We start from the raw sequence: 115,343 nt of genomic DNA on the forward strand, positions 1-115,343 counted from the left end.
ACCAAGATCTATCCAGGGGCCGACTCCGATGTCGATGGGAACGAGAACGACCGGGTCCCCTCCCCTCATGCCGAACGCCCTCTGATGGGATCAGTGACCGTGGCCGCTGATCCCGACAAGGCAGGTGAGGACGGCAAGGACCGTCCGGGCACTGCGGCAGCCGGCACCCTCACCATCAGCGGGCACAAGGTCCTGGACGACGTGACCTGGCTGATCGGCCCCGGCGACCGATTCGGCATCGTAGGCGCCAACGGAGCGGGCAAGTCCACCCTGCTCGGTCTGATCGACGGCAGTGTGGCTCCCACGGCAGGACACGTCAAGGTCGGCAAGACGGTCCGCTTTGCGGTGCTGACCCAGCGGCTGGATGAACTGGAGAAACTTGGCCGCTATAGAATCAAGGAGGTCCTCAGCCGTTACAAGCCCACCTATCTGGTGGAGGGCAAGGAGGTGTCCCCGAGCCAGTTGATGGAGCGCCTGGGCTTTGAAAGCTCCCAGCTGATGACCAGGATCAGCGACCTGTCTGGCGGACAGAAGCGCCGCATGCAGCTCTTGCTTATCCTGCTGGACGAGCCGAACGTGTTGATCATGGACGAGCCAGGCAACGACCTGGATACTGACATGCTGGCCGTCATGGAGGACATGCTGGACTCATGGCCCGGCACACTGATCGTGGTCTCCCACGATCGCTACCTGTTGGAGAGGGTGACCGACCAGCAGTTCGCGCTGATCAACGGCAAGGTGGTTCATCTGCCCGGCGGTGTCCAGGACTACCTGGATATGGTCGAGTCTGCCGACCGGGAGGCTGCGGATGCACCAGCCGGGACATCAGCCAAGGAGGCTGGGGATCCCAATCAGGCCAAGGCCGAACGAGTTGCCAGACGGAATCTGAGCAAGCAGGCCTCCGCCATCGAACGCAAGCTGGCCAAGCTGTCCGATCAGCGCAAGGAACTTGAACGGCAGATGGCTGAGCACGACCCCGGCGACTATCAGGGTCTCAACGAGCTAAACAGCAAGCTCAAGGATCTGACCGGGCAGTCGGACCAGCTGGAGGAGGAGTGGCTGACCATCGGGGAGGAGCTGGAGTAGTCTCAGGCGGTAGCCAGCTGAGCGGCCTGGGTCGAGCACCGGGCTGCAAAGGCGGAGAAGATTGCGTCGGCCAGAGGTTGCATCTGCGGCATCCCTTTGATAAATTCGTCGCGCATTTTAGCGATTTTGGACTTCTTCATCGTGCCGACCATGCTCGGCACATGCATCCACTCCTCGAAGATGGGCGCCGTCACCTCTAGGTGGAACTGCAGACCCAGGGCTGACCCAAGCCGAAAAGCCTGAACCTTGGTTGCCTGGGAGCGGGCCAGTAGCTTGGCCCCCGGCGGCAGGGTGACCTGGTCGGCATGCCAGTGCAGCACATCCGTGTTCTTGCTCCACATGGCCACGTCGTCGTCCTGCCCCACCCAGCGGATGGGCCCCATGCCATATTCGGGATCCTGGTCCTTCATCAGGGTGCCTCCCAGGGCCTGCGCCAGAATCTGATGACCCAGGCAGATCCCCAGAATGGGCTTGTTGGCAGCCATCGCCGCCTTGGCCAGCTTGGTCTCCACCTTGAGTCCGGGGTGATGCGCATAATCGTCAGCCGACATGGGCCCGCCCATGATGACCAGCCCCGCCAATTCACGTGAGCGCGGCAACTCGGGCTTCTTCTCATCCACGATATTGGTGATCTCGGTGTCCAGCCCGCACTCCTGAAGATTGTCGAGAATGCGACCCGGCTTCTCCCAATCCACATGCTGAAGCACCAGCACCCTAGGTTTCGCCATGATTCCATTCTTGCACACATGCCGTCGGACCGGGTCTGCGGGCTCGGCATTTCCCCTTGGACGGTCAGTAAGCCTTGGTAGGCTCAAGGATATGGATACGAGTTCGCAACCGCATGATTCCAAGGCTTCAGTCAGCCTGGCCGCAGCTGGTCTACGTCTGTATGACACTGCTGATCACCAGGTGACCCCCTTCAGCCCCATTGAACCGGGCAAGGTCGGCATCTACGTGTGCGGAGCCACGGTGCAGAGCTCGCCCCACATTGGCCATATCAGGACTACCTTGGCCTTCGACGTGATCCGACGCTGGCTGCTCAGGCTGGGATACCAGGTGACCCTGATCCGGAACGTGACCGACATCGACGACAAGATCCTGGCCAAGGCGGCGGCCAACGGCCAGCGCTGGTGGGAGCGGGCTTACATCTACGAGCGCGAATTCACCCATGCATACGAGACCATGGGAGTCCTGCCACCTACTTACGAGCCCAGGGCCACCGGGCACATCCCCGAGATGATCGACCTGATCCAGCGCATCATCGACCACGGCCACGCCTATGTGGTGCCCGACGAGCAGGGCCGACCATCAGGCAACGTCTACTTCGACGTGGCCTCCTGGCCTGAGTATGGTGCCCTGACCCACCAGCAGACCGGTACCCAGCCCGCCGACGAACAGGCCGCCGCCAACGACCAGCTGGGACCCAGCATCGACACCGATGGGCAGAATACCGATGCCGAGGAGGAGCCAGGCAAGCGTGACCCCCGTGACTTCGCACTTTGGAAGGCACCCAAGCCCACCGATCCGCCCACGGCCCGCTGGCAAACCCCCTTCGGCACAGGTCGGCCAGGCTGGCATCTGGAATGCTCGGCCATGAGCCACCGCTATCTGGGCGCGGATTTCGACATCCACGGAGGCGGCCTTGATCTCCGATTCCCCCATCACGAGAACGAGATGGCCCAGTCGCACGCGGCTGGCTGGGGATTCGCCCATCGATGGATGCACACGGCCTGGGTGACCCAGAAGGGCGAGAAGATGAGCAAGTCCCTGGGCAACGGGCTGTCCGTGGACCAGGTGCTGTCCCAGCACCCAGCCTGGGTGGTGCGCTACGCTCTGGTCTCGGTGCAGTACCGGTCCATGCTGGAATGGTCAGACCAATCCTTGCAGGAGGCCGAAGGCGCCTACGAGCGCATCAGCAACTTTGTGGACCGGGCCGGCCGGATCCTGGGAGCACAGCCCGAGCGTGACCGCGTGACTGGACTGGACGCGGACGATCTGCCGGAAGACTTTGTGCAGGCCATGAATGACGACATCAACGTCTCTGGTGGCCTGGCTGCCCTCTATGCGCTGATTCGTCAAGCCAACGCGACCATGGATTCGGACCCGGCTGCCCTGGATCGGAAGTGGCTGGCTAATGCCCTGCTCCAGGTCAGAGCCATGCTGGATGTCTTCGGACTTGATCCACTTGATCCCCACTGGGCAGGAGCCGCAGCCGTCAGTGACAATCGGGCCATGAACACCTTGGATGCCTTGGTAGGCCAGCAGTTGCGGGAACGCGATCAGGCGCGTAAAGATCATGACTTCACCCGGGCCGATGCCATCCGGGACCAGCTGACGGCGGCCGGCGTGACCGTGGCTGACACACCCGCTGGCAGCACCTGGGACCTGAGCCGCTAACCCATGTCCGACATACGCGACGTTGCCAGGAAGGCCGGTGTTTCGGTCAGCACAGTCTCTTATGCCTTCTCCGGCAAGCGTCCCGTCTCTCCGGGAACCTACCAGCGGATCATGCAGGCCGCCTATGAACTGGACTACGCCCCGGATGCCGGCGCCCGGATGCTGCGGGCCAAGCGCAATCAGATCGTCGCTCTGAGCGCCCCGCTCCGACCCGGTCAGAACCGGGCTTCCTACGCGGACTACTTCATCGAGATGGCCAGCTGCGAGCATGCCCGTGGCTATGACTCCCTATTGCTGACTGCCGAGAATGGCGCTGAAGACATCCGGCGGGTCACCCGCAGCAATCTGGCCGACGGCGTGGTTCTGATGGATCTGGTGGACGATGACATCCGCGCCACCCAGGCCGCCTCGTATGGACGCCCCTGCGTGGCACTGGGGTTGCCTCGGCAGCACACAGCATGTGCCTGTGTGGATCTGGACTTCGACCTGATGGGTCGTATGGCGGTGGAAGCCATGGCCAGAGCGGGACGCAAACGCCTGCTCTTTCTGGAGGATCTGGAGGGCGAGTACCGGCGCGGTTCCGGCTTCCGCCTCATCCTGCTACGCAGTCTCAAGACCTGGGCCAGCCGTCTGGGCATAGATCTGCAACTTGAACCGGGACCTACCGGCAGCGATCTGGCATACACCCAGCAGGTGCTGAACATCATCCATCACGGCCGCATTGATGGCCTGATCGGCCAGATCCGCCCCTCCCTGCTGGACACCGTGGTGGTCCGCATGCGCTCAGACGGTATAAGCATTCCCGATGACGTGGCTGTTCTGTCCTGCGCCGCAGGCAAGACCAGCCCCACTCTTGAGCTTCAAGGCATCTCTGAGATGCCACTTACCCCCCGCTCGCTGTGTGCCAAGGCTGCGGATCTGCTGACCCAGGCTGTGGAGGAGGGGGCTTCCCTGGCTGGACGAGTCCTACTGGAGCGCCCCACGCTGATTGATCGAGCCTCCATCAGCCGACAGTAGCAGGATGCCGCCTGAGCCAATCACCGGGGCCGACGGTCCCGCTCCCCTGTCTCCAGCACGTTTCGCGGGAAGGGCTGATGGGGCTCCTGCTGGTACCAGTAAGCCACACTGGCCAAGTCATCCTGACGTTCGAAGTAGCCCTGTTCGTCAACGCCTATCTGCTGCAAGGTCACCTTGATATCGCTGCTGAAAATAATCGGGTCGGGGATGTGCCAACGGTAGAACCCCCTGGTCACCGGGGTGTCGGCATCCCAGTACTGGGATTCGCGGTTGTCCAACTGCCTGGAGTGGAAGGGAAATCCCATGTAGGCCCCGCTGTAGGTGACCTCGCGCATCCTGCCATCCGGGTCCTGCCCGGCAAAGCTCCAGGCACCGCCGAAGTAGTCCTCGCTTCCCGTGGAGCACCAGGTGGGATAGTCCTTGTCTCCGTCCAGGTAGACCTTGACCTCGCCTTCTCCCCACCAGCGGCTCTCCAGAGCGGTCAGAGCCAGATAGGTGCCCACGTATGAGCCCCGGCCATGCACCCCATCCAGGATCACATAGTCCTGGCCAAGTTCGGTGACCCGCTGACGGCGCCACTGGGCATGGAAGGTCATGACCTCCTCGGGCAGCTCGTCCTTCTCCACATAGTCGATCTGGTAGAAGAAGGCCTCAATGGGTTCGTTGTGCCGGTTGCGCAGGACAATCCGGGCCCCGTCATGGAAGGGCATGGGCCAATAGCAGTTGAGGCCCCGGCGCGGGTAGACGGCCACAGGCACGGACTCCACCCTGCAGGCCTGGGCGTGACCGCAGCAGAAGAAGTCGCCCAAGGGCACGCAAACCGAGGGTGTCTGCTCGCCATCCCAGTAGCATTCCAGGATCAGATTGCGCAGGACGTTGGGCCCGGTGGGCGAGGTGGCATCGGTCACGGTCATCCAGATATGACGTATCTCGCCCGCGCCGGACAGATCGGCCAGGACCATATCCTGCCCGGGAGGAATGTTCCTGAGGCAAGGGGTCCCCTTTCTGGACGGACCGAGATTGCTGGCCGTCATGGCTGCACTGCCCTTGCCTCCCCGAGGATTCTCGGCGTTGATGCAGCGGGTGCGGTCTGCGGATGGGCGCGTCAGCGCCTCAAGACCGTTGGTGATGTTCGGCATGGTCATACCCATGGTTGTGATTGCCTTTCATATTCGGGCCGCCCGCTCCCCCTCCTCTGCCTTCTTGCAGCAGGCGGCCATGTTCAGTGTACTTGTGCAGCGGCGATTACTTGACAGCGCCCGCCACTATTCCTTGCGAGAGCTTCCTCTGGAAGAAGATGAAGAAGATGATGGTGGGAATGATGCTGAGCAGGGAGGCGGAGGCCAGGTCGGTGGCGGCCATGGTGTGCTGCCCCTGCATGGTTGCCAGAGCCAGCGGGATGGTCTGCGTCTTCTCGCTCATCAGGAAAGCCATGGGGATCATGTACTCGTTCCAGGTCCAGATGAAGAAGAAGACAAAGAGGACGCTGATGGTCGACCAGGACACCGGCAGTACAATCTTGCGAAGAATCTGCCAGCGCGAGGCCCCGTCGACGGTGGCCGCCTCCAGGATGGCCTGGGGGAAGGTCCCGTAGACCGAGGAGAGCAGGTAGGTGCCGTAGGCGCTCTGGATGATGGTGAAGATGATGATGATGGACCACTGGGAGTTATAGAAGCCCATCCACTTGAACATGACATAGAGCGGGTAGAGCAGGGCCTCTTGGGGAACCATGTTGGCCAGCATGATGAACAGGAGGATGACCGTGTTGCCCTTGACCCTGCCGATGCCTAGGGCGAAGGAGTTGAGGACCGAAAGCAGGACCCCGACCACGGCCACCACCAGGGAGATCAGTAGGGAGTTGCCCAGCTTGAGCGGAAAATTGCTCTTGTTCCAGAAGGAGATGATGCCATCCATGCTGAAGTGGGCGGGCACCGACAGGGGGCCCGTGGCGTTGTAGTCAGCCGTGGTCTTGAAGGCATTCAGGACCAGGATCAGCAGTGGGAAGAGCATGATCACAGCTCCCGCGATGAGCAGGATCAGACCGGCCCAGTTCCCCCAGGTGCGGATTCTACGGGCATGCCGGGAGGACACCCGGGCGTCGGCTTGCAGTGTAGCTTGATTATTCATGATGTGCTTCCTTGCCTTCCTCAGGCGATGCTCTTTTGCACGCGCTTCTGCACGATGGTGAAGACGATGGAGAAGATGACGATGACCACGGTCAGGGATGTCGAGATGGCGGCGCCGTAGCCCACCTGCTGCACCTGGAAGAACTGGTTGTAGGAGTAGTAGGAGGGGACCATGGTGGAGGTGCCGGGCCCGCCCTTGGTCAGCAGATAGACCGGAGCGAAGGTCTTCAGGGCGCCGATGGTGGAGGTGAGGATGACCACCAGCAGCTCGGGAATGATGGAGGGCAGGGTAATGACGCGGAACTTCTGCCACCAGTTGGCCCCGTCCAGGCTGGCCGCCTCGTAGAGCTCGGGATCCACCCGCTGCAGTCCGGACATGAAGATGACGATGGGATAGCCCAGCTGGATCCAGATCAGGATAACCATGAGGACGGGCAGGGCTGTGGTGGTCGAACCCAGCCAGTTATGGGCCAGGCCACCCAGGCCGATCTTGGTCAGCAGGTCGTTGACCGCACCGTCTTCAGGCCGGAAGATCCAGCCCATGATGATGGTGGCCACGGCCACAGGCAGGACCTGGGGCAGGTAATAGAGGGCCCGCAGGGTCGAAGAGGTGTGGGGGCCGAACTTCTTCTGGATCACATCGGTCAGGGCCGAGGAGATCAGCAGACCCAGAACCGTGGGAATAATGACGATGGCCACGATGATCCAGAGGGTGTGCCCGAAGGAGACCCAGAAGGTCGAGTCGCCCATGAGTCGTCGCCAGTTGCGCAGACCCACCCATTTGGTCGGCCCCACCCCCCTCCAGCGGGTGAAGCTCAGGTAGATGTTCCAGAAGATGGGCACGATGACGATGGCCACGATGCCTATCAGACCGGGAATCAGATAAGGGACGAACCGCGAGGGCGCACTGCCCGGTATGCGGGACTGCGCCTTCTTCCTGCTATGTGTGTCAGACATGCTTGTACTCTCCTTGGCGGATTGACGCAACTCAGTCGTCATCCAGATCGAGCTGGGCGACGCCGTCGTCGTAGTTCTTATGCAGGGTGTCCAGAACCTGGTCGGGGCTCTTGGTGCCGTTGACCAGCTCCTGGAAGGCGGCCGGCATGGCGTCGGTCAGGTTGGGCGCAGGGTAGTCGGGGTAGTAGCTCATCCGGCTGGCGTCCGAGGCTTTGGTGTATTCGTTGACCAGGTCACGGCTCTTGGGGTTGGTGATGGCGTCCGTATCAGCCGCCACTGGCACGCCGCCCTTGTTGCCGATGTAGTTCTGAACCTCCTTGGACAGGACCACATTGATATAACGGGCTGCGGCATCCTTGCGCCGGGACTTCTGCGGAATGACCAGCAGGTTGCCCGCACAACCCTCGACCATCCTGGCCCCTGGGAAGATTGATGCAGTCCAGTCGAAGGCCTTCACCTGCTCCATGAAGCGTGTCTGGTTCCAGGTGCCGGTCTGATAGATGGGATAGGTCCCCTTGATGAAGGCCGTGGTCGTGTCTTCGGCCTTCATACCGGTGGCGTTCTTGGAGATGTATCCCTTGTCGATCCAGTCGCGGATGGTGTTGGTGGCGAAGGTCAGCGGCTTGCTGCGCCAGTTGACTGGATGCTTGTAGAGCTGCCAGTCATCGACGAATCGGGCATCGGCCTTGGTCATGGCCAGCTGCCACCAGAGCCACAGCACCCCGTATTCCTGGGCATCGGCCGCTATGGGCGTGACCCCATGACTCTTGAAGGCCTTGAGGGCTGCCACGAACTGGTCAAAGGTTTGCGGGATGGGGATCTTGTACTTGGCGAAGAGGTCCTTGTTGTAGTAGACGCGCTGCATCTCCGCGTAGGAGGAAACCCCGTACCAGGTATCCCCGTCCATGACGCCGCGCTTGTCGTACTTGCCCACTGCTGCTGCCTGGCCGCGCACCTTCTTGTCCCAGCCGTACTTCTGCACATAGGGCTTCAGGTCGGTCAGCAGCTGCAGGGTGGACAGGACCCCAGCCGAGCCGTTGCCGCGATTGGACTCCATGACGTCCGGAGCGTCGTCCGAGTTGAGGAACTGGCTGCCATTCTGGGCGATCTGCGTGAAAGACTTGACCTCGAAGTCCACCTTGATGCCCGTCTGCCGGGTAAAGATATCGGCAGCCTTCAGCCAGCCCCGGGCCTGTCCGCTGCTGGGCTCTTCGTAGTACCAGATCTTGATGCTGGACGGATGGGCTTCCTGGGGAGCATCGCCCCCCGATCCGCAGGCCGCCAGCGGCAGGATCGACATGGCCAAGGCCAAGGCCGCTCCGATCCCTCTTCTGATCTTCATGATGGCTCCTAACTTCCTTGCATCCTTGCATCCATCTACCGCGATTCAACGTGTCGAAAGGTTTCGACTTCGGGCGGATTGCAGGGCACTGACCATCTCCGTCGATGCACTCGAGATGTCGAATCGTTTCGATTTAGTATAGAAGCTTGTCATGGGTCATGTCAAGAGAACACAATATAAGGCTCATGTCTTCTCTTATCAAGCCTCACAAACTCTCTCACTCCCCGAGCAATAATCCCCACGCCCATGTTCAGTCATTATTGCCGAGCTACTCACACCAAAAGCAGTACAGCCGTTTGCCCAGCAGTATCGAATTTTCCGCAACTGCCTACGGTTGGTCGGCTCAGGGCACAGGCCTTGCTGAAACCAGGGCCAATCTCCCGGCTGACAGGTAGACTTGGGACATTATGGCAGCATTTTCATCTTTGACCGATCGGCTCTCCCAGGCCTTCACCCATCTGCGTTCCAAGGGGAAACTGACCGAGGCCGACATCGACGGCACAATCCGTGAGATCCGGCGCGCCCTTCTGGATGCTGATGTCTCCCTGGACGTGGTGCGCTCCTTTACCGGACGCATCCGGGAACGCGCCCTGGGCGAGGAGGTCTCCAAGGCTCTGAACCCGGCCCAGCAGGTGGTCTCCATCGTCTACGACGAACTGACCAGCATCCTGGGCGCAGGAGTGGATCGACCACTCAATTTCGCCAAGAACCCGCCCACAGTCATCATGCTGGCCGGGCTGCAGGGTGCAGGCAAGACCACGCTGGCCGGCAAGCTGGGCTACTGGCTCAAGGATGCCGGCCATACCCCCCTGCTTGTGGCTGCCGACCTCCAGCGGCCCAACGCGGTCACCCAGCTCCAGGTAGTCGGTGAACGCGCCGAAGTGCCGGTATACGCACCCGAGCCAGGCGTGCAGACCAGCGGATCCGAGCTGGCGGCCCCAGGACAGGTCACGGGCGATCCGGTCAAGGTGGCAGCCGATTCGATCAAGGTGGCCAAGGACAAGCTCTACGACGTGGTCATCATTGATACGGCCGGACGGCTGGGCGTGGATCAGGAGCTGATGGAACAGGCCCGCAATATCCGCGACGCCGTCCATCCGGACGAGATCCTCTTCGTCATCGATGCCATGATCGGTCAGGACGCGGTCGCCACAGCCAAGGCCTTCGACCAGGGCGTGGACTTCACCGGCGTGGTCCTGTCCAAGCTAGACGGCGACGCCCGCGGCGGCGCGGCCCTGTCGGTGGCTTCAGTGACAGGCAAGCCCATTCTCTTCGACTCCAACGGCGAGGGCCTCAAGGACTTCGAGGTCTTCCACCCTGACCGGATGGCCTCCAGGATTCTCGACATGGGTGACATCCTTACCCTGATCGAGCAGGCCCAGCGCCAGTTCGATGAGGAGGAGGCCCGCAAGGCCGCCGGTAAGATGTCCGAGGGCAGCTTCGGCCTGGACGACTTTCTGGAGCAGCTTCAGCAGGTTCGCAAGCTGGGCTCCTTCAAGAGCATCCTGGGCATGATCCCGGGCATGGCCCAGCACCGCAAAGAACTTGAGCAGTTCGATGAAAAAGAGGTGGACCGGACCCAGGCCATCATCCAGTCGATGACTCCCCAGGAACGGCGCGACCCCAGCATAATCGACGGATCACGACGGGCACGGATCGCCTATGGCGCCGGCACGACGGTATCGGCTGTCAACGGCCTGCTGCAGCGGTTCGAGCAGGCGGCCAAGATGATGAAGCGGATGACCAATGGTAGCCGCTCGATCCCCGGCATGGGCGGCACGGGCGCTGGCGGCGGCAGGAAGGGCAAAAAGGGCAAGAAAGGCCGCAAGGGTTCCCGCTCAGGCAATCCCATGAAGCGGGAGGCCGAAGAGAAGGCTCTGCGCGAACGCCTGTCCGGTAAGGGTAAATCCTCCGGCGGTTCGGCCTTCGCCAAGCGCCCCGAGACTCCGCAGATGCCTGAAGGCCTGCCGGACCTGCCCCCCAACCTCGGCGGCGGACTGGGCGGTCTCTTCGGCGGCCGCTAACCGCCTCCCTCCTACAGGAGACAACGGCACGTGAACACCCTTCTCTGGATTCCCCTGGGGCTCATCGCCTTGTGGATGGCCCTGCGCTTCCTGCCTGCCGGAGCTGACCGGCACCGCCCCCTGATAGAGCTGATCGCCCTGATTGACCTGCTGACCGCTCCCCTGTTGGTCATACTGATATGGACGGTCTTTGCACGCACCTGGCCCCAATGCCTGCTGGCGCTGATAGAACTCACTCTGGTCAGCTGTCAGCGCCTGCGCTACCGGCTACCTCCAGCAGACCGGACAAGTCAATCATCTTCTGGCCATGGACTCAGCGTCATGACTCTGAACTGCCGCTTCGGCCGGGCCGATCCTGAAGAAGTCGTGCGTTGCGTGCAGGCCTATGGAATTGAAGTGCTGGCCCTGCAGGAGGTAGAGGGAAGGCTGCTGGAATCACTCCGGAATGCAGGTCTGAATCGGTTCTTGCCCTATCTGACGGAAGGGGTTGCAAGCCCTGAAGACAACGGTGGCCGCAACGTTATTTTCTCGGCCCATCAACCCATCAAAGCCTCCCCGTCGGCCTTGGACCTTCCGGCGGCTGCCGTACCCCTGATCGAGCTCAAGACCAGCTCTGGACCGATTCGAGTGGCCAGCGTCCATCCCAAATCGCCCCAACGAGGTGCCAGACAGTGGGGCAAGGGTATCGCTGCGCTAACCAAACTGACCCATCCGCCCGTACCAACCATCGTCATGGGCGATTGCAACGCCACCCTGCAGCATCCGACCTTCCGGGCCATGCTGGCCAAATCCGGACTGCATGACGCTTCTTTGCGACTGAAAGCCGGCAGCCATCCGACTTTCCCCTCCGCAAGCGCGTTCCCCCCGTTGATCGAAATCGACCATATTCTTGCGGACGGCGACCTGGTCCCGCAATCCATGCACGCCCTCCGGATTCCAGGCAGCGACCACCGAGCTCTGGTGGCCCAATTTACTCTGCCGCGTCGGCTCTGAACACCACACAGGTTCACCACCCGCCATATCCCCGGGTTGAGGTATACTTTTGCTGTTATTCATGTCCGGAGGAGCCCTCTCATTCCGACGGTCGTGAGGAACACGCCAGGAGCGCCACCATGCCCCACATGGAGACGCCGCCGGGCACACCAAGTACCAAGGAGAGCCGTTTTGGCAACCAGAATTCGTCTGAAGAGAATGGGCAAGAAGTTCTACCCCTTCTACCGCGTGGTCGTGGTCGATTCCCGCAAGAAGCGCGATGGCAAGGTCATTGAGGAGATCGGCACCTACGATCCCAACACCCAGCCCTCTTCAATCAAGATCGACTCCGAGCGCGCCCAATACTGGCTGGGTGTGGGCGCTCAGCCCAGCGACCCTGTCTTCAACCTTCTGAAGATCACCGGCGACTGGCAGAAGTTCAAGGATCTGCCCGGCAAGGAAGGCACTCTTAAGGTGCCTCAGGCCGAGGCCGATGCCCAGGCCCGCATCGAGCAGGCGCAGAACGAAGCTCAGAAGCTCAAGGCCGCCAAGTCCGAGGCTGATGCCAAGGCCAAGGCGGAGAAGGAAGCCTCCAAGGCCGATGAGCCCGCAGATGCCACCCAGGCCGAGCAGGCAGCTGAGTAAGGCACATTCACTTAAGGATTGGAAGGACCGGCTATCATGCTTGCACAGGCCGTTGAGCACCTGATCAGGAACATCGTGGACTTTCCCGATGACGTGTCGGTCAAGTCGCACGAAAACTCTCGCGGAGAGTTGTTACGGGTGCGGGTCAACCCCGAGGACATCGGCCGCGTGATCGGCAGGGGCGGCAGGACCGCCAACGCCATACGCACCGTAATCCAGGCGCTGGCCGACCACAAGGTGCGCGTCGACATCATGGACGTGCGCCGGTGAGCCCCAGCCGGTCCACCAATCACGACCCGCAGGGTCCGGACCCTCAGCAACGAAGGTTGCTGAGGGTCTGCCGTATCGGCCGCGCCCAAGGACTCAAGGGCGAGGTCAACGTATATGCCTACACCGACGAGCCCGAGCGGCGCTTCGCCCCCGGCTCCCGGTTGCAGACCAAGGACGAACAGGTTTTCACAGTCGTCTCCTCCCGCCGCTTCAAACAGCGTTGGATCATCCTCTTCAAAGGAGTGGAAGACAGGAACGCCTCCGAAGCACTGAACGGCCTCGAACTATATGTCCAGGCTGATCCAGCCGAGGAGCTGGCGCAGGAGGATGCCTGGTATCCCGAGGATCTGATTGGACTTGAGGTTCGCATGGCCCCGGGCAACTCTCTGGGTGAACCATCCGGACGAGTGGTCGGCCAAGTCAGCGACGTGCTGGACGGTGTAGCCCAGCAGCAGCTGCAGATCCGCATGACCACCAAAGAGAGCGACGAGGAGGCGAAAGGGCTGATACCTTTCGTCGAAGCCTTGGTGCCCCGGGTTGACATTGAGAACGGGTATGTGGCCATCGATCCGCCTGGGGGACTTCTGCCCGGACTGGACTGAACCCATCTTTTAGCAAAACCGTAAGTGGGGAGTCAGCGTCCATCTTCGAGCGGCTGACTCCCCACTTACGGGAAATGCGCCTGCCTAAGCAGGAAATCTTGTTGAGCTACATGTCTTCGACCACCAGATAGGTCATATCCAGGGGGCCATGCACGCCCACCACAATCACCATCTCGATGTCGCCTGTGTTGGAGGGGCCGGTGATGAAGTTGATGTTGGAGGTCTTGAGCTCGCCTGAGACCAGGGCCGGATCATAGTAGTCCATGGCCTGCCGGGTTCGGGGTAGGATCTTGGACTTGCGAATGATGCTCAGATAGTGCACCGGCAGGAAGTGGAAGGCACGACCCTGACCCGGGGTGGTAGCCACGGTGATGGTGCCTGACTCAGCCAGCAGGAAGTCTGCAAAGGCGATGGCCGTACCTGATTCGTCGGCGGTCTTGATATTCTCCTCGCGGCTGGCCCCCGGCTTCCAGAAAGTGGCAGGCGGGTTCAGGCCATCCCTCCACTCCTCCAGTCCGAAGTCTGCGAACAAGTCGGAAGTGGGCAGCATCACATGGTCGCTGTCGTCCTTGCGTGAATCGATGAACTCATTCAGGGCAGTGGGAAGCTCAGCCTTGGTGCAGGTGCGGAAGTCCACATGGACAGCCTCGCTGCTCTTCCGCGCGATCTCCAGCAGCTCATCCTGGGTGTGGCCAGACAGGGTGGTCTCCGGTAAATCGTTGACCGGCACCAGAGGATGATCTTTGAGCTGGTGTCGGGGCCGTCCGCTCTTCTTGGCCAGATAGTCCAGGAATACCTCACGATCTGTCATGCCTGCTGCTCCTTCTTGTGATGAGCGAACCAACTGCGGAAGTTCTGCCCGTGCTTGGGCGGATCCGGCAGATCACGCACCTTGGTCCATCCGCCGAAGACGAAGGGCATCCATTCCACATGCCGGTCGCTGGCAAAGAGGTTCTTGGCCGTCTCCGGCTGCTTCTTGGATATGGGCGTCAGCATGGTGTGATCCAGCCCCAGGGCAGTGCGGAAGAGCGAGGAGTGGCCTGTTCCCAGACCCATGACCCTCATGACCGTGTCGTCAATCAGATTGGCCTTGGACTGGTCGTCCATCATGATCCGCCTGTGCTCAATCATGAGCTGGTGCAGGGGAATCTTGACCGGACAGGTGGCCGTGCATGCTGCGCACAGACTGCAGGCGTAGGGCAGGTCTCCGAAGTCGTCGTAGCCACCGTCCAGCACCGGCGAGAGCACCGAACCCACCGGACCCGGATAGATGGATCCGTAGCCGTGACCGCCGATGTGCCGGTAAATGGGGCAGACATTCAGGCAGGAGGCGCAACGGATGCACTGGAGGATGGGCTCGAAGACCGTTCCCAGGGCGTTTGAGCGCCCGTTGTCCAGAATGACCACATAGACATCGTCCGGTCCGTCCGACTCCTGGCCGGTGCGTGGCGCAGTGTAGGTCAGGTAGGATGTCAGCTTCTGGCCGACAGCGGACCGGGCCAGCATGTTGTCCATGGTCTCGGCCTCCTTCATGGTCGGCACCAGGCGCTCCATGCCCATGACCACAACCTGGGTCTTGGGGATGCACATAGCCAGGTCGGCGTTGCCCTCGTTGGTCACCAGGTTGATCATGCCCGTGTCAGCCACGGCGAAGTTGCAACCGGTGATGCCCATGTCAGCCTCGAGGAAGTGCTTACGCAGAACCTTGCGGGAGAACCGAGCCATGTGCTGAGGGTCGTTGTCGCCCTTGTAACCCAGCTTCTTCTCGAAAACCTGACGAACCTGCTCGCGGTTCTTGTGCAGGGCAGGGAAGACCAGATGTGTGGGCTGATCCCAGTCATCCTCCTCCAGGATGAACTCGGCCAGGTCGGTCTCAAGCACCTCCAGACCGGGCACAGTCATCAGCGTGGGGTCCAGGTTGATCTCGCTGGTCACCATGGACTTGCTCTTGACGACGTGCTTGGCCTTCTTTTCGATGGCGATCTGCTTGATGTACTGGGCAGCCTCATCGTCGGTCTGAGCGAAGAAGACATGGCCGCCGCGCTTCTCCACGTTATCGGCGAACTCCTCCAGGTAGTCAGGCAGATAACGGATGACGTGCTGTCGAATCTGCTCTCCAAGGTCGCGCCATTGTTCCCAGTTGCCCAGTTCCTGACGGGCGGCCTCCCGCTTGACCCACTGCGCATCCTGAGCCTTGGCAACGGCCTGTTGGGCGAATTTATCCTGTTCGGACTCTTTGACCCTGGTCAGGAAGGGAGCCTTGCTGGTCCTCAGATATTGCGCAGCCTTCTTGCCATTGACCAAGCTGCTCATACCAGAGCCCCCTCTTTCTTGGCAGCCCTGTCGGAGCCCACGGCCCCATCGCCAGCAGAGCGGCCTTCCACATACTTGACGCGACTCATGTCCACGTTGTGATTGAGCACCTCGGCCAGGTGCATGATGGTGATCTTCTCGCCACGCCGGTTGAAACGACCGCCGATGTTCATCAGGCAGCCCGGATCGCAGGAGATGAGGACGCTGGCCTTGGTGCTGAGCACGTCGTTTACCTTCTCATCGACCATCTGCTTGGAGATCTCGGGCTCCTTCATGGAGAACATGCCGCCGAATCCGCAGCAGTTCTCGATGTGGGGCAGGGGGACCATGGTCAGTCCCTTGACATGGTCCAGCAGAACGAAGGGGCTGGTCCGCTCCCCCAGCAGCCGGGTCATGTGGCATGAGCGGTGGTAGGTGGCCACAGCGTCGAGTTCGGCGCCGGCATCCAGCACACCCAGCACCCGGTAGAGGAACTGCGAGAACTCATAGGTCTTGTCAGCCATGGTCTGGGCCTTGGCTGCATAGACCGGGTCGGCCCGCAAATGGAAGGGCAGCTCCTTGAGCATATTCACGCAGGAGCCTGCCGGACCCACGATGTAGTCGGCATCCACGCTCAGCAGGGCATCGACCTCGTTGCGCATGACCTGCATGCTCTCCTTGACATACCCGCTGTTGAAGGTAGGCTGGGCGCAGCAGATCTGCTCCTTGGGTAGATAGGTGTCACAGCCGAACCGCTCCAGCACCTCCACCATGGCCTTCCCCACGTTCGGAAACATGAGGTCCACCACGCAGGTGGAGAATATCACTACTTTCATTACCGCACCTCTCTACAACCTTGTACCCCAGGTCCGAATCATCTCCGGATCGCGGAGAAACCCAACATCACTTGAACCCCTAATCCTTCCAGGGCATCGCTGCCTTGCGACCGACCCGCCCACGCGGACACCGATGTGCAATCCTGAAAGGACCCATCATTATCATGGTCTCGACCTGGAATTCGCACCCTAGGGAATCGCCCGCCCTCAGCTTTTGAACGTGTGAGATTTACCACATCTATGCTACCACTGCGGTCTGGGAATCTTTGGCATGTCAAGGATGGTAGGTGATTGGCCGATTCGCTACAGTGGAGTCAGACCCTGCGCGGCCATTCTCGTGAAAGGGGCAATCGGCGCATGTCCAACCACCTGCAACTCCTCCTGCTCTATGCACCCGCCATCATCTTCGGTCTGCTCTTCCTCTGGGACCTGCACAAGGAACCACGACAGTTCCGCAATGCCATCTGGTTCCTGCTCCTGCTGCTGACCCTGGGCGGAGCGCTCCTTCTGCAGTTCGGGATGCGCTGGCTGATCCTGCCCCTGGTCATCCTTCTCATCGCCGCCCCCCTGCTGGTGATCTGCTTCCTGCTGGCCAACACGGTCATTGTCATCCGACACGAGGGGGTCTCCCTGACCACTCTGTTGCCCGGACTGCTGGCACTGGCCGTGGTGGCCTACATGATTCTTTCTCCCCTCCTGGCTGGGTTTGGCGCCCCTTCATGGCTGCAGAAGCTGGCCGGGCTGATCGACTTGGAAGCCACCTGGTTCTTCTTCTCCTTCCTGGCCTTGCTGCTCTATTCCAACTTTTACAGGATGCTGCCCCGCAAGCGTCACTACGATTACATCATCATTCACGGAGCAGGCCTGCGCGGCGAAGAGCCCACGCCTCTGCTCCGGGGACGACTGGACAAGGCTGTAGACCTCTGGAAACGACAGGGACGAAACGGGCGCTTCGTAGTCTCCGGCGGGCAAGGTCCCGACGAGGTCATCAGCGAGGCCAGGGCCATGGCTCAATATTTGCGCAACTCCTGTGGGGTGCCAGCCGAGGCCATCATCATGGAGGACAGGTCGACCACAACCCTGGAGAATCTGCGCTACTCCAAGCAGATTCTGGATAACCGCTACGAGATGGGCACCGGACCAGAGCATTACCGGGTGGCCCTGGTCACCAGCGACTACCACGTCTTCCGAGCCAGCGAATACGCCAGCAAGGTCGGACTGAATGCCGATGGAATCGGCTCGCACACCAAAGGCTACTACTGGCCGACTGCCTTCATCCGGGAGTTCGTGGCCATCACCCGCATGCACTGGTGGCCCTACCTGGTCCTTGCACTAGGCTGGGCCGCCTGGGTCGGCATCTCACTGCTGAATTAACACCAACGGCTTTCCAGAACGAATCAGAGGTCATGCAAACTGAACCCCGCCCCCATCCTGACTGGCCAGGCTACGCTCCAGGAACCAGGCCACCAGGAGGATGCCCAGGACGATGAGAAAGACGAAGACGAAGGCCCAGACAGCTCCGAACTGGAAGGCCTGAACGCCTGCATGAATCCCCCTGGCCTTGGGCATGCCAGTGATGATGGCAGCCAGGACGCCAGTCGAGGCGGCGCCTGAATACTGCTGAAGGGTGTTGAAGAGCGCATTGCCGTCGGGCACCAGTTTCGCCGGGATATGCTGCAGTCCGACCGTGAGCAGGTTGTTGAAGACGCAAGCCTGACCGACCATGTAGCAGGCGTAGAGAAGAATCATCAGCGGGACGGACAAGTGCCGGCTGAGGATCAGGAAGCCTAAGGCCGAGAGGAAGAAGGCAGCGCTTCCCACGGCCAGCAGTCCACGCAGGCCATGGCCATCCAGATAGCCGCCTGTGATGGGCTGGCAGAGGGCGGAGAGCAGACTTCCCGGCAGCAGAAGCAGGCCAGCCACGGTGGAGGTCTGCCCCAGGACCGACTGGGCCATGTTGGGCAGGATGAATGTCAGGCCAATCTGAACGAACTGGACCAGGAAGTAGAGAATCAGGGCAAGGGTGAAAGTACGGTTCCGAAAGACTGCGATGTTGATCAGCCTGGTGCGCTGATGCGCAAGGGTCCAGACCCCTGCAGCCAGGGCCAGAACACCGATGAACAAGGACAGCCAGGTGACAGGACCATGAACATCCAAGGTGCTCAGCCCCAGGGTCAGCCCGGTCAGAAATATACCCATGAGAAGGAACTGGAGCCAGGCGAAAGGACCGACATGGGCGCTCTCCTTATCAACTGAGATAAGTGCTATGACCCCGAAGAACAGTTCAATGGGCAACACAATCAGAAAGATGGCCCGCCAGGATAAGGCCTGGATAACGGCTCCGCCAAAGGTCGGGCCCAGGGATGGCGCCAGGGCCACCGCCATGCCGGCGCTGCCTACGAAGCGACCCTGGATGTGAAGAGGAACCTTTTTCATGATCAGGGAAAACACCAGAGGAAGGGCGATACCGGTGCTGATGCCCTGCAGGAGGCGCCCAGCCATAAGGACAGGGAAGCATGGGGCGAAGATGCACATCAGGTCGCTGCCCAGGAATATTCCCACGCTGGCCAGAATCAATGCGCGGGTCGTGAATGAATGTTCCAGCCAGGCGGCGGCCAGAACCGTCAAGGCCACCACCAGCAGATAGCCGGTAGTCAGCCATTGGACTGTGCCCAGTCCTGTTTTGAAGTACTGCGTCATCTCCGGAAAAGTGACGTTGAGCGAGGTCTCCAAAAGGACCCCGCAGAAGGCGAGCCCGGCAGTGCCGGTAATCAGCAGTTTTGTTCTCTTATCAACATAGTCGACCATGGACCGTCCGCTCCTAACGCATCAGACTGTTCGCATAGCCATCTCCACGGATCCGTACGGCATGGCATCATCCGATGCCACTCTCATTGCTGTTTGCGCAACGGTTATAGCTCTCTGGCTGCGTTGATGACATCTTCCAAGGTGGCGCCGGGCTGACAACCGCATGCCGCGAAGAGCCGGTTCACCTCCATAACCTTTGAAGACCCAGCTAGTGTAGCACCCGCAGGGGTACCAATCCGCGCTCACTCTGTACCTGAACAGGCTTGGGTAGAGTTGGTGACATCGAGATTTGCTGTTAACGCTGATGTGTTTCCTGCAACTCACGTTCAACATCGATCAGGCCAGGCTATCCCTCCGTTGGTTTTTTAACTTTGCCACGACTTCGATGATCCTGGACAAGTCTAGCCCTCGCTGTTCCGGTCATACTTTCCTGTTCTGTCAACAAAGAAACCACTGAGCTTCTTTTTTGACTTGACATTACCGGCATGTAAGTCATTTCCGAATATCTTGCTGACGAATATGGCCTTTATGGAGATGCTTCTATAGCCGCTTTGCCTATCTCATGATCGTCCAGCTCGCCGCCTTTTCCGTCAGCCTGTTGTCACACCAATCGTTCGCCAGTTCGAAGGGAACACCAAGGAATCCCTCAATCCCATCCCTGGGCACCGTGGAACGACCAGTGTCGTCCAGTCCGCCGAACGCACGGCCGAGCATTTGAGCAAGACGTACCGGATGCTCCGCCTTGACCTCCACGGGCTCATGCTTTATCCAATGACGCTGCGCCATGCGAACGTACAGGGATTTGTATTTGTCGCCATCGATCAGACCCAGATCGGAGGCTCTGCGCACCGCCGCACCAACGGAAATTCCCCATCCGGACTTTACGTACAGATAGTCTTCCAGCATCATGCTCGGGCTGATGACCGCTCGCGCGTCGGACTCAGGAAAAAGGAATTCGCCAGCAAACTCATTAGCCTCCCTCTCCATCAAGGACACATCCTTGGGGCGGCGATACCGGTGCAGAACCAGATGCCCTAGCTCATGAGCAATAGTGAATCTGAGCCGGTCACCAGGCTTGTTTTCGGGAAAATAGCCTATAAGGGCCTTGTTTGGGTAAGTAACTCCATCACTGACGGAATCAGCCACCTTCGTTGTCAGCGGTGCAATGATCACTCCTTTACGTTCCACGCTTCGGATCATGTTGCGCACTGCTCCCGTGGAAGGCAGACCCAGTATCGCGCGCGTGTTTGCCGCAATGCGGCGGACTCCTTGTTCCTGCGGGTCAAAGGTCGGTGCAATCTCATCAAGCCAGGAGGCAGTCTTATCTGGCACATTTGACATCGAACTGACCCTGGAGACCGTGTTCGCCAACATCTCGAACTCCGCGCAGATGCGATTGCTGAGATTCCTGGTGATTGTTTTCTTGCGACGAAAGGCGAGGCGATTCCAGTCAAGACCTGGATCGCGCAGCATGAAGAAAGACAGAGGAAGGCTGGTTGCGTAGGCTATCTTTTCGACGCTCGATTCCGTAAGATGAGCGGTCGGACTGCCAACCAGCATGCCGATGTAGGTCGGGGTCATGCCAGAACGCTCGGCAAGCTCTTTTTTGGTCCAACCCCGATACTTCCGTGCAAGCTCAATGCGCGTGGGGTTGAAGTCATTCATCGGACCGTCTCTTCCCTTTCTTCTTCGACAATTGTATTTGAGCGTGGGACCAACAGCTCATTTTCCTCGCCATCACCGTTAAACGCCATACCCTTGAGACCTTCACCCATCTGAAGAACCATGAGGGCAATGCAGGGAGCGCCCTTAGGAAACCGGCCGGTTCCAGTAGGCTGGTAGGCAGAACAATGGAAAATGCCATTTGCTTCGGTCCAAACCAGGACGATTTCCGAGTCGCTCAGTGGCTTCTTGCCGGAAAGCTCCTGGTCGAGCATAGCTGGTTGCACCCATGCCTCCCTACGCCGTAAGTTCGGACCGGCGGGAGGAACACTTCCCTCGAATTTGAACTTCTTGAGGAATCGAAGCCTGAGGCCTGAGCCGGTATTGCGCAGATGAAGGCAGGAAGTGGACTTCGTAAGTTGCCAGCCGTCGATTGGCTCGTCTGCAATTTCTGCGCGGAGCGTCGCGTTGAAGTTGTCCGCATAGAGCTTCGGATACTTAGCCCGAGGAGTGCCAAGTGTGCTCATGGCCGACAGCGAACGAAGCCTAGCCTGCGGCAACAATGTTGGAAGGGCATCATTGATTGGCGTGAGGTTCTGACGAATGAGCTCAAGTTTTTCCAAGGAGTCTCCTTAAAACGCGCGTTCATGTTTGATATTTTGAGCATTGTTTTATTTTACTATTTGAGTTTGAGTTTACTACCGCAAAATTAATCTATCAAGTCAGAATAAATGCAGATTTGCCTTGTCTTTTCACCGTCAACGTTGTCATGAATCTTCATGACGACAAATACCAGGAGACGATATAGACCACTGAGCTGACCATCTCCGAACAGTTGCTGCACAGCAGCCATCAATCTGACAGACTCGTTGGAAACGAATTTCGCCATCGTGGTGAACCTTTAGGCGAACTTAAAATGTGCCACTCCGCGCTCGATTCCAACCCAAACAAGCTTGGGTAGAGTTGGTGACATGCAAATCGATATCGTCTCCGTCTTCCCCGAGTATTTTGACGTAACTGGACTCAGCCTGCTAGGCAAAGCGCAGGAGAAAGGCCTGGTAACCATACGCGCCCACAACCTGCGCAACTGGACCCATGACGTGCACCACTCCGTGGACGATACGCCGGTGGGCGGTGGAGCTGGCATGGTCATGAAACCTGAAGTCTGGGGCCAGTGCCTGGACGATCTGCTGGACATGCCAGACGGGTCGGCTCTGCAACCACCCACCATGGATCAGACAACCGACACTGCCGATACCGAAGAAGAAAAAGAGGCAATGAAGAGTTCCGGAGGCAAAAGCTACGGCATAGCATCCGAGGCAGATCCATCTGCAGACAGCCACGAGGCTGGTGTGGCCAGACCAGTTCTGATCTTCCCCAACCCATCCGCTCCTCTGTTTACCCAGGCCGATGCGACCGAGCTGTCTCGGACGGAGAGGCTGATATTCGGCTGCGGCCGTTACGAAGGGTATGACGCACGCATCCCCGACTACTACCGGAATCAGGGAATCGACGTTCGTGAGTACTCCATTGGCGACTACGTACTCAATGGGGGCGAGGTGGCCGTTTCGGTCATGCTGGAGGCCATTACACGTCTCCTGCCCGGTTTCATGGGCAATCCCGAATCCATCGTGCAGGAGTCCTACACCGGGGATGAGCCGCTGCTGGAATATCGCCAGTACACACGCCCCACCACCTGGCGTGGCATGGCTGTGCCCGAGATACTGACCAGCGGCGACCACAGAAAGGTGGACAGGTTCCGGCGCGACGAGGCCATCAGGAGAACCAGTCGAATCCGTCCCGACCTGATTGCCCGATTGGACTGCTCCACTCTCGATAAGCACGACCGCCGTCTCTTGGAAGACCTGGGCTGGGGCACAGGGAAAACCCATCCGAGACCTCTGGACCAGCCGTCAAATTGATTGGCCGTCAAATTTGCAGGGCTAATCAGCGGGCCATCAGATAGTAGACTGCTGTCTCCCCATAGCTGCGAGCCTGATCAATGGCCCATCCTTCAGGAGCCGTGGGCGCCGGGGTGCGTGTCGATCGCTCCAGAACGATCATGCCTCCGTCGTCCACCATTTTCCGGGCAGTCAGACCGGTCATAATGCTCTGGCAGTCATCCGTCGACAAATCATAAGGCGGGTCCATGAAGACCAGGTCGAAGCAAGCTTCGGACAGACCAGCATCCTCATGACCTGAGGAGAGTGGACGGACAAAGCGCTCGGCACGGTTTCTGCTGACGCGAATGTCCATGGCTGAATCCCAAGCCGGGTGATGGCGCAGCTCTGCAGCTGAACGTGACAGCAGCCCAGCGACACGGCCAGAAGACTCCACAGACACCAAGCTCTGGGCACCACGGGATAGGGCTTCGAATCCCAAGGCACCTGTGCCGGCGAACAGGTCCAGGACCCGAGCACCGGACAGCAAGTCTTCGGACTCCAGATGGGAGAATATGGCCTCCTTGGTCCGATCGGTGGTAGGCCGGGTGCCCTTGAGGGCAGCGGGAATGGGGAATCCCTTGAATCGGCCGGCGATGATGTGCATATGGTCCGTTGTCCTTTCAGCTGGAGACCAGGAAACCTTCGTTGCCCCTCATGAAGTCCAGAACGGCGCCAGCCAGCTCGGGCTGCCCGGCCAGGGTAGGGTCTGACTCCAGGAGTTGACCGGCCTGGATGCGTGCACGTGAGATCATGGGCGCATCGGTGACCACACGCAGAAGCTTCAGCGAGGAATGACCGCCGGATTGGGCATCGCCCAGCACATCGCCGGCTCCCCTGATGCGAATGTCCTCCTCGGCGATTTTGGCCCCATCGGTGGTGTCGCGAATGACCTCAAGCCGCTCGGCAGCCGGGGAATCCGCAGGGGCACGTGAGATCAGGAAGGCCCAAGAATCAGTGCCGCCGCGCCCCACCCTGCCGCGCAGCTGATGAAGCTGGGAGAGTCCGAACCGATCGGCATCGAAGATGACAATGCAGGAGGCTTGGGGCACATCCACCCCCACCTCCACCACAGTGGTGGCCACCAGCAAGGGCGTGCGACCCGAGGCAAAGTCGGCCATGACGGCGTTCTTGGTGGCATCGTCGTCTCGCCCGGTCAGCGTGGCCATGGCGATGCCCTGGAACTGCGGCAGGGCGGCCAGTCGCTGACTCATTTCAGCCACCGAATGCAGTGGCGGACGCTGGCCGTCACCTTGGCCCTCCTCAACCAGCAGTTCAGGCTGGGAGCCAGACCCACCGGATTGACCGGGGCGGTCTGAGGAGGCCGAAGGGTCGTCTTCATCATCAATACGGGCACAGATCACGTAGGCCCTCTCCCCAGCCTCGATCCGTCGACGCAGGTGCAGGAACATGGCACCCATGGTCGATCCGTCAGACTCGGCGATGACGTGCGTGCGGACTGGCTTGCGGTTGCTGGGCAGCTCGGTCAGGGTGGAGATGTCAAGATCACCGAACCAGGTCATGGCGGCTGTACGCGGGATGGGCGTAGCGGTCATGATCAGGAGGTGGGGAACTCGCTCGGATTTGCGACGTAGCTCCTCGCGCTGCTCAACCCCGAAACGATGCTGCTCGTCTATAACGGTCAGGGCCAGGTTGGGAGCCTGGAAGGTCTTGGAGAAGGCCGCATGGGTGGCGATGACGATGCAGGGACGGCCCGAGGCCGAAACAGCCAGGGCGGAGCGGCGCTGGGCCAGTCTCATGCCGCCGGTCAGCAGTACCAGAGGCAGGACCAGCTGATCCGTCATACGGATCATGGTGACGTTGTCCACAGGCGTATGGCGGCCCGCTACGGCAGTGGCGGTCACATCGGTGCCCATGGCCTTGAGCATGGCGCCGATGGAAGCATAGTGCTGCTCGGCCAGCACCTGGGTAGGAGCCACCAAGACAGCCTGATGGCCAGCCTGGACCGCCTGAAGCATGGCCGCCAGAGCCACCACGGTCTTGCCGGAGCCAACCTCGCCCTGCAGAAGTCGCTGCATGGGCTGATCCTTGGCCATGTCGACGCCAATATCGTCAATGACCTGACGCTGGCCATCGGTCAGTTGGAATGGCAGGGAGTCGATGAAACGGGCGGGCAGGGTGTCCGGACGGTCGGCACCCGAATTCGCGCATGGGTAGGTGGGCTGCTCTTGGGTCTGGCAACGGGTCTGCAGAAGCGCCGTCTGCGAAACGAAGGCCTCCTCATAGCGCAGAGTCTTGCGCGCCGCAGCGAAGTCGTCAGGGCTGTCGGGGGCATGCATACCCAAGAGGGCACGGGCACGATGCATCAGCCCTTGGTCGACACGGACCTGCTCGGGCAACACATCAGGTATGGCCTGGCCCAGCGCTTCTGGATCGATGCGGACATCGGCACTGGGCCGCCCCTCTTCGGCAGCTCCGACTGCAGGGACAGAGCCAGATGCATCATCGGCATGTGCCAGCAGACGCAGAACACCCAGAATGACATCGTGAATATGGTCCGAGGAGATCCGCGAGCTGGCGTGATAGACCGGTCGCGGGCGACGGACGCGCTCAAGAGCCTCGTCAAGGCTGGCCGCATCGGGCCGAGATGCGTCCGCAGAAACCTCCTGATCGGCATTAGCAACAACCAAGGTCTCAGGATGGGTGAACTGGAGCTGGTCCATGTAGACACCGGGCTCACCGGCCACGACCAGATCCGCCCCTACCTGCAGCCGACGGACCATCCAGTCCATATAGGGCTTCTTATGAGAGAAGAAGACCAGCCTGACCGCAAGCGGAGTGCCGCCCCGACCGCTGACGAAGGCAGCATCGTCCACCATCACGTCCAGCCGAAAACCCCGGTGACCGCTCAGTGGCACCAGACGCACCTGATCAACCCGGGCGGCGAAGGCACAGGGCTCACCCAGCCGAATGCCGGCAATAGTGGTGACCTGCATGGGATCGGTGATGCGGAAAGGATAGTAGGTCAGCGCATCCCCCACCGTGACCACACCCAGAGCCTTGAGAGCACTCACCCGACGCCTGTTGGCCACCAGCGAGGCCACGGTGCTGTGCAGACCAACACGAGCCACTGCCGACATACCCGATTACCTCCCGCAAGCACCGACCAACATCCCTCAGGATGACAAGAACCCCCGGAGCTTATGCCCCCGGGGGTCCAAACACGACCGACGAACCGCACTCAGGCGGCGATGCGCTGCACCTTGCCGGCCTTGAGGCACTTGACGCAGACACGCAGACGCACGTTCTGACCATCAACGGTGGTGTGCACCGACTGCAGGTTGGGGCGGAAGATGCGCTTGTTCCGGATATGCGAATGAGAAACACTGTAACCGGTCTGCGGGCCCTTGCCGCACACCGCGCAACGAGCTGCCATGATGACTTCCTTTACGTTGTTTTCCAAGTCGTCCCAGGTGTTCTTGTCCGCAACACAAGGCTACGGATGAACACACAACTTTATTAGACTACTACATTCCATTAGGTAAGGCAAATTAAAGGTCTCAGGCACGCGGAGGCTTGCGGAAGATGCCAATCAGTGATTGGAGCACTCCGCAGAACACTCCGCCGATGATCCAGATGGCCCAGAATGGGATCCGCCAACCGAAGAGGTTGTCATAATTGCCCGAGAAGAGCATGGTCAGGGCCACCAGCGTGCAAAGGCCCATGATGGTTCCGCTGATGGCATTGCTTACCCGGTGCTCGTAACGATAGGTATCCCAGCGACCGTCATCGACGGAATCAACCTGTCTGTTGTAGGCTCGCAGATTCATCATCCTATGGCTTGTTCCGGCGTGGATCAGCAGGAAGATCCCCAGAGCCAGAAGAAGGAAGAAGACAAACCCTCTGACCTGATTGGACCAGCCCCAGATCAGGTATCCGGCAGAGTTGATACCCACATCCAGGAGCACGACAGCCAGACCGCAGACCAGCTCCCAGGTAGTCTGCCTATAAACTCGCGAGCGCTCCTCATCGGTATAGAAATCCGCCACATAGGGATGCCTGCGGCGAAAGTCCTTCCTTGTGGAAACCGCCGGTATGAGACAGGCCAGACCCAGGACGATGCCGATCATCAGAGCAAGAAAGGCCAGACCATTCTGTGCGTCGGTCGGCTGGCTGACTCCGGCGAAAAGACCACCGAAAGCCAGTCCCAGCATGATAAGGGCAATTCCGAAAGCCATCCGAAGACTGTAGACATTGCTGAAGGAGGCATAGCCGGTCACGTCTTCCATAGCAGACGGGACAGGCGGCATAGTCGCATGAATTGGCGGAGTCGTCTGGGTGGCATCCTGATGGTCTGGTTTGGACGTATGCTGCCCGGAACCCGGATGCCGAACATCGCCCAGGACCAGGTCATCAAGGGTGCAGCCGAAGAGGTCACAGATGGCCAGGAGCTTGTCCATCTCAGGATATGCCTTGTCCGACTCCCACTTGGACACCGCCTGACGGGACACCCCCACCAGCATGGCCAGCTGCTCCTGAGTCATATTGCGCTGCGAACGCAGATACTGCACGTTGGTTCTGAAACTCATAATGTTCTTTCTCCCGATCGGCAGAATGCCGATTCAACCAGCAACGAGACCATGATGAAACGTGCAGGGCTCCGACCGCCACCAGCTTTGGGTTGCATCCGGCCAAAGACACCGATATTTGCCGTCAACCGACGGTTGCATCCTTGCAATTTCAAGGGACTAAGCAATCACTGAATCCCTGTCATCCTGATGACGACCCGCCCATCATTCCCCCTTCCGGCAAGAGATGCGACTCCTCTACGTACACGATACATACTCTTCAGGAGGGAATGGGAACCCTGCTGATTCCACCCTGAATCGTCCCCGATTCGACCCTGAAAACACCCTGACAGGAACTCTCGCCATGGTCTTATAGAGGTAGAGGCCGGATAGGAAACGACCGAAAGGAAGGCAATGATGCAGCATCGGATGGTTAAGGATCCATACGCACAGACCCCACTTATTCTGAACAAGATCTGCTATGACTATGGAAGGCGGCAGAAGCAGGGCGCCCGGGTATTGGACGAAATCAGTCTGGAATGTCAGGCTGGGACCTGGACGGCCATCATGGGTCCTTCAGGCGCCGGCAAATCGACCCTTCTCTATTGCGCCGCGGGACTGCTCCAAGTCAGGCAGGGCAGTGTGGCCATCGCCGGTGAGGACCTGACGCGAATGAAAGAGTGGGAGCTGACCCGGCTCCGGCGCGATCATATCGGCTTCGTTTTCCAGGACTATAACTTGGTGAACGCCTTCACCTGCCTGCAGAACACCATGCTGTCCAGCCTCTTCGGCGGCAGGAAAATCTCCGCCCAAGCGGCCCTGTCTGCCCTGTCGAACGTCGGCCTGGAGGGGTATGCCAACACCTATCCGGCCGACATGAGTGGTGGCCAGCAGCAGCGCGTTGCCATCGCCCGGTCCCTGGCTGCCAGCCCGGAAATCATCATGGCCGACGAACCTACCGGCGCCCTGGACACCCATAGCTCGCGGGAGGTTATGGACCTCTTCGATCTGGCCGTCCGCAGCGGCCAGACCATCCTCATGGTGACCCACGACCCCAACGTCGCCGCCCGGGCCCACCGCGTCATCTTCCTCCAGGACGGACGCATTCAGGCAGCATGCCCGGGCGGAGACCCACAGACCATAGCCCAGCAGCTGGCCAGCATGGATGCTGTCCCAAACGAGGAGGCCTTCAGCCCTCCTCTGGCAGTTCCATCCGATCAGCCTCGGTGATGGTACGAATTACCCGGCAGGGCACACCCACAGCCAGGGAGTCAGGGGCAATGTCATGGGTGACCACGGATCCGGCACCGATGACCGCACCATCGCCGATGGTCACTCCCCCGGCCACAGTCACGTTTGACGCCAGCCAGCAGTTGGATCCGATAGTGATCGGAGCCGCCAACTCGTAGTCGTAGAGGGAGCCATCCTCATGGCGCCTCAGGTTCCGTTCCTGCCACCGCAGGGGATGCAGGGGGGTGGCCAGGGTGACATTGGGGCCGATCATCACATCGTCGCCAATCTGCACAGGGCAGGTATCCAGGACAGTGAAGTTGAAATTGGCGAAGATGCGCGAGCCAAGCTTGGTGAAGCATCCATAGTCGAAATAGATAGGCCCCATAAAGTCAACATCCTGACCATGTTCGGGCACCAGCTCGTCCAAAAGCCGGTTACGCAGGTCCCGCTCCTGCTCAGAAGATGCGTTGAAAAGACGGCAAAGTTCGTGGGCCTTGACCCGCAGCTGGCCCAGTTCGGGATCCGAGGCATCATAGAGCTCGCCAGCAAGCATCCGCTCCCTCTGCGAGCGCCAAGCACCTTTACCGGCTCCGCCAACAACACCTGTCAGTTTTGAGTCCTTGTCCATGGCCATCCAATCGTTCCCGCGTCACTTCAATGTCACTTCTGCAAGTTTGCACTGCTTGCAGATTCCCCACCCATATAATCGTCTGGGTCAGACAGCAGACAGCCGCACGTACCGGTCGTCATCCTGTTGCGGATATCCGTTCACGCCAAGGGTCAAACTTGGTAGATTGGAGGCAGCGGAGGACCCTGGCGAGGAGGAAGCATGCGGTATGAGGTGAACAAGGCCATTCCCGAGGATGCCAAGGCCATCCGTAAGGCCGTATTCGTAGAGGAGCAAGGCTTTCACAACGAGTTCGATCGAACCGACGATGCCAGCCTCCATATTGTGGCCTATGACGGGGATGAACCCGTCGGGGTATGCCGGATCTTTCCCGACCGTGGCAAGACATGGACCCTTGGTCGGTTGGCGGTGCTGAAGCCTTACCGCGGTCAGCACCTGGGCGCCTATTTGGTAGCCAAGGCTGAGGAAACCGCTCGGACTCACGGGGCCGACCGGCTCACGCTCCATGCCCAGGAACGGGTGGAGGGCTTTTATAAGTCCTTGGGGTATAGGGACATGGGCATTCACGACCAGGACGAGGGATGCCCGCATATGTGGATGGACAAACCCCTAACAGTCGGCACCGGAAACAAGGCAGAGGACCAGGCCTCATGAATCTGACCGTCAATTTTACCAGCGAAGTTCCTGCACTAGCCAGCACAAGCATCACAAGCGCCAATCAGGACAAGGATCCCATGGGCAGGTCGGAACAGGCCATCTCCAGCTTCAGCGATGCCATCATCTACTGGTTCCGCCAGAATTTCGGAAAGATCATTCTTCTGATCGTCGTGGCTGTCTGCGCTGCCTTGATTTCCAAGATTGTGGCGGCGGCCATGCGGCGTGCCCTGGAACGGACCAACCTGCCCAGTGCTTCCATCTTCGTCAACATCGTCCGCGCCCTGATCTGGATCTTCGCTGCTGCCACAGTCCTGCAACCCGTCTTCGGGATCAACCCATCCACAGTGGTCGCCGCCCTGGGCGTCAGCGGCCTGGCGCTCTCCTTCGGATTGAAGGATACAATTGCCAACATCGTCGGCGGCTTCGGACTGATGGTCAGCAAGGTGGTCCAGCCCGGCGACATCATCACCATCCAGGGCACCACCGGAACCGTCCGCGACGTGACTTGGCGCCATACCATCGTCATCGACAGGACCGGCAACCAACTGCTGATCCCCAACTCCATCCTCAACACCACGGCGCTCGAGAAAATCACCGAGGCCGGCGAGGCTGCCGCCACGGTTCCCTTCACCCTGCGAGGGAATGCCGATATAGCCAAGTCCTCCCACTCCATTGCACAGGCGGTGGCCCAGGCAACCAAGGGCATGGCCATGCAATCCAACCCGCCCATTGTCCAGCTCCAGGGCTTCACCCCTTATGGCATCAAGGGCCAAGTGGTCATGTTCGCCAAGCAGGGTGTCATCGCCGCCGATATGCAGGATGCCGCCACCCGCGCACTGGCCGGCCAGGACTACCTGGTTCAGGAGGCCGAGCTCCAGACAAAAGACATTGAACATTAACCGGATGATCTTCTCCTCCTGCGGGAGAAGTGCAAAAGCGGCATCTCTCCCTCTCCCAAGATGCCTAAACTACGGAAGAGACTCCAGCGTCAGGCTGATACACCCTCAATCAGATCAGTAATCAGATCGGTGTATGTGATCCCCGTTGCCTCCCAGGCCTTGGCATACATGGAGATGGGCGTAAAGCCAGGCATGGTGTTGATCTCGTTGACAATGACCCTGCCCTCGGGTGTCACAAAGCAGTCGACACGGCTCAGACCGACACCGTCCACGGTTTTGAAGGCTTTGGAAGCCAGGTCGCGAACCTTCTGAAGAGTTTCCTCCGGCAGGTTCGCAGGAACCTCCACGTGGGATGCGGAGGAGTCCACATACTTGCTGTCGAAGTCGTAGAAGGCCTCGTCCTGATCAGCCTTATCCAGCACCACCTCGCCAGGCCAGGCTGTACGGGGCTCTCTGTCCCTGCTCGAGGCGAGCACAGCGCATTCAATCTCCCGCCCTTCAATGCCCTCCTCTATAAGGACCCGCCAGTCATGCTTCGCGGCCTCGGCGACCGCAGCAACCAGGACTTCGACTTGAGGCTCTTCCACCTTGACCACACCAAAGCTGGATCCTGCACGGGAAGGCTTGACGAAGAGCGGGTAATGGAGCCCTGCCTTCTCCACAGCGGCCAGTAGGTCGGCTCCGGATTGCTGTTGACGGGAGTCTATGGTGATACCGGGAGCCACGGGTATGTCGGCTTGGCTGAGCAGGATCTTGGTGTAGTGCTTGTCCATACAGGCAGCAGAAGCGAAGACACCACATCCGACGTAGGGCAGACCCATCATTTCAAGCAGACCCTGCAGGGTGCCGTCCTCGCCGTAGGGGCCGTGCAATACTGGAAAAACAGCGTCAACATGCCCCAAAGGCTCCAAGGAACCCGCCGTCCTCGAAGGTTCGGCTCCAGAGACCAGGTCGGCATGGTAGCCGATCAGAAACCCATCCCTGCCACGGGCCATGTCGAGAATGACCGGACGGCTGCCTTCGGTTATCTGCACGGTTGGCAGACTGGCATCGCTTAGACCCCACTGCCTGGGATCCTGGCCGCCGATGGTCCATCGGCCGTCCTTGGTGATGCCAATCGGGATGGGCTCGTATCGGTCGGCATCAATGGCATTGAGCACGCCGGCAGCCGACACGCAGGATATGGAATGTTCGTCGGCACGCCCACCATAGAGCACCACAACACGTTTCCTGACCATCATCCCTCGGCTTTCCTCATCCTGGACATGAATTCCAACCTCATGCACATGCCCGGGCAGATACATCACTCAAGACAGCAGAATATCCCTTTGACGGGCGGCAGAGACTGGTCAGGGGCGCTCATCCACAAGCTTGGCACGAACACAGGCCTGATGGAGCTGACGCAGGCACCAGACGAGACAGACATACTGTCTGACTCGGGAAACCGTTCATTGCCGAGCAAAAGGTTGATAGCGCCCGCTTCACAGTCTTCGCACACCTATAGCCTTCAGAATTTTCCGACTGTCGCCAGACTCACTCTGTAGTAATCTGTCCGCCGAACAGCTCGTCAATCATCCCCCGGCAGCTCAGACCCTGATCCAGTACATGGCTCATGGCCGTAGCCAGCGGGGTCGCCACCTGGTAGCGCTTACCCAGGGCGACGACAGCATCGGTGGTAGGCACGCCCTCAGCAACACCCTTGCTGACGCGAGTGGCTTCCTCAATACTTTTGCCCTGACCCAAGTTAAAGCCAAAAGTGTAGTTCCTGCTCAGGGACGATCCACAGGTGGCCACCAGGTCGCCTACCCCGGCAAGACCGGCGAAGGTTTTGGACTTGGCCCCGCAGGCCTCCCCCAGGGCGGTGAGCTCAGCCAGCCCCCTGGCTTGGATCATGGCAGCCGTGTTCTCCCCGAATCCCGCCCCCCGTGACATCCCAACAGCCAGTGCAGTGACGTTCTTCAACGACCCGCACATTTCCAGGCCGATCACATCGTCCGAGACGAAGGCCTTGAAATAGTCGGTCGTACAGGCACGGGCCACTCTCATGGCGGCATCTGGATTAGCGCTGGCGACCACTGTGGCGCTCGGCTCGCGGGCGGCCACCTCCTTGCTCAGGTTGGGGCCTGAGACGGCTGCGAACCTGGTTGAATCCAAATCCAGCGTCTGGCAGACCACCTGGTCCATCCGCCTGTCCGTACCCCGTTCAATCCCCTTCATCAGAGAAACAGCAATGGCATCATGACCCAGCAGACCCTTGAATTCAGTCAAAGCCTCACATGCATGCTGAGCGGCAATGGCCACGACAACGATTTCAGCCCCCGAGACGGCCTTGGACCGATCACCCTCAGCGATGATGGTATCGGGCAGCTTCTCCACAGTCGGTAGGCGGCGGGTATTCGAATGCTTACTGTTGATTTCGTCCACGACATCCAGATCGATGTCCCACATGACCACCTGATTGCCTGCGTCGGCCAATACCTGGGCAAAAGCGGTCCCCCATGCGCCTGCTCCCAATACCGCGATCTTCGTCATCATTCTCCTTTGCATAATGCCGTGCGCACGGGAACGCCGACTAGCAGCCTCATTCTTATCTCTACCATCCTATGACACCGCCGCCAGGCAGGGGGAATTGGAGGTGCGTTCCGGCCTTATTGCTCGCTTCTGGGCCGACGAGTCATGGTCACATAATCGAAGTATCCAGCCGCCGGGGGCTCCTCGCCACGAATCTCAGCCATGACCTCCTCCATCCGGTTTCGCAGGCGGACACAGAGGGCATGCACGGACTGCTTGGGTGGTTCCGCACCCCATTGATCCATGTCTTCCAGTAGGTCGGAATAGTCAAGGAGCCTGTCATAGCACATGACCACGTTCTTCCGCGGCCAGGGCCACTTGTGATTGATCGAAGCCGCCCCCCAGGTGATGCTGGGGTACAGAGGAACCATGCGACCCAGCTGCCGCGAGGCCTCTAAGGCGATGAATCCGACCCCGGGCTTGAGCGACATGGGCCACTTCAAAGGGTCACGGGTCACAGTCCCTTCAGGCCAGATGGTCAAAGGCCTGCCCGAGGTAATGATGCTGATCGACTCCTCCTCAATCGACCTGGCCTTACCGGACTTGCGCTCCACCGGCTGCATGCCGACCATGCGGAACCAGCTGCCGATCAGGGGCCAATGGGCCATCTCGGCCTTTGCCATATAGCGGGGACGACGACCTTGGTGAAAAAGGGCCATCATAGGAATGAAAACGTCGAACTGGGTCACGTGGGTGGCGGCAGTGATGAAGGGGCCGGTCTGCGGCACCCGCTCCAGCCCCCAGGCATAGACCCGGCAGGAGTCTCGCACCACCTGGGAGACCCCCCATAGCAAACGGGTGGTTCCCACCGGATGCTGACCGTCTATCTCGTCTAGGTCCGGCGTGCGGTGACCAGTGGGATAATAGCGAGTCGGATCCACCAACCTGTGCCTCTGAGCCAGCAGGGCCACCTGCTGATCGGGCAGGGCTGGCACAGCGGACCGAGGGGAGGGTTTACCTTTGGAAGCCATCTATACCTGCCGGATCAGTCGATCTGCGCGTCCAGGGCCAGTAGCTTGTCGCGGAAGTCCTCGTAGCCGCGGTCAATCAGGGAGATGCCGTGAACGTTGGAGGGGCCGGATGCCGTCAGCGCGGCAATCAGGTGGCTGAAGCCGCCACGCAGGTCGGGCACATCGATGTCCTGGCCGGTCAACGGGGTGGGGCCGAAGATGACTGCCGAGTGGTTGAAGTTGCGCTGCTGGAAGCGGCAGGGCAGAGATCCCAGGCACTCCTTATAGAGTTGGATGGTGGCACCCATCTGAATCAGCGGCTCGGTGAAGCCGAAACGATTCTCGTAGACGGTCTCATGAACGATGGAAAGACCCTTGGCCTGGGTCAGGGCCACCACCAGGGGCTGCTGCCAATCAGTCATGAACCCGGGGTGCACGTCGGTCTCGATGGCCACGGGGCGCAGGTCGCCACCCGGATGCCAGAAGCGGATGCCGTCGTCGCGCACATCAAACTGGCCGCCGATCTTGCGGAAGACGTTCAGGTAGGTCATCATGTCAGGCTGGTGGGCGCCCTTGACCATGATGTCGCCATGGGTAGCCAGGGCGGCGGAGGCCCAGGAGGCGGCTTCGATTCGGTCGGGCAGGGAGGTATGGGTGAAGCCCTTCAGGGAGGGCACACCCTCGATGCGGATGGTTCGATCCACGTCCACGGAAATCTGCGCGCCCATCTTCTGCAGAACCGCCACCAGGTCCATAATCTCGGGCTCAGTAGCCGCCCCTGACAGCTCAGTACGCCCCTCAGCCAGGACAGCCGCCAGCAGGGTCTGCTCCGTCGCACCCACCGAGGGGTAGGGCAGGTGAATCTTGGCTCCATGCAACCCGTCTGGCGCTGTGATGTGGATGCCGGCCTCATGCTCCTTGTCGACATTGGCCCCCAGTTTGCGCAGGGTCTCCAGATGGAAGTCAATGGGCCTGCTGCCGATGCGGCAGCCGCCAAGCACGGGAATGAAAGCCTCTCCCATCCGATGCAGAAGCGGCCCGGAGAAGAGGATGGGTATGCGGGAAGAGCCCGACAGGGTGTCCACATCGGCCACGTCGGCCAGCTCCACATGGCTGGCATCAATGGTGACTACGCCCTCCTGTGGACGGACATCCACCTTGACACCATGCAGCCTCAGCAGGTCGGAGACCACCTGGACGTCGCGGATTTCAGGCACGTTCTTGAGCACTGATACACCAGGAGCCAGCAGGGCGGCAACCATGGCCTTGCTGACGAAGTTCTTGGCCCCACGGACCTGTATGGTGCCATGCAGGGGCCTGCCGCCCACCACATGCAGTACATCATCCTGTGTATTCACCTTGGGCATTTATCGGCTTCTTTCTCGTATCCGCTCAGAGCCGGGCTTTGGCACAACATCGGCCCTTATTGCAAGTCTGCCACAGGGGGTGTGGGGACACCGTGAATTGTCGCCTCGGGCATAGAGCGTCCACCCAGTCAGATGCTGATCAGGCGCCTGCTGAAACGAAGGGGGTCAGCATCGTGAAGCCCATGATCAGCAGGAACATGACGAAGAATGGGCAAGCCCAGGCACCATAGACGTTCGAATACGTGCGGTTTTCCTGCAGAAACGCGATAATCCGATGGCGGTCCAGGTAGAGGACCAGCACGGCTGCCAGCATGCCTACCAGCATCATGAGCACGTTGACGTAGGAGGACATGTTGTCGCTCATAAACCCGAGCAGGAGTTGCAGCCCGTCGCTGACGACCAGATTGTTGAACACGTGCAGGGCCATGGACCAGAAGATGGAGTATTCGCAGGCCAGATAGCCCAGGAGCAGACCCATGATGAAAGCAAAGAACCCCTGGCCCAGATCGCCGTGGAAGAAGCCGAACATGACAGCGGAGGTGACGATGGCGAAGACATGGCCGTAAGGCTTCAGCGCGTGCAGGATGGCACCTCTGAAGACCAGCTCCTCGATGACGGGGGCCAGCAGGCTGACGTAAATGAACATGGGTATGGTACCCGAGGCCTGCTGAATCTGCTCAGTCGTGGTCCAGGACTGCTGCACTCCCAACTGCGCCGTGGTCCAGTCCATGCCTGACTGATACCAGCCGGCCAGGGTCTGCCCTGTCAGCGTCAGCGCAAAGCACCCCAGCAAAACCTGCCAGGTCATGGGATGCAGATCAGTGTGGAATATGCCCATAGGGCCGGAATCGCAGATCTGCCGACGCCGAGTGAAGACCAGGAAACAGAGGCCTGTGCAGGCGGAGATCAGATTGATGATGCCCGCATACTCCTTGTCGACATGGCTAATCACATATATAAAACCCGAGTGGGCAGGCACTGGATCGAAAACGGCATTCCACTCCATCTGAGCCAGAACACCGAACAGAAGGCCGACGCTGTTGGTGATAAGCAGGTAGACCAACAGCAGGGCGGCCTGACGGTTGAGCATTCCCCTGGCCGCACTCATCCATGCGCGATCCGCCGCACCTCGTCTGGGCTTATGAGTCTGCCCAGTCCCTGGCGCGTCGGCCGCAGTCGCTGTCTGCCCCATGTCACCATGCCCTTTCATGATCCTCTGCAGGTTTGGCCATCCGGCATTGTCCTCCAGCTTGTCCAAGTCTACGCCACCACCGGCAGACCCAATGCGTTATGCGCTAGAGCAGACCGGGTACGAACTTGAAGACTGTCAGCAGCAGGCAGAGCAGCAAATAGAGCAGGAACCAGGGCTGCCTCCAGGAAACGTATGTTCCCCTAGGGGCCCGATAACGCCGTCGGTAGTCCAAAAGACTGGCGCGGTGCAGGAAGAACATGACCAACCCAGCCAGGACCAAGACCAGTGCCACTGCCAAAATCGACAGACGAGCAGTTCTCGGGGCGCTCATCAGATAACGGTTGGGCAGGCCGCTGAAGAGCAGATCGCCGACCACGCGGGCCCCGATGGCCCAGATCAGACCATACTCCAGGGAGCAGTAGCCCAGAGCCAGCCCCAGCAGGAAGATCCAAAGCCCAGAGACCGGATCACACTGGAGCAGGGCGCAGAGCAGGGATGCGGTCAGGATGGCAAAGACCCGGCCATACCGACGCAACCCGTTGAGAATGACGCCACGGAAAACCAGCTCCTCAGCCAGAGGAACCACCAGAAGAGCGTACAGGGCCATCGTCGGCGAGGAAGCGCCGGTGACCAGCAGGCTGCGCGAGGCCAGGGAGGGGATGTGCAGAAGCAGGCAGAAGTGGTTGAAGAACTTGTTCAGTTCATGAACCATCCCCTGGCCAAGCAGGAGCACCGCTACAAGAGCCAGCAGAGCCGCCAGCGTCATTCTTCTGTCTGTTCGCCAGTGGACAGCGTCCCGCCCTCGCTGATCCTTACCTCGAATAACGCTCCACTCTGAGATGCAGGCATATGTCAACGCCAGCAGAACCGACAGGAGGGTTATTCCATCGGACAGGAAGGCGATGGATCTGGGATCCTTGACCTGCTCCATGATGACTGGCAGGATCATCCCCGAACCGACCATGAGCACCAGAACCGATATGGCCAGATAGACAAAAGCGAAGGCAGCCTGGCCATTGACGGCGTGGAGTACCCCCGAACTGGCTGTGTAGGTGGTGGACTTTTGCGCAGCGGGCTTAGCCGTCTGCGACTGAGCCTGGGGCTGGGCCTGAGCCGCAATTGCAGCAGATGGCGTGACAGCGTCAAGTTCACTTGGAGCAACAATCGACTGCGAATTGGCCGGTACCGGTCGGCTTGCTCCTGCGCCGGGTCCTTCCGAAGCATTGGAAACGACCCTGGGCGCTGCCGCCTCCACTGAAGTACGGGTACGGTTTTGAGCAGAACGCCGCTTGGACGACCGACGGGCTCCGTCGCTCCCTTCCTGACCTCTGGCGAAAAGACCGAGATGAAGGCCACCAACACGTTTGCGAGGACCACGCGAAGAACGTGTCGGTTTGGTTGCGTTCTTCGCGGCGTCCCCAGTCTCGGCGGACTCGGTCTTGGCGGCCACGGCAGCTGCAGCAGCCTCTGCAGCCTTGGCGGCAAGGGCCACAGAAGCGCCTGGAGAGGATACGGATGTGGGCGAAGAGGCAAACTGGACGACCGACTGCGTCCCTGGAGATGCGTTCACAGCCTCTGAAGATTTAGAGGGGGCAGTCTGAACGGCAATGCCTTCTTGGCCGGTCTGCAAGGGCTGACCGACATGATCTTTCTGCGCGAGCGCCGTCCCTTGTCCGCCAATAGCCTTTGACGAAACGACGCGACCACCGGTGCCGTCACCGGCGACTGCAGCAGACTGGGCAACTACACGTGGAGTCGAACAGACCCGACGCCCCTGATGATCGGCTTCGCTGGCCACAGTTTGCGACACAGCATTGCTCTGCCCTGGAGCCGATGAACCAGTTACCGAGGAATCCCGGTCGACATCTGAATGACTGACAACAACCGGTCGGTCGGCGAATACCACGGGGTTTGCTGACGTATGAACAGAGGTTGTAGGCGCAGAGACCCCCGGATTCGGTTTCGCAGACATCGAATCCTCATAGCCGGAAGCCGAAGATGCCCCAGCCTTGGCCACTGTCTTGGTTCCGACTGGTTCAACTGCAGAAGCAGCAGGAACAGAAGCTTTGGAAGACTTCTGCTCAATCTTGGAAGGTGCCGGAACGGTGGAATCGACAGCCTTTACAGAGGATGCGGAAACAGATGTGGTCTTGGCTATGGAAGCTGCGGATTTGCCTGCGCGGGCCCCTGCGGACGGCTTACGACGCTTGCGCATATTCCAAGAGAAGACCGGACCATTGTCCACCTCAGGCTTGGTCCAGGACCAGACAACTTTGGCCGCAGGCTGCTTCGGCTGTGACGAGATCTCTGCGGCCTTGGAATCCTCCAGCTCTCGGCGAGCCACCACGCGCCGCGGGGATGGCTCCTGGCCGGAATCCTTTCCAGTATGCCCGTCAGATGGCAGGTCTGCCGGAGGAAATGTGGGGACTTCCGGTTGATTGGCCACAGTGACCGAGGTCAAAAAATCATAGGATCCGGGAAGCACGGAGGGTCGTTCACCGACTGGCCTGGCACCCTTGCCGCCAGATCCGTCATCATTCAGCAGCGCAGTCTTCCTATGGGCTATTCGTCCCGGATAGGCCAAGCCATCATCCACGGCCTCCCCCGGCAAGCTCAAAGGCGGCAGGTCGATGGACCCTTCCTCATAATCCCAGTGGCGTGCGTAGTCCTTGCTGGCACTGTGGCTTGCAGTCATGAGGGCGATAGAGGAGCGCGACACTTTCCAGCGCCCCTGATCGCTTTGGGCATCGGCAGACTCGCTGCCGCTGTCGCGATCCTCATCATCCCTCATCCGTCGATGATCCTTCCCCTTCATGCACTACCGTACGACCGTCAAGGGCGTCCAGCGACACGAACCTTTCCCCGCGTTCATATCATGACACTACATATCCGAGTCTAGCCCGACCCCGCCCTTCCTCGACAGAATCCCGACAATGAGCCGGCACATCGACTGCCCGGTCAGGCCAGCCCTGGTACGAATTCGCTCAGGGCCATCAGCAGGCATGCCAGGCAGAAGAGCAGGAACCAGGGCGCCCTCCATGAAGCGTAGATCCCCTTGGGAGCGCGATTGCCGCGGCAGTAATCACGGAGAGTCCTGATCTTGAACAGCAGCCCGACGACACCGATCAACAGCACCAGGATCATAAGCAGGCCTAGGCCGATGCGAACCACCTCGGGTGCCAGGGGCATGTACTTGGCCAGCAGACCTGAAGAGAAGGCATTGTTGAGCATGTGCACCAGCAGGGACCAGACCAGCCCATATTCCATGGCCAGATAGCCCAGAACCAGGCCGGAAATGAAACCAAACAGACCCTGGACCAAGGAGCCATGCATGAAGCCGAAAAGCAGGGAAGAGGTAATGATGGCGAAGACTCGACCAAAGCGGCGCAGGCCGTTCATGATGACACCACGAAAGACCAACTCCTCGGCAAAGGGTCCCAGAAGAATGCCATAGAAGAGCATGATCGGCGTTTCCAGGCCGCCGCCATCGTCAGGTGCGGTCGGCGGATGCAGCCCTGTGCCGGACAGGATAGCGCTCAGTCCAGAGTTAGCCGCACTGGCCACCAACTGACTGAGGAAGAAGCAGGCCAGGGCGATAATCAACGCCAGCAGGCTGAATCGGCGCGCAGTAACCCAACGCACCTGGTCCTGGCCATGCCGTTCACGACCTACGATGACCGGCCATTGACTGATCAAGGCAAACAGCAGGGCCAGCACTACGGCGATAACCACTGTCCAGTCCGACAAAGGACCGTTGAGCTGCGCCTTGGACGCATGTGGGAAGAGGGCGGGCAGAACCACCTTGCCTCCCAATAGACCTGCCAGGGTCTCGATGGCCACATAGATGAAAGCAAAAGCACTAAGGGCATTCACTGCCCGTCGAACGCCCCAGTCGTGCACATCGCCGCTGCTGTGCCTCATGATAACCGCCCCTCTTTGCTCGCCAACCGATCACAGTCGGCCAATGACTGTCATTTCCATGGTAAGCGAAAAAGGAGCGGAGGACTCTCATATGAGGGCGCACGGCCCGTCGGTCAGATGATGCCGCGGTCAGCCAGGGGCCCAGGCCAGTCGATTTGGCCCTCTCTGGCTGAAGTGACCGGCTCTTCGGGCATGTGCTGAGCCGGTAGGGTACGCGGCTTGAAGGGGAAGCGCTCAGCCCGCATGCGCTCATAGGCACGGATGTCATCCTCGTGCTGCAAGGTCAGATCGATGTCGTCGTAGCCGTTCATGAGCCGCCATCGCACGTAGTCGTCTACCTGGAAGGGCAGGGTCACATCCGCGCAGGTGACCGTGCGAGCGCCCAGATCCACGGTCATCTCGGTGCCGGGGTCCTCCTCCAGGAGCTTCCAGAGCAACTCCACTGATTCCTGGGGCATGATGGCGGCCAGGACCCCGTTCTTGGCGGTGTTCCCATAGAAGATGTCAGCGAAACGGGGGGCGATGACCACCCGAAAGCCGTAGTCCCGCAGTGCCCAGACCGCGTGCTCGCGCGAGGATCCGATGCCGAAGTCCGGCCCGGCCACCAGGACGCGGGCACCTGAATATTCGGGTCGGTTGAGCACGAAATTCGGATCCCTTCGCCAGGCGTAGAAGAGCGCATCCTCGAAGCCGGTCTTCTTCACCCGCTTCAGGAATACGGCGGGGATGATCTGATCGGTGTCGACGTTGGAGCGGCGCAAGGGCACCCCGACCCCGGTTACAACGGAAAGTGGCTCCATGATGACCTCCTGACTGCTGGATGGCGATGACGATGACGAATGCTCGATAGGCCTACAGATCGGCCGGGGAGCAAATGGTCCCTCTTATGGCGGTGGCTGCAGCCACCTCGGGCGAGGCCAGATGCGTCCTGCCGCCTTTGCCCTGACGACCCTGGAAGTTGCGGTTGGATGTGGAAATGGAACGCTCACCCGGCACCAGTTGGTCGGGGTTCATTCCCAGGCACATGGAGCAGCCGGCGTTGCGCCATTCGGCTCCAAAGTCCTCGAAGATACGGTCCAACCCCTCCTTTTCGGCCTGAATGCGAACTCGCGAAGAGGCCGGAACCACCAGGACGCGATGCAGGTTCTTGGCCTTGTGGTGCCCCTTCATGATGGCCGCTGCTGCGCGCAGATCCTCGATGCGCCCGTTGGTGCAGGAGCCGATGAAGACGGTGTCCACGGCGATGTCCCGGATGGGCATCCCCGGCCTCAGACCCATGTAGTCGATGGCCTCCTGGGCCGCCTGGCGCTTGGCCGGGTCGGCGATCTTTTCTGGCACAGGCACATCAGCACCTATGGGCAGACCCTGTCCGGGGTTGGTGCCCCAGGTCACGTAAGGGGTCAGCTGGTCGGCATCCAGGATGACCTCCTTGTCGAAGACTGCATCCGAATCGGTGGGGAGGGTTCGCCAGTACTCCAGGGCCTGATTCCACATGGCTCCCTTGGGGGCGTGCGGCCGGCCCTCCAAGTAGGCGAAGGTGGTCTCATCCGGCGCGATCATCCCGGCCCTCGCCCCGGCCTCGATGGACATGTTGCAGATGGTCATGCGCGCGTCCATGGACATGCGTCGAATGGCGTCGCCCCGGTACTCCAGAACGTGCCCTTGACCGCCACCCGTGCCGATCTTGGCAATGACGGCCAGGATGACGTCCTTGGCGCCCACGCCGGGCTTGAGCTGACCGCAGACGGTGATGGCCATGGTTTTGAAAGGCTTCAGGCTCAGGGTCTGGGTGGCCAGAACATGCTCCACCTCGGAGGTGCCGATACCGAAAGCAAGGGCCCCGAAAGCCCCGTGGGTCGAGGTATGCGAATCACCGCAGACGATGGTCATGCCGGGCTGGGTCAATCCCAGGACGGGTGCAAAAGCATGGACAATGCCCTGATCCGCGTCCCCCAATGGATGCAGACGGACTCCGAACTCGCGGCAGTTGCGCTCCAGGGTGGAGATCTGCAGAGCCGAGACCTTGTCTGCGATGGGCCGATCGATGTCGATGGTAGGGGTGTTGTGGTCCTCAGTGGCGATGACCTGGTCCAGGTGACGGATCTTCCGGCCTGCCAGGCGCAGACCCTCGAAGGCCTGTGGACTGGTCACCTCGTGCATGAGCTGCAGATCGATGTAAATCAGATCGGGTTCGCCTCCCTGGCCCTTTCTGACCAAATGATCGGTCCAGACCTTTTCCGCCATTGTGCGTCCCATATCGCCTCCTGAAAGCCTACGACCGGCCGGGGCGCCAACCTCATCGGCACCCCGCCGGCCTCTTACCACCGAGTATGGAACTGCCCAACCGTTATGAACTTTTGCATTTCATATACTGAGATGGCATAATTCAACCATGGACACGCTTTCTATGAACGACGACGACAGATACCCCTCCGCAAATGATCCGAACATGCATCAGGAGGAGATTCATTCGGGCGTCGGCGTTCTGGACAAGACGGTGCGAATTCTGGACACCCTGGAGACCGGACCCATGACCTTGGGACAGCTGGTCAACGCAACCGGGTTGGCTCGCCCCACCGCCCACCGACTGGCCATCGCCTTGGAGCGCCACCGCTTCGTTCTGCGGGACGTGCATGGCCGCTTCGTTCTGGGATCCCGCTTCGCCGAACTGGCCGCTGCCGCCGGCGAGGATCGTCTGCTGACCGCATCGGGACCCATTCTGCATACACTGCTCAACCGTTCGGGCGAATCGGCCCAGATCTTCCGCCGCCAAGGTGAGGTCCGGGTCTGCATCGCCGCGGTGGAACGCGCCTCCGGCCTGCGCGACTCCATCCCCGTAGGCGCCCTGCTGTCCATGGAGGCCGGGTCGGCGGCACAGATCCTGCTGGCCTGGGAGGAACCCGAACGCCTCCATCAGGGTCTGCGACACGCCAAGTTCAACGCAGCAACCTTGGCCACGGTCCGTAAACGCGGCTGGGCAGAGTCCATCAATGAGCGGGAAGAGGGGGTCTGTTCCATCTCGGCTCCCATCCGCAACGGATCCGGGCAGGTCATGGCCGCCATTTCCATCTCCGGGCCGGTCAACCGTATGTCCACCACACCTGGAAGACGTTACGCCCCCCTGGTCATGGCCGCTGGTAAATATCTGACCGAAGCCCTGCTACGAGCCTCATCCCCTACCCGTCGTAGGGCCTGAGGGCATTCCTGGCCCTTATCGCCATCCTTACCGCCGTCGGGTGGAGCCCCAGGAGGCGATCAGCCCTGCCAGGGCCGTCAGACCACCAGCCAAGAACCCAGGCCGACGCAAGAGGTTGACTGCATCCCCAGTAGAGGTAGGCACATGGCTCATGGCGAAGGTGTAGACCTTGTGGGATCCGGGCCGCCCCACCAACTGCCCGAACTCCAAAAGTTGGGTGCGAGGATGATGGGGATGGCGGATGTCGAATTCGAAGAGCCGTGCCGCCCGCTTGCCGGGCACCGGACCGTAGGAGCCGAATCCGCATGTGGGCGTAGCCCCCAGAGTCAGTTCACCGCTGCGCCCGACGAAGCCATTGCGGTGGTCATGCCCAGCGAAGAGGGCGAAATAGCCCCGGTTCCGGGTAAGCAGGTCATACTCGCCGCTGTCCTCGTCCGGACAGGAGACTCCTTCGCCCAAGTAGGAGCCCGGGCAGGTGCGCGACTCGTCCAGAATGTAGCAGCGGGAGTCGAAACTCCGGTAGCCCTGGACCGCATAGGCTGTGGTGGCCGGCACCGGCTTGAGCAGATCATAGAACTGGGGAATGGGCATGTGCTGGAAGACTATGGATCGGTTGCCCAGAAGGTCAGGAGCAGCCGCCAGGAAATCCAGGGCCTGGGCCGAAGGTGAGCCGTAACCGCCTGCACGGGCATAGTCACCAGAGTCCACCAGAACCAGGCCCATGACCACCCCGTGACCGTCGCAATCCGCCACAGGCAACGCGAAGGTGCCCGGAGCGCAGACGAAGGCCGTCTGGGAGGGCAGGGCCGATCCGATCAGCGCATGGACCCGATCAGGGTGGGCGACCGTAGCCTCCGGGTTCAGGCAACCGGGCACCTCCCGATAGATGGCATCCATTTGATCCGTGTCCAGACCGCACTGGAAATCGTGGTTACCATAAGTGACGACGAAAGGAATCCCGCGCTCAACCAGTGGGCCTGTGATCAGGCCAACAGTTCTGCGAACCAGGTCCTCGGTGTGTTTGATGTTCTGCCGACGTACATGCTCGGCATCCCTGTCGTCCGCCTGATGCTCCGATTCCCTGCGACTCAGCTCCCTGCGGTCAGCAGCAGATTGGCCATCCTGAATCTTGGAGGAGCGCTTCAGGGAGGCTCCCCCAAGTCCCAGGGCGCCGCCCATGCTCAGACCAGCCGAGTAGATGCCATCCAGGGGGGTGCTCCAACGCCTTTTACGGAAGGTGCGCTCATAGGCCGTGTCGTAACCGGCCACCTGGTTGCCCGAGAAGACCACCAGATCAGGCTTTGCTGCATCACAGGCCGCGGCTATCAGTCTGATTGTGTCCGAAGAGACCTTAGGCCCCTCCTGGACGTCGGCCAGCTGCAAAAGTCTGAACTTGCCCGAGTAGTGGAACTGAAGCCGCCCCAGCCGAGCCGAAACGGACAGCGGTCGATCATGCTCTCCCTCGCCGCCTTGTGGGGAAACCCGATCCGCGTTGTAATGCTGACTCATACATCTAGCCTACTTCACCGGCCTTCGCCTCTGGGCCTATCTATGCAGCCCCCTTACGAATCGGATTCAGGCTTCAGGATCATCACAGTACGACAACACTTTGATGTGAGCTTGACCACAGTGATTACGGCGATAGTCAGGACTGGGGCGACAATCTTCAGGCCTGGCCCCGGTCTTGGTATATTGGATACGTTGCGGTTCTTAACGAGATAGAGGGAGCGTACCTCCATGGCAGAAGGACAAGAGCTCCTGTTGCGCAAGGATCTTGAGCGGGTTGTCAACCGTCTGCACCAGGAACGTACCCATGTGGCTCCCTATCAGGAGGATTACCGTCGACTGCTGGATAACCACGGCAAGATGATTCGCGCCGCCATGGTGATCCTCTTTGCCCGGGCCGGCTCACGAAACAAAGGGCGCCTGGACGATACCGTCATCACCGGCGCCGCCGCCATCGAGATGCTTCATCTGGCCACCCTGGTCCACGACGACGTTCTGGACGATGCCCCCATACGCCGCAACAAGCCCACGGTCCACACCATCCGGGGCAACAAGGCCGCCATCTATCTAGGAGACCTGATCCTTTCACGCTATATGGAGATTATGGCCTCCATCGCCCCTGACACAGCCTTTATCCGCGAGCAAGCCGGCACGGTCTGTGAGATCGTGGGTGGCGAGCTCTACCAGGAGTCAGACCGTCACCACACCCATATAACCATTGACGATTACGACCGGGCCATCTCGGGCAAGACCGCAGCACTCTTCCGACTGGCCTGCCTGACTGGAATCCGCCTTGATGGCCAGCCAACTGACACGGGCCTGGAACGTACCGCCAGAGACTTCGGCAGCAATCTGGGCATGGCCTTCCAGATCATCGATGACATCAACGATTTCGATCTGGATCGCGACACCGGCAAGCCCAAGCTGGAGGATATTCGCGACGGAATCTACACTCTGCCGGTTCTGCTGGGGTTCCAAAAGGATGAGAACTTCAGAACCCTAGTCCAGCAGGACGATCCCGACCAGGTGGTCGACTACTTCAGATCCCATCCCCAACTGATGGAGAGCAGTCGGCAAACCGCCAGGGACTATCTGCAACAGGCTGCGGACAGCCTTGAGGGTTCTCCAGTGGACAAAGGGGTGCGAGACTTGTTGCAGAGGATTACAGCCAAGCTGGCCGCCCAGGTCTGAACGAATCGGTGCAACAGAACCAAAGCAACAAAACCAAAATGAGTGAAGCCAGCCTGGTATCAGCTCTATGCCGAACATGCATAACCTCTGTCGCATCATGTTCGCCATTGCTCTCTGTTCTGATCTGAATCTCACAGCCGCTCGCCACTGATGGCAAACCTTTAAGACAGCAAATCCCCCGTTCCGAACCATACGGTCCGAAGCGGGGGATTTGCCGAAGGGGAAGGAAAGGTTTGAGGTCAGACGACCATCAGGCCAAGGCTACTCGAGCCGGTGCTCCATGCACCGTGGCAGGCTGCGGCCCATTGCCGTCATCCGGCTTGTAGAAGGGTCCCTGGTGCAGGGTTCTCCTGGTGTAGAAGACCATAACTCCGCCCAGAACCAGGAAGAGAAGGAAGTAGACGATGCAGGTGAAGAGCAGGTTCGGCACCGTGCTGGTGGGCGAAACTCCATCGGCAATGGTCTGATAACCGTAAACCAGCCAGGGATAGCGACCAAGCTCAGTCACCAACCAGCCACTGGTTGTCGCAGCGAAGGGAGCAAAGGTAAAAATACCCATAATCCAGAGCTTCCAACGCGAGGTGAACAGTGTGTTCTTCTTCTTACGTGTGAACCAGAGCACCAATGCGGATATCAGGGCAAAGGCAAACCCGATTCCGACCATCAGACGGAAGACCCAGAATAGGGTGGTAACCGGCACGTAGTAGTTCATGTCCTTGCCATACTTGGCGTCATACTTCTCGTGCAGCTCCTTATTGACGGTGTTCATGCCCTTGACGGCACCTGTCTTCTTGCCGTAAGCCAGCTGCGACATGGCTCCGGGAATCTCGACGGACCCCTCGATCTTGTGGTCCTTCTCATTGATCAGAGCCACAGCATTCCAGGGGGCGGGATCACCGGTGTCTTCATAGATGGCCTCGGTGGCAGCCAGCTTCATAGGCTGATCGGTCACGATGTACTTGCCCTGTAAATCACCGTAGGTGATCACGCAGATGGAACCGATAAGACCGAGCAGGGCGGCCAGACGAATGGACTTGGTGAACAGGTTGACCTTGGCCTGCTTCTCGGAGTCGGCCTCGACAGCAGCCACGGCCTGATCCTTGTTCCCCATGTGCATTCTCAGCAGGCTGAAGGCGCTGCAACCCATGACCACAAAGGCCCCTGTGCAGACGGCGGCAAAGAAGACGTGGGGGAACTCGATCCACAGCTGGGGATTGGACATGACATCACCGAAGCTGCGCAACCGCACATGACCAGTGGCCTGGTTGATCTCGAAACCAACCGGGTGCTGCATGAAGCTGTTGGCAGCCAGAATCCAGATGGCCGACATGGAGGAACCCAGGAAGGTCAGCCAGATGAAGACCACATGCACGGCCGGCTTGAACCTATTCCAGGTGAACATCCACACGCCGATGAAAGTGGACTCCAGGAAGAAGGCCAGCAGGGCCTCGATGGCCAGGGGGGCACCGAAGATGTCACCCATGAACCTGGAGTAATTGGACCAGTTCATGCCGAACTGGAACTCCTGGATGATGCCCGTGACCACGCCGACCGCGAAGGAGAGCAGGAAGATCTTGGACCAGAACATGGTCATCTTCTTGTAGACATCCTTCTTGGTCACCACATAGGTGGTCTCCATGATGGCGACCGCCAGGGCCAGACCGATGGTCATAGGGACATAGAAGAAGTGGAATATCGTCGTCATGGCGAACTGGAATCTAGACAATCCCAATACAGTGAACATCGTTCCTCCCAATCTCTGCAGGGTTCGTCGGGCGCGGGTACACGGGTCGAATCCGGACGGATTCAGATATGACCAGGCTTATGCCCACGAGAACCTTTCAGCTCTCCCCGACTTCGCGACCTGGTCGCTTCCACGGGCTCCGGTTTCCATACCGTCCAGTCCATGAACCGACGGCGCACGGTGACCGGTCGAGAAGCCATCCGACAAGATCGGCGACCCGACAACCGTGCAAAATTCATTGCTCGGGAAACAGCCTGATGGTCATTCAACAGGGTTCCGTCCATCTGAATCTGACTGCTTCTTTAAGTATATCCCTTGACCGGCACCATTGTCCACGTCCGAAACATCCATGCGATAAAGTTCACGGAAACGGGCGTTCTCATGGTACAAATCAACAGGTCGACCCTGCATGGCTATATGACCATCCTGCATAAAGATGACCTGGTCGGCCTCCTCCAGCCCCTGGAGGTGGTGGGTCACCCAAAGAAGGGTGCGATCCTGGCTGACCTTGAAGATCATGGCCATGAGCCGCCGCTCGGTTATGGGATCCAGACCGATGGTTGGTTCGTCCAGAAGAATGATCGGCGTGCGCTTGAGCACAATCCTGGCCAGGGCCAGACGCTGGCGCTGCCCGCCTGAAAGACGGCCGCCAGCCTCATCCACCGGCGTGTCGATTCCCTGGGGCATGTCATCTACGACCTGATCCAGCTGTACAGCCTTCAGAGCCTGGCGAACCTGATCATCATCGGCCTGGGGAGCGCCCAGACGCACGTTGGAGGCGATGGTGGTGTTGAAGAGGAAGGCCTGCTGGTTCAGGTAGCCAAAGAGCTCAGGACGCTGATCCTGCAAGGCATCGACCGGTATTCCATTGATCAGGATGCGGCCACTGGTGGGGCGCAGATCGCCTAGAAGCAGCTGAAGAACCGTTGTCTTGCCCTCTCCGCTGGGACCGAGCAGGGCCACGCGCTGCCCACCTTCGATTCGCAGGCTGAAGTCGTCCAGCAGCAGAGGGTCATCAGGACCATAGGAGAAGCTGACATGGTCGAAGACGATTGACTTGATCGGCCCCTCCAGCCTGGTCTGGGCGCTCGGCTCAATTCGCCGGGACTCGACACGCTCGGTCAGATCATTCAGGTGGTCCAGCGAGTCTGTGTAAAGGGGAACCTCGGCCACGGCCTGGGAGACCACGATGAAGCAGTCGACCAGAGGGAAAACCGCCAGGACCACGGCTGCCGCGAAGTCAGCTATGGAGGTGGAGCTGGTCATGCGCAGATCCGCCCCAACAATCAGAGCCACCACCATAAGAGCGAAAATCATCTGGATGCCGCAGTTGCGCCAGCGTTCGAACCGTTTCTGCTCTTTGCGGCCGGTGGCGATGTCGTTGAAATCACCGGACGCCGTGTCCACGAAGCGCCGCCGACGGCGGGTGATCACCCAATCCCCCAGGCCCATGTAGCTCTCGGTCACTGCCGTGTACTGGTCCTGCCGCCGTGCCTTCTCCATGTCGTAACGCCCGTCTGAATAAGCCAGCGAGACCAGCGGGACCAGAATCAGGATCAGGGCGAAAAGCAGGAAGAGCAGGAGCGAGGTCAGCCAGGAGAAGACGCCTACAGCTATGGTGACCACCACCCACATCATGTAGGCCACGACCGTGGGGAAGATGGTGCGCAGGTAGAAGTTCTCCAAGTGATCCAGGTCATCCGAGAGCATACCCAGGACCGTGCCTGTTCGCTCATGCTCGTTCAGGAAGGCCGCGTCCTGCGAGAGGGTGCGGTAGAGCTGAACCCGCAGCTTGGAAACCACTCGGAGCACCCAGTCATGGCTCTTGATGCGCTCCAGGTACTTGAATGTGGGCCGTCCGATGCCGAAGGCCCTGGTCAGGACCACCGGTACGTATACGGCGAAGATGTTGAAGGGGTGGCGGGCAGACCTGCTGATCAGGAAGCCCGAGGTGAACATCAGCCCGGCCGCGCACACAAAGGTGATGGTTCCCAGGAAGAAGATCAGAGCAAGCAGCCCCTTGTTCTGACGCAGGTAGGGCCAGAACCAATGGTCCCGGTGCCAGATATGCATGTAGCCCGACAGTCCGCGGCCGCGGCGGGAGGCCTTAGGCGATCCCATGCCGTCTCTTCCGGCGGTTTCAGTCCTGCTGGTAGTCGGCAATCTGGTTCCCTCCCATCTCATCGATCAGCGCGTCCAAGGGTCCGCCTTGTCCAATCAGCTCATGCGGATCGCCCTGGGCCACAATTCGTCCATGCTCCAGCATGATCACCCAGTCCATGTTGGCCAGCCAGTGCAGCCGGTGGGTGGCAAGGACGACCAGGTGCCCGTCCATGATGGGCAGCAGGGTCTGCTTCAGGTCGTATTCGGTCTCGATGTCCAGGTGGGCTGTGGGCTCGTCAAAGAACAGAATCTCGCGTGAGGGGTCAAGGATCCCCCTGGCCAGGGCAATTCGCTGGGCCTGGCCGCCGCTGATGCCTCGGTTGCCCTCTCCAATCCGCGTATCCAGACCATCAGACAATGTTTGCAGCCAGTCGGTCAATCCGGCTCGGTCGGCTGCACGGGCCACGGCGGCATCGTCTGCATCCTGCTTGTAGAAGCGGATGTTGTCGGCCACTGTGCCGTGGAAGATGAAGGGGTTCTGCGGAATGTAGCTGATGTGCCGCTGCCAGGCAGCCACGTTGCAATGCTCCAGCTGATGACCATCCAGGTCGATGGCGCCTGCCTTGGGCTGGTCAAAGCCGGCCAGCAGATCCATCAACGTGGACTTGCCGGCTCCAGAACGACCGACAATGGCCACCTTGGAAAAACCGCTCAGGTTGAAGTCCAGGCCGCTCAGTGCCAGAGGCTGTTCCTGCGAATCCACAGCTGCCTCGTCTCCAGTTCCCTGCGATGCCGTGGAACCGACTTCAGCCGAGGTCGCTTCCCCATTACCGTCATGAACCTTGGAAGACTTGCGCTTGCTGCCCTTCTTGCCGGACTTTTGGCTCTCGGACTTGGCCATGGCATCCATCTGCGCCCCGGCTGAAGCATTGCTCTCTACCGGCTTGGGACCAGGATAGGAGAAGTCGATTCCCTTCAGACGCAGGTGGCTGTCTTCCTTCCACCCGGACCAGTCCAGTTCCTCCAAGCGCTTGGGCTCCGGTTGGTCCAGCATATCCGCGATGTCATCCAAGGCGTTCTTTCCGTTCAGCGTGGCGTGGAAATCATCTCCGAACTGGCGGATGGGCATGAAGTACTCAGGGGCCAGAATCAGGGCCAAAAGGGCTGGAAAGAGCTCCACCTTGGCATTGATCAGATTGTTGCCCAAGAAAACGGCCATGATGGCGATTGCCAAGGTGGCAAAGAAGTCCAAAGCAAAGGTGGAGGTCATGGCGACCCGGATAACGCTCATGGTCCTCTTGCGGAAACGATCCGAGACCGAATAGATCTCGTCCTCGTACTCCTTGTCTATGCCCAACATTTTCAGGGTCGGCAGACCCAGGACCGTATCCATGAACCTGGTGTTGAGCTTGCGGAACTGAGCGTACTGCCGACTGGAACGATCCCTGGCTGCCAGGCCCAGGATGACCATGAAGAAGATAAGCAGAGGCAACATGAGCAGGAGGATGAGCCCGGAACCTGCATCCTGGGTCCAGACCACGACCAAGACAATCAATGGGATGAAGATGAGATCCATCATCTTTGGCAGGACCGTCAGCACGTAAGTACGCACCTGGTCAAGCCCATCCACCAGCATGGTGACGGCCGAGCCCGTGCCACGCCGGGCCAGAGCCGACGGCCCCAGCGAGAAGACCTTGTCCTGAATACGGGGCCGAAGTTCGGCTACGATGGCGTCGGCACGGTCAGTGGCAAAACGATCCTTGGCCACATCGCAGAGCTGTCGACAGGTGTAGGCTGCCAAAAAAATCAGCACCGGCACCACCAGCACCTTGAGGTTCTGAAGGTGCCAAATGCGCACCAGAGCCAAAGTCAACCCATAGGCCTGAACCACCACACCTATTCCCTGAACCAGGGACAGGGCAGCCAGCAGGCCCAAGGTGGACCGGACTCCGTCGAAACGGAAGAGATTCTTGTCAATCAATGCATTACCCTCCGGATGCGCTCCGGTCCTGCCAGCACTGCCCCCCTGCCTCCTTTGGCTCTCAGACGGTCTCAGCCACGGTGGCCGAAGGAGCCACAGGTGAGGTCAGATGAGCTCCATCGGTGTCCAGCCGCTTGCGCTGGATGAAGTAGCTCCAGATGAAGTAGGCCAGCATGATAGGCAGGAAGATGCAAAGCACAATAGTCATGATCTTCATGGTCAGCGGCGAGGCCGAGGCATCCTGGATCAGCAGGTTGTGTGCCGGATCGTCAGCGATCATCACCCGCGGGAAGAGCCCGTTGAAGATAAAGGCGATGATGGCCATAAGGGTGATGCCCGAGCAGGTGAAGGCGTAGCCGCCGTGCTTCTTGAAGACGGCAACGTGGCCTCCGATCACTGATGCCAGGATGATGACGGTAATCAGCCAGGTGGACAGGGGACGTGCCTTGTAGAAGTCGGTGTTGAAGATGGCCAGGAGCACGAAGACGACCAGGGCCGGATAGGCAATCCAGTAGGCCTTCTCGCTGACGTTGAGCATCCGGCGGGAATCCATGGCACCCAACTTCAGGCTCAGGAAGTGCAGGCCATGAACAAAGCTGAAGAAGACTACAGCAATGCCGCCGACTACAGAGAGCCAGTTGAACACGTCGAAGAACCCGGGCCAGGCATCGCCGTTCTTATCCATAGGGATGCCCTGGATCAGGCTGGTCAGCATCATACCCAGGAAGAATGGCGCGAAAAGCGAACCGATGAAGTTGGCCCACTGCCAGACACCACGCTCGCGGCTAGTCAGCGCATGGGAGGCGAACTCGAATGAGACGCCACGCAGAATCAGGGAGACCAGCACCAGGAAGAGCAGGAGGTAATACCCCGAGAAAAGGGAGGCGTACCAGAGCGGGAAAGCAGCAAACATCGCACCGCCGGCTGTAATCAGCCAGACCTCGTTGCCATCCCAGTGGGGGCCGATAGCCCTCATGAAGGTGGCGCGCTCATCACCGTCACGGGCCACGAACCTGGTGGCCATGCCAACGCCGAAGTCGAACCCTTCAAGCAGAAGGAATCCCGCAAAAAGCAGGCCGATGACAAAGAACCATAAACCTTGTAGAAAACTCATGCTAATGCCACTCTCCTCTCGCTCCTGCCGATCCGCGCACTGGCACGGGAATCTCCGCCATCCGGACGGAAGCGACAATGAGCCGCTGTTTCCGTCGGAATGAGGAGGAGCAGGAGGTAGTCAATGATGTCGATGGACGCAGGGCCGATGGCCATCGTCGCCCAGAACGATCCAATCCGAGACTGGGACGGGACGAACATGCGCCGCTTCCTCATGACCTGAATCATGTTCGTCCTCTTCTCCCTCGTCGTCTAGCCCTTTACGTCCCTTGAGACGCTGGTTCAGTTGCTCTCCAACATGGTACGCACGTCAGCCAATTCCAGGACCGACCGCTCGTTCACGATCCACTTCAGGACCGAGACCACCTTGCCCTTGAGCTTCAGCGTGCCCATACGGTCGATTTCGGCAACCCCGGCGTGGGGACCGAGAGAGCACACGGTCCCCAGGCTTCGGAAGGTGAACCGTTGGGGCTCCTGCCCCCGCATTCTGGCGAGGACATTCGCGGCCGCGGTATCAGCCTGGGCCATCGAAATCTGTGCAGTGGTTGGGTAGAGCCGACCCGATTGGGGGTCGGGAACGGCACTGACATCACCCACCAGGAACTCCTCTGGATGCTGCTCCACCGACAGGTCATCCCTGACCACTACACGGTTACGTTTCTGATTATACCCGGAATCGGCAATAACGTGGCTCCCACGCACACCCGTTGTCCAAATGATCGTATGGGCCTTGAACTCCTGGTCATTGGAGACCACGGCATCCTGCTTGACCTCGGTGATGGGAGTCGAGGTGTGGAAGTTGACCCCCCGCTTGCGCAGGTAATCCACAGCCCAGTCGACCAGATCCTGGCTGAACATGGGCAGAATCTTGGGCGATGCCTCTATGCAGTCCACCTTGACCTGATCCATGGGGAAGCCCAGGCGCTTCGAGAGCTGAGGCAGCCGGTAGACCAGCTCGCCCAGATACTCGATGCTGGTGAAGCCCGCGCCACAGACCACGATGCTCAAATCCAGCGGATCATGGCTGGTCTGATAGCGAGCCAGCGTCTGCTCCAATTTCTTGCGGGCCGCCAAGGCAGTGTCCACGTCGACAAGGGGCCATCCATATTCATCGGCCCCCTTGATGCCAAAGGTCTCGGACTCAAAGCCCAGGGCGTTGACCAGGTAGTCGTAGGACAGAGGATCGTGATGCTCCAGGCTGACCTTGCGGTTGTCCTGATCGATGCCGACCACCTTGTCGACAATCAGCTCCACCGAATCAGGCAGGGACTTGCGCAGGTCGAAGACCACGTCCGCCGGTTCCTTGGTTCCCGCCGCCACCTGGTGCAGCTGGGTGGACTCGTAGTGGTACTCGTTCTGATTGACCAGGACTATATGGGCATCAGTCTTTGCATGAGCCAGCTTCTTGACCACGCGAAGACCCGCATAACCAGCTCCCAACACCATGATTGTCGTCATAATCACACACCTTTACCGAAAAAATCGTACAATGATTCATATACCGGGTGATGTTGCCCGATCAGCCGATGATTGGGTTCATCACTCAAGCTTCTATGCTCAAAGTATCAGATTCCATCATCGGAAACTCTGACATAGCAGTTTGCCAGGCCTCCTCTTTTTGTTTGCTTGCTCACACCGTGAGTAACTCTCGTGGATACCACTGGCCGCCGCTTTGCAAACCAGAGGCATTCCTAGAATCCATGGTAATGCTTAAATAAGAAGAGCGGAACACCGTGTCGGTGCTCCGCTCCCTGGGACTCTATGTCTCTACTGCTGGGGTACCTGGACTCGAACCAAGAATGGATGAACCAGAATCACCTGTGTTGCCAATTACACCATACCCCAATTGGCTGTGCGACAATCGCTTGGACGGTTGCCACATGTCGTACCCCCGACCGGATTTGGACCGGTGTTGGCGCCGTGAGAGGGCGTAGTCCTAGACCGCTAGACGACGGGGGCTTCACTTTTCGCCGCGTACGAACCCGGTTCAACAGGTCAGTAGCACAACAAAAAAGAAATATACCCGCTCATAGGTTTTGGCGCAAGTTGGCCAACCTTCGGAGTGTTGTGCTCTTGCCTAGGATCTCCAGGGACTCAAACAGGGGCGGCGATACCCGCCTTCCCGAGACCGCCACCCTGATTGGGCCGAAGGCCAGACGGGGCTTATAGCCGCCCTCATCCACCAGCGCTTGAGTGAGAAGGTCGTGCAGGTGATCGGCCTTCCAATCCTGCTCGGACACATTCTGCAGGGCGGCAGTGGCCAAATCCAGAACCTGTCCGGCCGAATCCTTGAGCTGTTTACGGGCATCCGGTTCAGGCTCGAGGTACTCCTCCTGGCTGAGCAGACTGCCTACCATCCCGGACACTTCCTCCAGCAGACGTACGCGAGGCTGGACCAGGGGGGCGGCAGCACTCAGAATCCGCTGCTCCCGATCGCTCAGGTCCTGCCAGCGCACGGCACTCACCAGCCCGTCACGCTTGAGGTAGGGCAGGGACCGGTTCAAGAAGTCCTGTGGCTCCAGCATGCGGATGTGCTCGGCGTTGATGGCCACGGCCTTGTCGATGTCGAAGTGCGCCGGATTGGCTTTGACGTCGCGGATGTCGAAGTGCTCAACCATCTCCTCCATGGAGAAGACATCCCGGTCTGGGCCGATGGACCAGCCCAGAAGAGCCAGATAGTTGAGCAGGCCTTCAGGAATGAAGCCGTGCTCCCGGTGCAGGAAGAGGTTGGACTCAGGGTCGCGCTTGGACAGTTTCTTCTTGCCCTGGCCCATGACATAGGGCAGGTGTCCGAACAGAGGCATAGCCCGGGCTATGCCCAGCTTCATCAGGTATCGGTAGAGGACGATCTGCCGGGGGGTGGAGCTGAGCAGATCCTCGCCGCGCAGGACCACATTGATGTGCATCAGGGCATCATCGACCGGGTTGGTCAGAGTATAAAGGGGATCGCCGTTGGGGCGCACAATCACGTAGTCGGGCACGGACCCGGCCTTGAACTCGATATGCCCGCGAATCAGGTCGTCGAAGGCGATGTCTTCGTCGGGCATGCGAATGCGCAGGGCGGGACGGCGGCCCTGATCGCGGAAGGCCTGACGCTGCTCGTCGCTCAGGTCGCGATCGTAGCCGTCATAGCCAAAAGCGGCCGGGCGACCGGCGGCCAGGTTGCGCTCCCTGATCTCCTCAGCGGTGGAGTAGGACTCATAGGCATAACCGGCATCAAGCAGCTGCCGGGCCACATCGCGGTAAATGTCGCCACGCTCGGACTGTCGATAGGGGCCATCCGGGCCGCCGACCTCCACGCCCTCATCCCAGTCCAACCCCAGCCACTTGAGGGCCTCCAGGATCTGCTTGTAGCTCTCCTCGCTGTCGCGCTGGGCATCGGTGTCTTCGATGCGGAAGACGAAGGTGCCATGCGAGTGCCGGGCCTGGGCCCAGTTGAAGAGTGCTGTTCGAACCATGCCTACATGCGGGGTGCCAGTCGGCGAAGGGCAGAAGCGGACCCTAAGATCCTTAGGCAGGTCGGGTTTGGCGTCGTGATCATGCTCATCAGTCATGACACCCATTGTGCCCCGGCAAGGCGACGTAGGACAATACAGAGCCGGAACTGGTATCAGCCCCGCTGCTGCTCCTGCTGCCGGCCCTTGCTGTAGGTCTCCGGAATGAACCTGGTCTGGTCATGCAGCTTGGGCCAGATGACCACCCGGCCCTGCTCCAAGGAACGCGGCACGTCTATGATCCGCTGGTTGTCCGAGCCCCGGAACTGGAGCAGGCTGTTCTTCCGATTCTCCAAGTAGCGTCCGTCCACCAGCACATCAAGATAGGAGATCAGCTGAGCCTTGTCCGGGGTCTCCCCCGGCCGGTTCAGCTCCTCCCAGGTGTAGCCGGTCCAGCACCAGATATCCTTCTCATGGCCGAACTCACGCCTGATCCGCTCAGAAAGGCCGAGCAGCATGGGAGTGTTGAGCAGAGGCTCACCACCCAGGTAGGTAATGCCCTGCACATAGGACAGCGACAGATCCTTGACGATGCGGTCCTCAAGCTGCTGGGTATAGGGGTGTCCGGCGCCGAAGTCCCAGATGGATGCGTTGTAGCACCCCTGGCAGCGGAAGGGGCAGCCGCTGACGTAGAGGGAGCAGCGGATCCCCTCGCCGTCGGTCATGACCAGACGCTTGTAGTCCGCCACGATTCCCCGACTGAGCCGACGACCGTCCCACTGGCCGGCCTTGGGATTGTTGGTCAGCGCGGAGGGAACCCCTGGACCGCGCCCCTGCTCATCAGCGGCGAAGTCACGGTGGCCGCCTGTCTTTCTCATGGCTCCCTGTTTGTCCGTCATCTGATCCTCCTCATGACAATGGCGGGCCGCAAACTACCCGGCCCGCCATTAACTGCGCCTTGTCAGAGCCTATTCGGCCTTGTCGTCGAACCACTCCTTGGTGGATCCATCCTTGAGGACCACGTGGCCGGTCTCGCCCTCCATATGCTTGACGCGGTGGGCAATCTCCTCGTGCCTGCCGTGGACCATGGGCCGCTGGACGGGGTTGCCAAGATAACCGCAGGTGCGCTTGGTCACGTTGCACTTATCAGGATCGTCGTTGCCGCACTCGGGGCACTTGAAACCCTCCTCGGTGGGCTCGAAGTCACCCTCGTAGCCGCAGACGAAACAGTGGTCGATGGGGGTGTTGGTGCCCAAGTATCCGATGCCGATGTCGTAGGCGTAATCCCAGACCGCCTCCAGGGCCTTGGGATTCTGCTGCATGGAGGGGAACTCGCAGTAGTTGATGAACCCACCGGAGGCCAGGTAGGGGAAGTCCCGCTCGTAGCTGAGCTTCTCCATGGGCGTGGGTCGCAGCCAGACCGGGTAGTGGAAGCTGTTGGTGTAGAAGTCGTGGTCGGTGACTCCGTCGACTACGCCGAACTTCTCCTTGTCCATCCGGGCGAAGCGGTCAGTCAGCGACTCAGCTGGAGTGGAGTAGACCGAATAGTGGTATCCCTCAGCCTTCTCCCACTGCTTGCAGAGCTGATTCATCCGGCGAACGATGCTCAGGGCGAACTCCTTACCATCCGGATCCCAGGAGTGGTCCTTCATCCAGTCCTTGCCGTAGAAGACGCTGGTGGCCTCGTAAAGGCCGATGTAGCCCAGCGAAACGGTAGAGCGGCTGTTGCGGAAGAGGGTGTCCACACTGTCGGTCGGCTTCAACCTGCCGAAGGCGCCGTACTGGTAGAGGGTGGGTGCGTTGATGGGCGTAGCCTGCTTGCAGCGCATGATGCGGAACTGCAGGGCGTGGTGGGCCACCTCCATGCGCTGGTCGAAGATCTTCCAGAAGCGATCCTTGTCGCCTCGGGACTCCAGAGCAATGCGGGGAATGTTGACGGTGACGACACCCAGGTTCATGCGGCCGTCCTCTTCATCCTCGCCCGTCTCAGGGTTGGTCCAGGCCTGCAGGAAGGAGCGGCAGCCCATGGGGGCCTTGAAAGAACCGGTGATCTTGACCAGGTTCTCGTAGAAGACCACGTCAGGGTACATGCGCTTGGTCGAGCACTCCAGAGCCAGCTGCTTCATGTCGTAGTTGGGATCGCCCTCGTCCGCGTTGAGGCCGTGCTTGATGGTGAAGACCAGCTTGGGGAAGATGGCGGTGTGACGGTCCTTGCCCAGTCCGCGGATACGAATCAGGAAGATGGCCCGCTGAATCTCACGGGCGAACCAGGATGTGCCCAGGCCGAAGCCCACGGTGACGAAGGGGGTCTGCCCGTTGGAGACACGGTTGGAGTTGATCTGGTACTCCATGGTCTGCATGGCATCGTAGATGTTCTTGCGGGTCAGGATCTTGGCATAGACCTGACGCAACCGGACAATCTGCGGAGCGTCCAGATCGAAGGGGGCGTCCTCGCCGATAGGGGCACGATCATCCAGGTGGAGCCAGTCGGCCTCCCGGGCCTTGAGGCCGCGGACGACATCCTTGGCCACGTCGATGGGCTCCTCGTCCGGTAGGACGGCCTCAGCCATGGAATAGTTCTTCTTGTAGTCCAGACGCGCGTACCTGTCCAGCATCTCGTCGCAACGATTGACGGTCTGGCCACCGTACTGGGATCCGGCGATGTCCTTGATGATCTGGGTGATCTGCGTGGCGGCCGTACCGATGGACTTGGGCGAGTCCATCATGGCATTGCCCAGCTCAAAACCGTGGGCCAGCATATCACCGAAGTCGGGCAGGGAGCAGTTGGTCTCGGCCGTAAAGGGCGAGTAGTCCGCGTCGTGGAAGTGGATGTCGCCCTTCATATGAGCGTTGGAGACATCCTTGGGCAGCATGGCGAAGGCCGAGGCCTTGGAGACCGCGCCAGCCAGCAGGTCGCGCTGAGTTGCGTATACGTTGGCGTCCTTGTTGGCGTTCTCGCGCACCAGAGTCTCGTCCTTGCTGGTCAGGCGGTGAACGGCCTCGTTGACATCGGTGGCCTTGGCACGCTGAATGTCACGGTCTAAACGGTATGAGGTATAGGCGCGCGCAATCTCATAAAGATGGGCATTGACCAGGGCATGCTCGACCAATGTCTGGATGTCCTCGATCTTGACCGGGTTGGTGTAGCGATCGGTGATCTCGGACTGAACGGTCAGGGCCATACCCCGGATCTGCTGACGATCCTCGGGGCTGACCTCGTGTTTGACATCCTTGAAGGCGGCTTCGATGGCATTCATGATGTTGACGGGATCAAAATCGACGATCCGGCCGTCGCGCTTCTCGACCAGAATGCCATCGACAGCATCGCGATCCGAAATGCCACGCTCCTTCACGCTATCGGTCATGACCTCAGTATCCATCGTCGCTCCTCATACGGTTCATGCGGTTACTCATGTGCGGTTACTTTGGCGTTCCCAAATTCCGTACTGGGAACGGCGAATCACATGGATGTCATTCTTAATGACAAGACTCACTCTATCACGTCGTGACCACCATATGTAGTGCCCGAGAATGATTCGTTTCCCACATCTAGTAATTCCCAGGTTTTGTGACCTGAGTCACAAAGAGCGGGGTCTGGACAAGGGCGGCAAATGGCCGAAAGGCCGGTAGAGGTCATTTACAGGAAGGAGGCAACCAGCCGACACGCACATATTTTGTCGAGACCCGACCCCTGCATCAGGCGGGAACCGGCCTAAGTCAGCAGACCCCGTGGCACGAAAAGGGTTTGGGTGCGCAGCCGGCGATCCACGCTCATGCCCTCCGGAGCCTGTCTCCCCGGCTCAAGCATGGACAGGAGCATGTCAACGCCCTGCCGGCCCATGCGATCCACCTGCTGGGAGATGACCGAAACCTGGGGACTGACCAGCTGAAAGACCTCCAGGTCATCGAAGGAGACCAGAGGCACACGCGAACGCTGGTCGCTGTCCCACTCCACGGCGACGGCCTTGATGGCATCGGCCGAGTAGCCGAAGATGACCGCATCCACCCCTTGACCGAGCAGGCGGCGCATGGTCGCAGCCGCCCGGGGACGGTCCTCGAATCCTTGGCGGACCACCAACCCCGTCAGCCCCTGACGGGCATCCACGCCGGACAGAAAAGCCTGCTCACGCTCGCGGAAGGTATAGGAGCGGCTCTCCGGGCCCGGGACAAAGGCCACTCGCCTGCATCCCCTGGCTGCCAGAGCGTCCAAGGCCGCCTCCAGGCCGGGCACAGGGTCGGAATCCACCAGAGGGACACCGGGCAGGGTCCGGTCGGGACGGTCCACGAAGACCACAGGGAATTCCCTTGCCAGCATGGTGCGCAGCATGGGCGACGTTGGCCCGTCAGGAACAACCAGGACACCGTCCATATGCCGGGACAGAAGGGTGCGGTAATAGTCCTCCTGCCTGCTGGCCCGGCAAGAGGACACGCCGATCAAGGGCGCATAGCCTGCCGAATAGAGCTGGTCCTGGACGGCGTAGACGAGCTCGGAAAAATAAGGGTTGCGGATGTCGGGGACCAGCAGGCCTACGGCATGCGAGCGCGAGGATCGCATGGAACGGGCTCGGCTGTCGGGGATATATCCCAGCTCCATGGCCGCCCTGCGGACTCTGTCCTTGGTGGGCGGGGAGATGCGCCCCTTGTCGTTGAGCGCCTGGGAGACCGTGGATACGGACATGCCCGCCTGCTTGGCCACATCACTGATGGTCACCGACATGGGAACCCTCCGTCGAACCCTACCGAAATCGGTTGTCTTGCTCCGGACGAGACCGACAGCGGTCGGCCCGCACGGACCTCTCGTGAGTCTCCAGTATAAGGGCAAATGATGCAACCTTTCATCACGGCGAGGCAGGACCGGCTGGGTTGGACTAGAGTGGTCTTGTTCGCGCGGCTGGTGGCAGCAGCCGTAGCACACATCGCAGAATTCCATCGGTCAAGACCGTACCGGATCGTCGCGCGGGCTCCTCACCTTCCCGTAGCGGCCCCGATGCGGATGGGCACCAGGGGTGCCGGAGAGGCAAGGTGACAGTGATGAGCATGTCGGAGAACAGCGGCTTCAGGAGAATTCCCGGCCACAAACTGATTGTACGGGCGATCGCCCTGACAGCAGCGTTCTGTATGGCAGCTACGAGCGCAGCCTGCGGGACCAAGGGGGCAGACGACAAGGCCGATGATGGCTCCAAGCTCTCCTTCATGCTGGACTGGACGCCCAACACCAATCATGTGGGCATCTACGTGGCCCGGCACCTGGGTTACTTCGACAAGGCCGGCCTGAAGCTTACCATCCTGCCGACGGCTCAGGCAGGGGCAGAGACCTCCGTTCAGAACGGGGTCGCCGACGTCGGCTTCTCCAAGCTGAGCAACCTGGCCACCTTCAACTCCCAGGGATCTGACCTGCGGCAGGTCTTCAACATAGGCCAGCATTCCGTGGCGCGCTGGTGCTCGCTGGCCTCGCGCACCGACATCCAGACCCCCAAGGACTTCGACGGCAAGACCTTCGTCAGCTTCGGCTCGGCCGAACAGACGGCCGTGGTCAAGCAGATGATCCGCTATGCAGGCGGCAAGGGCGACTTCAAGCGGGTGACCAGCGGCACCAACACCTTCGCCACACTGACCAGCGGCAAGGGCGACTTCGCCGGTTTCTACGCCAACTGGGAGGGCGTGGAGAGCGAACTCAAGGGTCCGGCACTGCACTGCTTCACCCAGGCCGACTGGGGAGTTCCCGGCAACCCCGACCAGCTGGGCTTCGTGGTCAAGAATTCCTGGCTGCAGCAGGCCGGCCACCGTCGCGCCCTGACGGCATTCGTCAAGGCCTGCCTGAAGGGATACAACTACGCCCTGAGCCATCCCGACCAGGCGGCGGACATCCTGGTCAAGGAGACCAAGGGATCGGCCATCGACCCGACCCTGGCCAAGCGCTCCATGGAGAGCATCGTCAAGGAGGGATACTGGGTTGACAGTCCAGATCAAAGAAGCATTACCGGACTGATCAACGTCAAGGATGCCCAGGACTATCTGGACTTCCAGTTCAAAGCGGGCACCTATCGGGACGCCAAGAAGGGCGACCCCAACAAGGCTCCTCAGGCCACGGACTTGTGGACCGATCGCTACGTTCGGGAAGCAGCCGATCGATGAGTGTGCGGAAGCAGAGCAGAACCCGGGCGCTGCCTCCGACTCTCACCCTCTTGGCGCTGTTGATCATCTGGGAACTTACCGCCCGCCTGGGCGGAGTCAGCGAACAGGTTCTTCCAGCGCCCAGTCGAATCCTAGTTGCAACGGTGCAGTCCCGTGAGGACCTGCTGCCCGCTACCGCCATCACCGCCCTTGAGGGCCTGCTGGGCTTCGTCCTGGCCTCAGTCCTGGGAATAGTGGTCGGCCTGGCCCTCTATAGCTGGCGAACCCTGCACGATGCCCTCTACCCACTGATCGCCGGCGCCCAGATGATTCCTCTCATCACCATCGCTCCCCTGTTTGTGATCTGGTTCGGGTTCGAACCCCTGGGCAAGGTGGTCATCGTGGCCGTCTTCGCCCTCTTTCCCGTAGTGGTCCAAACCTACCGGGGACTCAAGTCCGTGCCCCGCTTCTATCAGGACGTGGCGCTGAACTGCGGGGCAACCCGGACCTGGACCCTCTGGCACGTCAAGCTGAGGGTTGCCGCTGGGCAGATCTTCGGCGGTCTGCGCATCAGCGCCGCCTATGTCTTCGCCACCGCGGCCACCTCGGAGTATCTGGGCGCCAGGAACGGCCTGGGCATATGGCTGCAGTCAGCCTTCAACTCCTTCAGAACCCCGCTGATCTTCTCGGCCACCCTTGTCATCATCCTGCTGACCGCCCTCCTGCTGGGCCTGATCACCTTGACCGAGCGGCTACTTCTGGGCGATGCCGGCGACGACCATATGGTCAATCCGGACGACGAGTGAAGAGTCTTGCAACAGCAATCACATACCGAATCCGACAGATCGGTTCAAGTAAATGTGACGAGTCCCCGATCCCCTGAGCTATCCATGACCGGCAAGCAGAAGAGCAGGCCTGCCATAATAGGGATGAAGTCAGATCCGGAATAATCAACGGAAGATGAGAGGGACGATACCATGAGCCATTCAGACGATACGAACAGTGGGAACCAGGCCCCCAATGACCAGGGTTCAGCTGATCAGGGTCCGGGCTACGGCTGGCCCCGGAACAATCCCGCAGACGGATCCGGCTCAGGACCCACAGCCTACCCGAACCAGCCCCAACCAGGACAATCCGGCTATGCGCCGGCAGCTTCGGATCAGAGCAACATCTACCATCCGATCGAGGAAACGCAAAGACCTGCCGACGATTACCGCCGGGAACAGCCATATCAAGGGCAGCCATACGGTCAACAGCCACAGGCTCAACAGTCAGGCTACAACCAGCAACAACCCTATGGTCAACAGTCCAATGAACAGCAGTACTACGGACAGCAGCAGGCACCCTACGGTCAAGTTCCGAATCCCGGCCAGGCCAATGGCCAGCCCAATGGTACGACCCCGCCGTCTGGCTATGCATCGGACAACTCTTATCAATCGCCTGAAGGTTGGTCGCAGGCAGGCTACCAATCGGGATATCAGGCAGGGTACCAGCCCGGACCTCAGGTCCCTCAGTATCCGGCCTATCCCTATGCGGATGCCGGTTTCAACGGCGAGCCTCCGCTGAACGCACCCTGGTACGGCATTGACTTCGTAAACGCCTGCAAGCGTTTCTTCGTCAAATATTCCGTCTTTTCCGGGAGGGCCTCCCGCGGGGAATTCTGGTGGGTTTTTCTAATGATCTTCCTCATCGACTTTGCGATTTCGATCATCACCTCAGGATCCGTCTTTGTGGGACGAATCCTATCCTTCCTGGTCGCCCTTGGACTTTTCATACCGAATCTGGCCGTGGGCATACGGCGACTTCACGACACCAACATGTCCGGATTCTGGATACTCCTGCCCTTCGTAAGCGAGCTGGTGGGTGGCATCCCTCTGGTCTTCGCCATCGTGGCTATCATCGACGGGCATCCAGGGTCCTCGCTCTCCCTGCTTGGCTTGGGCGCATTGATCATGATCGCCGGAGCAGTCGCCGGGATCATTCTGCTGGCCCGACCCAGCGATCCACGAGGAGCCCGTTTCGATCGCTGAATCCACCCTGCCCTTCGCCTTGACCGATGCCAAGGCGAAGGGCGGAAGGTCTTAAAGCTCCACAGGAGGCTTGTTGGGATCCTCGGGCACATGGGCGAACTTGGCCTGCAGGGCTTCGCGGCTCTTACGCTCGTCGTCCTCCTTGGCCTTGCGCTTGGCCTCCTCGGGGTCCCAGAGCACCTCTTGACGATGGTGATCCCATTCAGCGCCCACAAGAGGGGCCAGCAGGTCGGCGAAAGCCTGGGGATCATCCAGCACCTTCAGGGCACGGACTACATCCTCGTCAGACAGGAAGGCCCGGGGAATGCCCAGTCGCTCGTTGAGCTCATTGACATAGACCAGGACCGGCGCGGCGGCTGCAGCATGGTCAGGGTCAGCGCCTGCGCGTTGAAGCAAGTCCCGGCATATCTCCAGACTCGTAGCCAGGGCCTGGGCCACCCCCTCCTTGTTCTGAGGAGATTCGGGAGATTTGTTCCGATCGTCCAGGGACTGCTCAGCCTTGGCCGCACCCGCAACCACATCCTGCCGCCGAGCCTGGTCCCAGCCGCTGCCCAAGGTTTCAGCCAAATCCGCAAGCATCCGGGACTGGTCGTCCTGCGCCTGTGAAGCCGCCTCGATGGCATCGTTGGCCGCCATGAGCGCATCCACTAAATCCTGGGGACGACCGGGGATATCCTCAGCGCCCTCATAGACATATTCAGCGTCGGGGATGGTCACATCCTCACCCGTCATCAGCTGTGCCAGCACCATGCTGATGCGCACCTGCAGGTCCTCCGCGTATTTGGCGTCGTTGGCCAGATGCTCGGCACTCGTCAAGGGCCAGAGGTCGACCAGCCTGGCCCCCTGTTCAGCTGCCTCGGCCACAGTGGGCCGTCCGGCTATTGCCTCCGCGCCCGCCTGTACATGCACCATGATCATCACACTCCTTCATCGGGTTCTCGGACAGTCATCCACGACAGTATCCCCAGCTATCCTAGGCCGCTCAAGCGGTCTTTACACGCCTGCCGCCGGGTTCGCGTAGGCGATTCCCAGCAATTTGCCGGTTTCACAGTCCAGGGTAATGGAGGTCACCGAAGCCAAGGCAGTGGCTCTAAGGAGCATATTGTGCTCGGGATGGCCGGTCTCCAAGAGATGACGATACGACCAGATAGGCGATTCATGCGAGACGGCGAGAACCTGTGCGTCAGGATGGCTGCGGACCACCTGCCGGGCGAAATCCCCCACTCGCCGGGCGATCTGCCGATAGGACTCCCCCCAGCTGGGACGGCGCAGATCCAGAATCAGCCGCAGGTTGGAGGGTCTCCAGAGGGCCCCCTGCCCGTGCCCGACGTGCTTGCCGCGGAATTCATTGCCAGCCTCGATCAGACGACGGTCGTAGATAGGCTCCAACGGTTTCAATCCGTGCCGGACACGAGCGGGATTGATCTGCTCAAGCAGGATGTCCGTGGTCTCCCTGGTCCTGTCCAGTGGTGAGGAATAGACGGCTTCCAGATTGCGCATGCCGGGAGCCTCGGCCATAAAGCGGGCTGTCGCATCTACCATGGCCCTGCCTCTGTCAGACAGATGGAATCCCGGCAATCGCTCATAGAGAATATGATCGGGATTATCAACCTGGCCATGACGGACGAAATGAATGGTCGTCGCAGGCACGACCCACCTCCCAAGCTCCCCGACGGGCCCCTTAAGTGACCATGGCGGGGGGTAGAATTATCACTATCCGAATGGCACCGATCAGGCGCCAATATGGTTACCACTGTAGCAGTCCCCCCAGCATCCCCACTTCCTTTTCGTGCGTCTAGAAGGTCTTGTGGAAAACATGCTTCGGGACCGTGAAAACACCCAGGGAAAGCGAGACGAACAGCCCATGCCACGGCAACTGAAGGCGGCTCTGGTCGAAGCCGGTCACAGAGTCTTCGGAGGATACTCAGCGCTTCTGCGACTGCCTCATACGGCGCGGTTCGCAGTCGGATCGGTCATTGCCTCCATGCCCTTCCCCATGGTGGGCATGACCATCACCATCTCGGTGCAGCATTACTACGGCAGTTATTCCCTGGCCGGAGCCCTGACCGCCATCCAAGCCGTGGCCCTGGCCCTGGTCAGCCCCATGCTGGGCAAGTTGGTTGACAAGTTCGGCCAGCGACAGGTCTCCATCCCCACGGTTCTGGTCTGGATTGTGGCCGCCACGGTCCTGATCACAGCCATCACCGCCCACGCTCCCACCTGGGTGCTCTATTTGGTCACTCCCTTCATGGCAGCCATTCCGCCCTGGGGCGCCATGAGCCGCAGCCGGTGGACACATCTGCTGCGAGGCGACCACCGGGCCACCAACCAGGCCCTGTCCCTGTCAGGCGTCTTCGACGAGGCCATGTGGGTGATCGGTAATCCACTGGCTTCCATACTGGCGGTCATTTCAGGCGTGTTGGCTTTCTCCTTCACCGGGATCTGCGTGCTGGTCGGAGCCTTTATGTTTCTCTCCTGCCGGGAAACCGAGCCGCCCTCGCAGACGGACATGGCCCGCGCCCAAGGGATCACCCGCAAGGAGTACCGGGAGCGGCAGGCTCAGCAGGTGTCTCATCTGCGGGCACAGGAGGGCAGGAACGACCGCAGCAGCGCCTTCTGGAGCGCCGGCATGATTGCCGTCTGCGCCACCTGGTTCGGTCTGGGAGCCTTCCAGAGCGCAGCATCCATCTCCATCATCGCCTTCGCCACCGAGCAGGGGATGAAGCAGATGACCGGGTTCGTCTTCGCCTGCTTCTCCTTCAGCTCCCTGGTCGGTGCCCTGCTGTACGGGGCCAAAAACTGGACCATCCCCCTCTGGAAGCGTTTCTACTTCTGCCTGCTGGTGGTCAACCTGGGCATCGGAACCTTCATGTTCGCCAGAAATCTCTGGACCATCATGGTCATCTATCTGATCATCGGCGTCTGCCAGGCACCCACTTGGATCAATGGCAACCAGCTCATGCTCCACCTGGTGCCACCCATCCGCTTCACCGAAGGCATGGCCTGGCTGAGCGCCATGAATTCAATCGGGTCTTCGGCCGGTTCGGCTGTGGCCGGGCAGTTCATCGACCGCTACGGATCCCAGGGCGGATTCGGTGTAGTCACTACCCTGGCTCTGGCCTCGCTGGCCATCGCTTTTGTAGGCTTCCGTCAGATCCGCAACAGCACCGAGGAGCCCATTCTGACCGAGCTGCCCGCCTGAGGGCGTAACGTAAGGCTTTTGCACACAAGCGGCTCCTGGTACCCTGACAGCACAGGAGGAATGATTGAATGGGCTACCGTGCGTAGATTAATCGGACAGCTGCTCAAGTTCGGCATCGTGGGCGTCATCGCCTTTCTGATTGACATCGGCATCATGAACCTGCTGATCATGGGGCCACACCTGAACAATGTCCTGGCAGGAGCTATTTCCTTCCTGATCTCTCTGGTCTTCAACTATCTGGCCAGCATGCGTTACGTCTTCAAGCATCGGGAGGACATGGCCCGGTGGATGGAGATGACGGTCTTCCTGGTCTCCTCGGTCATCGGTCTGGGAATCAACGAGGTGATTCTATGGTTGGGTACCGCCATGCTGCCATCGGATGCCATCACCACCATGCACGCCCGCTATCTGCTCTACTCAAATATCGCCAAAATCACGGCCACCGTGGTAGTGGCCATCTGGAACTTCCTGATCCGCAAGTGGCTGCTGGACGCACCCGCGCCCGACAAACCTGTCAACACGCGTTCGGTGGCCCATCGTCTAGGAGCCTGGTCCCTGCGTCATCGTCCCTTCGGCTGGCGCTGAGCTCGTTCCACCCGGTCGAGGCTACTATGGGACGGGAATAGTCAGCCATCCGTCAGGCGGATCGAATCATTCTGATTGGTCATGCCTGACGGACAGGAAAGGAAGCATCATGCCCGTTATCCACACTCATGTGAGCACACCCATCACCGCCGAACAGCGCGAGCGGATCAAGACCGCCTATGGCAAGGCCATCACCGCCGTCCCCGGCAAGTCCGAGGGCTGGCTCATGTGCCCCTTCGAGTCGGACATGCCCATCTACTTCGGTGGTGACGACAGCAAGCCCGCAGCCTATGTGGAGGTCAACGTCTTCGGCAGTGACGTGCCCAAGTCCGCCTGGGAAAATCTGACCAAGACCATCATGGACGCGCTGGAATCGGAGCTGTCCATTCCTAAGGACCGTACCTACATCCGTTACACGGCCACTACTGACTGGGGCTGGAACGGCGGCAATTTCTAAATTGAATAATCCGCTGTAATACATAAGAAGGCCTTCCCGCGCATAATCTGCTGCGGGAAGGCCTTCTGCTTAAGCCCTGATCCCTATTTCAAAAGGATCGCTATGTGATGATCGGGGTCGGCGAGTTGGAAACCAACACCGACCCCAGGTTTGCTACTCTGCGACGACCTTGACCGTGAAAGCGGCCGAGATCTCAGGATGCAGGGCTACGGTGGCCGGGAACTCGCCGGTGGCCTTGATGGTCTCCACGGAGATGGCGCGGGGATTCACATCGGCCAGGGGGCGAAGAGCCTGGGCGATGGCATCGTTGGAAATGCCGCCGAAGAGCTTGCCCGAATCGGACACCTTGGCAGCGATCTCGACGGTCTGCCCATCAATGGCGGCCTTAGCAGCCACGGCATCCTCACGGGTGGCCATGGACTTGGCGCGACGGGCCCGCTGCAGGGACTCGATCTGCGCAGCAGCGCCCTTGGACCAGGCGAAAGCCAGGCCCTGAGGAATCAGAAAGTTGCGCGCATAACCAGGCTTGACGGCGACAACGTCGCCCTTGTGGCCCAGATCGGTCACGGTATCGGTCAGAATAACCTTGGTTTCCTTTGCCATAATCCGGACCTCCCTCAGCGACCGTTGGTGGCGTAAGGCAGCAGGGCCATCTCGCGGGCGTTCTTGATCGCCTTGGAAATCTCACGCTGCTCCTGGACGGTGACGCCAGTGATACGGCGGGAACGAATCTTGCCACGGTCGGAGATGAACTTGCGCAGCAGAGCCACGTCCTTGTAATCGATGGTATGAATCTTGGCGGCCCTCAGAGGATTTGGCTTCTTCTTGAAGGGCTTGACCGGCGGTTGCGGCCTTTTACGTGACATTGGTACTCCTTAAATGAATGATGACGCTATGAAACTTCAGAATTCGGGTTCGTCCCCGGAACCACCGAACTCGCCGGTGGACCCGAAGGATCCGAAGGAATCGCCGGATCCGGTCGATGACCATGGATCCTGAGCGGGAGCCTGTTGGTTCTGCGCTGGCTGCTGACGACCCATGGGGGCCGATGCCGCGCCGGCGCCACCCTGGTAGGATGCCCCACCCTGGTAGCCGCCGTTGTTGGAGCCGGCGAAGCCACCACGGGATCCACCGCCACCAGTGTTGGCGTTCCTGGTGACCTGGGCAGTATTCCGTGTCAGTGCGGGTCCAATCTCGTCCAAACGCAGCTCCACGACCGTGCGGTTGTTGCCCTCACGATCCTGATAGGAGCGCTGCACCAGACGACCCTGGGCAATCACCCTCATGCCCTTGGTCAGGCTGGCCTGAATGTTGGAGGCCATGGGACTGTATGTGGAGTCCCAGGCCGAGCAACGCATGAAGAGCGAGTCGCCGTCCTCCCACTGCCCCGAGTTCCTGTTGAACTGCCTGGGCGTGGACGCGATGGTCAGGTTGGCCACCGTGCCTCCGTTGGAGGTCGTACGCACCTCCGGATCCGCAGTGAGATTACCCACCACGGTGATGTATGTATCTCCCGCCATGTCACGACCTTTCCTCGGAATGAGGACTTGGGAATGGGCCTGCTGGGGCGAATCCCGCACCCTTGGACCTTCGACGCGGGGCGTGAATGTCAGCCGACGCTTCGACGTCCTTTTGTTATTTGCTTACTTGTCATCCTTGCGAAGAATCTTGGTGCGGATGACGGACTCGTTCAGGTTGAGCACACGATCAAGCTCAGCGCTGGCGGAAGGCTCGCAGGTGTACTCGACCACCACATAGTTGCCTTCCCTGTGCTTGTCAATCTCATAGGCCAGCTTGCGACGGCCCCAGACGTCGATGTTGTCGACGGAGCCGCCTTCCTTGGTGACCACCTCGAGATACTGGTCGGTCAGCTTCTTCAGCGAGCGCTCATCCATGGCCGGATCGGCAATGAACATCAATTCATACTTATGCGCAGACATCACCCACCTCCTTTGGACTTACAGGTCACGGACCTTCCGTGACAGGAGGGTGTATTGCACGCCACCAGTGGCAGAACAATCCTCTGACCACGACGGTAACCCGGCTAGTTTACATCCAGGGGTGGTACAGCCACAAATATCAGTGTCCCTGTTCCCGATAGCGGGCCTCGACCGCCTGCTTGTCATCCGCCCACCACCTGCGGTGACGACGATACCAGTCGATCGTCTCTGCCAGACCCTGCTCGAAATCTCGGTGCAGAGGCTGCCAATCGAGCTCCCGCCGTATCTTTCCGGCATCGATGGCATACCTACGATCACCTCCAGGGCGGTCTGCCACCAAATCGAATTCGTCTGGCCGGCGCCCCATGAGGCGCAGAATCATCCTGAGCACCTCCATGTTGCTCAACTCGCCATCCGCGCCGATAAGGTAGGTCGATCCAGGCGCTCCATGGACCAGGATGCTCCAAATGGCCCGGCAATCATCCTCCACGTGAATCCAATCCCGGATCGCTCGACCATGCCCATAAATCCGCGGACGGATTCCTGACAGGATGTTGGTGATCTGCCGTGGAATGAACTTCTCGATGTGCTGATAGGGGCCGTAGTTATTGGAGCAGTTGGAGATGGTGACCCGGGTCCCATAGGTGCGACACCAAGCTCGCGCCAGATGGTCAGCCCCAGCCTTGGTGGCCGAATATGGGCTCGATGGCCGGTAGGGGCTGGTCTCAGTGAAGCGGTCCGGATCATCGAAGTCGAGATCGCCGAAAACCTCGTCAGTGGACACCTGATGGAAGCGCAGGTCGTGGCGACGGGCCGCCTCCAGCAGAACATAGGTGCCATAGAGATTGGTCCTGATAAAGGGCGCCGGATCCTGGATGGAATTGTCATTGTGCGATTCGGCTGCGAAATTGACGATGGCATCAACACGAAACCGGCGGATGGCACGATCCACGGATTCGGCATCGCAGATATCGGCATGGACCATGTCGATCCGATCGGGAATAAGGCCATGGAGGTTGTCCATCTTGGCTGCATAGGTGAGCAGATCGTACACCACGATGTGCGTGTCGGGATGCCGGGACAGCACATAGCGCACAAAATTCGTGCCGATGAATCCGGCACCCCCCGTCACCATCAGGCATGAGGGACCGCTTGATTCACAGCCGCCGACTCTGTCCGCATGACGTTCAAACTTCTTACCCTCGCTCATCACCAAGTACCCGTTCCCACTCGTCTGAGAGCAACGCATAGATGTATCAATCTGTGGCCTATACTGCCAAGTCACAGGAACTCTCACGTGCTACGGTGACGGAATTACCATTATTCTCTGCATTAATCCTACCGAGATCGATCATACATTCGGCTCACTGCACATGGGAACCTTATGAATAAAACAAATGTTTTCCAATATTTTTCAAATTCGTACTGCTCGTCTCAATGTAGAGGTCGGCAATGAGCGAGTTCGAAGCCGATGACACTGCCAGACATGCCAAACCAGACCCGGGTCAGCTCGTGCCCACTGATAAATCCTTCACACATTCATGGAACCTTGCACATCCACACCACGAAACCATAATGACGGCATTCTCACTGAAGCTCTGGCATAGAGGCCAAAGGTATAGAGGTCAGCAGGAACCATAAGCAATCAGACAATGTACGCAACCCTATACGTCGGCAATCAGGATTAGAGAGCAGACCTTATCAGAAGTATCCATGCTTGCTCGGCCCATATCAGCCTATAAATTCCTGACTTTTGAGAAAGAGGCACACATGACAATCAGCTATAGGGATTCCCCGCCCAGCACTTTGATTTGCAGACCGCGATCGCTCAGCATCGCATAGTCCCTATTCCGCTTGTCACGAATGGCAAAGACACACGAATTTTCATCGCTAGTAAATGCGATCATCTGCGTCGGAGCATCTTTATCCGTCTGTCCGGAATCATTGACGCGCAAGGAAACGACAAGACGGAACTCGCCATTGTTGAAAATGTTCAATGGCATCGAGCAATGCACTATTCGATGACCACAACCTTTCAAAGGAATGGAACCTGTGTCATAGGCAATACCGCCGCGTCGGGTGTCGTGCATGGCAATAGCCATATAGAGATGGTCATATTGTGCACATTCGTATTCCACATCGAAGCGGAGGATATCTGAACTCTTGCAGACCGACGATGATACCGGGTAGGAACGCAGGGTGGGGACCTGGGCGCTAAGACCAGTTGGATACTCGTTCTCACCCAACTTATCATTATCGGATTGTTGGTCCGTATTCTTAAGATTCTCCAAGGTGTATCGATTGGCTACATCATCCTTGTCGCCATTGATCACCACATGGCCATCTTTGATCAGGATTGCCCTGTCGCAGTACTTCTTCACGGCGCCCATGTCATGGGTGACGAGGATGACCGTCTTGCTGGGATCCTTCTTGACTTCGGTGAAGTAATCATCGCATTTACGCTGGAAGGCCTCATCGCCGACCGCCAGGACCTCGTCCAGGATCAGTATGTCGCCTTGGGCCTTGATGGCAACGGAAAAAGCCAGACGCACCTGCATGCCGCTGGAGTAGTTCTTCAGTTTCTGATCCATGAACTCGCCCAGCTCAGCGAAATCCACGATGTCATCGTACATGTCATCGACCTCGCTGCGGGTGAATCCCAGCAGCGCTCCGTTCAAGTAGACGTTCTCGCGACCAGTCAGCTCCGGGTTGAAGCCCACGCCCAATTCGATAAAGGGCACCAGTTTGCCTGTATAAGAGATATGGCCGCGCTCAGGATAGTAGATGCCCGAAATCAGCTTGAGCAGGGTTGACTTGCCGCTGCCATTGCGTCCGACAATTCCGAAAAAGTCGCCCCGGCGCACCTGGAAGGACACGTCCTGCAGCACCTGCTGCTCCTTGTATCCCTTGATTCCTCGGGTCCAGTTGATAAAGGCCTGTTTGAGTCCTGTGGCTTGTTCGGTAGGCAGCCGGAAGACCTTGTCCACATGCTCCACTGACAGGACCACGGGCCGATCGTCTTTTTTCTGACGGATTGCTTCCCCAGCCTTGCTCATCACATCACCTCGGCGAATTTGTGATTGTACTTACGGAATACGCATACACCCAGCACCACCATGATCACGGTGAGCAGGATGGGGATCATGGTTATGTATGGATTGCCGACCTGATTCCACACAGTCGGAGTGGTTTCCGGAGCGATGAACGAATGCCGGATATCCTGGATGGATTGCGCAATGGGGTTGAGCAGGAGCAGCTTGGCTACGACGGGGCCCCACCAATGGTGGATTCCCGACACCGCTGTCAGAGGATAGATGACAGGAATGGAATAGAAGATCACCTGTTGCAAAACGTCCCAGATATGCGACACATCACGGAAGTAGACGTACATGGTAGCCATGATCAGCGTGAAGCCCAAAGCCAGAATATACAGCTGGAATACGCTAATGGGCAGCAACAGAACCCTCCAAGTGAAATGCACCCGGCAGAAGATGGCAAAGATGAGAACCACGATCAGGTTGATGCCGTAACTGATCAGCGCCCCCATGGTGGCCGACACGACCACAATGTAATTGGGGAAATGCACCTTACGCAGGAGGTCGCCACGATCCACAATAGAACGCAGGCCTATGGAAGTTGACTCGTTGAAGAACTGCCAGGAGCTGATGCCCAGAAGCAGCACGACGGGATAGGTCGGCGTGCCATCGGTCATCCTGAGGAATTTGGCGAAGACCAGATACATGACCACGAAGAGCATCAAGGGCTGCAGGACCGACCAGGCCACGCCAAGGAAGGATCCCTGATACCTGAGCTTGAAATCGGTCTTGACAAGTTCACGCAGGATAACCAACGAATAGTGGTATCGCTGGCGTAATCTATCTACGATGCTTCTCACAAACGTACAGACTACCAAACAGCCGTGAAAGATATCCTTCCATCTCTGCATCCTCACAAATAACAACGGCTTGTTGACACTTTTCAGTCACTGCTTCAGGTAGGCACCAAGCATTATCCTGTGACATATTCATGTCAGCTCGATGGGAGATCATAGTGATGTCTCAACCGGATAAGGTAACAGGCCGATCAGCCCGCAACCTCAATATCGAACTCCTGCGCATATTGGCAATGCTGCTGGTCGTCTATTGCCATATGATCATCCACGTTGATTTCACCAATGGCACCTCACGCATCGTGTTACCCATGTTTCCAGGATGGAAATCCGCGATCAGCTTCACCATCGTACAGTACGGTCAGGTTGGCGTTTCAATCTTCTTCATGATCTCAGGATACTTCCTTGTTAAGAAGCAGTTTTCATGGCGGCGAATTTTCTCGACCTGGTTCCAGATGTTTCTCTACGCAGCTCTATGCCTAGTAATTGCAATCATTGCCAAGCAATTCCGACCCCTGCCCTTTGGCACCAATGAGCTGCTATCTGGTTCCCAGACCCTGGATACAGTCCTATGGAGTTTATTCCCATTTTTGTACAACAGCTACTGGTTTATAGATGCGTATATTCTCATGCTGCTTCTTAGCCCATTCATCAATACTGTATATGCGCACATGTCCCGGAAGCAGATTCTTGCGCTGATCGCTCTTCTCATGTTCATCGGTACATGGCCCCTGTTTTTCGGCAGAGCCAATCACTGGAACAACGTAGTATATGCCGTTCTGGGATACATCATCGGCGCTTATATCCAGACCTACCGAGATTCGTTGCAAGCCATATCAAATGGTGCGCTGGCCATCTGCACGGTCTTATGCACAGCACTCATGCTGGGGTTCAATCATTTTGTCTTGTCGGAATCATACTGGGCACAGAGACTGACCTGGACGGCACAAATCCATGAGGGCCTGCAAATACTGCCTATCTGCATTGCATTTTGCCTTTTTGTGGCAGCCTGTCGGCTTCCGCAGCTCCGCCTCCCGCACAGATGGAGCACTTTCCTACTGCAGGTTTCAGCAGGGACCTTCGGTGTCTACCTCCTGCATGAGAACACATTCGGTTTCCGATTTATCTGGGGTGTCGTCGCCTCTTGGCTACCAAACATATCAGGCAAAATAAGCCTAATCCTGATTTTCGTAATCACTGGCCTGTTGACTTTTGCAGTTCTTGATGCAATAGCCATGCTCGTTGACCGAATGCTTGCCTACCCTTTGCGGAATCTCGTCATTGGCAAGGTTCAACGAATTCAAGGACCTGACCATAAGAGCTGATAGGTCATCTTTTAGCTGGTGCTGCCTGCTCAAGATGCAACTCATGACGTTCCACTTCGACGAATGGCACTGCAATCGTCAGCGCAAACATGAAAAGGAAACAGAGCGAATATCTGGAACTACTCGCAGCCAATAGCAACAGACTGCACCAGTTCACAACGCTGGGAATTAGATACAGCATGTTCCGGTACCGTTTGTTCGCCACAACAAGCGCCATAGCCATCAGAGGCAGCCATACCGTATATAAAGCTTCACTGCCCAGGAAGGAGAATGGGGGTAGCTTATTCAAAGCATCATTTAATGGAATGCCGATCTTTTCCTGCGTATAACTGGGCTTGCATTCAGAGTACCCCGGAAGTATCTTATAGCCACCGGCCTCCCACCAACCACAACGCACAGGACCGCTGTAATAATAGGTATCCCCAAAAACAAATGAATCTACCAAGTACGGTACTGCGGCAATGTAATCCTTGGGGTACTGGAAGAAAAGCCGGACCCAAGTCTTGATAAATTGCATCCTGTCTTCAGAGCTCGAATTTATCTTGTACCCATAATGCTTGGCGTAATCGGCTGAGCTGTCCCTCCATTGCGGCTCCATACGTTTAATGTCCACAACTTTATCGATTGCCTGTCGGTCAGATTCGGACAATTCATCTTTATGGACCATTGCTACTTTCGATAGCTGCTGAATAGGAACAGAAAGAGCCTCTTGAGGCCCTCCAGGTGCGATGTCCAAGGCAGGAAGGACCACCATCGGCACAAATCCCATCACCAGCACAGCTGGAACTAACATAGACAGAAACAAGGAAATGATTTGTTTTCTTAGAAAAATAATTAGCAGCAAGAGCGACAGGGTTGTGACGTAAATACCAGTTTTTTTAGTTAGTCCAGAAAGCACGCCCAGCACTATCAGGCACGTCACCAGTTTCCAACCGATTGCTTGATGATTGCCGCATCGATAGAGAGCTTCAAAAAAAGCGACAAGCCACAACAAAAAGATTGGAATCCAGGTCGAGTCCTTGACAATCGTACTCATATACATGGGGAAGGCCGGCAAAAAAGCCGCTAGACACCAGCAGATGCAGACACAGGAGTCCGGAAGATTAGTGCGCTTTCTAAGCCAGATGAAAGACACCACAAGAGCAAATGCGGTTGCAATACTTTGCAGCACAATCAGAATGCAAAAGCCGAGAATCTCATGGCCAAGCCACAATCCAAGCTCATCAAAAAACCCATACAAGTAGGTATCCGCAAAAGGATGATGATCCTGTCCCGCATACCCTGGCAATTCAACCATCATTATGGGATCCCAGACATGATCGGTACGAAACTGGATCAATTGGACCATAGTGTCAAGGCCAAGTTTCGCGGGCCCCTGGATTATTAGCATTGGTGTCCAACAAAGGACCATGGCAACAGTGGCTAAAACCAAATGACCAGATGCACCATCAAATAGTCGGGCCCCTCTTCCCCAGATACTGTCGTGCCCTGGAGTAGTAATGGCATCCCCATCCTCGGGTTTTCCGGATTCACCTAAATCAGCCGCCTTGTGCATTAACCAACAAATGCCGACAGCAAGTGCGGAACCTATAGACAACACTTGAACAAGTGCCACCAACCAAAAAATAGGTTCTTGCCATCGAGGTACACCGCCCAAATAGTTTGGATAGGAGTTAAAAGGCGTGATTGCCTGCTTCATTAGCCGAGGGAGAACAACAGTGAAAGCCAAAAAGCAGGCAACGATGGAAGCCGTTAGACGATTCCGCCTTTCTGCTTTTTCAAATTCAGGATAAAGTTTGTAAAATAAAAACCCTATTCCCACGGCAAGTGCGGCAGAACCCACCTGGCCAACCTGGGCAATGGAGTCTAAGCCTAGTGCCGCCAGATTGCCGAAATTATCGAAAGCCGAAGAATCCACGTTCCTAAACGTCAGGGATTGGGCCGCAAGGATTCCAATGCCCACAGACAAAAGACATCGCGTTTTGCCGAATCGCGCTCTTTCCTCCACCAAAGCCATGTAAATCCCCTCTGGACCGCTTATAGTTGCGGATAATCAATCGAAGGGTTGAACCGTATTGCTTCGACCATCTTCTTGTACATTTGACAACGCAACTTCTTATCAACTCCCCCAGAGCGCATGGCATACCTAACCTGGGCGCAGAAGAGCAAATAATGCACCAGACTCTTGTGATGCAATCTATAAGATCCCTGATTGCGAATACCATAGGCGAATTTCCAGGCATTCTTCTCATTGATCATCGAGAAATTGACTCCCTTGTTCTCGCCCATATCGTGCACCACTACGCTATCGAGAACCTGAACTCCGGGGCAGTCTCCACTGATGCGCCGTGTATATTCGGCATCGTCAAACCAGATGAAGTACTCCTTGTAGGGCAGACCGTAAGCCTCCATGACCCAACGTGGTATGAGTACCGATACAAAAGATGCCTGATTGATCAGCACAAGATCCCTAAGCCCCATAGCTCGGAGCCTGCCCCAATCCCAGGTTGGCTCAGGATTGTTCATTTCCGAGATGGTTCCGTCAATATATTTGATCAAGGAGCACGCAAAGGGAATATCTGGGCTGAAGGCCGTAGCGGCACGCTCATATCCCTGAAGCAATTTCTCCAAGGCATCCGGGGCGGGATAGCCATCGTCATCGAAAATCCAGACGTAATCCGCACCCATTCGGTATCCCTCGCGCATACCCGCAGAGAAACCACCAGCCCCACCGACATTTTCCGCCAGAGTGACAATACGAAGTTCTGTCCTGCCCTCTAGCGGAAATGAATTCTTATATTCATCCAAGTAATCCGCTGTCCCGTCCGTCGAAGCATTGTCTACGATGATCAGGGCCTTGGGCAGAAGGGTCTGCGCCTCCAAGGAGGCAAGTACCTTCTTCAATTTCGCAAGACGGTTGAAAGTGACAACAACGGCGGCCACATTCTGCTGGTTAACTGGAGTATTTATCACTTTGCCCATTCTCCCAACATTCGCGTGAAGAAGGAGTCAGCTGATTCCTTCCTCGAAAACTCCTGGAGCCTTTCCAGCTCAACCTCCCACAACCGCCTGCGGTCCTCTTCACTATCATCCATCCGTCGCAAGGATCGATCAGCCTGCCTGACCAGCTCCAGCGATTGTCGTGGCAACAGCCCCTGAGATGGAACCAAGGTCGACTGTGAGCCGACATCGGCGCTCAACACAGGCATACCCTGACTGATGGCCTCAATGGTCGTAAGGGTAATGCCTTCGTTAATCGAAGTAACGAGCAGGGCATCTGCCCAATCATAAGTTTCGGAAACCGGCCGAGAGACATCACGGCGTTCTACGGCATTATCCAGGCCGTACTTCTTCAGAAGCTTGGACACTTCCGAATCCATATCGCCACTGCCGTGCATGATGAATCGGAAACAGCCGGGATGATGACGTTCTAGTGTTCTGGCAACGTTGATAAAAGCCTCAGGTCGCTTCTGCCTGGTCATTCTCCCTACGAAGGCCACGTGGAAGACATCACGCTGCACCCGATCCTTATACCTCGGATGCATTTGGTCGGCGGTTAGACCGACCAAAGGTGCCATGACCACTTTTTCCTCTGCTATTCCATGACGATTTACCAACCAATTTTGCAACTGGGGTGAAATGACATGGTGCAAATCAATATATGGGTCGCGGCTCACGCTTTGGTTCGGGTACCCACCCCGATCGTGGTATTCAAGAATATGCAGAGAATCAACAATGAACGTACTCGGATAATACCGCTTAATCCACCAGAGACGGTCGTACATCCACTGATTGTGATGAATCATAACTCCGCGAATATTGTATTGCTCAAACAATGCCCTGAGCAGCGGTACGTCGCCAATACTTTCTTGTGCCGGAAAAGTTAGATTAATGACGAGGGCATCATCCAAGTCCTTACTTACAATCCAAGGTTGATGACTGTCATTATTGGTAATGACGATAGGCAAGAACCCTGCCTTACGGGCAAGAGCCACTGTTTCCATGGCCCAACGCTCAGCTCCTCCGGGCTGTAGCCAATGCATGGCTATGATTACAGCTTTGGGAGCCGAAGAATCCGGTTGGCTTGGTTCAACAGGCTGATAGGGGTGATGTATGGCCTTATGAGCGAACAACTCGTTAATTGATTCAGGATGATATACCCTAATATCTTTATAGCTCGCCTTTTCACGAATCTTCCTGAGCAGTTCACGTATTTGATCGAACAGCAGAGGGAAATGGAACTCACAGTAATTGTAAATCTGGTTTCGCATAGGCAGTCGGGATGATAGATGCCGACTCTTGACCGTCATATCTGTAGCATCGTCCGGAGTCAAAAGTATGTAGCGCTCATTCCAGTCGACTATCTGATGATGCAGGTCAAAGTAATGAGGCGTGAAGGCCGTCTTGGGTTTGGATACTGACCTGGCTTTGAACTCAATCATTGGTTTAAGACCAGCATCCTTGGTCAGCGAACCATTCAGGGTCGAGGTATCGGTTAAGCGGGGATACTGCCAGTCCTCACCCATGTAGATCCGATAGAGGAGTTCTCGGTTGGGCTGCATCAATGAATGGTAGTTGACTGCGGAAATAATCAAACGACACTGCCGTTTGCTCAAGCCATTAAGTTGCTTCCAGATATCAGGTCCGGTTTCAAATAGCTTCTGCATGTGGTTAATAGTAACTTGAGCGTGGTACGCAGTTCTGATATGTAACTCGCTATTACCCATAAGTTTCATAATCCCAAGAAATACTCACACCAAACTTCGCTATATGTTATTTATCCAATAAAGTCGCTACAGTCATGCGCTCATCATGCTGTATCGCAGAAAATTACAGGCAGATCCAACTCATGAAGGACCCCTGAAATATCTCCAGCAATAACCCGATGGCTATTTACTCGCATAGCGCACAGACAGCACGAGGCCGACCTCAGTGAACAGTAACGCTGTTCAGTACGACAAATCACCGAGTGGTTCTTTGCTCAGTCAAGACTGACCTGAATCAGTGCGGCCTCTTCTTTGGACAGCACTAGGAAGTCCCCCGAAGTCGAGCTGGTTGTGGAAGGCATATCCATCAGACTTATGGCTAATTCATCATCAGCCTGCCGACTTTCCACCCACACCAGACAGCCAGGTCCTATATGGTAATTGCCGAGCGTGCGCAGTATTCGTGAATCCTCATCGCTGACTCGTTGCACACGTACCTTCGAACCGGAGGATACTTCTGAAAGGGGCCTTGTAGTCGTGGGCATAGGGGGGAGATTCCCTGCGGCCGAGGGTATGAGATCACCATGTGGATCAGCTGTGGGGTGTCCCAGATAGTCGTCAATGCGGTCGATCATTTTATCGGAGACGGCGTGCTCAAGGCTGTCAGCCTCCTCATGCACCTCATCCCAGCCGTAACCGAGGACCTGCACCAGGAAGGTCTCCAGCAGTCTGTGGCGCCGAACCATGGTGACCGCATAGCGGCGACCGGTCTTAGTCAGCTCCACCTTGCCGTAAGGCCTGTGAGTGACCAGACCGGCATCGACCAGACGGCCCAGAGCACCGGATACCGTCGACTGCTTCATGCCCGTCCTATCGGCCACCGCAGTGGGTTGGACGGGGCCCTGATCCCACTCCTGAAGATCCCAGATGACCTTGAGATAATCCTGGGCGCTGGAAGACAGTTCGGCAATTCCCATGTTGCACAGTCTATAGCACAGCTCCTCAGCACGACCCGCAGGTAACCCCTGCAGGCATATTTCGACATTGTCACGAATAACCTCTGGTAATCTTCATCGAGCGCCATTAGACTTCGAAGGGTCGAAGTCTATAACCAGCCACACGACCGCCATGGTCCAGAATCAAGGAAGGTGACATGCCGAACACTCAGACCCGACCCGCCTCAGGGTCCGCCAGTCCAGCCGGATCCGAAGTCAGGACTCCGCCATCCAGTCGGCAGCGCCAATCCCACCCCATCATCGAGACGGCCAATGGGCGTTCCCTGGAGGAAATCAACGCCACGGTCTCCGTCCCCAACTCGACATCCTCTTTCTGGAAAAACCTGGCAGCTTTCTCCGGCCCTGGCGCTCTGGTAGCAGTCGGTTACATGGACCCGGGCAACTGGATCACATCCATCGGCGGCGGCGCCCAGTATGGCTACCTACTCATGAGCGTCATCCTCATCTCCAGCCTGATCGCCATGATGCTGCAGTACATGTCGGCCAAGCTGGGAATCGTGACCGGTCTGGATCTGGCGCAGGCCACCCGCCAGCACACCAGCCGTCGGCTCAGCTTCGCCCTCTGGATCTGTACGGAGCTGGCTGTGATGGCCACCGACATCGCGGAGGTGATCGGCGGGGCCATCGCCCTGAAACTTCTCTTCGGCATTCCGCTGATCCTAGGCGTAACGCTGACCGTCCTGGATGTGCTCATCCTCCTGCTGCTGACCAAGATCGGCTTCAGACGCATCGAGGCCATCGTGGCCACACTGATCCTGGTCATCATGGCGGTCTTTCTCTACGAGGTCTTCCTGGCAAGACCCGACCTGCCCGCGGTCTTCCGCGGCTTCATCCCCGACAAGGCCATCCTGGGCAACGGCCAGCTGACCATGGCTCTGGGCATCGTGGGCGCCACGGTCATGCCCCACAACCTCTACCTGCACTCATCCATCGTCCAGACCCGCGACTTCGACCGAAGCGATGACCGTCAGGTTGCCAACGCGGTCCGCTTCGCCACCTGGGATTCCAACATCCAGCTGTCCGCCGCCTTCGTGGTCAACTGCCTGCTACTGGTGCTGGGTGCGGCCATGTTCTTCGGACATGGCGAGGGGCTGGATACCTTCACGGCCCTCTACAACGCCCTTGGCGACAAGACCATCGCCGGTCCGGTCGCCTCCGGTCTGCTCTCCACCCTCTTCGCAGTAGCCCTGCTGGCCTCGGGCCAGAACTCGACCATCACCGGCACCTTGACCGGGCAGATCGTCATGGAGGGTTTCATCCGCATGAGGATCCCCCTCTGGCTGCGCAGGCTGGTCACCCGTGTGATCTCCATCATCCCCGTACTGATCTGCACCATCGCCTTCGGCGGCAAGGAGTCCGCCCTGGATAGCCTGCTGGTTTACTCCCAGGTCTTCCTGTGCGTGGCCCTGCCCATATCCATGATCCCCTTGGTCTGGTTCACCTCCTCCAAGAAGATCATGGGCAAGTACGCCAACCCTCGATGGATGGTCTTCCTGGCCTGGATTGTCGTAGCCGTCCTGACCGGGCTCAACCTCCAACTGGTCATCCAGGATGTGGGCGAACTGATACAGATGCTCTGAGCGCCAGTGTTCTGATGAGAGCCGCCGCCATTTGCCGAATGAATGAGGCAGTGCCGGCGGCTTTCCTATAATTCTGTCTGCATCAGACCCATCACCCTTAGGGTTCATAAAGCACTGGCTTGATTAGTGAGATATCTGACTCTCGCTCAGCGCGCATATCCACCAACTCCCTTGCCTGTCAGATACGGTGGATGATAGCAGGATTTTATCAAGGGTCTTGCTATCAGCGATCGAGCGGTTAACCAGGAGTAAGGTCCCGGACCTGGCCCGCATGGGACCGTCAATCGCAACAATCAAAGATGTAAGAGGAATCGAGCAGACATGAACGACAAACTCACCACCAACGAAGGGCAGCCCTGGGCAGACAACAACCATAGCCAGACGGCGGGGACCCGCGGGCCCATCCTCATGCAGGACTACCAGCTCCTCGAAAAGCTGGCCCACTTCAACCGCGAGCGCATCCCAGAGCGCGTAGTACACGCCAAGGGGGCTGGAGCCAAGGGAAGTTTCACCTTGACCAAGGACATGAGCGCTTACACCAAGGCCGACGTATTCAACGGAGCCGGCAAGACCACGCCCATCCTGTTGCGCTTCTCCCAGGTGGCCGGTGAATCCGGCTATCCCGACACCCTGCGCGACGTCCGCGGCTTCGCCTTGCGCTTCTACACGCAGGAGGGCAACTATGACGTAGTGGGCAACAACACCCCAGTATTCTTCGTCAACGACCCCCTGAAGTTCCCCGACTTCATCCACTCGCAGAAGCGCGACCCGGCCACCCACCTGCGCAGCCAGGAGATGCAGTGGGACTTCTGGTCGCACTCACCAGAGTCTGTGCATCAGGTGACCTACCTGATGGGCGACAGGGGCAACCCGGCCAGCTATCGGAACATGAACGGCTACGGAAGCCACACCTTCAAGTGGGTCAATGCCAAGGGCGAGCAGTTCTGGGTCAAGTACCACTTCCTGAGCGAGCAGGGCGTAAAGAACATGACCGATGAGACCGCCGCCAAGGTCGCCTCCGAGGACACGGACTTCCTCCTACACGATCTCTACGATGCCATCGACCGGGGCGACTACCCGAAGTGGAAGGTCTGCATACAGATCCTGCCCTACCAGGAGGGCCTGGACTATAAGGACGATATCTTCGACGTGACCAAGGTGGTCTCCAAGAAGGACTATCCGCGCATTGAAATAGGCGAGTTCGTGCTGGACACCAACCCGACCAACTATTTTGACGATGTGGAGGAGGCGGCCTTCTCCCCCGCCAACTTCGTTCCCGGCATCGAGCCCTCGCCCGACAAGCTGCTGCAGGGCCGCCTGTTCGGATACAAGGACGCAGAGCGTTACCGTCTGGGCGCCAACTACGAACAGCTGCCTATCAACCGACCGGTCAACGAGGTCCACAACTACGAGCGGGATGGGTTCATGTCCCAGGGGCAGGACGGATCAGTCAACTACGAGCCCAACAGCAAGGGCGGCCCCGTGGAGGATAACGATGCCCGTATGCACGGCGATGCCGTCCAGGGGCAAACCGAGTACTCCCGCCCCTATGACAAGGACTACTACTCCGCGGCCGGCCGTCTCTACAGGCTGATGAGCCCGGAGGAGAAGGACCGCCTGATCCAGACCATCAAGAACAACCTGGGATCCGTTGATGACCAGGAAATCCAGGTTCTTGAGACCAGGCAGTTCTACCAGGCCGACCCTGACTACGGCCAGCGGGTGGCCGAGGCCCTTGGCCTTTCCATGGATCAGATCAAGTAGAACATCAGCAGGGCGGGAACTGCTGGCGACACGTCTGGACTGGCCTGCAATCCCCGCCCTGTGTTACTATTTCCTAGTTGCCTTGATAAGGGTCACGTAGGCTACGGCCCCGTTCATTGCAGCCCTGGAGGATTCGCCTAGTGGTCTATGGCGCACGCTTGGAAAGCGTGTTGGGTTCACGCCCTCACGAGTTCGAATCTCGTATCCTCCGCCAGCGGAGTCTTGGACAGTGGCCCAAGACTCTTTTTGTATGCGCAATATCGGCATCACCATCCTTTGCGCTGTCTATCCTGTTCCTTTCCACTATGTCTGGTCTTAGCAAGTCGTTTACTATAGTGAGCTAGGCGGTCTTGTTACGATAAGGCGCCTGATCACCTAAGTACTTGGCAAGACAGGGATGTCTGGAGGCGACAAGACGCTGCGAGCAGAGCGAGACAAAGAAAGTTCAAGGCCATGCCGTTGAAGACTTACGGCAAATGTGAGAGAGGATACGCTCAGCCCCGTCACCAGCTACAAGTTGGCACCCATAGATCTTTGCGACGGGTGATCTTACTTAAGCGAATCACCGGTCGTTTCCTGGACAGGCTGATAGGCGCCTCTTCTGGTCTGAGCGCTGAGTGCGTCCACAGCAGACTGAAAGTTATACGATCTGCAAATGTAATGATCGGCATCATATCAATTTCCATTTCGTACATCTATATAAGCGTCATACCTTTTTAAGTATCAAATTATGACCGATGCCTGTATCCCTGCTCGTTGGCATCATGAGCCAATCGATGTCAGCAACGGTCCCTGCTTTGAAAGCGAAAAGACACCTTTCTCACTCAGTCGCAGTTCTATTCGGTTTAAGAAAGAGCGAGCCGCATAGGCCGATCAGGGCTATGACTGCAAGGAAGATGAAGGCCCATTGGTAGCCCTGGTCGAGAGCCTGGGCTGTCGTGGCTCCACTGAGACTGCCACGCTGGGCACCGATGGTTACGATCATCATAGCGGCGGCCGTACCGAGCGAACCGCCCACCTGACGGACAGTCGAGGCAGCCGCGTTGCCATGAGCCGTAAGTTCCGTCGGCAGAGCGTTGATGCCCTCGGTGAAAGTAGTCATCATGACCAGTGCCACTCCTGCCAGGCGCAGAGCATAACAGGAGGCGATAACGATAAGACTGGTAGCGGTGCCGAACCATATCATCGGCAAGGTTCCGGCCAACAGCACCGCATACCCCAAAAGGGAAATCTTCCTCGCCCCGATTCTTTGGTAGATCATCCCGGAGAGAGGGTTGAATATGCCCATGACAATGGCTCCCGGCAACATGACCAGACCAGAGATGAGCGCGCTTGACCCGCGCGTATTCTGCAAGTAAAGAGGAAGGACCAGCTCCACCCCGACCATGGCGACGTTACTCAGGGTGCTCAGCAGGCTGGTCAGATTGAAGGTGAAGTTCGTGAAGACACGCAAATTCACCAGCGGAGACTCCAGAAGCAGCTGACGCCGACAGAACAGGGCCACCACCAGCAAGCCGGCCAGAAGCAATCCGAGGTCAAGCACTGAGGCACCGCCCGCCTCCCCAATGGCGGACAGGGCATGAAGAATGAGCCCGAAACCTAGGCAGGAATATACCACGGAAGGCACGTCCAGCCGGGTTCTCACCTGGCGGTTGACCGTATAGACCAGGAAAAACGACGCCACCAGGATCGCGGCGCTCAAGGCAGCAAGCAGCACAAACAAGGCCCTCCAGGACCAGTGCTCCAAAACAAACCCCGAGAGCGTGGGGCCAACCGTGGGACCCAAGGCCACCACCAGACCCACCACGCCCAGGGCCACACCGCGCCTATCCGGCGGGAAAAGCAGCAGTACCACATTCTGAATGAAAGGCATCAACGATCCAGCGGCCACAGCCTGAATGATTCTGCCCGCCAACAGCAGCGGGAAATGCCCTTCGGAGAAGACACAGACCAGGGAGCCCGTCAGGAAAATAGCCATCATGGCCATGAAGGTGTGCTTGGACCGGAAGTTAGAAAACACCCAAGCCGATACAGGTATCATCAGCCCCACCACCAGCAGATAGGAGGTGCTCAGCCACTGTGCGGTGGATTGGGACACATGGAATTCCGCCATAATGGTAGGCAGAGCATTGTTAAGGAAAGTCTCCGCCATCAAGGCCAGGAAGGCCCCTGCCAAAAGCGTGCCCATCATCGCAGTACGACTTCCCCTAGCCCCGCCTTTGCTGCCTTTCCCCTTGCCGCCATCCTTATTCATACCGCATCCTCCCCGTCCTTCACCGGCTCGGTCCAAAGCCTGCATGCTCCGACTAAAAACAGATCAGGATTCCATATTTCTAATGATCCGTTCCAGGTAGCCGACCAGCTGTCTGCTCTCCCGCTCATCGAACCCTTTCAAGGCAAGCTTGCCCGTGGCCTCTAATACATGCCGGATCTCTACCTGGTGGGCGTTCAGCTCCTTGCGCGCATGTCCGGTAAGCTCAAGAACCATCTGACGTCGGTCATCAGTCTGTGGCTTTGCCGTCAGCCATCCTGCCTTGACCAGCCGTTTGACAACTCCCCGAACCGTGGGATGGCTCAAACGGAACCTGTCGCCCACAGTCTTCTGTGTCACCTCCAGGCCCTCATGCTCAAACAGGTAATAAACCATGACAAATTGGGGACCAGTCAGATTGGGAAAGATGCTCCGCACACACTCATTCATGTGCTTTTCCAGCAGAGTGTTGGCTATTTTGACCAGTCCCTCTGGCCGCTTCTCCGAGAGCTCCAAAAGTTACCGCCTCCCTAAAATGTAGCGTGCTACATTATTAACAAAGAAAGCCTGGCTGTCAAATCAAAGAACTACAAAACCTATCCAACAACGTTCGTAATACAGGAGACGAGGGGATGCTCGAGCCAAAGAAGAGCCATAGCTCAGCCTCTCCGACCGGTGGACATGCTGGCTTACCTGGCATTGAGGTGTCAGTATCGTCGTTCTGCATAACCGACCGACTAAGCAAAACTGATAGGGCGATAAGTTGACACTCCGTCCCACCACCCCCTGTCAACAAATCACGAGCCTTGAGTCCCATAGCCCCTCTTTGCCTTAGAGCGACCGATACAAAGAACCGCTAACCCGCCTCAAGGGATCCACCCGGCAAACACACGCCTACTCTCATGCAAGAAGCTCTTTCGAGCAGCAATGGAGGCATGGAAGAGCGTCCTTTGCACAGAAAGGTCCGATTAAGCGTTCCATGAAATATCCTGCGCTATTTCAACAAAACACAGCGAATATCGAACCTCCTGAGACCCGACTTCATCGGTCCGATACAGTCAGACAATACCGAAGCCAGAGCGTAGCTGCCTATCTGGGAGATAGATAGTTTCCAATATGATATAGTTTCTATAATGAAATCAAATAAGCCGTCCTCCCTCTACGATGCTCTCATGTATCTGCAGTGCGAATTCGTGGCGGAGCGCAACAGGGTCAACCCGGGAAACATAACCTGGCAACAGTTCGACATCCTCACCGTTCTGCGCACCGGAGCGTCCATGCCCTCACAGATCGGCCGAAGGCTCGGCATGAGCCGATCCAAGGTCTCCAAGAACCTTAGTACGCTGCGCAATCTCGGATATATCAGGCAGACGCCCGATACTCGTGACCGGCGAGAGCTGGAGACCAGCCTGACTCAGGATGGCCGAGACATGCTCAACATCATTGATCAACAGCATAAGACCCTCGAGGAAGATGCCCGACAGGTCTGGTCCGAAGACGAGCAGGAAGAGTTCGTTGCTCTTGCCAACAGGCTCATCACCAAGCTGCGCAAGGAGCGAGTCGCCCAATGAGGACCGAGTGCATTCTTATTGATCGAGCTTCCACGCACAACCTCAAGCAGGTCTCGCTGTCCATACCCAAACGGGCCATCACCGTGGTCACCGGCCTGTCGGGTTCAGGAAAGTCGTCTCTCGTGTTTTCCACTCTTGCTGCCGAATCACAGCGCATGATCAACCGCAGCTATAGCACCTACATTCAGCAACTCCTGCCCAAGTATGAACCTGCGGAAGTCGCGCGTATCGACAACCTGCCCTTCTCCATTGCCATAACCCAAAAGCAGCTCTCGGGCAATGCTCGCTCAACCGTAGGCACCTACACTGATATCTACACTGCCCTGCGCCTGCTGTTCTCCCGTATGGCCCAGCCCTTCATCGGGTACTCCATGGCGTATTCCTTCAACAATCCTGCGGGAATGTGCCCGACCTGCCAGGGGCTGGGAACTGTGCGCAGTCTGGTGCTTGATCGCCTGCTCAATATGGATCTTTCGCTGAACCAGGGAGCCATCGACTTTCCCACCTTCCAGCCGGACGGCTGGAGACTGACCAGGTATACGGATTCAGGCTACTTTGACAACGATCTGCCCCTGCGGGAGTGGACGAGCGGCGACCTTGACCTTCTGCTCTATGGCAAGAAGCAGAAACCGGCACACACTAGTCCCAACTGGCACAAGACGGCCATGTATGAGGGGTTGGTGCCCCGGATCACCAAGACCTTCATCAACCAAAACGGCGACAAGTACCAGCATGAGCTGGAGCAGATTACGCGAATCACCCAGTGCCCCGACTGCCAAGGGGCCAGAGTCAACGCCAGGGTGCGCTCGGCCAAGATTGACGGACTGAACATAGCTGACTGCTCAGCCATGAGCGTGGCAGACCTGCAGGAATGGCTCGGGAAGATTCATGACGATCAAGCTGAGACCATTCTGCAGGACCTAATGCGCAAGATAGCCAACCTGATAACGGTTGGTCTGGGCTACCTGAGCCTACAGCGTGGCACCTCTACGCTTTCCGGAGGAGAGGGACAGCGTCTGAAAATCGCCAATTGCCTGAACAGCTCTTTGAATGATGTTCTCTGCATCTTTGACGAACCGAGCGTTGGCTTGCATCCCCATGACCTGACTGGGATCAAGAAAATCTTTGAGGGCTTACGGGACAAGGGCAATACGGTGGTGATCGTGGATCATGACCCCGAGCTCATCGCCATTGCGGACCATATCGTCGACATGGGGCCAGGGGCAGGCAGTGAAGGCGGACGGATCGTCTTTGAAGGGAACTATCAGTCTCTGCTGAGAAGCGGCACAGCAACTGGCAGAGCCCTGGCAGATCCAGGCGTGGTAAATGAACCATCGGTGCCTTTGCATGGCTTCTATACAATAGACAAGGTCACTGCCCACAACGTCAGAGAAGTCCACGCCAAGATACCCCGGCAAATGCTTACTGTGGTGACCGGAGTGGCCGGCTCAGGTAAGAGCACGCTGATCAGGGAAGGCTTCATGGCTCAGCATGATGCCATACTCCTGGACCAGAAGCCGATCAAGGCCAGCGGACGCTCCAACCTGTTGACTTACTTGGGTGTCTTCGACCCGCTTCGCAAGGCCTTTGCCAAGGCCACGGGCAAGTCCGCTTCGCTCTTCTCGTTCAACGCTGCCGGAGCCTGTCCGGTCTGCAAGGGCAAGGGGGTTGTCACCCTGGATATTGCCTACTTGGGCGACACCAGCACTGTCTGCGAAAGCTGCCGCGGAACCAGGTATTCAACACAGGCTCTGTCTGCCAGATATCGCGGCCTCAGCATCGCTCAGGCGCTGAAATTGACTGCCAGCGAGGCCGTGAATCGATATCGTGAGGTGCTGGGCCCAGCCATGATAGCCCTGGAAGATGTCGGGCTGTCTTATCTATCCCTTGGGCAGGCTCTCGATACACTCTCGGGCGGTGAGTTGCAACGTCTCAAGCTGGCCAAGCTGCTCAAAGACGGAATTCATGAGACCCTGATTTTGGATGAGCCTACCAGCGGCCTGCATGAATCCAACATCCTGCAGCAGATTGCCCTCTTGCACAAACTCATCACCAATAAAAATCTGACTGTTGTCGCCATAGAGCATAACCTGCGCTTCATCGGTCAGGCCGACTGGGTGATCGACATGGGCCCAGGAGCCGGAAGCGCGGGTGGCAAGGTCTTGTTTGAAGGAACTCCGCTTGCACTGATGCGCCGCAATGACACTCCTACGGCCCAAGCCATGAATACCTATTTCGGCTTTATCAAGGATGCCGCGGTGCAACCATAGGCTGCTGCATTCAAATCAGCAAGAGTTCAGCAATCTTGCAGACGGCGCTTCTGCCTGCCCTGCTGATCGAAATTATCATCGTCCAGCCAGGTCTCCAATCGCTCTTTCACGGCCGGCCATTCACTATCCAATATGGAAAACCAATCCGTATCACGAGTTCGGCCCTTGTAGACCATATCGTTTCTGAACCGGCCTTCAGCCTTGAACCCCAGCCTCAGCGCAGCCGCCCGTGAGGGTGCGTTGAGGCTGTCACACTTCCACTCGTATCGTCGATAGCCCAAGTCCTCGAAGACATGCCGGGCCATCAGATACTGAGCCTCGGTGGCCTGTCTGCTTTTCTGCAACTCCCTGGTATAGATGACATGGCCCATCTCGACGCTTCCCATGTCCGCCCGAATCCGCATCAAGGCATACATGCCCAACAGATCCGACGAATCATCAAGCTTCACCGGCTCCTGTAAATCCGAATTCTTCCCACGCGCAGGCTGGCCAACACAAAGATCGGATGCGGACGGCTTACGCAGAATAGCAAAGAAGAGTGGATCCCAGCTTGCCGTCATGGAAGCAAAACCCAAGTCGAACGAGGCCCTATCAAGATAGAGGTCATGGCTACTGTAGGTCATGATGGACTCGTCGCAATCCGGGCCAAAAATCCGCTCGTAGAAGGCATCGCCTTGGTTCGCATCCAAGGGCGTCACCAGAACCGTCCTGCCTATCAACTTGGCAGGCTCCGGCATCATAGCCCCCGCGAACGAGACCACATCACCGATGGGCTGTTCGAACTCATTGATTCTCATATCCGCATCTCCTCCTCTGGGATGATGCTTGGCTCCGCCTTCGTTGTAAAGAGACAGGACAAAAGAATCACCTGTCATAACTGCACATAATCCTTGCATTCAGGATACCAAGCAAACACCCTGGAAATCCGCATAGGTACAACCACAAACGGCCACATTCAATCCTCTTTGCTGCCTTCCTGGTCATCCTGAGCACACGATGCAGATTCTCAGGCATATTTATCCACATGGGCAGAAGCCGAAGAACTGACGGCTCCGCGAGAATTAGACTGATGCATAAGAGGAATGCTCGCCGAGCTTCAACCGGTATTCCCCCTGCCTACCGTCAGCATCGACCAAGGGAGTGATCATCATGTCCAAGGCTTTGATTGTCGTGGATGTTCAACCGACCTTCTGCGAAGGAGGTGAGCTGGGAGTCGAGGGAGGCAATGCCACAGCCAGCAAAATCGCTGACTATGTCCACGACCATGCCGGGGACTACGCCTACATGGCCACCACCCAGGATTGGCACATCGAACCTGGATCTCATTGGTCCGACCATCCTGATTTTGTGGACACCTGGCCCAAGCACGGCGTGGCTGGCTCACCTGGTGCGGAGCTTCATCCCAGGATTCGGGAGCTGGACATCGTCCACCACTTCAAAAAAGGCCAGTATTCAGCCGCTTACTCCGGATTTGAGGGCATCGAGGACAACACTGATCGGATCCAGAGCAGGGAGGAGTTCGCTGCGGCCAAATCATCAGGCGTCACCCTGGCCGACGCCCTGGCGCAAGCTGGCGTCGACCAGGTGGACGTAGTCGGCATCGCCGAATCCCACTGCGTCAAGGAGACGGCCTTGGATGCTGCAAAAATTGGCTACCAGGTCACGGTCTTCGAGGATCTGACCGTCCCTGTCAGTGAGGATCAGGGCGTCGAGGCTCGAAAGGCCATGGCCCAAGCAGGCATTCATCTTCTTTCCTCCAATGGCGACTAAGGCAGTGGCAGAGGAATTCACCAGGGCTGAATGGTAGGGCCTACGGTGAATTCCGATACATTGGTATCCTCAGGCTGATCGATGGCAAAGGCCACCACCTGGGCCACCCGTTCGGGATCGATCTGGTAGCTGTCGTAGGTCTTATTCATATCAGCCAGAGTCTGTTTGTCCGTGATGGTGTCCAGCAACTCGGTTCGAATGGCCGCCGGGTAAATGGTAGAGGTACGAATATGGGTGCCTTCTTGGGCGGACTCCATCCTGAGCACCTCCATCAGGTCGCGCAGACCCCACTTGGTTGCCCCATAGACCGCTCCACCCGGATAGGCTTTGAGTCCAGCCACCGAAGAGGTGGCGATGAACTGCCCGTGATGCTGCCCGACGAATTCCGGCAGGGCCGCAGCAATGCCGTATAGTGCGCCTTTCAGGTTGACATCAATGGTTCGATCCCACTCGTCCACATGCAGAGCCGACAGAGGCGAGTTAGGCATGAGGCCAGCGTTGAGGAATACCACGTCCACACCGCCGAACTGCTTCTTGGCGAAAGCCACGAAGTCCTCATTGGCCTGTCGATTCGTCACATCCAAAGCCATGGAGACTGCCTGGCCACCCGCCTGAACGATGTCGTTGACAATCGTATCCAGCCGATCCTTGCGGCGAGCGCCCAGCACCAACCTGGCCCCTCGCTGCGCCAAGAGCCTCGCCGTGGCCTCCCCGATGCCGGACGAAGCTCCGGTGATCAGCACTGTCTTATTCGCAACTGTCATAGTTCCACCTTTCCCCGATCTTCGGTCGGCCTGATGGTACAACCTCGAGTCGCTGGAAGTGCAAGTCTTAACTACAACCAGACCCACATCCACAACCATGATCAAATACGAGGTAGGGGCTGAGCCTTTTGACAAGGAAAGATCAGTCCGGACCACGCCAGCATGGGCACATGTAGAATCGACGCAGTAATCCATGAAGAAAGGCGGCGGCACTGCCATGAGCGTAAGGAGCCAGAGTCACACTCCGTTTTCCCTCCTGATGGCTGTCTATGCCGGGGACACGCCCTCCTTCGTTGCCCGCGCATTGAAATCCGACACCATCGAACAAACCCTCATGCCCAATCAGGTCGTCATTGTGCGCGACGGTCCATTGAGCAGAGAACTGGCTCAGCTGATTGATCAATATCCGGCTCAGCTGAAGGCACAGTTGCTCCATGCCAATAGAGCCGAGGAATTGCCCGAGTTCACGATCGTGCGGCTGCCGACCAACAAAGGACTTGCCCACGCACTGAATTTCGGGTTGAAGGCCTGCAAGTACGAACTGGTGGCCCGGGCGGACAGCGACGACATCTCCCGGCCATCAAGATTCAGCGTTCTCATCCCCCTGCTGGCCTCATCGGGTCTAGACGCCTTGGGTAGCGCCATCCAGGAGTTTTCAAACGACGAGCACACCCCCGGCCGGATCCGCTATCTGCCGAGCGGAGGATTCGAACTTCGAACATACGCCACCCTGCATTCCCCACTGCATCACCCCAGTGTGGCCTTTCGCAAGACCAGCGTGTGCAGGGTTGGCGGTTATCCGGAGGGATCCGGGCGCTTTGAGGATTACCGTCTTTGGGAAACCATGCTGGTCGCCGGCGAGCATATCGGAAACATCAAGAAACCCCTGGTCCTCTATCGATCTGATACGGCTATGTATCACCGCAGAGGCGGCATGCGCATGTTTCGTGACGAGCTGCATCTACAAAAGGATTTTCTGCATGACGGCTTCATCAACCCTATACAATATGTCAGAAACATCCTCATCCGCGCCTGCTACCGTCTGCTGCCCGACCAAGTCCGCAGTTGTCTGTACGCCATCATGACCACCCTGCTCAACCGGTTCCATGGGAAGTCGGTGAATGACAGCAGAAAGAAGTGACTCATGCAATCAACCCTGATGACCTGGCAACAATCCTGGCCACTGTTGCTGTTCATCATCGCAGCCCTGTATCTGCCTGGCTGCCTGCTGGTGACAGCACTGGGCAGCCGCAAACCCATCTTCGTGACGGCACTTGGCCCTGTGGTCTCCATCGCACTCGCGGGCATCGATGGCGTGCTCTTCCAGCTCTTCGGCATATCCTGGAACTGGCGATCTTACGGGCTTTCGGCCATGGCACTCATTGCCATCATTCTTCTGGCGCGTAAGCTCTTCAATCATTTTCGTAATCCTGATGGAGCTGGCCGAGAATCCTCGACTCTGGCAAGCAATGACGGAAAAACCAAACTTCGATTGAAGCCCTTCCTTCCCGCAGTCATCGGCACAGCAATAGCCGCCTGCAACATCGGCATCAGGCTGATGCATGCCGCGCCTTCGCCGGATCAGGTCACGCAAAATTACGACTCGGTCTTCCACTACAACATTGTGGCACGAATTGTGCTCACCGGTCAGGCTTCATCCCTGCACGCTCTTCCGCCCATCAGGGAAATATACCCCATCGCTTTTCAGGAATTCGCTGCCATGGGAGCAATGGCCTATAGGCCCGCCACAGCAGTCAGCGCAGTCACCTGCACCTGGCTGGTCTTCGCCGCTCTGATCTGGCCGGTCTCCATGCTCTTTCTGGTCAGAACCCTGCTGGGTAGACATGCCTGGAGCGATCTGCTCACACCGGTACTCGCCTCATGCTGCGCGGGCTTCCCCTTCCTCCTGCTGGATTGGGGCACCTTATATTCCATGTTCGCCGGCCAGGTCATACTGCCCGTCTTCGTCGCGCTTACCTGGTCCTGGTGTATAGACGGGTGGCGGGAAAGCCGCCAATCCGTAGTCGGCCTTGTCTGGATTCTCCTCAGCGTCGTCGCCGTTTCCTTCTGCCATTTCAGAGTCATGATGACCGGTGCTCTTCTTGTGCTGCCAGTGATTCTGTCTTGGCTGATCAGGGCAGGGAGGCAGCTGGCCCAAACCAACAAGCATCGTTTCCATGTGGCCGCCGGTGTATTGACTGCAGGCTTCCTGGTCCTGCTGGCTATAGGCCTGAAGATCTTCCATAATCTGTACCTGCAGGGTCCTGCCCGGAAAATATCGGATCATCTCAACGGCGGCCCGGCACAGCCTACGGAAGACCTGCCATCCGCCATAGTGCGCTTCCTGTTGGGACAGCCCATCGATTCAGGCAACCGTCGACTACCGGTATACTGGCCCCTGGCTCTGGCCCTGATCCTGGCCCTGATTGTGCTTTGTCTGCACCACAGCAGAAAGGACATGCTCCTAGTGTCATCCTTCCTGCTGCTGGGCCTGGTCTTCGTCGCCTGCGCGGGCACCCATGCCGATTGGGCCAAGATCCTTACAGCCTTGTGGTACAAGGATCAACGCCGCCTCTTCTCCGCCTGGCCTGTAGTAGCCATCCCCATCATGGGCATGGCCTTGGAACATGGCATCGAGGCCTTGAAAAGGTATACGCCGCAGGCCGAGAAGATGATATCGATGCCAATTATGATGTTGGCAGCCACGGTAGCCGTGCTGATCTGCACTTTGAATCCGCAGTTGGACTCCATGGAGAAGACTTTAGGCTCAACATATACTTTCGCAGCCAACAATGCCGATGCTCCGATGCTGTCAACTGACGAATTCCTGCTGATGAAGAGAATGGGCCGCCATGTATCAGATCGCGAGCAAGTCCTGTCCGATCCATGGAATGGCAGCGGATACATGCTGGCTATTGGCGGCACCACACCCTTCTACGCCCACTTGTACATGAATTGGGACCATGACCATGCCTACCTGGCCACAAACTTCGAACACATAGACTCAGACCCGCAGGTGTGCAGGATCCTGACCGCTCATCACATTGACTGGTATGCGGATATGGGCGGACCATACGTTGCCAACGATCCCCAGCATCAGATCTTCAATGGACTCCAACCCGTTCCGCAAGCCCTTCAACTGGTTGACAGCCAAGGCCGGGCGAAGCTCTACCGGATCACCGCCTGCCGTCCCTGATCGGCACGGTCGATCAGTGCCTGAACCTCGGGTTCCCGGGCAAACAGATCATGGTTGCTGCTAGGGCGTGTAGCCAGGCCGGCTTTAAATCCACGAGACAAGCAATGCAAGATCTGCCGCCGATCATGCGCCCTGACAAAGGTAAGAAGCCACCGTCTGCCAGTAGCAACGAGCAGTGCCAGAAATTCAATCGTTGTGAAATTGCCCCTGCTGAATCGGAACATCCATATCTTGTTGCGCACCTCATAGAAGAAGCGAGAACCCGGGTCGGCATCGCTGGAGCCGAAGACCTTGGTTTTATGCCATACCCGACTGGCAGGAACGTAATAGCCGATACCCGTTTTCAGCAGTCTGGAAGTATATTCGAAGTCATCATTCCAAAGGAAAAAGGCGGCACGCGGCAGAGTTCCTGCAGCTTGGATGGCCCTGACATTCACCAGGCAGGAGACGAAAGACAAGGAGCGGACCTGGTAAGCATGAGCGCTGACCCGCAACTGTGGCCTGCCGTTCCTGATCGGCAGACGTCGACGGGGCTTGTTCATCCCATGCACCCGGCCGTCGACCCAGACAGCCTCAGAGCCCAAAAGGGCCGGCCAAGAGCCATTGTCGGTATGAGCCTCGGAAGCAGCATCCAGCAAACCAGACAGAGCATCAGGCTGCGGCACCACATCGTCATCCATCAGCCACAGGTAAGCTTCACACCGGGGAGGAATATTCGCCAGGGCCGCCGCCATGCCAGCTACGAATCCCCCCGCACCGCCCATATTGTGATGCAAACGGACCAAGTCAGGTTTCGAGGGGTGCGACAAAACCACATCCACCGGTCCGTCCTCGCTGGCATTGTCTACGACAAGGACTTGATCAGGCTTGCGGGACTGGCTGCTTATGCCATCCAGGCACTCCTTAAGGAGTTTGGAGCGGTTGTAGGAGACAACAACAGCGACGACAAAAAACCTCATAGTCTGCATTGTAACGATAGGTGAGGGTCAAATATTGAACTACAATTAGTTCTTAAATTCCCCATAGTGGACATTCAAAGCAGACAAACCGCAGAACAATGGGAGCATACAAACCAAGCAGCAGTTAGCCAGTCCCGATTCCGCGAGAGGAAGGTCGCAGTCATGTCGACCACACCGACACAGCCATCATCACGAAAACAGGCTGTTTACCCGTACTTGATCGTGCTGTCGGGCATCGTCTTCACGGCCATCCCGGTATCGCTGGTCTGCAGTTGCGCAGGTATCTTCTTCACGCCTGTCAGCAGCTACTTCCATGTTCCCAAGGCCGCATTCACCGGATATTTCAGCATATTCAGCATCACCATGGTCGCCTTCCTGCCGGTGGCCGGATGGCTGATGCACCGCTACGATCTGCGCATCGTACTGACGGCAAGCACCGTCCTGGCTGGACTGGGCTGCCTGGGTATGTCCCGATCATCCGCCATGTGGCAGTTCTATCTATGCGGAGTGGTTCTGGGAATCGGCATGCCGGCCGTCCTCTATCTGTCAGTGCCAACACTCATCAACGCCTGGTTCCGCAAGCGGGTCGGGTTCTTCATCGGCCTGTGCATGGCCTTCACCGGCATAGGCGGCGTGATCTTCAACCAGATAGGCACCATGATCATCAGATCCGCCCCTGATGGATGGAGGCGGGGATATCTGGTTTTCGCTATTCTCATCCTGGTGGTCACCCTGCCCTTCACCATTTTCGTCATTCGCAGCACACCCGAACAGATGGGTCTGCATCCCTACGGCGCCGACCAGGAGCCTGATGCAGCTGAGACGGCCACCAATAGTGCAGGCACCGGGAGCAAAGACCAAAAGAGTCCTGAGCCTGCAGCGTCAACCGTAGGCATGACTGCCTCCCAGGCCTTGCGCTCCCCTGCCTTCTGGGCGCTGGCGCTCTTCTGCGGTCTGATCACCATGAATCAGACCATTTACCAGTTCCTGCCCTCCTACGCGGCATCCCTGCCATCCATGGCAGCCTACACGGGACTGATCGCCTCCTCCTGCATGGCCGGCCAGGCCATCGGCAAGATCATCCTGGGCATGGTCAACGACGGCAGCATCGTAGGCGGTCTCTGTCTGGGCATCGGCGGCGGCATTCTCGGCGTCTGCCTCATGGTCGCCTTCCCCGGATTGCCCGTGCTCCTCCTGCTGGGAGCCTTTGCCTTCGGCCTTGTCTACGCCTGCACTACTGTGCAGACACCAATCCTGGTTACAGCGGTCTTCGGCTCGCGCGACTACACCAACATCTATGCACGTATCCAGATGGTTGGGTCCCTAGCCTCGGCCTTCGCAGCTCTCTTCTGGGGCGCCATCGCTGACCAGCCCCACGGCTACATCATCATGTTCGGTCTGAGCATCCTGATCATGGTTGTGGCCTTGTTCCTAGGCATTATCCCCCTGAAAGGTACGCGCAAGTTGACCGATCAGATCGCCTGACCTGGCCCTGCAACTGACAGCCTTCACAATCATTTCGCTTTCCGTCATGCGTCGACAGGAGGCGGCAAACCGTCGCTACTACTATCTTGGTCATGTCAGCGCGATGGGGCCATCGCGAGCCGCGGAGAAACCAGGGCCGGACGGCAAGGGCCGAGTACCTGTCACCATCACCGACCTCGGTCTTGACCGACCTGTGGATCATGAACTCTACCGTCATCTGCTCGACGTCTAAGCGCAACACAGTCAGCAGAACAGACACGCTGCTTCAGCGGGGAATATATTGTGACCCCCCGCGGAACCGTCGGCACCTCATGGACAACTTCGAAACGTTGGTGGGACCAGGGTCATACATACGTCGGTCATCAGCGTGGGCATGCCATCCCATAGGATGGAATACGACAGCACATCTCTATAAAGGAGTGGACATGACTGATCGACTACAAGGTAAGGTAGCCATTATCACCGGAGGAACCGGCGGCATGGGCGTGGGCATAGCCGAATGCTTCGTCCGCGAGGGAGCCAAGGTGGCCCTTACCGACATCAAGGAGAGCGATGCTTCACGCAGCTTCATGCAGGAGCACCCCGGGCAGGTCGTTTTCCACACCTTGGACGTGACGGACGAGGACCAGTGGGTCTCCACCATCGACACCGTTGAAAAGGAGCTGGGCCAACTGACCACCGTGGTCAACAATGCCGGCATAGGCGGCAGCGGGGCCACCATGGACCAGGAGAGCTACGAGGACTGGAAAAAGGTCATCGCCATCAATCTCAACGGAACATTCCTTGGCACCAAGCATGGCATGCGGGTCATGAAGGGTCGCGGTGGATCCGTTATCAACATCTCCTCCATCGAGGGCTTCGTAGGCCTGAGCGGAGCCGGAGCTTATAACGCCAGCAAGGGCGGTACCAGGCTACTGACCAAGTCCGCCGCCCTGGATTCCGCCAACAACAATTACGGTGTTCGCATTAACTCGGTCCATCCCGGATTCATCAAGACCCCTCTGATTAGCCAGAGCCTTGAGGACAGGATGAGCAAGTTGACGCCTCTGGGCCATATCGGAGAGCCCCAGGACATCGGAGAAATCTGCGTCTATCTGGCCAGCGACGAATCCAAGTTCGCGCTGGGTGCCGAATTTGTTGTGGACGGTGGATTCATCGCCCAGTAAGGAATTCCAGTAAGGAATTGCCGGAACCCCTCCCTCTGCCAGTCCGCTTACAGTGATGCAAGCGGCTAGGCTGAAGGAGGGGTTCGTCTATGACCCCAACGAGGGGGTCGTCATGCGATTGTGGCATCAGGATCTGATCCCGTTGCTTCCCAGACAGCAGCTGCTGGGCCAGCATCGGGAGATCACTGCACTGCGGGGCCTGGGGTGGGGTCGACGGCATGCCACCGTTGACTACGTCTTCCACCACTGCCCATACAAGCTCTTTCAATTTCATCTTCTGGTCATGGCAACGATGCGCGAGCGCGGCTATCATCCTGATCCCGCCTGGTATGACCCGCTCTACCGTGGCAGACATTGCCCTCCCTATGAGGATCTGGTTGTAGAGCCGTTGACGGACCCCATCTACCCCGAGCATGATGCATCCTATCTGCAGGAGTGCTTGGAGAATCTGGCAGGGAAAGGCATCCATCTGACTATCTGACCATCACCCTATAGACAGCATAGGATCACGTATAACATCGATGGACGATTATGCTTAGGACCATTTTGCAGATATTTAGGGGGCGCCCGTGCCCATCATCAACGTCATCAATCTCATATATTGATAAAATAGCCCCGTAAATAGTAAGGTGCCTTTGAACAACTTACTTGATGATGGTCTTTCTGATACGTATTCCTACAGAGTGAAACAGGAATGCATTACTGGCAGGGTTGACACTGAGCTTTCTCCTTGCGCTTTCTATGCTGCTTTGCATCCGTCCGGAACCCTTGCGACCCATCATTTCACAGGATTCTGATTATTCGACGCTGAGTGAGGCAAATAGACGTCCCAACGGCATTATTACTGAGATACTTGCAGACCCTTTGGGCGGTGGCTGATAGGGTTGATATATTGAACGAGTTTGGTGACACAGATCGTTTCGGGCTCATGATACCGATCGGATATTCCGGAGTCGAGCGCGACCCGGAACAGGCATACACATCTTATGCCATAACGTTAGTTTTAGATGAGCCAAGTATCCCCATATTTTTCGATGATGTCGGTGTAAAAGACCAGCAACAGCGAATACCTACGCCAACAGCTTGCCCGTGCATGATGCAATTGACCCAAGATGATCGATTTGCATTGGATCGTCTGCGTGAACGTACTCATCAGCAGGATCAAATCATCACATCATTTCAGTCGCAAATAGCCAACCAGTGTACCGCGATAAAACTCATTGAGACTCGATCTGAGGAACAGTCAGAGCATCGGTCGGCATCGAGTACATCGCTGTGGCATAGTATCGTCTGCTAGAATATCCCCAGCAAGTTTACTGATGCCGATTTCCCAAAATGCAAAATCAGATGCTCCACTTTTAACCAATAGCATGTCTTATCCTCGATGAGATAGCTTTAAGATACACGACAGTGGCGTTGGGTGTTGTATCTATAAATCAGTCCCAAGCTATATAACCAGGAGGGTCTGAATGTACGGACTTGAACTTTTACAGGGTACCTATCAAGAAGCCGTAAATGTTTTTTTGACCAAATACGGAGGGGCGGCAGACGATTACTTTTCCGAGAAGTCTTATGCACGATTCAAAGCCGGGGGAATTAAAGCACCTACCAAGAGAAAGATTTCCCGCACCTCTGAGGGTTTGTATTGTCATCACATCGACGAAGACAAGATGATTATGATGGCCTCGCCGGAATTTATCAGGTATATGGACATTCCCTTTGATTACCAGCGCAAGAACCGGCTTGTATACTGCAATCTCATCGAGCACGGGATACTTCATCTGCTTATTGCTTCTGAGACCTATGGCAGAGGATACGAATTAGGTTGTCTGCCAGGTGTCGGTGGCTATGTGAACTTCATACGCCCGAACCTTATTCAGTGGCTCATCGATGGGGTGGAACCCAAGCTTCCTTGGCAGATAACATGTCGTAACGCGATATTTATGAACAAACATGCTGCTAAGAAAATGATCAAGCAAATGGACAGGTTTCTTTTTGACCGTTATCCGTCTGTGACCAAGAAAGATCTAAAGGAAGGCTATAAAGCTTTCCAATACTGATGATGGCCTCTTGTAAGAAGTCACCCCAATTGCTAGTTGAGAACGTACTAAAGTGTAAAGATATATCATTAATTCCATCACAGCCTTAGCCACATTTGTAGCTATTCCTGCGACCATCGCGTACTCCGCCTGACAGATGAAGATGACCTTTGCAAGGGACGACGAACGGCGCAATTACAACCTCTACTAGACTTGCTCAAACAAGCTTCACGAGTTGATGTTTGGGAGTCCAAGACTGCTCGGAACGACAATCAGAAGCAAGGGGCAGATGAATACCTGATCATCACCAACCACAGCGAAGGCACCATTCGCCAAGTCTCAATCCTAGTCCATGAGGATTTGTTGAAGCATTCCCGTTTACAAACCATCAATCTCCAGCACAATAAAGCCAACTATTACCGGTGGCCTGGATTCGGCCATCATCACGCCTGGCGGACATTGCCAACAGCGGATTGGATAATCTCGATGGATCCAGATTCACGATTTACCTGGAGCCTGCCTACCATCTGCCCTGGGAACATCTTTGAATCCCCACGCTTTTTAGACAAAAACGATCCTCAGGACCGGTGCCGACTGAATGCAGTAGCCATAAAATTCACTGACGTGTACGGCAATATTTGGGAACGGTTGTTTGAATCCGAGTATCTGCCCAAAGACCATGCTGCCGGTCTCCATCTCTTGTATTCGCCCGACGACCGGCTGGCGGAGTTTTGCAAACCGAAGGGCGTCATTCCCGAGTGAGCCTGGACACCGTGGGCACCAAGAGGGTAACCGCCGCCAGCAAGAACGCCAAGGGCAGCAGAGCAGGCCTGACACCGGTATGGTCGGCCAAAAATCCAATAGCCGGAGGAATGATCCAGGAGACCCCGTAGTAGGCAGTGGAGATTACCGAAGCACGCTGGGCCGCCACGGCTGGATCCCTGGTTGCCAAAGTGGTGACAATGGGCACGCCCAGAGCGGCTCCGACACCCCAGATCCCAGTGCCCACAAGACTAAACACAAAAGAGGGCGAAAGAGCATAGACCAGGATGCCCAGAGCCGAGACCAGGAGGGTCAGGACCAACGAGCGCATATTCCCCAGTCGTTCAATCAGATGCGTACCCAGCAACCTTGAGACAATCATGGTTGCAGCGAAGATCGTGGGAGCAAGACCGGCTTGAGACTCAGGGACACCGAAGGCATCGACCAGGCCGATTCCGCTCCAGTCATTGACGGCACCCTCACTGGCCTCCAAGGCCACGTTGATCAGGGCAAGCATGAGAACCAGTGCATCGCCCCAAGCAGCCAACTGCTTGCCCAAGGAGGATGATTGCTCCGACCCCGCCTGCTGATCCGAACGTTCGTCGTCAGCGCCGCCCTTGTAATCCCCTAGAGGCTGAGCCGGGCAGAGCAGGACGCAGGCGACCACCAGAGCCAGGCTGATCAAAGCATTGACAGCCAGGTGCACGCCTATGGCCACACCCCGATGAGACAGGAGCGAGCCCAGCCCCAGGGCAAGAAACATGCCCAGACTGTACGAAGCATGGAAGCGCGGCATTATAGACCGAGAGGAGAAGCGCTCCACTGCCCCGGCCTCGACCGTGTTGACCGTTCCCCAGAGGCTAATCCCAGCCGAGTTAAAGAGCAACCCCAAAACCACCCCAGGCACTGATCGCAGAGTGACAGCCAAGGCCGCGATTACCATGCCCAGGCACCAGGTGGAGGCCGCCAGCAGCATGGCCCGCCGCACGCCCAGCCGATCAGTCAACACTCCTGAGACCAGCATGCCGACCAGAGCGCCGCAGCCGCCCAGGATGGTCATCAGAGCCAGGCCCGAAGGCTGCAGACCAAGGCTGGCCTTGACTGTTGGCAGTCGAGAAATCCAGGCCGAAGTACCGATGCCCATGATGATGAAGAACCCGTAGACAGCCAACCGCTCTCGTATTCCGTGACCCGGAAAATCAGCAGGCGAGAGCTCATGATGATCCCGTTCACTCATGCAGACCTCCCTGTTATGTCCATAGTCGGCCCTTTACTCCGGAGGCGCATATTAACAGCGGAATTATAACCAATGACTTTGTATACTGTTCTATAAAACTAGTATCGAATGACTCGAGAACCATCGTAGACAGTCGACCGGATGACCTGAAGGGGATGCCCGGACCGACGCCCTAGGCGGTCGTCGGCGCTCAAAAGGAGAAACGTGGCAAAGGGTAATTTGAGTGGAAAAGTCCTGGCCGGCCTGATGGCTATGGCCATGTTGATACCCACCATGGCCATAGCCGATGGTGGGCAGACAGCTGATGCCCAGACCACCGCCTCCACATCAACATCTGCAACGACACATGCACAACAGGCGACTGGGACAAACCAGGTGTCATCCACGTAGACCAAAACCTCGACTCCACAGTTAGACACTGCCACGTCCGGGGCAGCGCAAACCACTCAGAAGTCGAAGTCGACCCCCCCCCCCGAACCAGGCCGCGCCCATACAACCCAGCAGAAGGCCGACCTCCAAATCGGCAATCAAGGAGATGCTGGACACCGACGACGCCGTGGTCACCACACTATCCCAGGCATCCCGCTCCACCGGCACGGCTCCTTTCGACAAAGACAACAGCCCCGGCGACGACCACGATGCAGACAATGACATAGTGCGCACTTTCGATAAGGTGTCCTACACCTACTCTTTTGCCGTAAATACCCGCAGCGAGACAACCAGTTATCGCCGAGGCCGAATAGGCTTCCAATTCAAACTGAACCAGCCTGAGGACCAGGTCACCTTTGATGTGAATTCCATGGGCTGGGTGGACACTACGCCAGAATACCGGCCAAAGCAAACTACAGAGACCATCGACGGTCATCCGACACAGGTGCTTACCGTTTACAGGCTACTCACCGCCCCACAGAATTTGCCTACCGTTATTCCGGGATCCTCCAGCGTCACTCTGGTCCTCCGGGTCCGAAGCATGCCCAATGGCAGCAAATTCGCCCCCGAGGTCCAAGCCTGGGGCGCTCCGAATACCACCACCAAGACCGATCCTGCTTCAGCCACATCCGATCAGGTCACCGTGTCGGCCAAGCTCAATCTGAACCTGCGAATCACTGGCGGAACCAATGAGGGCTCCGGCAACCAAATATTCGACTTCAACACCCCAGCCGCCAGCAATTACCCCAACCATGAGCTGGGTAAGCGCAAGGGGATCATCAGCAAGTTCAACTGGGCCGTTGACATGCGTTGGCCCGATCGAACCAAGGGTCTCAAGGGTCTTGAGGTTCCCATTGGCCCCATAACCTTTTCCCTGTCACTGAGCAATTTGTGGCAGACCGCTGGAGGAGATGCCTATCCGAAGATAGAGGATCTGCAACCCTACTTCTGGGACATCGGCACCATCGACGGCGACTTCAACAACAGCGGGCGCGACACCGGCGATCAGGGCTGGAGACCCACTCTCAGCAACTATGGCTATGCCCGATCCACGGGTGGCACGGCTGGGAAGGACCGAGTCCAAGGCAATGGTCATTACACCGTGGCTGAACAGCGCAACAGCCAGGGCCTCAGGCTGGACCTGACTTTGAAGGACTATGAAACCAACGACCCCTTCCCCTATCTGGGACACACCTACGCACTAGACGCCAAGTGCACGACTGCCCTGGCCTCGACTGACTGCACGCGACAGGAAGTGGCCGAAATCTCCACTGGTTACCTATATGTCTTCAACCCCTCCACTGTCGGCGACAAGGACGTGGCCAACTACTATGGACAGACCGGTCTCAGCTTGCAGAGCAAGGTCGACGAGGGCAACCTGGGTGCGAAATCGCTATCAAACCAGTCTTTACCCTCTGCCACCGGCCCCAAGGACACGTCAAACCAACCCGACCAGTCCGATGACATGTGGCACAACGTCATCTTCGCGCTAGGCTCCAACACATCAAAGGCAGGCATCAGCAACATCATTCAGTACAGTTGCATGACGGCTCCTAACTATTTTGATGACGGGGTGGACTGCGGGTGGTGGAATGCTCCTGACAACCTACGGGGGACCGACTCAGCAGTCGCAGGGACCAAAGTGCGGGTAACGGCCGGTTTTAACTTCAAAACCAGCAAGGCCGATCTGCCTCTGCTGGGAATGTCCTTGGTCAAGATCGACCCAAAGGTCGTTAGACTACCGGACCCCGCAGGTCTGGATATTCCCTGGGTCAATGGCATCTGGCAGAACGGCAAATACGATAAATACGAGTCAACGAGCGATCAAAACCCGTCACAGGAACTGGTCATGTACACCACCAAACCCGACGGAAAGGACTGGAAAAACGACACTGAGCAAGCCAATGCCGACATAGAGGATCTGAACTTTTATAGCACGCAGAAGGATGCAAAGGAGCATGGCACGGTTGTAGGCATGCTGCTGGGCGGGCACACCGCCGCGCCCTCCAAGTTTGCCGAAGAGAATTCCCGATTCGGCTTCGGCGGATTTGTGATCAATGCCCTCCCCGACGCCAAAGTAGGTTCTGTAGCCCAGCTGACATCAGTTTCGCGCACCTTCACCCGCAGCCAATTAGCAGCTATGGCCGGGCTGAGCCCCGAGAACTCCAGCGATCAGGAATGGGAAGACTGGGCCAAGCAACAGAACCCCTACGAGCTGGCCAAAATCAAATCTCCCGTCTTAGCTACATCCGCCGGAGGCTATACCAAGGCCAGCTATGACCAAATAAACGGTTACCTGGGCGGAGACACCGGCGGCAATGAGCACGGGGACAGCCTCTATGTAGCCGGCGAAACCAACACCATCTCCAACGCCGTAGCACAAACAAGCACCAATTCCAAACCCAAAGAATACTTTGACATAGACAACGATCAACGGTTCGTTGACTGGCGGCTAACCATCAACACCGGCACTTCAGCTTCGCAAGCCAACAAGGGCGCCAGAACCGAACTCTACATCACCGACAAACTACCGGCAAAGCTCCACTACATCCCCGGCAGCGCCCGATTGGGCGGCACATATACGGAAGCCACGCCTGAGATGGGCCACATAGAGGGCGGAACCGCCTGTGAGCCATCAGTGAGCACGGACCCCGTAACCGGAATCACCACTCTGTCCTGGACACTGACCAACATCCCTGTGGACGGCAACAACCGCGTCATCCACTTCTCCACCTCCCTGGGTGACCTGCCTGACCCCAGCAAAGACATCGGCTCCAACGAAGACTTGACGACCTCTGCCACAGTTCAGTCAAAACAGAATATGTCCCAGCCCAACACATACTTGAAGACTGCCGATTCCTTCACCATCCACGCCTGGCGAACCAACACAACCAGCCTTTCCACCTCGGCCGTACAGGATACTAATGAAGCCGGTGCACCAATCGGCTTCACCAACATGCTGAGCAGCACCTCAGGCAGTGGCAAACAGCATCACTATGCCATCGACATCATGCCGTACAAACAGACAAGCGGCAAACCCGACTTCCACGGGGAACCCACTTTTGCCGATATGAACGTAAAAGCTTCGGCGGGGGCTAGTCTGAGCGGAATCACCATCCGCTACACCACAGATTCTCGATGGCGGGTGAATGACACGAGTTCCATACAATCCCAGGATTACCTCTCTTGGGACGAGGCTGACTTCAACACAACAAGTGGCGAAGTGAAAATGCCTGAAAACGTGGTCGCCTGGGCTTTCATCATCGATGGGCAGCCCAACCAATTCCGCTATGACATTACTTTCCATATAAATCCCGGAAACAACTCCTCCGGCGACCTCTATCGGAATCGCTGGGGCAATGCACTGAACCAAATGCCTGTCCAGGCCATGGTTGTTCAACGTTCCATCAGTGGTATCGTATGGTACGACGTCAATGGGGACGGCACACGCTCTTCGGACGATATTCTGCTTAAAGATGTCAAAGTGACCCTGCTCGACGATACTGACGACAAGCCCGCCAAGTCGGTCGTCACCCCACATGATGATCTGAGCACAAAATCTGATTCCCAGGGCAAGTACGAACTGACCAATATACCGGCAGGGAAATTCCACCTGCGCTTCGACCCCGCTCCGAACACGAACTGGACCCACCTGACTACAACAATCCAAAAGGCCGGCGGAGCCAGCCCGAGCGAAAACTCATCAGCCAGCGACATACTGGAGGGCGGGACCATGAAAGGTGCCGTCATCAACGATATTGAGTTCCAGAAGGCCGAGGATATGGTGGACACGGCCAGCCAATCCTTGGATTTCAACAACTGCGGCCTGACAGGAACAATGGGCACCAATGAAGTGTCTGCCGGAGTCAAAGTACAGATCCAAGGCAGGAACTGGCTTAACTCAGACTCCTTCACACTGGCTGTCGACCCCCTGCGTGGCGCACCGTCCGCAGCGTTGCCCGGCCAAATCACCATAGACGCCGACAACCAAAATACCCAGGTGCCTGTCAACGTGTCTGCTCTGCCCGACGATGGCAGCTACGAGTATCGTATACACCAGGAAACCGGCTCCATTCCTGGTCTGACGTATGATCAGAGCACTGCAACCCTGACCATCACTTTGACAACCGATGCAGCTCAGTTACACCGTGCCGCCAAGACGCAGTGGACTGACAGCAAGGGCAGCAAGATAGACACGGCGGTCTTCACCAACACCTACCGGGCCCGGCCCGCCACGGTGAGCATCACCGCCGTCAAGCACCTGGACGGCCGGGGCCTGAAGGCCGGGGAGTTCTCCTTCCGCCTGTGGGACAAGGACAAGGGGAAGCTGGACGAGGCATCCAACGACGCCCAGGGGAAAATCGCCTTCAAGCCCCTGATCCTGGATAGGGCCGGCGAGTACACGTACTCCGTGAACGAGGTCCAAGGCAGCCTGCCCGGCATCGCCTACGACACGAACGAAGCCAAGATCACCGTCCACGTCACCGACGACCAGCAAGGCCAGCTCCAAGCCGCCATCGACGGCAACAACCCCACCTTCACCAACACCTACCGGGCCCGGCCTGATAAGCCTGATAAGCCAGATAACCCCGACGACCCTGGCAACTCCGGAGAACATAACAAGCTGAATCAACCGGTAGAACCGAGCAAGCCGGGCGAATCGAATAATGCGCCCAACAAAACAGATCAGACTAGTTCCAATAGCCAAAAACCGGCACCAGGAAACCAGTCTTCTAGTGACCAAGCGAAATCTTCTACGAATTCACAGGCCCTAGCCGCCTCCGGCGCAGACATAGTCATGCCTGTAGCACTGACTGTCGGCACTGCCGTACTAGGCCTGGCACTGATGTGCCTGTTGCGGCATCGCAGGGATCAGGATACTGACCTGGGCTGATCGTTCCCTGCATGAGAACACAGCTGGGCCTCTTCTTCACTGATGACAGGCGCCTATGGCGAACCTCACGGTTCCCTGCCCCTATCTGCAGACGAAATTTGGTATTCTTGCAAGTGGAAGGAATCTTGCATCCAGAGGTCACCGTCGACGATGGACGGTCACCTGAACGGTCATGGCCCTGCACGGTCATGACGTCGATTGTCACACGTGCAGGCCGTCACACAGAAAGGTCAGTCATGGTAGACGATACAGTCATTGTTGTTGATACTTCCATGTTCGGAAAAGATGCCGCCGCGAAGACCGCCAAGGCCAACGAGGTCGCCCGCAAGTACGGTATCAGCGACGAGGCCCTCAAGAAGGTCGAGGATTACAAGAATCAGTTGAGCTACCACCAGGCATGGGACCTGCCTTTCCTGGGCTACGTGGACGAGGACGGCTATGGATATGCCTACGTACCCAACAAGGCTGTCGCAGCTGATGGCTGGGATGCGCATAAGGCCTTCCTGGACCTGCCTGATGATGCCCAGACAGCCTTCGCCATCCGCATGCTCTTCACCCATCGCGACGTCGACCGCCACGGTGCAGAGATGTTCCTTCACCACGGCCGCGGGCTGACAGTCCGCTTCCAGGAGCCCACCTCAGCCAGCTACTGAGCTCGAGCTACCTAACTAACTCGACCCCCGGTTCTGTCGTAATAACCCCCTGACAGGGCCAGGGGCTTTTCCATGTCGACAATCAAGGCAGAAGCCCCATCCAGGCAGGAGCTAGCACACCGATGCAGGCTCCGACGATCGGCCCGACAAAGGGTATCCAGGCGTAGCTCCAGTCCGCATCCTTCTTGCCGGACATGGGCAGAAGGCAGTAAGCCAATCGGGCGGAAAAGTCACGTGCAGGATTCATGGCCGCACCAGAAACCCCTCCCAGGGCCATAACCAGAACCGTGATGACCAGGGCCACGCCCAGCGGCCCGACTTGCGTAGGAGTCCCACCATTGAGGAAAACCCAGGAAACCAGGATGGCCGTGCCGATGGCCTCCGATGTCAGATTCCAGAAATTCGAACGTATGGCCGGCTTGGTGCAGAAAATCATGAGTTTGGTATCTGTATCGGTCGAAAGTTCGAAATGCTTGCGAGTGCCCAGGTAGCCCAGACAGGAACCTAAGAAAGCCCCAAGGAACTGGGCGGAAATGAAGATGGCCACATTGGCCATGGTGACCGGAATGCCACCCTTGCCCATTGCCAGGCCGTTCAGGGTTGCTTGTGGGTCAATCCAGTGACCGACCACCCTGGCCAGGGTCACCGCCGGATTCAGATGGCCGCCCGTTCTCCACCCCGCATATACGCCTACATAGACAGCAAGACCCCAGCCCAACGACGCGTTGATCCAGTCGGCTCGATAGGCCCCTGTCTTGGGGAGCGACCTACTGGCGGCAACCATGACCGCGATGGCCATCATAAGGGCGGTGCCCATGAACTCCGAGCAGAACATCTGCACACCGCTGATCATGCTCTCTCCTTTAGCTCCCTGTAATCAAAGGAGCTGAAAGTGGCCAGGCTCCCATAACCCGAATAATCAACCGCTGCCAAGCCGACAAAACCACCGGTGAAGTAACCGTCAATCTGCTTATACACATGGTCGTCCGAAAGGACTGCCGCATCCAGGATAACCGGAACCGTGGCCCAGTGACGACCATCGAATGAGTATTGATAGGAGTAGGACGAGGTGCGGACTTTGGTTTTGAACCAGACATGAGCGCCCGTAGGCACAGGAATTGCTTCATCCTTGAGGTATGAGACGTAACGATTTCCATCAGATTGGGCGACCTCAATCACCCGCGTGCTACGCCTTTCATCCCAGGTGACAAATATCCAACTGAAATTTGCGTCGCTGTAATAGTTGGTCAACCCCGCCATAGCCTGATAGGACCTCGGTTCAAAATCCATCCGCACCTGAGCGTCGAAGTCGAAGGCCTGCCAGCGTCTGGCCACCAGAGACAAGTCAAAAAGATTATGCAGCGACCCCTGGCCCCTCAAGCGGAGGGAGCCTGCACCCACTGAGCCCATTTTTTCATTGAAGGGCACCCGTAATGTACACCAATCCGGACCAAGCGTATCCGATTCGAAATCATCATGCTGATGGCCCTCCTCGTGCTCTTGCGAAGACACTGGGGCATCTTTGGGAGCCTCCACATACCGACTGCCTCCGTGGCCTCCCTTGATGTGAGGCCATCCGTCCTCGTCCCACTCCACCTTCTGGATGGATGTCTCGCGACCTAAGGTGCACCACCCTCGAGGATCCACTACCGATTCCTGGGGTCGGTGCCAGGGACGAGCGCACAACGATGCGTAATACCACTCTCCCATGGGGGTGTCCACCAGCGATCCATGCCCCTGCTTCTGCAGGTAGGACCGGGGGGTATCGAAATTGCTCAGGAAGGGTTCATCCCCCGGCATGGTTTCGAAAGAGTCAGCCTGAAGCGTCCGCGAACGTGAGACGGTCTCCTGATGAGAGAAAGTCGTGCCCCCCTCGGCCGCGAACAGGTAGTACCACCCATTGATCTTGTAAAGATGAGGGCCTTCAGACAACCTGACATCCGTTCCCCTCCATATGGTTCTGGATGTCTCAGGCAACAGCCGCATGTTGGATGTGTCGAATTCAGTCAGTGTTATTCCGTCGAAGTGATGATGATACTCACGATGATCCCAGGTCTGCTGAATCAGATACTTTCTGCCGTCATCGTCGTGGAAGAGGGATGCGTCGAATCCCACGTAGTTGATGGGCACTGGATCGGTCCAGGGTCCTTCTATGCGCTCGGCGCTGGTCAGATAGTTGGTGCCATCCTTGAAGGTGCCCGTGACGGTCTTGATATCCGAGAAGACCAGCCAAAACCGTCCATCGGAATAGGAGAGGTCAGGAGCCCAGACGCCGCCCGAGGAGGGGTCGCCACGCAGATTGACCATTCTCTCGGAATTCAGGATGCTGGTCACATATTGCCAATGGACCATGTCACGTGAAGAATGGACGCGTACGCCGGGAAACCACTCGAATGTGGAAGTGGCTATATAGTAGGTGTCCCCAACACGAATCATGGATGGATCAGGATGGAAGCCCCTTAACACCGGATTGTCAATGATCATCTGTATTTCCCCCTTATGCGTAAATCTTGCGGCCGAGCCTGTCGGGCACTCCGCTCATGCGATGGAAGTATGTGTTTATCTGATCGCGCCATTCGACTGCGTCGGCTTTCTGCGCCTGGAGTCTGTCTGCCACGTTCTCCCAGTCAGCCTGGGGAATCGAGCCCTTGACTTTCTTCCAAAGCGTTATATATCGCTCAACTTCCTTTACGCCTTCGAAATGGGAGCTGTAGATGTGCTGGATGAGCGTCTGCCCATCATGAAGCACATGGTCATAAGGCAGATGGTGAAAGAAGAGCAGCAGATCGTCCGGGGTTGTCTCCGCATGTTCGAACCGCTCCTCAAGAGCCTTATGATACTGGGCCGTAAAGCCTGTCCCGGTTGATTTCGTTCGGTCCACGCCGATTCCGTCTCGGTCAGCAAAATGATACGTGCCCCACCGGTCGTATTCATATCCGTTCACGTCCACGCCATAGTGCAAACCGGGCTTGACCATGAACCCTACACCCAGAGGAGCGGTGTAGTTCTTGAAGGTTTTGTTCGAAGTTAGCATGATCTCACTGACGGCCTCCCTTGCCGGGCCGCGCAAATCAGGAAAGGTGAGCGTCATCCATTCATCCAGAATGGAGCCAGCCGTGGCCTCGGGATCCCAGCACATACGACCGAACCCGTAAAGGTTAGCCTGAGCCAGGGTGTTTCCTGTCCAGTTGTCATCCATGCCCACATTGCTGACTCCTGCGAAACCCGTATGAGCGGAAACCAGGCACAGCTTCGGCACCACGGCCTTGACACGTGCATCAGTCTGTGGGGCACAGGTATCCCAATTGGTCATTGCCAGCCACTGCGGCAGAACATAGTTGACGTCAATCTGCTGACCAAGGTATTCAGCGGTGATTTGGAACTCGATCATAAGATTCGTACGGGTCATGCGACCTATCAAGGGGTTGACAGGCTCGCTGACCTGGAAATCGATGGGGCCGAATTTGACCTGGAGAACGACATTTTCGGCAAACAGCCCATCAAGACCAATGAAGTTCTCGTATGCGGATTTGGCCCTATCCAGGCTCCTATCCCTCCAGTCCTGATTGCAGTCGTAGACAAAGGCCCTCCATATGACAAGGCCACCGTGCCTGGACAGGGGTCGAGCCAGCATATTGGCCCCATCGACGTGGGTGCGCCCGTACCGCATGGGGCCCGGCTCTCCTTCAGCATCCGCTTTGACCAGGAAACCGCCAAAGGCGGGAATGCGCTCATATATATCATCGACTGTCTTTTCCCACCAAGCCGACACCTCATCATCAAGGGGGTCCGCCGTGGACAGACCTCCGACATCGATGGGCGAAGCGAAGCTCACCGACAGGAAGACCCGAATGCCGAATTGCCCGAAGATGCCCGCGAGCACTGCAACCCGGTCGAGGTATGGTTCGACAATCAGTTTCTTGGCCTGGCCTCGCACATTCACATTGTTCAAAGCTATGGCATTGATACCGATTGATGCCAGAAGACGTGCATAGGCGGTCACCCTTGCCAGATCACCTCGGAAGGGATCGTCCTGGTGCCGATCAGGAAAATTACGGAAATCAGCATGGCTATTAGAACCCAGAACGCCGAAAAAGA

At 58.0% G+C, this 115,343-nt stretch carries 95 protein-coding genes and 3 tRNA genes (2 of these 98 running past the window's edge); 39 read left to right on the plus strand and 59 right to left on the minus strand.

All coding sequences use genetic code 11. The features are described from left to right. Window positions 1-1,086 carry the 3' portion of an ATP-binding cassette domain-containing protein gene (locus ACUIAF_RS04740; protein ID WP_445337904.1) on the plus strand. It extends 879 nt beyond the left edge of the window, so the window shows 1,086 of its 1,965 coding nt (coding positions 880-1,965); its start codon lies beyond the left edge, outside the window; it ends in the stop codon at window positions 1,084-1,086. 2 nt (window positions 1,087-1,088) lie between these two features. Here the strand turns inward: ACUIAF_RS04740 and ACUIAF_RS04745 are convergent, their stop codons facing one another. Continuing rightward, complete coding sequence (locus tag ACUIAF_RS04745) at window positions 1,089-1,814, minus strand: type 1 glutamine amidotransferase (RefSeq protein ID WP_445337905.1); 726 nt, start codon at window positions 1,812-1,814, stop codon at window positions 1,089-1,091. Between the two features lie 91 nt (window positions 1,815-1,905). On the opposite strand from ACUIAF_RS04745, the gene cysS reads away from it, so the two are divergent. Both cysS and ACUIAF_RS04755 read left to right on the plus strand, forming a co-directional pair. Then, the gene (cysS, locus tag ACUIAF_RS04750; protein WP_445337907.1) at window positions 1,906-3,483 is read left to right on the plus strand and encodes a cysteine--tRNA ligase; all 1,578 of its coding nucleotides are present in this window, start codon (window positions 1,906-1,908) and stop codon (window positions 3,481-3,483) included. 3 nt (window positions 3,484-3,486) lie between these two features. Beyond that, window positions 3,487-4,500 (plus strand): LacI family DNA-binding transcriptional regulator, encoded by a 1,014-nt coding sequence (locus ACUIAF_RS04755; RefSeq protein WP_445337909.1) that lies wholly within the window; start codon window positions 3,487-3,489, stop codon window positions 4,498-4,500. Window positions 4,501-4,520: 20 nt separating this feature from the next. Here the strand turns inward: ACUIAF_RS04755 and ACUIAF_RS04760 are convergent, their stop codons facing one another. The 4 genes from ACUIAF_RS04760 to ACUIAF_RS04775 form a co-directional block, all read right to left on the minus strand. Continuing rightward, a complete protein-coding gene (locus tag ACUIAF_RS04760; RefSeq protein ID WP_445337910.1) occupies window positions 4,521-5,645 on the minus strand; it encodes a glycoside hydrolase family 172 protein in 1,125 nt (374 codons plus the stop codon). A 100-nt stretch (window positions 5,646-5,745) separates the two neighbouring features. Continuing rightward, window positions 5,746-6,627 carry a carbohydrate ABC transporter permease gene (locus ACUIAF_RS04765; RefSeq protein WP_046322455.1) on the minus strand — a complete coding sequence of 294 codons (882 nt, stop codon included), beginning with the start codon at window positions 6,625-6,627 and terminating at the stop codon, window positions 5,746-5,748. Window positions 6,628-6,647: 20 nt separating this feature from the next. Beyond that, a complete protein-coding gene (locus ACUIAF_RS04770) occupies window positions 6,648-7,583 on the minus strand; it encodes a carbohydrate ABC transporter permease (protein WP_445337912.1) in 936 nt (311 codons plus the stop codon). Window positions 7,584-7,614: 31 nt separating this feature from the next. Further along, on the minus strand, window positions 7,615-8,925 hold the full coding sequence (locus ACUIAF_RS04775) for an ABC transporter substrate-binding protein (protein ID WP_445337914.1): 1,311 nt from the start codon (window positions 8,923-8,925) through the stop codon (window positions 7,615-7,617). Window positions 8,926-9,332: 407 nt separating this feature from the next. Here ACUIAF_RS04775 and ffh point away from each other — a divergent pair, with 407 nt between their 5' ends. The 5 genes from ffh to rimM all read left to right on the plus strand — a co-directional run bounded on the left by ffh (window position 9,333) and on the right by rimM (window position 13,438). Continuing rightward, entirely contained in the window at window positions 9,333-10,949 is a 1,617-nt protein-coding gene (gene ffh / locus ACUIAF_RS04780) for a signal recognition particle protein (protein WP_198216467.1), read from the plus strand. A 30-nt stretch (window positions 10,950-10,979) separates the two neighbouring features. Continuing rightward, a complete protein-coding gene (locus ACUIAF_RS04785; RefSeq protein WP_445337915.1) occupies window positions 10,980-11,942 on the plus strand; it encodes an endonuclease/exonuclease/phosphatase family protein in 963 nt (320 codons plus the stop codon). Window positions 11,943-12,113: 171 nt separating this feature from the next. Next, window positions 12,114-12,566, plus strand: a complete 453-nt coding sequence (gene rpsP / locus ACUIAF_RS04790) for a 30S ribosomal protein S16 (protein ID WP_445337916.1) — start codon at window positions 12,114-12,116, stop codon at window positions 12,564-12,566. A gap of 36 nt (window positions 12,567-12,602) precedes the next feature. Further along, on the plus strand, window positions 12,603-12,836 hold the full coding sequence (locus ACUIAF_RS04795) for an RNA-binding protein (RefSeq protein ID WP_015021362.1): 234 nt from the start codon (window positions 12,603-12,605) through the stop codon (window positions 12,834-12,836). Then, window positions 12,833-13,438, plus strand: coding sequence for a ribosome maturation factor RimM (gene rimM, locus ACUIAF_RS04800; RefSeq protein WP_445337918.1), 606 nt, complete (start codon window positions 12,833-12,835; stop codon window positions 13,436-13,438). The genes ACUIAF_RS04795 and rimM overlap by 4 nt, the downstream gene beginning before the upstream one ends. 106 nt (window positions 13,439-13,544) lie before the next feature. Here rimM and ACUIAF_RS04805 read toward each other — a convergent pair whose 3' ends face one another. The 3 genes from ACUIAF_RS04805 to ACUIAF_RS04815 are packed head-to-tail and all read right to left on the minus strand — an operon-like array spanning window position 13,545 to window position 16,566. Further along, a complete protein-coding gene (locus ACUIAF_RS04805; RefSeq protein WP_015021360.1) occupies window positions 13,545-14,249 on the minus strand; it encodes a LutC/YkgG family protein in 705 nt (234 codons plus the stop codon). Continuing rightward, window positions 14,246-15,751, minus strand: a complete 1,506-nt coding sequence (locus ACUIAF_RS04810) for a LutB/LldF family L-lactate oxidation iron-sulfur protein (protein ID WP_445337920.1) — start codon at window positions 15,749-15,751, stop codon at window positions 14,246-14,248. Before ACUIAF_RS04810 ends, ACUIAF_RS04805 begins: the two co-directional genes overlap by 4 nt. Next, window positions 15,748-16,566 (minus strand): (Fe-S)-binding protein, encoded by an 819-nt coding sequence (locus ACUIAF_RS04815; protein WP_015021358.1) that lies wholly within the window; start codon window positions 16,564-16,566, stop codon window positions 15,748-15,750. The genes ACUIAF_RS04810 and ACUIAF_RS04815 overlap by 4 nt, the downstream gene beginning before the upstream one ends. A 357-nt stretch (window positions 16,567-16,923) precedes the next feature. On the opposite strand from ACUIAF_RS04815, the gene ACUIAF_RS04820 reads away from it, so the two are divergent. Then, on the plus strand, window positions 16,924-17,940 hold the full coding sequence (locus ACUIAF_RS04820; protein ID WP_445337921.1) for a YdcF family protein: 1,017 nt from the start codon (window positions 16,924-16,926) through the stop codon (window positions 17,938-17,940). Between the two features lie 30 nt (window positions 17,941-17,970). Here the strand turns inward: ACUIAF_RS04820 and ACUIAF_RS04825 are convergent, their stop codons facing one another. From ACUIAF_RS04825 to ACUIAF_RS04835, 3 genes are all read right to left on the minus strand, one after another. After that, window positions 17,971-19,374: an MFS transporter gene (locus ACUIAF_RS04825; protein ID WP_445337922.1), complete on the minus strand. Its 1,404-nt coding sequence runs from the start codon at window positions 19,372-19,374 to the stop codon at window positions 17,971-17,973. Window positions 19,375-19,929: 555 nt separating this feature from the next. Next, window positions 19,930-21,039, minus strand: coding sequence for a helix-turn-helix domain-containing protein (locus tag ACUIAF_RS04830; protein WP_445337923.1), 1,110 nt, complete (start codon window positions 21,037-21,039; stop codon window positions 19,930-19,932). Continuing rightward, a complete protein-coding gene (locus ACUIAF_RS04835; protein WP_445337925.1) occupies window positions 21,036-21,659 on the minus strand; it encodes a hypothetical protein in 624 nt (207 codons plus the stop codon). The genes ACUIAF_RS04830 and ACUIAF_RS04835 overlap by 4 nt, the downstream gene beginning before the upstream one ends. A gap of 348 nt (window positions 21,660-22,007) precedes the next feature. Between ACUIAF_RS04835 and trmD the strand changes: the two genes are divergently transcribed. Continuing rightward, the gene (trmD, locus tag ACUIAF_RS04840) at window positions 22,008-22,958 is read left to right on the plus strand and encodes a tRNA (guanosine(37)-N1)-methyltransferase TrmD (RefSeq protein ID WP_445337927.1); all 951 of its coding nucleotides are present in this window, start codon (window positions 22,008-22,010) and stop codon (window positions 22,956-22,958) included. Window positions 22,959-22,983: 25 nt separating this feature from the next. On the opposite strand, the gene rsmD is transcribed toward trmD, so the two are convergent. From rsmD to ACUIAF_RS04860, 4 genes are all read right to left on the minus strand, one after another. Continuing rightward, window positions 22,984-23,583, minus strand: coding sequence for a 16S rRNA (guanine(966)-N(2))-methyltransferase RsmD (gene rsmD / locus ACUIAF_RS04845; protein WP_445337929.1), 600 nt, complete (start codon window positions 23,581-23,583; stop codon window positions 22,984-22,986). Window positions 23,584-23,599: 16 nt separating this feature from the next. Next, window positions 23,600-26,077: an ATP-dependent DNA helicase RecG gene (locus tag ACUIAF_RS04850; RefSeq protein ID WP_445337930.1), complete on the minus strand. Its 2,478-nt coding sequence runs from the start codon at window positions 26,075-26,077 to the stop codon at window positions 23,600-23,602. A gap of 101 nt (window positions 26,078-26,178) precedes the next feature. Continuing rightward, the gene (gene rpmB / locus ACUIAF_RS04855) at window positions 26,179-26,373 is read right to left on the minus strand and encodes a 50S ribosomal protein L28 (RefSeq protein WP_015021347.1); all 195 of its coding nucleotides are present in this window, start codon (window positions 26,371-26,373) and stop codon (window positions 26,179-26,181) included. Between the two features lie 124 nt (window positions 26,374-26,497). Continuing rightward, window positions 26,498-27,526 (minus strand): helix-turn-helix transcriptional regulator, encoded by a 1,029-nt coding sequence (locus ACUIAF_RS04860; protein WP_445337931.1) that lies wholly within the window; start codon window positions 27,524-27,526, stop codon window positions 26,498-26,500. 393 nt (window positions 27,527-27,919) lie between these two features. On the opposite strand from ACUIAF_RS04860, the gene ACUIAF_RS04865 reads away from it, so the two are divergent. Then, window positions 27,920-28,735 carry an ABC transporter ATP-binding protein gene (locus tag ACUIAF_RS04865; RefSeq protein WP_445337933.1) on the plus strand — a complete coding sequence of 272 codons (816 nt, stop codon included), beginning with the start codon at window positions 27,920-27,922 and terminating at the stop codon, window positions 28,733-28,735. Here the strand turns inward: ACUIAF_RS04865 and ACUIAF_RS04870 are convergent. Then, complete coding sequence (locus tag ACUIAF_RS04870) at window positions 28,695-29,366, minus strand: sugar O-acetyltransferase (RefSeq protein ID WP_373637641.1); 672 nt, start codon at window positions 29,364-29,366, stop codon at window positions 28,695-28,697. The two genes, ACUIAF_RS04865 and ACUIAF_RS04870, sit on opposite strands and share 41 nt — an antisense overlap. Window positions 29,367-29,567: 201 nt before the next feature. Here ACUIAF_RS04870 and ACUIAF_RS04875 point away from each other — a divergent pair, with 201 nt between their 5' ends. Together ACUIAF_RS04875 and ACUIAF_RS04880 are read left to right on the plus strand one after the other, a co-directional pair. Beyond that, window positions 29,568-30,020 (plus strand): GNAT family N-acetyltransferase, encoded by a 453-nt coding sequence (locus ACUIAF_RS04875; RefSeq protein ID WP_445337935.1) that lies wholly within the window; start codon window positions 29,568-29,570, stop codon window positions 30,018-30,020. Beyond that, window positions 30,017-30,922 (plus strand): mechanosensitive ion channel family protein, encoded by a 906-nt coding sequence (locus tag ACUIAF_RS04880; protein ID WP_445337937.1) that lies wholly within the window; start codon window positions 30,017-30,019, stop codon window positions 30,920-30,922. The genes ACUIAF_RS04875 and ACUIAF_RS04880 overlap by 4 nt, the downstream gene beginning before the upstream one ends. An 89-nt stretch (window positions 30,923-31,011) precedes the next feature. Here the strand turns inward: ACUIAF_RS04880 and ACUIAF_RS04885 are convergent, their stop codons facing one another. From ACUIAF_RS04885 to leuC, 9 genes are all read right to left on the minus strand, one after another. After that, entirely contained in the window at window positions 31,012-32,160 is a 1,149-nt protein-coding gene (locus ACUIAF_RS04885) for a D-alanine--D-alanine ligase family protein (protein ID WP_445337939.1), read from the minus strand. A gap of 295 nt (window positions 32,161-32,455) precedes the next feature. Further along, window positions 32,456-33,457, minus strand: coding sequence for an NAD(P)H-dependent glycerol-3-phosphate dehydrogenase (locus tag ACUIAF_RS04890; RefSeq protein ID WP_198203644.1), 1,002 nt, complete (start codon window positions 33,455-33,457; stop codon window positions 32,456-32,458). A gap of 113 nt (window positions 33,458-33,570) precedes the next feature. After that, window positions 33,571-34,464, minus strand: coding sequence for a lysophospholipid acyltransferase family protein (locus ACUIAF_RS04895; RefSeq protein WP_445337941.1), 894 nt, complete (start codon window positions 34,462-34,464; stop codon window positions 33,571-33,573). Between the two features lie 14 nt (window positions 34,465-34,478). Next, complete coding sequence (gene murA, locus ACUIAF_RS04900) at window positions 34,479-35,810, minus strand: UDP-N-acetylglucosamine 1-carboxyvinyltransferase (protein ID WP_198203642.1); 1,332 nt, start codon at window positions 35,808-35,810, stop codon at window positions 34,479-34,481. Window positions 35,811-35,949: 139 nt separating this feature from the next. Beyond that, window positions 35,950-37,002 (minus strand): CPBP family intramembrane glutamic endopeptidase, encoded by a 1,053-nt coding sequence (locus ACUIAF_RS04905; protein ID WP_181415544.1) that lies wholly within the window; start codon window positions 37,000-37,002, stop codon window positions 35,950-35,952. A 103-nt stretch (window positions 37,003-37,105) separates the two neighbouring features. Further along, the gene (locus tag ACUIAF_RS04910; RefSeq protein WP_445337943.1) at window positions 37,106-39,793 is read right to left on the minus strand and encodes a CPBP family glutamic-type intramembrane protease; all 2,688 of its coding nucleotides are present in this window, start codon (window positions 39,791-39,793) and stop codon (window positions 37,106-37,108) included. Window positions 39,794-39,960: 167 nt separating this feature from the next. After that, window positions 39,961-40,923 (minus strand): CPBP family intramembrane glutamic endopeptidase, encoded by a 963-nt coding sequence (locus ACUIAF_RS04915; RefSeq protein ID WP_015021335.1) that lies wholly within the window; start codon window positions 40,921-40,923, stop codon window positions 39,961-39,963. Between the two features lie 113 nt (window positions 40,924-41,036). Then, on the minus strand, window positions 41,037-41,723 hold the full coding sequence (leuD, locus tag ACUIAF_RS04920; RefSeq protein ID WP_015021334.1) for a 3-isopropylmalate dehydratase small subunit: 687 nt from the start codon (window positions 41,721-41,723) through the stop codon (window positions 41,037-41,039). Between the two features lie 52 nt (window positions 41,724-41,775). Further along, window positions 41,776-43,179: a 3-isopropylmalate dehydratase large subunit gene (gene leuC / locus ACUIAF_RS04925; RefSeq protein WP_445337946.1), complete on the minus strand. Its 1,404-nt coding sequence runs from the start codon at window positions 43,177-43,179 to the stop codon at window positions 41,776-41,778. 151 nt (window positions 43,180-43,330) lie between these two features. Between leuC and ACUIAF_RS04930 the strand changes: the two genes are divergently transcribed. Then, window positions 43,331-44,119, plus strand: coding sequence for an IclR family transcriptional regulator (locus tag ACUIAF_RS04930; RefSeq protein WP_110416810.1), 789 nt, complete (start codon window positions 43,331-43,333; stop codon window positions 44,117-44,119). Window positions 44,120-44,146: 27 nt separating this feature from the next. On the opposite strand, the gene ACUIAF_RS04935 is transcribed toward ACUIAF_RS04930, so the two are convergent. After that, window positions 44,147-45,628: a serine/threonine protein phosphatase gene (locus ACUIAF_RS04935; RefSeq protein WP_445337948.1), complete on the minus strand. Its 1,482-nt coding sequence runs from the start codon at window positions 45,626-45,628 to the stop codon at window positions 44,147-44,149. A gap of 228 nt (window positions 45,629-45,856) precedes the next feature. On the opposite strand from ACUIAF_RS04935, the gene ACUIAF_RS04940 reads away from it, so the two are divergent. After that, window positions 45,857-46,816, plus strand: coding sequence for a polyprenyl synthetase family protein (locus ACUIAF_RS04940; protein WP_445337949.1), 960 nt, complete (start codon window positions 45,857-45,859; stop codon window positions 46,814-46,816). Window positions 46,817-47,066: 250 nt separating this feature from the next. Here ACUIAF_RS04940 and ACUIAF_RS04945 read toward each other — a convergent pair whose 3' ends face one another. The 11 genes from ACUIAF_RS04945 to ACUIAF_RS04995 all read right to left on the minus strand — a co-directional run bounded on the left by ACUIAF_RS04945 (window position 47,067) and on the right by ACUIAF_RS04995 (window position 61,908). After that, a complete protein-coding gene (locus ACUIAF_RS04945) occupies window positions 47,067-48,521 on the minus strand; it encodes a cytochrome ubiquinol oxidase subunit I (protein WP_445337951.1) in 1,455 nt (484 codons plus the stop codon). A 300-nt stretch (window positions 48,522-48,821) separates the two neighbouring features. After that, entirely contained in the window at window positions 48,822-50,681 is a 1,860-nt protein-coding gene (cydC, locus tag ACUIAF_RS04950; protein WP_445337952.1) for a thiol reductant ABC exporter subunit CydC, read from the minus strand. A 19-nt stretch (window positions 50,682-50,700) separates the two neighbouring features. Continuing rightward, entirely contained in the window at window positions 50,701-52,644 is a 1,944-nt protein-coding gene (locus ACUIAF_RS04955) for an ABC transporter ATP-binding protein/permease (RefSeq protein ID WP_445337954.1), read from the minus strand. Between the two features lie 61 nt (window positions 52,645-52,705). Then, entirely contained in the window at window positions 52,706-53,758 is a 1,053-nt protein-coding gene (gene cydB, locus ACUIAF_RS04960) for a cytochrome d ubiquinol oxidase subunit II (protein WP_110416805.1), read from the minus strand. Between the two features lie 281 nt (window positions 53,759-54,039). Further along, complete coding sequence (locus ACUIAF_RS04965; RefSeq protein WP_110416804.1) at window positions 54,040-55,215, minus strand: NAD(P)/FAD-dependent oxidoreductase; 1,176 nt, start codon at window positions 55,213-55,215, stop codon at window positions 54,040-54,042. 315 nt (window positions 55,216-55,530) lie between these two features. Beyond that, window positions 55,531-55,602, minus strand: a tRNA-Gln gene (locus ACUIAF_RS04970). 41 nt (window positions 55,603-55,643) lie between these two features. Next, window positions 55,644-55,716, minus strand: a tRNA-Glu gene (locus ACUIAF_RS04975). A gap of 68 nt (window positions 55,717-55,784) precedes the next feature. Next, complete coding sequence (gene gltX, locus ACUIAF_RS04980) at window positions 55,785-57,311, minus strand: glutamate--tRNA ligase (protein WP_445337956.1); 1,527 nt, start codon at window positions 57,309-57,311, stop codon at window positions 55,785-55,787. Between the two features lie 56 nt (window positions 57,312-57,367). Further along, complete coding sequence (gene nrdG, locus ACUIAF_RS04985; RefSeq protein WP_445337957.1) at window positions 57,368-58,090, minus strand: anaerobic ribonucleoside-triphosphate reductase activating protein; 723 nt, start codon at window positions 58,088-58,090, stop codon at window positions 57,368-57,370. 69 nt (window positions 58,091-58,159) lie between these two features. Next, window positions 58,160-60,556: an anaerobic ribonucleoside-triphosphate reductase gene (gene nrdD / locus ACUIAF_RS04990; RefSeq protein WP_110417106.1), complete on the minus strand. Its 2,397-nt coding sequence runs from the start codon at window positions 60,554-60,556 to the stop codon at window positions 58,160-58,162. 347 nt (window positions 60,557-60,903) lie between these two features. Then, window positions 60,904-61,908, minus strand: a complete 1,005-nt coding sequence (locus tag ACUIAF_RS04995; RefSeq protein WP_445337959.1) for a LacI family DNA-binding transcriptional regulator — start codon at window positions 61,906-61,908, stop codon at window positions 60,904-60,906. Window positions 61,909-62,309: 401 nt separating this feature from the next. Here ACUIAF_RS04995 and ACUIAF_RS05000 point away from each other — a divergent pair, with 401 nt between their 5' ends. From ACUIAF_RS05000 to ACUIAF_RS05010, 3 genes are all read left to right on the plus strand, one after another. After that, the gene (locus ACUIAF_RS05000; RefSeq protein WP_445337960.1) at window positions 62,310-63,326 is read left to right on the plus strand and encodes an ABC transporter substrate-binding protein; all 1,017 of its coding nucleotides are present in this window, start codon (window positions 62,310-62,312) and stop codon (window positions 63,324-63,326) included. Beyond that, window positions 63,323-64,111, plus strand: coding sequence for an ABC transporter permease (locus ACUIAF_RS05005; protein WP_445337962.1), 789 nt, complete (start codon window positions 63,323-63,325; stop codon window positions 64,109-64,111). Before ACUIAF_RS05000 ends, ACUIAF_RS05005 begins: the two co-directional genes overlap by 4 nt. 171 nt (window positions 64,112-64,282) lie before the next feature. Then, window positions 64,283-65,335 carry a DUF805 domain-containing protein gene (locus tag ACUIAF_RS05010; RefSeq protein WP_445337964.1) on the plus strand — a complete coding sequence of 351 codons (1,053 nt, stop codon included), beginning with the start codon at window positions 64,283-64,285 and terminating at the stop codon, window positions 65,333-65,335. A 51-nt stretch (window positions 65,336-65,386) separates the two neighbouring features. Here the strand turns inward: ACUIAF_RS05010 and ACUIAF_RS05015 are convergent, their stop codons facing one another. Continuing rightward, entirely contained in the window at window positions 65,387-66,247 is an 861-nt protein-coding gene (locus ACUIAF_RS05015; protein ID WP_445337966.1) for a hypothetical protein, read from the minus strand. Between the two features lie 81 nt (window positions 66,248-66,328). Further along, window positions 66,329-66,985, minus strand: coding sequence for a histidine phosphatase family protein (locus ACUIAF_RS05020; protein ID WP_445337968.1), 657 nt, complete (start codon window positions 66,983-66,985; stop codon window positions 66,329-66,331). Window positions 66,986-67,199: 214 nt separating this feature from the next. Here ACUIAF_RS05020 and ACUIAF_RS05025 point away from each other — a divergent pair, with 214 nt between their 5' ends. The 3 genes from ACUIAF_RS05025 to ACUIAF_RS05035 all read left to right on the plus strand — a co-directional run bounded on the left by ACUIAF_RS05025 (window position 67,200) and on the right by ACUIAF_RS05035 (window position 69,579). After that, the gene (locus tag ACUIAF_RS05025; protein ID WP_015021314.1) at window positions 67,200-68,537 is read left to right on the plus strand and encodes an MFS transporter; all 1,338 of its coding nucleotides are present in this window, start codon (window positions 67,200-67,202) and stop codon (window positions 68,535-68,537) included. 78 nt (window positions 68,538-68,615) lie between these two features. After that, entirely contained in the window at window positions 68,616-69,122 is a 507-nt protein-coding gene (locus ACUIAF_RS05030; RefSeq protein WP_015021313.1) for a GtrA family protein, read from the plus strand. Between the two features lie 109 nt (window positions 69,123-69,231). Further along, a complete protein-coding gene (locus ACUIAF_RS05035; protein ID WP_445337970.1) occupies window positions 69,232-69,579 on the plus strand; it encodes a phenylpyruvate tautomerase MIF-related protein in 348 nt (115 codons plus the stop codon). Window positions 69,580-69,732: 153 nt separating this feature from the next. On the opposite strand, the gene rplI is transcribed toward ACUIAF_RS05035, so the two are convergent. From rplI to ACUIAF_RS05070, 7 genes are all read right to left on the minus strand, one after another. Further along, window positions 69,733-70,182: a 50S ribosomal protein L9 gene (gene rplI, locus ACUIAF_RS05040; protein WP_015021311.1), complete on the minus strand. Its 450-nt coding sequence runs from the start codon at window positions 70,180-70,182 to the stop codon at window positions 69,733-69,735. Window positions 70,183-70,196: 14 nt separating this feature from the next. Further along, window positions 70,197-70,445, minus strand: coding sequence for a 30S ribosomal protein S18 (rpsR, locus tag ACUIAF_RS05045; protein WP_015021310.1), 249 nt, complete (start codon window positions 70,443-70,445; stop codon window positions 70,197-70,199). A gap of 36 nt (window positions 70,446-70,481) precedes the next feature. Next, window positions 70,482-71,099, minus strand: coding sequence for a single-stranded DNA-binding protein (locus ACUIAF_RS05050; RefSeq protein WP_015021309.1), 618 nt, complete (start codon window positions 71,097-71,099; stop codon window positions 70,482-70,484). Between the two features lie 123 nt (window positions 71,100-71,222). Next, on the minus strand, window positions 71,223-71,519 hold the full coding sequence (gene rpsF / locus ACUIAF_RS05055; protein WP_445337973.1) for a 30S ribosomal protein S6: 297 nt from the start codon (window positions 71,517-71,519) through the stop codon (window positions 71,223-71,225). Window positions 71,520-71,658: 139 nt separating this feature from the next. Then, the gene (rfbB, locus tag ACUIAF_RS05060) at window positions 71,659-72,729 is read right to left on the minus strand and encodes a dTDP-glucose 4,6-dehydratase (protein ID WP_015021307.1); all 1,071 of its coding nucleotides are present in this window, start codon (window positions 72,727-72,729) and stop codon (window positions 71,659-71,661) included. A gap of 571 nt (window positions 72,730-73,300) precedes the next feature. Next, on the minus strand, window positions 73,301-74,575 hold the full coding sequence (locus ACUIAF_RS05065) for an ABC transporter ATP-binding protein (protein WP_110416795.1): 1,275 nt from the start codon (window positions 74,573-74,575) through the stop codon (window positions 73,301-73,303). Next, window positions 74,575-75,414 (minus strand): ABC transporter permease, encoded by an 840-nt coding sequence (locus ACUIAF_RS05070; RefSeq protein WP_033511263.1) that lies wholly within the window; start codon window positions 75,412-75,414, stop codon window positions 74,575-74,577. The genes ACUIAF_RS05065 and ACUIAF_RS05070 overlap by 1 nt, the downstream gene beginning before the upstream one ends. A gap of 158 nt (window positions 75,415-75,572) precedes the next feature. Here ACUIAF_RS05070 and ACUIAF_RS05075 point away from each other — a divergent pair, with 158 nt between their 5' ends. Then, the gene (locus tag ACUIAF_RS05075) at window positions 75,573-76,733 is read left to right on the plus strand and encodes an acyltransferase family protein (RefSeq protein ID WP_445339162.1); all 1,161 of its coding nucleotides are present in this window, start codon (window positions 75,573-75,575) and stop codon (window positions 76,731-76,733) included. A 4-nt stretch (window positions 76,734-76,737) separates the two neighbouring features. On the opposite strand, the gene ACUIAF_RS05080 is transcribed toward ACUIAF_RS05075, so the two are convergent. The 4 genes from ACUIAF_RS05080 to ACUIAF_RS05095 all read right to left on the minus strand — a co-directional run bounded on the left by ACUIAF_RS05080 (window position 76,738) and on the right by ACUIAF_RS05095 (window position 82,416). Further along, window positions 76,738-78,750, minus strand: a complete 2,013-nt coding sequence (locus ACUIAF_RS05080; protein ID WP_445337976.1) for a DUF6020 family protein — start codon at window positions 78,748-78,750, stop codon at window positions 76,738-76,740. A gap of 20 nt (window positions 78,751-78,770) precedes the next feature. Continuing rightward, the gene (locus ACUIAF_RS05085; RefSeq protein ID WP_033511329.1) at window positions 78,771-79,676 is read right to left on the minus strand and encodes a glycosyltransferase; all 906 of its coding nucleotides are present in this window, start codon (window positions 79,674-79,676) and stop codon (window positions 78,771-78,773) included. Window positions 79,677-79,702: 26 nt separating this feature from the next. Continuing rightward, entirely contained in the window at window positions 79,703-81,400 is a 1,698-nt protein-coding gene (locus tag ACUIAF_RS05090) for a glycosyltransferase (protein WP_445337978.1), read from the minus strand. Window positions 81,401-81,714: 314 nt separating this feature from the next. After that, window positions 81,715-82,416 (minus strand): metal-dependent transcriptional regulator, encoded by a 702-nt coding sequence (locus ACUIAF_RS05095; protein ID WP_445337980.1) that lies wholly within the window; start codon window positions 82,414-82,416, stop codon window positions 81,715-81,717. Window positions 82,417-82,592: 176 nt separating this feature from the next. Here ACUIAF_RS05095 and ACUIAF_RS05100 point away from each other — a divergent pair, with 176 nt between their 5' ends. The 3 genes from ACUIAF_RS05100 (at window position 82,593) to ACUIAF_RS05110 (ending at window position 86,013) form a co-directional block, all read left to right on the plus strand. Next, the gene (locus tag ACUIAF_RS05100; protein WP_445337982.1) at window positions 82,593-84,035 is read left to right on the plus strand and encodes an Nramp family divalent metal transporter; all 1,443 of its coding nucleotides are present in this window, start codon (window positions 82,593-82,595) and stop codon (window positions 84,033-84,035) included. A 321-nt stretch (window positions 84,036-84,356) separates the two neighbouring features. Then, the gene (locus ACUIAF_RS05105) at window positions 84,357-85,799 is read left to right on the plus strand and encodes a catalase (RefSeq protein ID WP_445337984.1); all 1,443 of its coding nucleotides are present in this window, start codon (window positions 84,357-84,359) and stop codon (window positions 85,797-85,799) included. A gap of 126 nt (window positions 85,800-85,925) precedes the next feature. After that, a tRNA-Ser gene (locus tag ACUIAF_RS05110) sits at window positions 85,926-86,013 on the plus strand. A 606-nt stretch (window positions 86,014-86,619) separates the two neighbouring features. Here the strand turns inward: ACUIAF_RS05110 and ACUIAF_RS05115 are convergent. Next, window positions 86,620-88,053, minus strand: a complete 1,434-nt coding sequence (locus ACUIAF_RS05115) for a DHA2 family efflux MFS transporter permease subunit (RefSeq protein WP_445337986.1) — start codon at window positions 88,051-88,053, stop codon at window positions 86,620-86,622. 63 nt (window positions 88,054-88,116) lie between these two features. Continuing rightward, on the minus strand, window positions 88,117-88,566 hold the full coding sequence (locus ACUIAF_RS05120) for a MarR family winged helix-turn-helix transcriptional regulator (protein WP_445337987.1): 450 nt from the start codon (window positions 88,564-88,566) through the stop codon (window positions 88,117-88,119). 617 nt (window positions 88,567-89,183) lie between these two features. On the opposite strand from ACUIAF_RS05120, the gene ACUIAF_RS05125 reads away from it, so the two are divergent. Next, window positions 89,184-89,621, plus strand: a complete 438-nt coding sequence (locus ACUIAF_RS05125) for a MarR family winged helix-turn-helix transcriptional regulator (protein WP_445337989.1) — start codon at window positions 89,184-89,186, stop codon at window positions 89,619-89,621. After that, the gene (locus ACUIAF_RS05130; RefSeq protein ID WP_445337991.1) at window positions 89,618-91,891 is read left to right on the plus strand and encodes an ATP-binding cassette domain-containing protein; all 2,274 of its coding nucleotides are present in this window, start codon (window positions 89,618-89,620) and stop codon (window positions 91,889-91,891) included. The genes ACUIAF_RS05125 and ACUIAF_RS05130 overlap by 4 nt, the downstream gene beginning before the upstream one ends. Window positions 91,892-91,917: 26 nt before the next feature. Here the strand turns inward: ACUIAF_RS05130 and ACUIAF_RS05135 are convergent, their stop codons facing one another. Beyond that, window positions 91,918-92,688, minus strand: a complete 771-nt coding sequence (locus ACUIAF_RS05135; protein ID WP_258326485.1) for a GNAT family N-acetyltransferase — start codon at window positions 92,686-92,688, stop codon at window positions 91,918-91,920. Window positions 92,689-93,040: 352 nt separating this feature from the next. Here ACUIAF_RS05135 and ACUIAF_RS05140 point away from each other — a divergent pair, with 352 nt between their 5' ends. Next, entirely contained in the window at window positions 93,041-93,661 is a 621-nt protein-coding gene (locus ACUIAF_RS05140; protein WP_445337993.1) for an isochorismatase family protein, read from the plus strand. Window positions 93,662-93,678: 17 nt separating this feature from the next. Here ACUIAF_RS05140 and ACUIAF_RS05145 read toward each other — a convergent pair whose 3' ends face one another. Further along, on the minus strand, window positions 93,679-94,425 hold the full coding sequence (locus ACUIAF_RS05145) for an SDR family oxidoreductase (protein WP_445337995.1): 747 nt from the start codon (window positions 94,423-94,425) through the stop codon (window positions 93,679-93,681). 217 nt (window positions 94,426-94,642) lie between these two features. Between ACUIAF_RS05145 and ACUIAF_RS05150 the strand changes: the two genes are divergently transcribed. Beyond that, complete coding sequence (locus ACUIAF_RS05150) at window positions 94,643-95,566, plus strand: glycosyltransferase (RefSeq protein ID WP_445337996.1); 924 nt, start codon at window positions 94,643-94,645, stop codon at window positions 95,564-95,566. 3 nt (window positions 95,567-95,569) lie between these two features. Next, window positions 95,570-97,621 (plus strand): DUF6541 family protein, encoded by a 2,052-nt coding sequence (locus ACUIAF_RS05155; protein ID WP_445337998.1) that lies wholly within the window; start codon window positions 95,570-95,572, stop codon window positions 97,619-97,621. Here the strand turns inward: ACUIAF_RS05155 and ACUIAF_RS05160 are convergent. Continuing rightward, window positions 97,594-98,589 carry a glycosyltransferase gene (locus ACUIAF_RS05160; RefSeq protein WP_198216418.1) on the minus strand — a complete coding sequence of 332 codons (996 nt, stop codon included), beginning with the start codon at window positions 98,587-98,589 and terminating at the stop codon, window positions 97,594-97,596. The genes ACUIAF_RS05155 and ACUIAF_RS05160 overlap by 28 nt on opposite strands. Window positions 98,590-98,742: 153 nt before the next feature. Between ACUIAF_RS05160 and ACUIAF_RS05165 the strand changes: the two genes are divergently transcribed. The 6 genes from ACUIAF_RS05165 to ACUIAF_RS05190 all read left to right on the plus strand — a co-directional run bounded on the left by ACUIAF_RS05165 (window position 98,743) and on the right by ACUIAF_RS05190 (window position 104,032). Beyond that, window positions 98,743-100,065: an MFS transporter gene (locus ACUIAF_RS05165; protein WP_445338000.1), complete on the plus strand. Its 1,323-nt coding sequence runs from the start codon at window positions 98,743-98,745 to the stop codon at window positions 100,063-100,065. A 103-nt stretch (window positions 100,066-100,168) separates the two neighbouring features. Further along, window positions 100,169-100,297 (plus strand): hypothetical protein, encoded by a 129-nt coding sequence (locus tag ACUIAF_RS05170; protein WP_445339163.1) that lies wholly within the window; start codon window positions 100,169-100,171, stop codon window positions 100,295-100,297. A gap of 193 nt (window positions 100,298-100,490) precedes the next feature. Next, a complete protein-coding gene (locus tag ACUIAF_RS05175) occupies window positions 100,491-101,231 on the plus strand; it encodes an SDR family oxidoreductase (protein WP_015021283.1) in 741 nt (246 codons plus the stop codon). A gap of 55 nt (window positions 101,232-101,286) precedes the next feature. Then, a complete protein-coding gene (locus ACUIAF_RS05180; protein ID WP_445339164.1) occupies window positions 101,287-101,712 on the plus strand; it encodes a TIGR02328 family protein in 426 nt (141 codons plus the stop codon). 988 nt (window positions 101,713-102,700) lie between these two features. Continuing rightward, a complete protein-coding gene (locus tag ACUIAF_RS05185; protein WP_445338002.1) occupies window positions 102,701-103,291 on the plus strand; it encodes a hypothetical protein in 591 nt (196 codons plus the stop codon). Between the two features lie 192 nt (window positions 103,292-103,483). After that, window positions 103,484-104,032 (plus strand): hypothetical protein, encoded by a 549-nt coding sequence (locus ACUIAF_RS05190; protein ID WP_445338004.1) that lies wholly within the window; start codon window positions 103,484-103,486, stop codon window positions 104,030-104,032. Here ACUIAF_RS05190 and ACUIAF_RS05195 read toward each other — a convergent pair. Beyond that, entirely contained in the window at window positions 104,019-105,269 is a 1,251-nt protein-coding gene (locus tag ACUIAF_RS05195; RefSeq protein WP_015021280.1) for an MFS transporter, read from the minus strand. The genes ACUIAF_RS05190 and ACUIAF_RS05195 overlap by 14 nt on opposite strands. A gap of 204 nt (window positions 105,270-105,473) precedes the next feature. On the opposite strand from ACUIAF_RS05195, the gene ACUIAF_RS05200 reads away from it, so the two are divergent. The 3 genes from ACUIAF_RS05200 (at window position 105,474) to ACUIAF_RS05210 (ending at window position 111,245) form a co-directional block, all read left to right on the plus strand. Then, entirely contained in the window at window positions 105,474-105,659 is a 186-nt protein-coding gene (locus ACUIAF_RS05200) for a hypothetical protein (protein WP_445338006.1), read from the plus strand. Window positions 105,660-105,804: 145 nt separating this feature from the next. Beyond that, window positions 105,805-110,592 carry a Spy0128 family protein gene (locus tag ACUIAF_RS05205; RefSeq protein WP_445338007.1) on the plus strand — a complete coding sequence of 1,596 codons (4,788 nt, stop codon included), beginning with the start codon at window positions 105,805-105,807 and terminating at the stop codon, window positions 110,590-110,592. A 236-nt stretch (window positions 110,593-110,828) separates the two neighbouring features. Beyond that, a complete protein-coding gene (locus ACUIAF_RS05210; protein WP_015021278.1) occupies window positions 110,829-111,245 on the plus strand; it encodes a hypothetical protein in 417 nt (138 codons plus the stop codon). An 82-nt stretch (window positions 111,246-111,327) separates the two neighbouring features. Here the strand turns inward: ACUIAF_RS05210 and ACUIAF_RS05215 are convergent, their stop codons facing one another. The 3 genes in view from ACUIAF_RS05215 to ACUIAF_RS05225 are tightly spaced (at most 13 nt apart) and all read right to left on the minus strand, a layout consistent with a single transcriptional unit that may run on beyond the window. Beyond that, window positions 111,328-112,098, minus strand: coding sequence for an MIP/aquaporin family protein (locus tag ACUIAF_RS05215; RefSeq protein ID WP_015021277.1), 771 nt, complete (start codon window positions 112,096-112,098; stop codon window positions 111,328-111,330). After that, window positions 112,095-113,729 (minus strand): glycoside hydrolase family 43 protein, encoded by a 1,635-nt coding sequence (locus ACUIAF_RS05220; RefSeq protein WP_445338008.1) that lies wholly within the window; start codon window positions 113,727-113,729, stop codon window positions 112,095-112,097. The genes ACUIAF_RS05215 and ACUIAF_RS05220 overlap by 4 nt, the downstream gene beginning before the upstream one ends. A 13-nt stretch (window positions 113,730-113,742) precedes the next feature. Then, window positions 113,743-115,343, minus strand: the 3' portion of a protein-coding gene (locus ACUIAF_RS05225; RefSeq protein WP_445338010.1) for an alpha-glucuronidase. Its footprint extends 247 nt past the window's final position; only the last 1,601 of its 1,848 coding nucleotides appear in the window; its start codon lies off the right edge, out of view; its stop codon occupies window positions 113,743-113,745.

This window comes from Bifidobacterium sp. ESL0822, assembly GCF_052606675.1.

Excerpts from the sequence above, each read along its gene's own strand:
- ACUIAF_RS04745 (WP_445337905.1), bottom strand. The coding sequence starts at position 1,814 with ATGGCGAAACCTAGGGTGCTGGTGCTTCAGCATGTGGATTGGGAGAAG.
- cysS (WP_445337907.1), top strand. The coding sequence starts at position 1,906 with ATGGATACGAGTTCGCAACCGCATGATTCCAAGGCTTCAGTCAGCCTG.
- ACUIAF_RS04755 (WP_445337909.1), top strand. The coding sequence starts at position 3,487 with ATGTCCGACATACGCGACGTTGCCAGGAAGGCCGGTGTTTCGGTCAGC.
- ACUIAF_RS04760 (WP_445337910.1), bottom strand. The coding sequence starts at position 5,645 with ATGACCATGCCGAACATCACCAACGGTCTTGAGGCGCTGACGCGCCCA.
- ACUIAF_RS04765 (WP_046322455.1), bottom strand. The coding sequence starts at position 6,627 with ATGAATAATCAAGCTACACTGCAAGCCGACGCCCGGGTGTCCTCCCGG.
- ACUIAF_RS04770 (WP_445337912.1), bottom strand. The coding sequence starts at position 7,583 with ATGTCTGACACACATAGCAGGAAGAAGGCGCAGTCCCGCATACCGGGC.
- ACUIAF_RS04775 (WP_445337914.1), bottom strand. The coding sequence starts at position 8,925 with ATGAAGATCAGAAGAGGGATCGGAGCGGCCTTGGCCTTGGCCATGTCG.
- ffh (WP_198216467.1), top strand. The coding sequence starts at position 9,333 with ATGGCAGCATTTTCATCTTTGACCGATCGGCTCTCCCAGGCCTTCACC.
- ACUIAF_RS04795 (WP_015021362.1), top strand. The coding sequence starts at position 12,603 with ATGCTTGCACAGGCCGTTGAGCACCTGATCAGGAACATCGTGGACTTT.
- ACUIAF_RS04805 (WP_015021360.1), bottom strand. The coding sequence starts at position 14,249 with ATGACAGATCGTGAGGTATTCCTGGACTATCTGGCCAAGAAGAGCGGA.
- ACUIAF_RS04810 (WP_445337920.1), bottom strand. The coding sequence starts at position 15,751 with ATGAGCAGCTTGGTCAATGGCAAGAAGGCTGCGCAATATCTGAGGACC.
- ACUIAF_RS04815 (WP_015021358.1), bottom strand. The coding sequence starts at position 16,566 with ATGAAAGTAGTGATATTCTCCACCTGCGTGGTGGACCTCATGTTTCCG.
- ACUIAF_RS04820 (WP_445337921.1), top strand. The coding sequence starts at position 16,924 with ATGTCCAACCACCTGCAACTCCTCCTGCTCTATGCACCCGCCATCATC.
- ACUIAF_RS04825 (WP_445337922.1), bottom strand. The coding sequence starts at position 19,374 with ATGGTCGACTATGTTGATAAGAGAACAAAACTGCTGATTACCGGCACT.
- ACUIAF_RS04830 (WP_445337923.1), bottom strand. The coding sequence starts at position 21,039 with ATGAATGACTTCAACCCCACGCGCATTGAGCTTGCACGGAAGTATCGG.
- trmD (WP_445337927.1), top strand. The coding sequence starts at position 22,008 with ATGCAAATCGATATCGTCTCCGTCTTCCCCGAGTATTTTGACGTAACT.
- rsmD (WP_445337929.1), bottom strand. The coding sequence starts at position 23,583 with ATGCACATCATCGCCGGCCGATTCAAGGGATTCCCCATTCCCGCTGCC.
- ACUIAF_RS04850 (WP_445337930.1), bottom strand. The coding sequence starts at position 26,077 with ATGTCGGCAGTGGCTCGTGTTGGTCTGCACAGCACCGTGGCCTCGCTG.
- rpmB (WP_015021347.1), bottom strand. The coding sequence starts at position 26,373 with ATGGCAGCTCGTTGCGCGGTGTGCGGCAAGGGCCCGCAGACCGGTTAC.
- ACUIAF_RS04860 (WP_445337931.1), bottom strand. The coding sequence starts at position 27,526 with ATGAGTTTCAGAACCAACGTGCAGTATCTGCGTTCGCAGCGCAATATG.
- ACUIAF_RS04865 (WP_445337933.1), top strand. The coding sequence starts at position 27,920 with ATGATGCAGCATCGGATGGTTAAGGATCCATACGCACAGACCCCACTT.
- ACUIAF_RS04870 (WP_373637641.1), bottom strand. The coding sequence starts at position 29,366 with ATGGACAAGGACTCAAAACTGACAGGTGTTGTTGGCGGAGCCGGTAAA.
- ACUIAF_RS04875 (WP_445337935.1), top strand. The coding sequence starts at position 29,568 with ATGCGGTATGAGGTGAACAAGGCCATTCCCGAGGATGCCAAGGCCATC.
- ACUIAF_RS04880 (WP_445337937.1), top strand. The coding sequence starts at position 30,017 with ATGAATCTGACCGTCAATTTTACCAGCGAAGTTCCTGCACTAGCCAGC.
- ACUIAF_RS04885 (WP_445337939.1), bottom strand. The coding sequence starts at position 32,160 with ATGGTCAGGAAACGTGTTGTGGTGCTCTATGGTGGGCGTGCCGACGAA.
- ACUIAF_RS04890 (WP_198203644.1), bottom strand. The coding sequence starts at position 33,457 with ATGATGACGAAGATCGCGGTATTGGGAGCAGGCGCATGGGGGACCGCT.
- ACUIAF_RS04895 (WP_445337941.1), bottom strand. The coding sequence starts at position 34,464 with ATGGCTTCCAAAGGTAAACCCTCCCCTCGGTCCGCTGTGCCAGCCCTG.
- murA (WP_198203642.1), bottom strand. The coding sequence starts at position 35,810 with ATGCCCAAGGTGAATACACAGGATGATGTACTGCATGTGGTGGGCGGC.
- ACUIAF_RS04905 (WP_181415544.1), bottom strand. The coding sequence starts at position 37,002 with ATGGGGCAGACAGCGACTGCGGCCGACGCGCCAGGGACTGGGCAGACT.
- ACUIAF_RS04910 (WP_445337943.1), bottom strand. The coding sequence starts at position 39,793 with ATGAGGGATGATGAGGATCGCGACAGCGGCAGCGAGTCTGCCGATGCC.
- ACUIAF_RS04915 (WP_015021335.1), bottom strand. The coding sequence starts at position 40,923 with ATGAGGCACAGCAGCGGCGATGTGCACGACTGGGGCGTTCGACGGGCA.
- leuD (WP_015021334.1), bottom strand. The coding sequence starts at position 41,723 with ATGGAGCCACTTTCCGTTGTAACCGGGGTCGGGGTGCCCTTGCGCCGC.
- leuC (WP_445337946.1), bottom strand. The coding sequence starts at position 43,179 with ATGGGACGCACAATGGCGGAAAAGGTCTGGACCGATCATTTGGTCAGA.
- ACUIAF_RS04930 (WP_110416810.1), top strand. The coding sequence starts at position 43,331 with ATGAACGACGACGACAGATACCCCTCCGCAAATGATCCGAACATGCAT.
- ACUIAF_RS04935 (WP_445337948.1), bottom strand. The coding sequence starts at position 45,628 with ATGAGTCAGCATTACAACGCGGATCGGGTTTCCCCACAAGGCGGCGAG.
- ACUIAF_RS04940 (WP_445337949.1), top strand. The coding sequence starts at position 45,857 with ATGGCAGAAGGACAAGAGCTCCTGTTGCGCAAGGATCTTGAGCGGGTT.
- ACUIAF_RS04945 (WP_445337951.1), bottom strand. The coding sequence starts at position 48,521 with ATGACGACGATATTCCACTTCTTCTATGTCCCTATGACCATCGGTCTG.
- cydC (WP_445337952.1), bottom strand. The coding sequence starts at position 50,681 with ATGGGATCGCCTAAGGCCTCCCGCCGCGGCCGCGGACTGTCGGGCTAC.
- cydB (WP_110416805.1), bottom strand. The coding sequence starts at position 53,758 with ATGAGTTTTCTACAAGGTTTATGGTTCTTTGTCATCGGCCTGCTTTTT.
- ACUIAF_RS04965 (WP_110416804.1), bottom strand. The coding sequence starts at position 55,215 with ATGACGACAATCATGGTGTTGGGAGCTGGTTATGCGGGTCTTCGCGTG.
- gltX (WP_445337956.1), bottom strand. The coding sequence starts at position 57,311 with ATGACTGATGAGCATGATCACGACGCCAAACCCGACCTGCCTAAGGAT.
- nrdG (WP_445337957.1), bottom strand. The coding sequence starts at position 58,090 with ATGACGGACAAACAGGGAGCCATGAGAAAGACAGGCGGCCACCGTGAC.
- nrdD (WP_110417106.1), bottom strand. The coding sequence starts at position 60,556 with ATGACCGATAGCGTGAAGGAGCGTGGCATTTCGGATCGCGATGCTGTC.
- ACUIAF_RS04995 (WP_445337959.1), bottom strand. The coding sequence starts at position 61,908 with ATGTCGGTGACCATCAGTGATGTGGCCAAGCAGGCGGGCATGTCCGTA.
- ACUIAF_RS05000 (WP_445337960.1), top strand. The coding sequence starts at position 62,310 with ATGGCAGCTACGAGCGCAGCCTGCGGGACCAAGGGGGCAGACGACAAG.
- ACUIAF_RS05005 (WP_445337962.1), top strand. The coding sequence starts at position 63,323 with ATGAGTGTGCGGAAGCAGAGCAGAACCCGGGCGCTGCCTCCGACTCTC.
- ACUIAF_RS05010 (WP_445337964.1), top strand. The coding sequence starts at position 64,283 with ATGAGCCATTCAGACGATACGAACAGTGGGAACCAGGCCCCCAATGAC.
- ACUIAF_RS05015 (WP_445337966.1), bottom strand. The coding sequence starts at position 66,247 with ATGGTGCATGTACAGGCGGGCGCGGAGGCAATAGCCGGACGGCCCACT.
- ACUIAF_RS05025 (WP_015021314.1), top strand. The coding sequence starts at position 67,200 with ATGCCACGGCAACTGAAGGCGGCTCTGGTCGAAGCCGGTCACAGAGTC.
- ACUIAF_RS05035 (WP_445337970.1), top strand. The coding sequence starts at position 69,232 with ATGCCCGTTATCCACACTCATGTGAGCACACCCATCACCGCCGAACAG.
- rplI (WP_015021311.1), bottom strand. The coding sequence starts at position 70,182 with ATGGCAAAGGAAACCAAGGTTATTCTGACCGATACCGTGACCGATCTG.
- rpsR (WP_015021310.1), bottom strand. The coding sequence starts at position 70,445 with ATGTCACGTAAAAGGCCGCAACCGCCGGTCAAGCCCTTCAAGAAGAAG.
- ACUIAF_RS05050 (WP_015021309.1), bottom strand. The coding sequence starts at position 71,099 with ATGGCGGGAGATACATACATCACCGTGGTGGGTAATCTCACTGCGGAT.
- rpsF (WP_445337973.1), bottom strand. The coding sequence starts at position 71,519 with ATGTCTGCGCATAAGTATGAATTGATGTTCATTGCCGATCCGGCCATG.
- rfbB (WP_015021307.1), bottom strand. The coding sequence starts at position 72,729 with ATGAGCGAGGGTAAGAAGTTTGAACGTCATGCGGACAGAGTCGGCGGC.
- ACUIAF_RS05065 (WP_110416795.1), bottom strand. The coding sequence starts at position 74,575 with ATGAGCAAGGCTGGGGAAGCAATCCGTCAGAAAAAAGACGATCGGCCC.
- ACUIAF_RS05075 (WP_445339162.1), top strand. The coding sequence starts at position 75,573 with ATGTCTCAACCGGATAAGGTAACAGGCCGATCAGCCCGCAACCTCAAT.
- ACUIAF_RS05080 (WP_445337976.1), bottom strand. The coding sequence starts at position 78,750 with ATGGCTTTGGTGGAGGAAAGAGCGCGATTCGGCAAAACGCGATGTCTT.
- ACUIAF_RS05090 (WP_445337978.1), bottom strand. The coding sequence starts at position 81,400 with ATGCAGAAGCTATTTGAAACCGGACCTGATATCTGGAAGCAACTTAAT.
- ACUIAF_RS05095 (WP_445337980.1), bottom strand. The coding sequence starts at position 82,416 with ATGGGAATTGCCGAACTGTCTTCCAGCGCCCAGGATTATCTCAAGGTC.
- ACUIAF_RS05100 (WP_445337982.1), top strand. The coding sequence starts at position 82,593 with ATGCCGAACACTCAGACCCGACCCGCCTCAGGGTCCGCCAGTCCAGCC.
- ACUIAF_RS05105 (WP_445337984.1), top strand. The coding sequence starts at position 84,357 with ATGAACGACAAACTCACCACCAACGAAGGGCAGCCCTGGGCAGACAAC.
- ACUIAF_RS05115 (WP_445337986.1), bottom strand. The coding sequence starts at position 88,053 with ATGAATAAGGATGGCGGCAAGGGGAAAGGCAGCAAAGGCGGGGCTAGG.
- ACUIAF_RS05125 (WP_445337989.1), top strand. The coding sequence starts at position 89,184 with ATGAAATCAAATAAGCCGTCCTCCCTCTACGATGCTCTCATGTATCTG.
- ACUIAF_RS05130 (WP_445337991.1), top strand. The coding sequence starts at position 89,618 with ATGAGGACCGAGTGCATTCTTATTGATCGAGCTTCCACGCACAACCTC.
- ACUIAF_RS05135 (WP_258326485.1), bottom strand. The coding sequence starts at position 92,688 with ATGAGAATCAATGAGTTCGAACAGCCCATCGGTGATGTGGTCTCGTTC.
- ACUIAF_RS05140 (WP_445337993.1), top strand. The coding sequence starts at position 93,041 with ATGTCCAAGGCTTTGATTGTCGTGGATGTTCAACCGACCTTCTGCGAA.
- ACUIAF_RS05145 (WP_445337995.1), bottom strand. The coding sequence starts at position 94,425 with ATGACAGTTGCGAATAAGACAGTGCTGATCACCGGAGCTTCGTCCGGC.
- ACUIAF_RS05150 (WP_445337996.1), top strand. The coding sequence starts at position 94,643 with ATGAGCGTAAGGAGCCAGAGTCACACTCCGTTTTCCCTCCTGATGGCT.
- ACUIAF_RS05155 (WP_445337998.1), top strand. The coding sequence starts at position 95,570 with ATGCAATCAACCCTGATGACCTGGCAACAATCCTGGCCACTGTTGCTG.
- ACUIAF_RS05160 (WP_198216418.1), bottom strand. The coding sequence starts at position 98,589 with ATGCAGACTATGAGGTTTTTTGTCGTCGCTGTTGTTGTCTCCTACAAC.
- ACUIAF_RS05165 (WP_445338000.1), top strand. The coding sequence starts at position 98,743 with ATGTCGACCACACCGACACAGCCATCATCACGAAAACAGGCTGTTTAC.
- ACUIAF_RS05170 (WP_445339163.1), top strand. The coding sequence starts at position 100,169 with ATGGGGCCATCGCGAGCCGCGGAGAAACCAGGGCCGGACGGCAAGGGC.
- ACUIAF_RS05175 (WP_015021283.1), top strand. The coding sequence starts at position 100,491 with ATGACTGATCGACTACAAGGTAAGGTAGCCATTATCACCGGAGGAACC.
- ACUIAF_RS05180 (WP_445339164.1), top strand. The coding sequence starts at position 101,287 with ATGCAAGCGGCTAGGCTGAAGGAGGGGTTCGTCTATGACCCCAACGAG.
- ACUIAF_RS05185 (WP_445338002.1), top strand. The coding sequence starts at position 102,701 with ATGTACGGACTTGAACTTTTACAGGGTACCTATCAAGAAGCCGTAAAT.
- ACUIAF_RS05195 (WP_015021280.1), bottom strand. The coding sequence starts at position 105,269 with ATGAGTGAACGGGATCATCATGAGCTCTCGCCTGCTGATTTTCCGGGT.
- ACUIAF_RS05205 (WP_445338007.1), top strand. The coding sequence starts at position 105,805 with ATGCTGGACACCGACGACGCCGTGGTCACCACACTATCCCAGGCATCC.
- ACUIAF_RS05210 (WP_015021278.1), top strand. The coding sequence starts at position 110,829 with ATGGTAGACGATACAGTCATTGTTGTTGATACTTCCATGTTCGGAAAA.
- ACUIAF_RS05215 (WP_015021277.1), bottom strand. The coding sequence starts at position 112,098 with ATGATCAGCGGTGTGCAGATGTTCTGCTCGGAGTTCATGGGCACCGCC.
- ACUIAF_RS05220 (WP_445338008.1), bottom strand. The coding sequence starts at position 113,729 with ATGATCATTGACAATCCGGTGTTAAGGGGCTTCCATCCTGATCCATCC.